We start from the raw sequence: 115,343 nt of genomic DNA on the forward strand, positions 1-115,343 counted from the left end.
ATGAAGGTCAGGTGGTCGTCGTCGATCCCCTTGCGCATCTTGATGGTCAACGGCACGTTGCCCTTGCCGGCTTCGCGCGTCGCCGCCTGGACGATCGCGGTGAACAGCTCGGTCTTCCACGGGAGCGCGGAACCGCCGCCGCGGCGGGTGACCTTCGGGACCGGGCAGCCGAAGTTCAGGTCGATATGGTCGGCGCGGTCTTCCTGCACCAGCAGCCGGACGGCAGCACCCACCGTTTTCGGATCCACGCCGTAAAGCTGGACGGAGCGCACGTCCTCGTCGTCGTCGTGGGAGATGATCCGCATCGACTCCCGGTTGCGTTCGACGAGCGCCCGGGAGGTCACCATTTCGGCCACGTAGAGACCGCCACCGTACTCGCGGCAGAGCCGGCGGAACGCCTTGTTGGTAATGCCTGCCATCGGGGCCAGGATCACGGGGGTGTCGACGGTGATCGGGCCGAGTTTGAGCGGCGGAAGCTCCAGCTTGGCGGCCGATTCGGATGCAGCGGTAAGTGTCACCCGTCTATTCTCTCAAAACCGGGCAAATCCGTGCGCCCTCCAGCTCGCCTGTGGATCGTCCCGCCGCTATTGGGCCTCGCCCGGCCGCCACCAGGGTCCGGGGCGCTTTCACCGTTTAAACGCGCAGGAGGCCGCCGAGGGCACTTTCGGAAAAATGCTCCAGCAAGTCCTGCGGGTTCCGGTACACCTCAAGCGCGCCTGCTTGGGTAAGGATCTGCGCCATCGTTCCGCCGGTCTCAAGGCCGATGCAGGGAATCCCCAGCTCACCTGCCGCTTGGATATCCCAGACGGCATCGCCCACAAAAACAGTGTCCGCGGCCCGCAATCCAGCCGCGTCAAGGGCGGCTTGCAGGATGTCCGGCGCCGGCTTGCTGTTGTTAGCGTCCGCCGAGCTGGTGGCGGCGGTGATCGACCCGTCGGCGTCGATCACCCGGCGCAGCACGGACAGTTCGGCTTCTTCGGCGGAGGAGGCCAGCACGACGGCGAGTCCCTCCGCGGCCGCGCGCTCCAGCAATTCCTTGGCTCCGTCAAACCGGCGCAGCGACGGCCAGTAGGTGGAGAACACGGCGCCGTGTGCGGCCTTGATCTGTTCGTCTCCGGACCGGTCGCGGCCGTCGTCAAGCAACTCCTCGACCAGTCGGCCACCGCCCATCCCGACGCACCGGTGGATGGCGGCCATCGGAACGTCTACGTCCGCCTGCCGGAAGGCCTGCCACCAAGCCAGCACGTGGAGGTAGTTCGAGTCCACCAGGGTCCCGTCGACGTCGAACAGCACGCCCTTCATGTCCGCTCCTTGCCTCGCGGGTCAGTCGCTGACGATGGAGGTTGCCGGGCCCAACTGCCGGGCGACGCCGGAGTCCAGCAGCGGCTGCAGCACGGCCAGCACGGCGGTCATCGAATCGTCCACCTCCAGCTGCACCGGATATTGGGCCACCAGCATGGCCAGCAAGGCACGCACCGCTGCCTCGGCTTCTTCGGCCGGCAGGGCGGTGTCGTAGCCCAGCAGCACGTCCGCCGGTGCGTCGGTGCGCTCGTGCGTGTAGCTGATGGCGAAGGCCTGGATGGTGCCGCCTTCAGCTTTCCGGGCGCTGCGCAGCACAACCGCCCCACCGGCTCCCGCGGACTCGCTGAGCAGCATCTGCTGTGCCCGGCCCACCGTCATGTCCGCGCGGTCCCACACGTGGACGGAATTGTAGAAGTCCGCCACCGCCCGGGTCAGCTCCACCGATCCGGTAGCCGCCTCCTCCAGTTGCGGGCCGGTGTCGCCGAGGGCCGGCAGCGGCAGCGCCCCCGGCGACACCTGCACCACGCGCGAGCTCTGGATCTGGGTCAGGCCGGCTGCCCGGGCAAACGCGGCACCGGAGGTGTCCGGCTCCACCTTGGCCCGGAGCTTCCGCACGCCCGACGGCGCCTGCTCGGCTTCGGCGCGGAGGCGCGCCAGCAGGTCGCTGGCCACTCCGGCGCCGCGGTGATCGCGGGCCACTTCTACATAGACCCACAACCGGTCCGGGTGCAGGCTGGTCTCATAGACCGCGCCGGCAGCTACCGCTATCCCCTGGTCCTCCGCCACGATGCACCGCGACCAGGGCTGGTCGGCGGAGGGCCGGAGCATGGCACGGAAATGGCCGGCCTGGCCGGTTTCGGGATCGCCCCAGATTTCCAGCAGGGCCAAGTCATCGTCTTCGCGCCAGTCGCGGTAGGTCAGCTGGGCCATGATTCTCCTTCAGCGGGTGCGTTCAGCGGGTGCGAGGCCCTGGAACGGGCGGTTCCTGTGACGGTAGCGGATGCTCGAGGCTCCCGTCAGGCGCCGATCAGACGGGCCGCCAAGTAGCTTTCGACCTTGTCCAGCGAGACGCGTTCCTGGGCCATCGAATCGCGTTCCCGGATGGTCACTGCCTGATCCTCAAGGGTGTCGAAGTCCACCGTGATGCAGAACGGCGTGCCGATCTCGTCCTGGCGGCGGTAACGGCGGCCGATGGCGCCGGCGTCGTCAAAGTCGATGTTCCAGTTCTTGCGCAGCGCCGCTCCAAGTTCCTTGGCCTTGGGCGAGAGATCCTCGTTACGGGACAGCGGCAGCACCGCGGCCTTGACCGGGGCCAGCCGCGGATCCAGCCGCAGCACGGTGCGCTTGTCCACCCCGCCCTTGGCGTTCGGTGCCTCGTCCTCGGTGTAGGCGTCCACCAGGAACGCCATGAAGGACCGGGTCAGGCCTGCGGCCGGCTCGATCACATACGGGGTGTAGCGCTCGTTGGTGGCCTGGTTGAAGTAGCTCAGGTCGGTGCCGGAGTGCTTGGTATGGGTGGACAGGTCGAAGTCCGTCCGGTTGGCGATGCCTTCCAGTTCGCCCCATTCCGAGCCCTGGAAACCGAAGCGGTATTCGACGTCGGTGGTGCCCTTGGAGTAGTGGCTCAGCTTTTCCAGCGGGTGCTCGAAGAGGCGCAGGTTGTCCCGGTTGATGCCCAGGTCCACGTACCACTGCAGCCGGGCGTCGATCCAGTACTGGTGCCATTCTTCGTCCGTGCCCGGCTCCACGAAGAACTCCATCTCCATCTGCTCGAATTCGCGGGTGCGGAAGATGAAGTTGCCCGGGGTGATTTCGTTGCGGAAGCTCTTGCCGATCTGGCCGATGCCGAACGGCGGCTTCTTCCGCGACGTGGTCAGCACGTTATTGAAGTTCACGAAGATGCCCTGCGCGGTCTCCGGGCGAAGGTAGTGCATGCCCTCCTCGTGCGCCACCGGGCCCAGGAAGGTCTTCAGCAGGCCGGAGAATTCCTGCGGTTCGGTCCACTCGCCCTTGGTGCCGCAGTTGGCGCAGGCGATGTCCTTGAGGCCGTTCTCGGGCGCCCGGCCCTTCTTCTCCTCGTATTCTTCCTCGAGGTGGTCGGCGCGGTAGCGCTTGTGGCAGTTGAGGCATTCCACCAGCGGGTCGGAAAAGACGTCCACGTGGCCCGAGGCTTCCCAGACCTGGCGCGGCAGGATCACCGAGGAGTCCAGCCCCACCACGTCGTCGCGGCCGCGCACCATGGTCTGCCACCACTGGCGCTTGATGTTTTCCTTCAGCTCGACGCCGAGCGGCCCGTAGTCCCATGCGGAGCGCGATCCACCGTAAATCTCACCAGCCTGGAAAACGAAGCCGCGGCGCTTGGCCAGCGAGATGATCGAATCGAGGACTGATTTGGCTGCTGCCATGAGGTGGTTCTCCGTATCTCTCCAGGGCCGCTGGGTGCGGTCCGAGGGTTGTTATGGCACAGACCGGCCCGGCGGTTCCGGATGCGGATCGGCGCATAGCGAAGCTACAACGTTAGCCTACCGAAAACGCTCCCCCGAACCCGAATAAGGCGGCGGCGGCAACCGCGGCTGCGTCAGCCGAAGTCACGGCGCCGCCACGGCAGTGTGCCGAGCACGGCCGCCAGGAGGGTCAGCAGCGTTCCCAGCACCGTCGCCGTCGTAATGATGGTGCCTGGAGCCGGAACGGTGAGATCCAGCAGGAGCGAGCCCAGGATCTGCCCGGAAATCATGCCCAGGCCGGTTTGCAGGACCCCCAGCGAACGGACCAGCACCGCCGCGAGCGCGATGAAAACGCAACCGATCGGTCCGCCCAGGTAGTACCACCACTCGGACGGCAGCGGATTGCCGGTGCCGGCGATCGCCACTTTGATGCCCCAGGCCGCCCAGAGCAGCGCGCCGCCCACCACGAAATTGATCAACGTGGCGGGCCACGGCGACTTGTAGTGCATGGTCTGCACGCCGTTCAGGGCCTGCTGGAAGCTTTGCAGGAAGCCCGCGGCCAGCGGCAGCATCACCGGCAGCAGCCAGGCGCCGGCCGGGCCGCCGAGCGAGAGCTTGGGCGACACCGCCCAGGCCACGGCCACCACGGTCAGCACCGCGCTGATCAGTCGGATCCCCGTTACCGGGCTCCGACCGCCCGGCCCCCAGCCCAGCCGGTCCACCAGCAAACCCGAGACGGTCTGCCCGGTGACGGCCGCGACCGTGAACAGCGCGATGCCGATCAGCGCCACGGTTTCAGCTTGGCTCAGGACCAGGAATGCACCGCTGCAGCCTGCCAGCAAGTACCAGCGCGGGAACTTCCGCTCCCGCAGCACCGGAACCACCCGGCGCAGTCCGCGGCGGGCCGTCGGCAGCAGCAGGCACAGCGCTGCCAGCAGGACCAGGCCAATGCTGAAGCTGACGACGGCGGCTGCCAGCCCGTCGTCGAGCCGGGCGCCGAGGGCACCGTTGATCCTGCCTTGGATCGGCATGCAGACACCAGCAAAAACGGCCAGGGGCAGGCCAACGGCGAGCGGAAGACGATGGTGGACAGACACACCAACTACCTTATGGCCGTGTCGCTCTCAGGGCCGCGGCATCGCCTCGGTGCCGGACTGCTCCGCCGCCCCGGCGCCGGGCTGTCCCGCCGTCCCGGTCTCGGACTGCCGTGCCGCCCCAGCGCCGGGCTGTCCCGCCGTCCCGGTGCCGGACTGTCCCGCCGTCCCGGTGCCGGGCTGCTCCACCGTCCCGGTGCCGGACTGCTCCACCGTCCCGGTGCCGAACTGCTCCGCCGCGCGGTTCCGCAGTCCCGCTGTCCAGCGCGGCGCCGGCACCGTGGCCAGCAGCAGCGCGGCCATGGCCAGCAGCGTGCCCAGCACGGTGGCGGGAGCCAGCAGGCTTCCGGGCACGGGGAACCAGGCGTCCAGGGCAAGCGACCCGAGCAGTTGACCCGCGATCATCCCGATTCCGGCCAAGAGGACGCCGAGCGAACGCACCAGGATGTTGGCAAAGACCACGAACACGCAGCCCATGGGGCCGGCCAGGTAGTACCACCATTCCAAGGGCAGCGGATTGCCCGTGCCCGCCACCGCCACCTTCACCAGCCAGGCCATCCACAGCGCAGCGCTGCCGGCGGCGAAATTGATCAGCGTAGCCGTCAGCGGTGTGCCGTAATGCACGGTGGCGGTTCCGTTCATCGCCTGTTGGAAGCTGCGCAGGAAGCCGGCCGCCAACGGCAGCAGCACCAGGAACAGCCAGAGGCCGCCTGCCTCAATGGAGAACTTCGGCGATGCCGCCCAGGCGACTGCCACCAGGGTCAGCGCCGCGCTGGCGATGCGCCGTGCGGTGATCGCCTTCCGTCCCGCCGGCCCCAGCCCCAGCCGGTCCACCAGCAGGCCGCTGACCGAGGTGCCGGCTACGGTGGCCACGATGAACAGCGCGATGCCGATCTGCGAGACAGTAAGGCCTTGGGACAACACCATGAAGGCGCCGAGGCACCCGGCCAGCAGGTACCAGCGCGGGAAACGCCGTTCGCGCAGAGCAGGGGCAACCCGGCGGATTCCGGCCCGACCGGCGGGCAGCACCAGCGACACCACCACCATCACCGCCAGCCCCACACTGAAACTGACGACGGCGGCGGCCAGTCCGTCGTCGAGCTCCGCGCCGAGTGCACCGGTGATCCGACCCTGCACAGGGATGGCCAGCCCGGTGCCGACCGCCAGCGGCAGGCTCAGGATAAGCGGCAAAGGCGAGTTACTGGACACACTGGACACCCTATGCCGGGCGCGGTCAGGCATGATGGAAGCATGGCTTCCGACGAAATGTATGACGTGCCGATCCGTGACGAAATGATCCGGCTGGGCCAGCTGCTCAAGCTGGCCAACTTGGCCGAAGACGGGATCCAGGCCAAGGAATTCGTCGAGAATGGCCTGGTGAAGGTCAACGGCGAGATCGAGACCCGCCGCGGGCGCCAGCTGCACGAAGGGGACACGGTCAGCTGCAACGGCGAAACGGTGCGCGTCAGCCGCGCCTGACCGACTTCCGCGGCCACGACGGCGGTGGGGCCCCCGGTGGTCGACAGGTCTCTACTCGGCGCTGGCGCGCCTCCGTCGACCACCGAACCGACTTCCCGGCGGTCGACCAAGAGAGCGCTAGCGAACGCGTGGAGACCCCGGTGGCCGGCAGGACCCCACTTGGCTCCAGCAAAGATCGGGAGCTGGACGCCAGTCACCATCCGTTCGCTCCCACGTATTAGCGGCCGCTCGTGACGTTTCCGCTAGTCAGCGGGATTTAAACGTTCTGAAACACGGGAAGTTAGCCCTATACGTGGGAGCGAATTCGCGGGCCCATCAGTCTGACCTCAGTGCGGCCCTGACGCCTCCATGGACTCCGGTGGTCGGCCGGTCTCTACTCGGCGCTGACGCGCCTCCATCGACCACCGAACGACTCCCCGTTGGTCGACCAAGAGAGCGCCAGCGAACGCGCGGAGACCCCGGTGGCCGACCCGGTCTCTACTCGGCGCTGGCGCCTCCAACGACCACCGGGATCAGCCACCGGGTGAGTGTTACTGGGCGTTCAGCACCTTGTAGGTCAGGAATTCCTTCACGTGCGAGAGTTCCTGGGCATTGATGCCATGGCCGATCCCGGCGTAAAGCACCTTGGTCAGCTCCACGTGCTCGTTCGCCCACTCATGCGTGAACTCGATCTTGTCAGCGGTGATGACCGGGTCCTCTTGGTCACGGCCCCAGAAGACCGGCGGCTTGATGGCCTTCACGGCATCATCGCGGAAGAACTCGTTGCCGTCGGCGGGAACGGCGAACCCGGAGAGCCCGACGACGGCGGCGATTTCCTCCGGCCGGTGTCGCAGCACCGACGTGGCCACGGCCATGCCCATCGAGAAGCCCAGCACCGAAACGCTGCTGTGCTGGCCCTTGACGCTGTCCAGCCAGGCCACCACGTCACCGACGGCCTTCGTCACCTTGTCCACCGAGAACTCCGGTTCGTGCATCAGCGGGAACCAGGTGAAGCCCGGACCCATCGCCACCGGCGCGCGGACGGCCGCCACGGTGAATTCCTCCGGCAGTCCGGGCACCAAGCCCATCAGGTCCTGCTCGTGGGATCCGTAGCCGTGGAAGAGCACCAGCAGCGGCGTGCCCGCCCGTTCCTGCTCGGGCTTGGACCAGGCAACCACGGGCTGATAAGTAGTTTCAGTCATGCCGTCCATGATCGCACAGAAACGGCTTTACTTGAAAGTTTGAGTTTCGGTTGGCCACCTGTTGACGGACCGCCGTCGTCCACCGAACCTGCCGCCACCAAGCGAGCCGGCCGTCGGCCAGGGACTGGCCGTCGCCCCCGCGGAAGCCCGGAGCCTAAGCCCTGGCGCTGCTCCGCCCGATATGTGCCGTCAGTTCGTCGATGAACCGCTCGGGGTACTCCAGATGCGGCGAATGCCCACAGTTTTCCAGCAGCACCTCGGTAAAGCGTCCGCCGTTGGCCGCATACTTCTCCAGCACGGCCCGGGTCTGCGAGACCATCGGCTGCAGCGGTGCCGTCTCCTCCCCCGGCCAGCCGGGCAGCACACCGGCCTTGCCCAGGCAGTTCAGGTCAAAGAACGAGGCATCGGAGACGATCGCATCGCTGTCGCCGTGGATCCACAGAATGTCCGGCTTGTCCGTCAGGTCCACGATGGCGCTGGTGTTGAAGACTCCCGGCGCCATCGTGTTGAGTACGCCGCGGCGCCCTGGCGCAAAGCCCGGCCAGTTCTGCGACGGGACAGAATCACCGGGATAGTTATCGGGGCCGGTCTTGGTGCTGAGCATCGATTCAACCCAGATGTGCTCGTGCGGGGATTCGAAGCCGGCATGCACGTAGGTGGAGCGGTAGACCGACAGCGGCGCCGCCGGCGCGTCGTCGCTCGTGTCGCCCGCCTCCAACCGAGCGACAAAGTCCGGGTTGGCACCTCCGCCGCCGGTCCCGGCGTCGTCCTCGGTTAGCCTGCGCCCCTCTGGACCTGCAGTCCCGCCGAAACCGTAGGGCGAGACCGGTGCCTGCAGCGCAAGACTGAGAACTGGGTGCTCCAGCGCGTACTGCATCGCCACACCCCCGCCCATGCTCCAGCCGACTACGTGTGCGGGGGTCAAGTGCAGGGCCTCGAGCAGTCCATGGAGGTCGTCGGCGAAGTCACGCAACCCGCGGCTTGCGTCCACCGGAACGGTGTCGGTTTGGCCAAATCCGCGCAGGTCCGGCGCCAGCACCCGGTACTCCGGCGGCAGCGCCTGCATGGTCTCCTGCCAGAACAGCGAGGAGGAGACGTTCCCGTGCACCAGGACCACCGGGATGCCGTCGGGCCGGTCGCCCGCACGCTCCAGGACATTCATCGTCAGCCGCTCGGTCGGCACCCGCCGCGCAGTGATTCCCGTCAGCAATTCCATCTGGACTCCTCGCTGTCTGGTCGGCCGAGATGGCCGGCTCCAGCTCACAGACTAGCCAAGGATTTTCCCGCAGGCCATGCTTTTCTGAAAGATGATTCAGGTTTTACCTGGGGGTATCTTCGTGCATCCGTGCCGGCTTGTTGGCAGGATGTACCTGTGAGTAACTTGTCCCGTCCTGAAGCTCCATCTTCCGCCGGTGCCGCCGGCCACCCTTGGAGCCGCTATGTGGCCATCGGTGATTCGTTCACAGAAGGAATCGGCGACCCCGATCCGGGCAGCCCGGGCGGCTACCGTGGCTGGGCCGATCGCGTGGCCGAGGAACTGGCCCGCGGCCATGAGGACTTCGCGTACGCCAATCTCGCCATCCGCGGCCGCCTGCTGCAGCAGATCGTCGACGAACAGATCGAACCCGCTCTGGCACTGAAGCCCGACCTCATTTCGGTCTGTGCCGGCGGCAACGACGTGATCCGCCCTCGGGCCGATCCGGACGCGCTGGCTGAGAAGATCGACCGGGCCGTCTTCCGGCTGGCGGCCTCGGGGGCCACCATTGTGCTGTTCACCGCGCCCGACGTCGGGGACACGCCGCTGATCGGCAGTGTCCGCGGCAAGGCCGCCATCTACAACGAGAACCTGCGGACGGTGGCCGCCCGCCACGACGCCATCATTGCCGACATGTGGGCGCTGCGGCAGTTGAAGGCGCCGCAGATGTGGGCACCGGACCGGTTGCATTTCTCGCCGCTCGGCCACCACACCATTGCCGCCATGGTCTTGGACGCCCTCAACGTGGAGCACACGCTGCAGCCGGAAGCGCCCAAGCCGCTGCCGCCCAAGCGCTGGCGGACGGCCCGCACGGAGGACCTGGTCTGGGCCCGCCAGCACCTGGTCCCATGGGTGCTGCGGCGGCTCCGGCACCAGTCCTCCGGTGACGGGATCCTGCCCAAGCGTCCGGCGGCGGACCCGTACTTCGGCCCGGGCATGCCTCCCGGCACCGCCGGATAACGGAACCTGGCATGCAGCAGCCGGATGCCCAGGACGTCCGCCGCCATCGGTTGCGGGCACAGCGGCTTTGGGGCCGTCCCGCGGACGACGCCGAGGCCGCCTTGCGCTGGCTCCTCGCCTTCCAGTCGCAGGAGTATGCCTATGCCCGCTGGTCGTTGGCGCAACGGACCGGCGGATCGGCCCGGGACAGCGCAGCGCCCATTGACGCCGCGATCGTCAGCGGAACGATCCTGCGCACGCACGTTCTGCGGCCCACCTGGCACTTCGTGCACCGCAGCGATCTGCGCTGGCTGATGCTGCTCTCCGCACCGCGGCTCAAGGCAGGCAATACGGGTCGGGACCGGCAGCTGGGACTGGACGAGACGACGGTCGCGCGCAGCAACGAGCTGCTGGCCGAGGCGGTTGCCGATGGCCGGCACCGTACGCGGGACGAACTGGCTGCCCGGCTCACCGAAGCGGGGCTGCTTGAGGACGATGGGGTGAAGCTTAACGGCGCGCCGCTGCGCGGCCAGCGGTTGGGGCATCTGGTGTTCCACGCCGAGATGGACCGGATCCTGGTCAGTGGAACGCCGCGGTCCGCGGACTCCGGCACGGTGCAGCAAACGTATGCATCCTTCGACGAACGTGTCCCGCCGCTGGGCACGGACTTGGACCGCGACGCAGCACTGGCGCAGCTCACCGCGCGGTACTTCACCAGCCGGGGACCGGCCTCGGTGAAGGACTGCTCGGACTGGTCCAAGCTGCCGCAGGCCGACATCAGGCGCGGCCTGGCGGCCGGCGGCCACGACGGACTGCAGCGGGCCGACGCCGACGGGATGGAACTGTGGTTCTCCCCGGCGGCCGGGAGCGGACCCAGTGCCCGCGCGGCGGCGAATGCCGGGCCCCGCGCCGACTTGATCCAGTGCTACGACGAGTACGTCATGGGCTACACGAAAACGCGCGGTTACTTGGGCGGGTCGGCCCCCGCCGCGCTGAGCAGCGCGGTGCCGCAGCATGTGCTGCTGCTGGACGGCAGGATGGCCGGGAACTGGAAACACGTCCTCAAGCCGGGACTCGCCGAGCTGCGGCTCAGGCCGCTGCGCGCGTTCAGCCCTGCGGAGCACGAAGCCGTAGACCATGCCGTGGCACGGTACGCGGCGTTCCTGCGCCGGCCGCTCACGCTGGAACAGGCCTGAAAGGAGATCCTCAGCCGACGGCCGCGCGGTGGAAGCGGAGCGTCAACAGCTGGAACGGCCGCAGCTCGAACCTCACCGTGCGCTCCGCCGGTTGCTCCAGTCGGAGACCGTCCACGTCCCGCTCCAATAAATCCGTAGCCGAAACCCGAACCCAGCCGAAACCGGTGCCGATCGTGGCCTTCGCGCGGCTGCCGAAAGCCTCATAGCAGCGCAGGATCACATCGCCGCTTCGATCCTCCGCCAGTTTGACGGCCTCGATGACCACCGCCGGATTGTCCACAGTGAACAGCGGTTCCACCGGGCCAGCCCCCACTCCGTGCACGCGACGCGGAGGCAGATTAAGCCGGTACCCGGCCCGGACCGCCTCCGGAATCCCGGCACCGATCACCAGCGACGTCCGGAACGTGTGCTCGCCTTGGTCGGCCTGGGGGTCCGGGTACAGCGGCGCCCGCAGCAGCGACTGACGCACCACGGTGGCCGGAGCAGCAGCCGAGTCAGTCCGCCGGATGTCGTGCCCGTAGCTGCAGTCATTAGCGACGGCGACACCGAAGCCGGGCTCGCCCACCTGCACCCAGCGGTGCGCGCAGGTTTCGAATCGTGCCGCATCCCATGATGTGTTGCTGTGCGTGGACCGGAAGACGTGGCCGAACTGGATCTCCGATGCCGCCCGGTCGGCCTGGAGGTCCAGTGGGAAGGCCAGCTTCAGGAATTTCTGGCGCTCGTGCCAGTCGACCGTCGTCTCGATTTCCAGCGATCGGGAACCGGCACCCAGCCAGACCGTCTGCGTGACCTGCGAACTGCCGAACCGGCGGCTGACCCGGAGTCCGGCGCAGACCCCCCGGGCCGGCACCGTACCGATGGGTGCCTCGCCAGGGTGGGATGCTTCCGGCCGGGCGTCGTCGCTGTCCGCGGTGCTGGAAAACACCTCGACGGCATGCACCTGGCGCAGTTCCTGGCAGACGGACTTGTAGTGCTCCTCCAGGTCCCAGGCGTCCCATCTGGTCGGCGTGTCGCGGAAGAGCTGCAGCAGGTTCGCCGACATGCCGCCTGGGATCACTTCCCGGCCGGTGTCCAGGTCCACGAGCGAGGAAATCAGGCCTTCGGAATCGATGACCACCCGCAGCAGGCCGTTGGCCAGCAACCAGCCGTCGCCGCTCGGTTCAATGACCACACTTGGCGCGGCGGCCGGCTCGGCCGGTCCGGAGACACTGATGGCACCCAGCGCGGCCACGCCGTCCATCGGATACGGCCCGGCATTAGCCACCGCGCTGCTGGCACCCCGGCCCAGCAGCGCACGCAGCGAGCCATCGATCAGGGCCGCCAGTTCCGCCGCCAGACTGGTGTAGTTGGCCTCGGCCTCGCGGTGCACCCAGGCGATCGAGGATCCGGGCAGGATGTCGTGGAACTGCTGCAGCAGCACGGTCTGCCACGCCCGCTCCAGCGCATCGTAAGGGTAGGCTGCGGCGCCGCGCACCGCCGCCGTCGCTGCCCAGAGCTCGGCCTCGCGCAGCAGGTGCTCGCTGCGGCGGTTGCCCCGCTTGGTGCGCGCCTGCGAAGTGTACGTGCCGCGGTGGTATTCCAGGTACAGCTCCCCCGACCAGGCCGGCGGCCGGTCGTACTCTTCCTCGGCGGCGCGGAAAAACCGCTCCGGGCTGGAGAGCTGCACCCGCGGCGAGCCTTCCAGGTCGGCGGTGCGGTGCGCGGCGGCGAGCATCTCGCGCGTTGGCCCGCCGCCGCCGTCGCCGTAGCCGAAAGGCAGCAGCGAGGTGTTGGCGGCCCCTTTCTCCGCGAAGCGCCGTTCGGCCCGGGCCAGCTCGGGCGCGGTCAGCTCGGCGTTGTAGGTATCTGCCGGAGGAAAGTGGGTGAAAATACGGCTGCCGTCGATTCCTTCCCACCAAAAGGTGTGGTGCGGAAAGGTGTTGGTCTCGTTCCAGGACAGTTTCTGGGTCAGGAACCAGCGGCATCCGGCGGCGCGGGCAACCTGCGGCATGGCCGCGGAGTAGCCGAAGGAGTCCGGGAGCCAGACCTCCCGCGGATCGACACCGAACTCGGCCAGGAAGAATTTCTTCCCGGCGATGAACTGGCGGGCCAGTGCCTCTCCGCCGGGCATGTTCGTGTCCGCTTCGACCCACATCCCGCCGACCGGGACAAAGCGGCCGGTCCGGATCTGGTCCGCCACCCGTGCGAACAGCTCCGGGTACGACTCTTTCAGCCAGGCATACTGCTGCGCGGAGGAGGCCGCGAAGACGAACTCCGGGTCTGACTCCTGCAGCGCGATGACGTTCGCAAAGGTCCGGGCAATCTTGCGCTTGGTCTCGCGGACCGGCCAGAGCCAGGCGCTGTCAATGTGCGCGTGGCCGACTGCATGGATCCGGTGCGCGCTGCGGGCTGCGGGTGCGGAGAGCACGGGCTCCAGCACGGCCCGGCCGGCTGCCGCGGTGCCAGCGATGTCTGCGGGGTCCAGCACGTTGAGGGCGTGTTCCAGCGCGCGGAGGATCTGCGCGCGGCGCGGCTGGCCCGGATCTAGCTGGAGGATGAGCTGCTCCAGGACCGTGAAGTCCTGCAGCAGTTCCCATGCCACGACGTCGCGCAGTGCAATGTCGGCCTGGCGGAACGTGTAGCACGGGGTCCGCCCAGAGGTGGCCGGGTCTCCGAACAGCGTGGGCTGGAAGGTGAAGTTCTCGATCAGGTCCGGGTTGGCCGCGGCCTCCAGATAAAGCTCGACGGCGGCGCCGGGCTGGGCGTCCAGCGGAACGTAGGGGTTGCGCGGCTCGATGGCCTTAATGATGCTGCCCTGCGGGGTGTAGACCAGCCCTTCTGCTTGGAAACCCGGGATACCGGGAGTAAAACCAGGATCCAGCAGCAGCTCCGGCCGGTGTCCGGCGTCCACTGTCCATGCCGCCGGGATCTGTCCCGTGAGCCGGAACCAGCTGGTGGACCAGGGCGGCCCCCAGGCGCTGCCCATGGCGAAATCGGTGAAGCCGGCCGCTACCGCCTCCGCGAACGGGACCGGTTCGCCCGGAACATGCCAGGCCTCGAGCCGGGCCGGAACCGCTGCCGGATAGACGGCAGGTTGCAGTCGCTCGAGAATAAACCGGCTGATTCGCGCCAGGACCTGGGCCCCGTCGTCGTGCATGGCACCGTCCTCTCCGTCAGATCTGCTGCATCAGCCCTTGACCGCACCAGCCATCGCGAAGGAACCGCCGATCCCGCGCGACACCAGGATGTAGAGCAGCACCACCGGCACCGAATACAGGACCGAGTACGCCGCCAACTGTCCGTAGGCTATGGCACCATGCTGGCCGAAGAAGCTGAAGATGCTCACCGCCGCCGGCTGCTTGGCTGACGAGAGCAGCAAGATGAAGGGCACAAAGAAGTTCCCCCACGCCTGGATAAAGACAAAGATGAACACCACTGCAAGTCCCGGACGCATCAGCGGCACCACGATCCTGGCGAGGGCGTTCATCGCCGAGGCGCCGTCTACCCAGGCCGCCTCTTCCAGGCTGACCGGGACTAAATCCATGAAATTCTTCGTCATCCAGATGGCCATCGGCAGGGAAGATGCCGCCATGAACAGCGTGGTGGCCGCCAACGAGTCGAGGAAGTTCAGCTGCACAAACAGGCTGTAGACCGGGACCATGATCGCCGTTATCGGCAGGCACGTCCCGAACAATACGACGTACAGGAACGGCTTATTGAATCGCATCTGGTACCGCGAGAGCGGATAAGCCGCCAGCACCGCCGCCAGCACGGTGGCCACCGCGGTCCCTCCGGACAGCAGGAAGCTATTGAGAAGTGGCACGAACGTCAGTTCCGGGGTGAGCACCGCCGCGTAGTTGGCCGCGGACACCTCAGCGGGGATCTGTGTCTGATAGCTGGCCTCCGCATCCAGCGATGCCAGGACCAGCCAGCTCAACGGCAGCAAGAAACATGCCGCAATCACCAGCAAGGAGACGTTCGCCAGCGCCGCAACGGTACTGCGCCGGCCGGAAGCCACTGACAGCGTACTGGGACGGCCCATCGGCTCAGCCCTTCCTTTCGCGCAGCGCCCGGATGTAAATGATGGAGAAGACCGCCCCGATCAACAGCATGACGACGGCGATGGCGGTGCCGTAGCCAACGTCGCTGTAGCGGAAGGCTTCCTCGTAGGCCATGAGCGGCAGCGTGGTGCTTGCCCCTGCCGGGCCGCCGGCCGTCATCACGTAGATCAGGGTGAAGACCGAAAGCGTCTGCAAGGTGATGAGCATCAAGTTGGTGGCAATGCTGTGCCGGATCATCGGCAGGGTGATGTACCACAACCGCTTTGACCCGCCGGCGCCGTCGATCATCGCCGCTTCGGTAATCTCCTCCGGCACATGGTTCAGCGCCGCCTGGTACACCATCATGGAGAAAGCGGTTCCCCGCCAGATGTTGGCCAGGATCACCGCCAGCATCGGGACGGTAAACAGCCAATCGGTCCCGTCGACCCCGAAGAGCGCGGTGAGCTGGTTCAGGGTTCCGTCCCGGTTGAAGAAGGCATAGGCCACGAAGCCGGCCACGATTTCCGGCAACACCCAGGCCGCCACGACGCAGACCCCCACCACCGCGGATACCGCTTTGCTGGCCTTCGTCATCAGCAGCGCGATCGCCAGGCCCAGCAGGTTCTGGCCGAGCACGGCGGAGACAAGGACGAAGATGACTGTCAGCCAGAGCGATTGCAGGAAGTCCGGGTCGCTGAGCAGCTCGGTGTAGTTTTCCAGCCCGACCCACTGCGGGTCCTTGGCCGCGATGCCGGTCAGGGCGGCATCGGTCAGGGACCCGTAGAAAGCCCACAGGATCGGGCCGGCCAGGAACACGCCAAGCAGCAGCACGGCAGGGCCGAGCGGCAGGAGCCGCAGGACGCCCCTCTGCCGTTGGCGGCCCCCGCCGCGCTGCTCAGTGCCGCGACGCGTTTCGGCGTCGCGGGCCACCACCTCGGCGGCTGTCACTGCCGGCTACTTCTGTACTGTGTTTTCTGCGCCGACAAGGTCAGTGACGGCGGCGTCATACTCGGCCGCGGCCTCCGCGGGCGTCTTCTTCCCCATCATCACCGCTTCGGTGGCTTCCTGGACGGCGGTGGATATCTGCGGGTAGTCGGCTGTGGCGGGCCGGTAATTCGTCACCGAGACCAGTTCGGAAACATCGCCCACAAAAGGATTGGCGTCCAGGTAGGCGGGGTCCTTGGCCACATCGGTACGGACTGCGATCTGCGAATTAGCCACGGTGTACTGCAGCGAGTTCTCCTGGTTCATGACCTCTGTGAGGAACTCGAACGCGAGATCGGGGTTCGCTGTATTGGCTCCCACCGCCAGGGTCCAACCGCCGGACATGCTGACCGCACCCGGCTCCTGTCCGTTCTGCGTGGGGAACGGGGCCACGCCCATCACGTCACCATATTCGGGCCAGTCCACCAACCCTCCCTCTTGCCAGAACGACGGCGAGTAAGAGCCTTCCACGGTTCCGCCCAGTTTGTCCTCGGGAAACAGTTGGCCGAAGACCATCTGCCACACGTTCGGGTCCAGGGCCTCGGCCGGAGTGACGGCCAACTCCTCCTGATAGAGCGTCTGCAGGAAGGCCAGCGAATCGATGAAGCCCTGCGAACCGACCACCCACTTGCCTTCAGCGTCGTCATAGAGCGTGTCGCCGGTACCGTAGAGCAACTGGTAGAAACTCTGCATGACGGTTCCTTCGCCGGTACCCGTGCCCGCGTAGAGGTTAAACGGGACCACGTCCGGCTGCGAGGACTTGATGGCGCGGGCCGCCTCCAGGATGGCGTTCCAATCCTTCGGAGCCCAGGGGACGTCCACCCCGGCCTTTTGCAGGACGTTCTTGTTGTACCAAATGGCCCGTGTATCGGTGCCCAGAGGGACAGCATAGATGCTGCCGTCGTCCGCCCGGCCGGCTTCTTTGGCCCCCTCATTAAAATTCGCCCAGTCGTCCCACCCGGCCAAGTACTGATCCAGATTCAGGAGGTAGCCGGCATCAACGTCCGAACGGATCTTGAAGGTGTCCTCGTAAAACACGTCCGGGGCGGTGTCCGGCGATCGCTGGGATAAGGCGAGTTTGGTCGCATAGTCCTCGTCGCTGCCGGTGATGGGTTCCAAGTTGACCGTCACGCCGTCGTGCGCAGCCTCAAAGTCGGCCTTCGCCTTCTTCATCACCTCATCCATCGTGGCGTTGGCCTCGGTGGTCTGGTACACAATCCGCAGTGCGGAGCTTTGGGAGGTTCCCTCCTCTCCGCCTCCGCCGCCACCGGCGCAGCCGGCCAGCGCCAGCACTCCGACGGCCATCAGGGACACTTTGAATCGGTAGTCACGCAGCATGGTTCCCCCTCGTAGTGGAGGCTTCCGGGCCAGACGCCGTTGGCGTGGTCGCGAGCCTACGGGCATGCTACCGACGGGCTCCATCAAATGGATTTATTCTTTTCAACCGTGATCAAACTGCAATATTAGGCCCGGACATCATCGCCCATGTCCGGGTCCGGGCGGGCGCACTGGCAGCAGCAGCGGTCAGGACTGCGGGAAAAACGCCTGGCTGAGCTCGTCATGCAGCTGCTGGACATCGGTCAGGAAACCGTCGTGGCCCAGCGGCGTTTCGATGGTGTGCACCTTGACCGATCCCGGCAGCGCCTCGGCCAACTGCCGCGACTGTTCCGGGAAGTAGAGGCGGTCGGAATCCACCGCCGCGATGAAGAACTCCGTCTCCTCAAGGCCGCCCAGGAATTGCTCCAGCGAGCCGCGGCCGCGGGATACGTCGTGGCTGACCAGGGCCTCGGTGAGGAGGATGTAGCTGTTCGCGTCGAAGCGGGACACCAGTTTTTCCGCCTGGTAGTCCAGGTAGCTTTCGACCGCATAGCGGCCGCGGGCCGCAGGTGTGATGCCGCCGAACGGCTGTTCCTCCGCCTGCGCCGAGCGGCCGAACCGGTACTCCAGTTCCGGCTCCGAACGGTAGTTGATGTGGGCGATCCGCCGGGCGATGCCCAGCCCGGCGTCCGGGGCGGGACCGCCGTAGTAGTCGCCGCCGGCAAAGTGCGGGTCCAGCCGGATGGCTGCGACCTGGGCCTGGGCAAAAGCAATCTGCTCGGCAGTGCTGGCCGCCCCGCAGGCCATGACTGCGCAGCGGGCCGTCCGGTCCGGGAACGTTGCAGCCCACTCAAGCGCACGCGCCCCGCCCATCGAGCCGCCGAGCACGGCATGCCAGCGGCGGATGCCCAGCGCATCGGCCAGCCGCGCTTCGGCCCGGACCGAGTCCCGGATAGTGACGAACGGGAACCGCGAACCCCACGGCGAGCCGTCCGGTGCCGGCGACGCCGGACCGGTGGAGCCGTAGCAACCGCCAACCATGTTGGCGGCCACCACGAAATAGCGCTCCGTGTCGATCGTGGCACCGGGACCAACCAGGTCGTCCCACCAGCCGTCCTCGTCCGAGACGCCCCGGGCCACATGCGTGCTGCCGGTCAGGGCGTGCTCGATCAGGACCGCATTCGACGCATCCGCATTCAGCGTGCCCCAGGTTTCAAAGCCCAGGACCACCTCGGGCAGGTAGCCGCCGGCTTCCAGTTCCAGCGCACCAACAGGCATCCTGCGCAGGATGCCATCCGTCGCCTGGTCCACCAGTTCCTGCGGTTGCACGATCGTCACGCTGCGTTCTACCTGCTTGCCTAGTCGTCCGAGCCCTTGGCGGCGCGGAACCCGGCCTCCAAATCGGCGATGATGTCATTGACGTTCTCGATGCCCACCGAGAGCCGGACCAGTCCGTCGGTCACGCCGGCGGAGACCCGCTCCTCGACCGAAAGCTGGGCATGGGTGGTCGACGCCGGGTGGATCACCAGCGAGCGCACATCACCGAGATTGGCCACGTGAGAATGCAATTCAAGGCCATCCACAAAACGCTTGCCCGCCTCGATGCCGCCCTTGATCTCGAACGCCACGATGGCGCCGGTCCCCTTGGGTCCGTACTTGCGGCCCCGGTCGTACCACGGGCTCGACGGCAGGCCGAGGTACGCAACGGAAGCAACGTCGTCGTGCGCTTCGAGGAACTCCGCCACCTTTTGCGCGTTGGCCACATGGCGCTCCACGCGCAGGCTCAGCGTTTCCAAACCTTGGGCGATCAGGAAGGCATTGAACGGAGAGATGGCCGAGCCCAGGTCGCGCAGCAGCTGCACGCGGGCCTTGAGGATGTAGGCGAGGTTGGCGCCGAGCGCACTTCCTACCCCCAGGTCGCGGGCGAAGACCAGCCCGTTGTAGGTCTCGTCCGGGATGTTGAAGCCCGGGAACTTCTCCGGATCGGCCCCGAAATCGAAGGTTCCAGCGTCCACGATCACGCCGCCGATCGCCGTCCCGTGTCCGCCGAGGTACTTGGTGGCCGAGTGGAGCACGATGTCCGCGCCCCATTCGATCGGGCGGATCAGGTAGGGGGTGGCCAGCGTGTTGTCCACGATCAGCGGCACACCGTTCTCATGCGCGATACTGCTGACGGCCTCCAGGTCCAGCACATCCTGGCGCGGATTGGAGACCACTTCGCCGAAGAACGCCTTGGTGTTCGGCTGCACCGCGTCGCGCCATTGCTGCAGGTTGTCCGGGTCCTCGACGAAGGTCACTTCGATGCCGAACTTGGGCAGCGTGGTACGCAGCAAGTTGTAGGTTCCGCCGTACAGGCTGGGGCTGGCCACAATGTGGTCGCCGGCCTCGGCCAGGTTCAGGATGGAGAACGTGGATGCGGCCTGGCCGGAGCCCAGCAGCAGCGCGCCGACGCCGCCTTCCAAGCTTGCGATCCGGGCTTCGACGGCCTCGCTGGTCGGGTTGCCGATCCGGGTGTAAATGGGTGCCAGTTCGGAGAGGGCGAAGCGGTCCGCGGCGCTCTGGGCGCTGGGGAACACGAACGACGTGGTCTGGTAGATCGGCAGGGCGCGGGCACCGGTGGCGGCATCCGGCTCCTGGCCGACGTGGATCTGACGGGTTTCAAAGGACCAGTCTGCATTGGACATGGTGCAACTCCTTCAATGGAAGGGGTCATCCGGGATCCGGCCGTGCCGGCATGTCTATCCCGGGTGTGACCCGCGCTTGCGCACCGCCTTGTGGCGGCTGCCTGGTCTTCACCCGGGGCACCCCACCGCGGTTGGAGGGTTGCCGGCCAGCAAACCGGGGTTTCACGCTGGCACTCATGACCTGCGTACAGTCTCTGCGGAGAGCCCGGCCGGCCGCAACAATATGACACCTTATGACCGCCGCATCGGGCCGCTCTGGCCTGCTTTGCCGGCCTGTCGGGTCATCCTCGGTGTCAAGGCTTGACATGGAGAAGCACGCCGAAAACTGAGTGACTTAGGTCACCCTAAGTCGAGAGAGGGTTCACAAAGTGCCAAGATATGTCCATGCGCTTCGACCACGTTTCTTATGCTGTTGAGCCCGACGGTTTGGCTGCCACCTCAGAGCGGATTTCCAAGGCCCTGGGTATCGACGCAGTCAAGGGCGGGGTGCACCCCCGCTTCGGCACCCGGAATATGATCTTCCCCCTGACTGACCACCACTACCTGGAAGTGGTGGAGGTCCTGGACCACCCCGCGTCCGACAAGGCACCCTTCGGCCAGGCTGTGCGTGCCCGGTCTGAAGCCGGCGGCGGCTGGATGGGCTGGTGTGTGGAAGTGGACGACCTGACCCCGTTCGAAGAACGGCTGGGCCGTCACGCGGTTCCCGGAAACCGCAAATTCCCGGATGGACAGGAACTGAGCTGGCAGCAGATCGGCATCAAGGGCCTGATCGCCGACCCGCAGGTTCCCTACATGCTGCGCTGGGATGAAGGGACCGAGGCGCTCCATCCTTCCAACGCCCGTCCGGCCACCGTCAAGCTGATCGGTCTGACCATTGCCGGTTCGTCGGACCGCGTGGCTGACTGGCTGGGCACCCCGGTGGACGACCTGCTCGACGACGTCAAGGTTGCCTGGACCGCCCCGAACGGTACCCCGGGCATCATGTCGGTTCGTTTCGAAACGGCACACGGCATCGTCGAACTCTAAGGTTCCGATGCTTCTGCCGCGGTAGCAAGGCTCGCAGTGGGCTCCCGTTCGGTCTTTTGCTCCACCCCCATTGGGCGGTGCCAGAGACGGAACGGGGGCCTTCTGCATGTTCCTTCCCCATGCGTATCCCGGTTGGCCGCTCGAAGTGCGGGCTTAGTTCCCGATGCCGATGGCGGGCCCCACCAGCGAATAGCCGACGAAGCCCGCAATATCCAGCAGTGCGTGCGCAATCACCAGCGGCATCACCCGCTTGACCTTCGAATAGACGTAGCCGAACACCAGGCCCATCAGGAAGTTCCCGATACCCGGGCCGATCCCCTGGTACAGGTGGTAGGTCCCGCGCAGGGCGGCGCTGACGAAGATCGTGGTCCAGATCCCCCAGCCGAACTTAGCGAACCGGTCGAAAAGGTAGCCCACCATGACCACTTCTTCGAGGATGGCGTGGCGCAGGGCTGACAGCACCAGTACCGGCACGGTCCACCAATATTCATCCAGGGCCGCGGGGACAATAGCGGTAGTGATCCCCAGCGCCCGGCCGGCGGCGTAGACCGCCAACGTGCCGGCACCAATCACCAGGGCCAGCAGGAAGCCCAGGCCAAAGTCCACCCGGGGCCGGGAGAAGGTGAAGCCGATCGACCGGAAGGCCGACTGGCCTGCCGAGGTCATCAGGAACAGCACCAGGGCCACCGGCACCAGCGCAAAGATAATGCCGAGCATCTGGTAGACAAAATCGAACACTTCCCGCTGGTTCAGCACCGGGTTCAGCGTGGTTGTTTGCGAGGCCAGGGGCGCACGGGTCATCTTTTCCAGCAGGTTCACCACAGCGTAGACCGCGGATTGCCCCAGCGAGAGCCCGAGCACGATGAGCACCTCGGCCCGGTAGTACCTCAGCGTGTGCGGTGCGCTCGCAGTGACGACCTTCTGCTTGTCCATAGCCACTATCTTGCCGTGTGTCGACGGCGGGCAGTCGCTCACCGAACCGGATTCCTCTGTCCTGTCAGAATGGAGTGAGACGGCGATTCACGAGTTCCGCCACACGCATTCGGCTCCGACCCACGTGGAGCGGATCCCGGCTGTACCGATTTCGGACGGTTCCATCGCGATCAGATCCTGGTCCAGCACGACGAAGTCCGCCAGTCGCCCGACGGTAAGTCGGCCCTTGATGTGGCCCTCCCCGGTCGCATGCGCTGAGCCGACCGTATAGACCCCCAGTGCCTCCGACACACTCAACTGCTGCTCCGGACCGAGCAAAAGACCCTCGGAACTTCGCCGGGTGACCATGCTTTGCACGGCCATGAGCGGGTCGGCAGGCACTAACGGGTAGTCGGACGAGCCGGCAACCTCCACGCCGGCAGTCAGCAGGGACTTGTGGGCACAGATCATTCGCGACCAGTCCGGCCCATAGAAGGAGGAGATTTCTTGCCCGTGAAAGTGGATGAAGGCGCCGAAGAGAACGGGCGTGACGCCGATGGACTTCATCCGGGCAATGAGCGAGTCATCGACCATGCTGCAGTGCTCGATGCGGTGATTCATCCGGTGACCCGCCGGGGGCGGCAGGGATTCATAGACTTGCAATACTTTGTCGACGGCGGCGTCGCCGTTGGCGTGGACGGCCACTCGCTGCCCGGCGCCATGGACTCGGCGGACGGTGGCGGCGAACTCTTCGTCTCCGAGAATCTGCAGCCCGTTGTCCGACCCCGTCGCGCTTTGGTAGGGACGCTGGCATAGGCAGGTGCCGCCGGACAGCGCCCCGTCCAGCATCATCTTTACACCAGCCAGCCGCAAGCGATCCGGTGTGCCGAAGGAGGGCGGTTCGGCCGTCTCATCAAAACAGCTGTACCACTGCAGCATGTTCACGCGGGGTGTCAGGACGTTGTCAGCCAGCGCCGCGGCATACATGTCCTGCTCCACCGCGGTAACGATCGCATCGCAATAGGAAGTGATGCCGACTGCATGCATCTCGTCGTTGACGGCACGCAGGGCGGCGACCTGCGCACCCATCTCGCCGGGTGAAGCGACGGATGTTCCCTGAAGCCCGGGCAGCCAGGGATCGAGCCAGGCCCGTTCGTACATCCACCCATCCAACCGACCGTCGGCATCGGTCATCAGCTCTCCACCGGCCGGTGCGTCTTGCGCGCTGCGGTATCCCATCATTTCAAGGGCCCGGCTGTTGCCCACCGCTTTGTGGAAACTGTAATGAATCAGCACCAGCGGCCGGGTCGCTGATACTCCGTCCAAAAAACGACGGTCAATCCCTCCCAGGCCGGGATTCCGTTCGTCGAACGCGTGTCCGAGCACCCAATCGTCCTCGCCTACCAGTGCAGCACGTTCACTCATCATCCGTCGAAGCTCTTCTGCATCGGTGACGCCGGCAAGGTCGACCCGGACGCGGGCCAACGCCGCTTGGGAGACGTGGCTATGAGCGTCATTAAAGCCCGGGACCACCAAGGCGCCGTCGAGGTCGATCCGCTCCGCCGACCGAAACCGCGCGTACAATCCACGACGGGATCCAACCGCAATGATCCTGCCGTCCTGTGCAGCAAAGGCCTCCGGTTCCGTTCCGTCCATGGCCATGATTCGTTTCGCGGCAAATATCCGTACCGGTTGCTCACTTTCCACCGTCAGAATCTCCTTTCTGGAAACCCAGACGCTTCTAAAGGTCCAGCAGCAGTCGTTTGCCCTTGCACCGTGAAACGCAGATCATCATGGTGTCACCGGCTTCGCGTTCGTCGTCGGACAACAACGAGTCACGATGATCGATCTCGCCGCCCAGCACCGCCGTCTCGCAGGTGCCGCAGATTCCTTCACGGCAGGAGTTCAGGGGGTTGATCCCGACCGCTTCGAGGGCCTGCAAGATGGTTTCATCGGATCCAACCGGGACTTCTGTCCCGTCCGCGAGTTCTACCGTGAAGGCCGTGTCCCCGCCCTCCGACGGCGCTTTGGCCTCGCCCGTGGCTGTAAAGCGCTCACAGTGGAAGCGTCCGGGCTCCTCCCAGCCGTCGGCAAGCGACTGAATGACATTGAGCAGCGGTCCGGGGCCGCAGGCATAGACGTGCAGGTCCGGCTGCTGGTCCGCCAACAGTTCGGCAAGCGGGTAGAGTCCGCTCTCGTCGTCGGCGTGGATGTGAACATCTCCACCGAGCGCTTGGATCTCCTCAAGGAAAGCCATCGAAGAGCGGCTGCGGCCCAGGTAAACCAAGCGCCAGGGCACTCCAAGCGCTGCGGCCTCGCGGATCATCGGCAGAATCGGGGTGATACCGATGCCGCCGGCGATGAAGACATAGCTGCTGGCGGGGGCCAAGACGAAGTTGTTGCGCGGTCCCCGGACCTGGATTTTGGTCCCAGGTCTCAGCAAGTCGTGCACATAGGCCGAACCGCCGCGCCCCTCGGGTTCGCGCAGAATGCCTAGACGCCAAGCGGAGCGGCAGGTCGGCTCCGAGCAGAGCGAGTACTGGCGCAAAAGGCCGTTAGGCAGCAGGACGTCCACGTGAGCGCCGGCTTCCCATTCGGGCAGGTCCTCCCCCAGCGGGTGCTCCAGCTCCAACGAGACCACGCTGCTGGATTCACGCCGGATCGAGCGGACCTCGACGTCGAAAAATTCTTCGGTCATGATTCACCTCCGCCGTGTCAGGCCGCGGCCGGTTCGGAGAGCACCGAGGCAAGGAAGGCCTTGGTGCGTTCGTTTTGCGGGTTCGTGATGACCTCGCGGGCAGGTCCCTGCTCCACCACATAGCCGTCCGCCATAAAGACCACCCGGTCGGCGACGTCGCGGGCAAAATGCATCTCGTGCGTCACCACCACCATGGTCATGCCGGAGTTGGCCAGGTCCTTCATGACCTTCAGGACCTCGCCAACCAGCTCGGGGTCCAGGGCCGAGGTCGGCTCGTCGAAGAGCATCAACTGCGGCTCCATGCACAGCGCGCGGGCGATCGCGACACGCTGTTGCTGGCCGCCGGAGAGCTGGCGTGGATATGCGTCGGCTTTTTCCGCCAGTCCGACTTTCTCCAGCAGGGACATGGCCCGGGCCATGGCAGTGGCCTTTTTCTCTTTGCGGACAAGCCGCGGTGCTTCGATCAGGTTTTCCATCACGGTCATGTGCGGGAATAAGTTGAACTGCTGGAAGACCATGCCGACTTCGGTGCGGCTGCGGCAGATGTCGTTGTGGCTCTGTTCATACAGCTTGCTGCCCTTGAGGTCGTAGCCCACGATCTTGCCGTTGACCCACATGCGGCCGCCGTCGACCGTTTCCAGGTGGTTGATGCAGCGCAGGAACGTGCTCTTGCCGGATCCTGAAGGACCGATCAGGCAGACCACCTCCCCTGGTTGGACGTGCAGGTCAATGCCCTTCAGCACCTGGTTGGAGCCGAAATTCTTACAGATGGCGTCGGCTTTCACCATCGGCTCAACGCCGTGCGTAACCGTCATTTCTTGGTGCCTTTCAGGGAGAGCGCGTCATGCGTGGCGAAAAACCGCTTCAGCTGTTGCAGTGGCGTGGGCGGCAGGTTCCGCTGATTGCCGCGGGCGAAGCGCCGCTCCAGGTAGTACTGGCCGATGGTCAGGATCGAAGTGATCAGCAGGTACCAGAGACTGGCGACGATCAGCAGCGGCACGGTCTCGAACGTTCGTGCGTAGATGATCTGCGCCGAGTAGAGCAGCTCCGGCACCGAGATCACGCTGACCAAAGCGGTGGTCTTGAGCATGCCGATGGTTTCGTTGCCGGTGGGCGGGATAATCACGCGCATCGCCTGCGGCAGCACCACCCGGCGCATGGTCTGCATCCGGGTAATGCCCAGGGCCTCCGCTGCCTCGGTTTGTCCGTGGTCCACGGACAGGATCCCGGCCCGGACGATCTCGGACATGTAGGCGCCTTGGTTGAGGCCAAGGCCGAGGATTGCTGCCGTCATCGGGGTGATCAACTGGTTGGCGTCCAGTTCGACGCCGGGAATACCGAGCGTGATGACCGGATACAGTGCAGCCAGGTTGAACCAGAACAGCAACTGCACCAACACCGGCGTGCCGCGGAAGAAGTTCACGTAGGCGAAGGCGGCACTGCGTACTACTGGATTGACGGAGAGCCGCATGACTGCGAACACGACTCCGAGCACGATGCCGATGGCCATGCTGATCGCGGTCAGGCCAAGCGTGACCAGGATGCCCCGGCCAATGGACACATCGCGCAGGTAGAGTCCGACGACGTCCCAGCCGAAGTTGGGGTTGGTCATCACGGACCGCGCCAGCAGTCCGGCGATCACAACGATCACCGCTGCGGCCAGCCACCGGCCGGGATGCTTGGCCTTGACGACGGTGTAGCCATCGGCGGTAGGGGCTGTTTGCTCGCTTCGGGTAGTCACGGCAGTCATGCGGCTGCTTCCTCTCCGTTACTTCTGGTCGAGGGCTTCAGAGGTGATCAGCACCGACTCCGGGAGCCCCCATTTGGCGCGCATTTCCTCGTAGTAATCGCTGTCCAGAATGCCTCGGGTGGCCTCGGTCACTGCTTCCTGCAGGCCGCTGTCTTTGGCTAGGGCGATGCCTGTGGGGGTTGGCTCGTAGTCCTCTCCAGCGGCCAGTTCGAATTCGCCTCCGGCTTCATTTGCCTGGTAGGCCAAGGAGACGCTGTCGGCCACGACGGCGTCTACGCGACCGGATGCCAAGGCGAGGTTTGCATCGGTCTGCCCGGGAAAGTTCTGAATATTAATCGCTTCCTTGCCCGCTGCCGTGCATTCCTTGGAGAATTCAGGCAGGTACTCCATGGACTGGATCGAGCCCTTCTGCCCGGCGATCTTGAAGCCGCACATGCTCATCGGGTCCATGGAAATCTTCTTCGGGTTCCCGGGCAGAACGGCGACGCCGGAGCCGCCGTCGAGGTACTCCACGAAGTCGACGATCTTCTCGCGTTCCGGGGTGATCGAGAAGGTCGACATGGCCATGTCGTACTTCCCGGAGGCCAGACCCGGCAGGATGGTGTCGAACGTCGCGGGAACGTGTTCAATCTTCAGGCCCAGGGCGGCGCCGATGGCGTCTGAGAAGTCGACGTCGTAACCGATCATGGTCTTGTTGTCGGTGTCGTAGTACTCGAACGGCGCGTAAGTGGGGTCCGAGGCCACGCGCAGGGTTCCGGCGGTCCGAATCTTCTCGGGCAGCAGGTCGCGGGCCGCTTCGTTGAGGGCAACGGCTTCCGCGGAGGCATCGGAGCCGGCCGGCGCGGCAGATCCTGCGGATTCCGGTACGGCTTGGGAAGCGTTGGTGCAGGCGCTCAGGGACAGAGCCAGCAGGACCGATCCGACCAGGACGGTGGAACGGGCGACACGGTAACGAGAATGACGCATGACTTTCCTTTCATAGTCCGGACAGCGTTGTCCGGTTATGGATGTGCGCACTGGTCAGGAGACGATCAGTGCCTCGGTGCTTCGATTTCAGGCGCAATGTGCACTAGGTAGTTGCCGTGTGCCACCATCGCCGGTCGGCGCAGAATGGCGACCATGCCATCCACACGTGCTGTGTATTCCTCCTGCGCACGCGTCAAATCGTCGATGGCATGAACCCGGGCGACGGGATCGCCCGCCCGGACCCGCTGACCGAGTTCCACCAGCGGTTCGAAAATCCCTGGGGTGGTGGTCATGACCGGGGAATCCGCTACCAGCTCCAGCCAGACCGGTTCGGCGGCCTGCCCAGGAGACGGTGGTGGTTCGGTGCCGGGCTGCGTCGGCAGGATTCCGGCATGGGCTAACAGGGAGAGCACGCCGCGCCGCGCGTCTGCCAGAATTCCGGGATGCACGGTGCCTCCCCCGCCCAGCTCGGTGGAAAGCGTCAGCACACCGGCGTCGTCTCCCGCAGTACTGAGCGAACCAGGCTCCAGCCGGGGCGCCACTGCCATCACGTACGGCAATCCCATGGCACGCGCCGCCGAAACCTTCCGCGCCCAGGCCTGCTCGTCCGGGCCCCGGTAGATGAACAGGCTGGGCAGGTAGGTGGAATTGGAGCCGCCCGAATGCAGGTCGATAACAACGTCAGCCAGTGGAAGCAGCGCTCCGGAGATGAGGTCGGCAACCTGGTCCGTGGGCCCGCCGCGCTCCCCGCCTGGGTAACTGCGGTTGAGATTGCCGCCGTCGATCGGCGACACCCTGGTGCCGGCCCGCACCGCCGGTGCGTTCGCCGCAGGGACGATGATCACCGTCCCGTTCACTTCCTCGGGTTCCAACGACCGGATCAATTCGTGCAACACGACCTGGCCTTCGTATTCATCGCCATGCGTGCCGGCGACCAGTAAGGCAGTCGGTCCTGTCCCGGAGGAAATGACCGCAACAGGCACCGGGATCAGTCCGTTGTCGTGGACGTTGTCCGAATGCGACAGCCCGGCGAATCCCAACTGCTTGCCGGGCCGGCCCAGTTCGATCCCGTGCAGGACGTGGCCCCTCGCACGCTGCTGCGCCTCGACGCTGCCGGCGATCAAGGGACCCACCTCAGCACCTTGGCCTTCCGCGGCGCGAGGGTGATGACCTGGACGGCTGATTCTCCGGCGGCGAGCGAGAGCCGGATGGTCTCGGCGTCCTCGCCTTCGACGATAAAGACGTCGCCGGGCCGCAACCAACGCTCCCAAGGCCCGTCCACTGCCGCGACCAGCGCTTCGCCGCCGAGCCCGGTCACAATCAGCTGCTCGCCGGGTCCGCGCTGCAGCGTGCCGGTGTAGCCGCCGATATAGCGGTGGCTTTCGGAGGCGATGTAGCTGGCATCGGCCTCCAGTTCTACTGTGGGTTCGGGGCCGGTTTCATTCAGCTGAACCGTCCACCGCCACGGATCGCCGCGCTCGGCAGAGTCCGGACACGCGGCCAGGATCTTGGCTCCCGTTTCGGCGGCGGTTTCGCCGCCGAGCGGGTTGGCTCTGATCAGCATCCACATGGCGGAACCTATGCCGTCCTGGGAGCAACCGGCTCCCGGCGGGCGGCCGGACGGGCCGCATCCTTCGCCTGCTGTTCCTGCTTCAGCAGCGCAGCCAGGATGCGCCGGGCGCGGGCCACGCCGCCGTCCTGGGCGATCAGCACGTCGAACTCGCCCTCGGGGCGGGTCTGCATGCCAATCTCCTGTGCCTCCAGCGCGGAAGCGTCCTCGTCCAGCACCGTGGCCAGGCCCACGCGCAGGTCCTCGGTAGCCTGCTCATTGTCGACGGCGAAGTTGCGGCTGAAAGCGTAGTAGTACCAGGAGTTGTGCGCGTCGATCGGCGTGATGCCGTTCAACACCTTGATCAGGAAGCCCTCTTCGCGCGGCTTGCCCTCGCCGGTAATGCCCGAGTGCAGCACATGCAGGTTCGGGACGAAGAACTCGGTGCAGTGGAAGCGGTCGAACAGTCCGCGGGCGTCCATGGTTTCGGCGTACAGCGGCGGCGCTTCGACCGAGGGCATCAGGCGGTCCACGCTGACCACGTTGCCGTCGACCTCGACGGTGATCCCGTGTTCGTAGATGTAGTCGTCACCCACCGTGGTCTGGTGCAGGAAGGACTCATGGGTCAGGTCCAATAGGTTGTCGTGGATCAGGTCGGCCCGGCACTTGAAGTGGTACGAGTGGGTGACAGTGGCCCACTCCGGGTCCACCATCCAGTGGGTGTCGGGGACGTCGGCCGGATTGGCCAGCTCCGGATCGCCGGTCCAGACCCAGATCCAGCCGTCCTGCTCCACCACCGGGTACTTGCGCACCTTGGCGCGTTCCGGGATCGACGTCTGCGCCGGCACCTTGGTGCACATGCCGTCCGGGCCGTAAGTGAAACCGTGGTAGCCGCACTCCACCGAGTCACCGACGGTCCGGCCCTCGGAGAGCGGGAAGGCGCGGTGCGCACAACGGTCCGCCAAGGCAATGGCCTCGTTGTCCTGGGTCCGGAACAGCACGATCGGTTGCTCGCAGATGACCCGGCGCACCGGCTTGCGCGTGACCTCCGTTGACCACGCAGCAACATACCAAGTGTTCAGCACATACATTTTTGGGTTCTCCTCCATCACGTGTGTATACACTGTATTCAGAGCGCGGATGTGACGTCAAGCACTTTCCGTAAAAGCATCAGCACGTTACCGTTTCACCCGATTTACCGGCTCGCTGCGAGTCCTGCTGCCCCCAGAACGCTAGAGTGCACAAAGAACAACAGAAGGAGGCCATCGTGGCTGCGATACCGAATGACGTGAGGCCGCTGGCGGTCCGCGTCCATGAGCAGCTGAGCGCCGACATCATCAGCGGGACCATCAAGCCGGGCTCCGCTTTGGCCCAGGAGGGGGTGGCTGCGCAATACGGCGTGTCCCGCACACCTGTCCGCGATGCGCTCACCCAACTGACGCTGGAGGGACTGACCACTCTGGTCCCCGGCAAGGGCTATATCGTCAACCAGCTCGACGAGCGCGAGATCGAGAACGTCTTCGAGGTCCGCTACGCCTTGGAATCCCTCGCGGTACGGAACGCCATCGGCTCCTACACACCCCAGCAGCTGGTGCGGCTGGGAGGCCTCATCGATGAGACGGAGATCGTTGACCCGCAGGACAGCGGCGAACTGTTCCGGCTAGGCCGCGCGTTCCATCTGGCCCTGGTGGAGCCCGCTGACAACGACTACCTGCGCGGTGTCATTTCCTCCATCTGGAACCACCCCATCCAGCACAGGATTACCTTGACCTACCGGCAGGGGCCGGACCACCAGGCCAAGGTCATCCACGATCACCGCAGCATTCTGCAGGCCCTGAAGGACCAGGATCCGGACCGCGCCGTCGAGGTGCTGGCGCATTGCCACGACGTCAAAGACCCCAACCGCTACGAACACATCGGCTGAATACCCGCGCCCCGTCCCGCCCTGGGTTGAAGCCTGGCTCAGCCCTTCCCGGCCGAGCGCACGCCGGCCCGCCACACCGTCGCCGTCAGTGGCATGCCGGGGCGGTAGGCAAGATGCGTGGCCGAGGGGGCGTTCAGCAAGTGCAGATCGGCGCGGTGCCCGACGGCGATGGAGCCCACCGCCCGCTGTCCGTCCTCGTCCCGGCCTACGTGGCGGCCCAATGCCAGGGCGCCTCCGTAGGTCGCCGCGCGGACTGCTTCCTGGACGCTCAATCCCATCTGCAGCACCGCCGTCGTCACGCAGAAGTTCATCGAACTGGTGAAGGAGGTGCCGGGGTTGCAGTTGGAGGCGAGGGCAATTTCCGCGCCGGCGTCCAGCAGTTGCCGGCCCGGTGCCAGCGGCTGCCGGGTGGACAGATCGCAGGCCGGCAGGCAGGTGGCCACGGTGCCGCGCTCCCCCGTGCCGCTGGCGCGGTCCCAGCCCGCCCAGGTTCCGGCGAGCGCCGCGACGTCGTCGTCGGAAAGGTAGTTCACGTGGTCCACGCTGGCGGCTCCGAACTCCACCGCCAGCCGCACGCCGGGCCCCTCGCCCAGCTGGTTGCCGTGCACGCGCAGCCCCAAGCCGGCATCGCGGCAGGCAGCGAGCACCCGGCGCGACTGCTCCTCGGTGAAGGCGCCGCGTTCGCAAAACACGTCCGCCCATTGCACGTAGGGCCGGACCGCAGCCAGCATGTCGCCGCAGACCAGGTCGGTGTACTCGTCGGCGTCGATGCCGTTCGGGACCAGGTGCGCGCCGAGGTAGGTCACCTCGTCGACCACGGTGGAGGCGATCCGGGCGCTCCGGGCCTCCTGCTCCACGTCCAGCCCGTAGCCGGTCTTCGTCTCCAGGTAGGTAGTGCCGCCGGCCGATGCCTCCGCGACGCGGGCCAGCAGCAGCCGGGTCAGATCGTAGTCGCTGGCTTCGCGGGTAGCGCCGGTGGTGACGGCGATCCCGCCGGCCTGATAGGACTGTCCGGCCATCCGGGCTTCGAATTCGGCGGTGCGGTCGCCGGCAAAGACCAAATGGGTGTGCGAGTCCACCCAGCCCGGCAACACGGCCCGTCCGCCGGCATCGAACTGTTCGTCGGCATCCGGTGCCTGCGCCGAGGGGCCGAGCCAGGCAATCCGCTCCCCCTCGATGACCACGGCGGCATCGTGCAGCACTGCCTCGGCGCCGCGAGCCGGGTCCTGCGTGTGCAGTTCGCCGATGTTGGTGATGACGGTGCTCATGCGATCTCCTTCAGTGCCGCGGCCAGCAGGTCGGCCGGCTGGCCCAGCCGCGAGTGGATGCCGTTGGCCGCCAGCAGTTCCCCGCCGACGACGACGGCCGTAACATCGGCTGACGTTGCGGTCAGCGGCAGTTGGCCGGGGCCCGAGCCCACGGTGCGCATCGAGTCCGGTTTGACCGCAACCAGATCGCAAGCCATTCCGAGGGCGATGCCCGCTGTCGGGGTGGCCATGGCAGCTCTGGCGCCGGCCGATGCGGCCTGCAGGAGTTCGTCCGGGGTGAACCGGCCGCGTTGCCCGCTGGCCAGGCGTTCGCCGTGCTCCAGTGCCCGCATTTCCAGCCACGGGTCCACCACGGCGTGCTGGTCCGTGCCGAGGGCGATCATGGCGCCGGCGTCCGCCAGAGCGCGGGCCGGGCCGATACCGTCGGCCAGGTCGGCTTCAGTCGTCGGGCACATCACCACGGTGGCGCCCGCACCACCCAGCAGCACAATATCCTCATCGGTCAGGTGGGTGGCATGGACGGCGCTCAGCCGTGGCGACAGCAGGCCGTGCCGCGCCAGCAGTCCGGCGGGCGTGACGCCGTACTCGGCCTGGCAGGCCTCGTTCTCGGCCGGCTGCTCGGACAAATGGATGTGCAGCGGCAGCTTCGGCGACAGCCGCTCGGCAATGACCGGCAGCGCGGACTCGGGCACGCCGCGCACTGAGTGCAACGCTGCGCCCACGGTGATCTGGGCCGGGTCGAACCGCGCTGCAACCGCCTTCCGGAGCGAATCCAACCGGTCCAGCCAGGCGTGTACGTCGCCGTCGCCGAACCGCTGCTGCTCCGGGGCCAGCGGCTTGCCGATCCCGCCGGCCAGGTAACAGGTGTCCAGCAGGGTCAGGCGGATTCCGGCGGCTGCCGCGGCCCGGCAGAGCGCCAGTTCCATCGCATGCTCGGCGGCTTCGTCATCGCCGTCGTCCTGATTGCCGCTTCCGGCCCCGTCGGGACCGGCTCCGGCAGCGGCACTGCCGTACGCCGCGCCGTCCGGGCGGTGGTGGACGTAATGGAATTCGGCCACGCTGCTGAAACCGGCGGTCACCATCTCGGCAAACACGGCGGTGGCCAGCCGCTCGTACTTCGCGGGGGTCAATGCGCCGGCCGCCCGGTACATCTGCTCACGCCAGGTCCAGAAGTCGCCCCTCCCGGTATGCGTGCGGCCGCGCAGCGCACGGTGGAAGGCATGCGAATGTGCGTTGGCGGCGGCGGGAAAGACCACACCGTCCAGCGTGAGGACGCCGGCGGCAGGATCCGGCCTCGGTGCCGTGCCCACGTGGGTGATGGCACCGCCGTCGTCGGTGTCCAGCAGGATGTTGTCCGCCACGCCCTCCGGCCCCAGCCAGGCGCGCTCGCACCAAATACGGCTCACAGCAGCGCCTCCAGGACATCGGCGAGCGCGGCGGCGCCGGCGTCGGCGTCCCAAGGCTCCACATATTCCTCCGGTGAGTGCGAGATGCCGGAGGGGTTCTTCACGAAGATCATGCCCGAAGGCACCCGGGCGGCCAGCACGCCGGCGTCGTGGCCGGCACCGGTGGCCAGCACCGGAGCACCGGGCAGGGCATTTTCCAGCTGGCGCTGCAGGGCGGAATCGAAGTGCACGGTGCCGCTGTAGGACTCCTCGGTGAGGGACACCGAACAGCCCTCGAAGGCGGCAATCTTCTGGGCCTTGCCGTGGATGGTCTCGACCAGCTCCGCGGTGACCGCGTCGTCAGGGTGCCGGGCATCCAGCCACAAATCCACCCGCGAGGCGATCACATTCGTGCCGCCGGGAACGGGCTGGATCCGCCCGACGGTCGCCCGTGCGCCAGACTGCTTGGCAGCCGTCTGCTGCACGGCCAGAATGATCTGCGCGGCGGCCACCATCGGGTCCGCGCGGTCGGCCATCAGCGTGGTGCCGGCGTGGTTGCCCTGCCCGGCGACGCTGATCCGCCACCGCCCGTGGCCCAGGATGGAACTGCCGACGGCGATGGCCGGGCCGTCCTCGCCCAGGCCGCGCCCCTGTTCCACGTGCAGCTCGATGAAGTCGCCGATTCGTGCCAGCGCCTCGTCATCGCGCCCGAGGTGCGCCGGATCCAGACCATTGGCCCGGGCGGCATCGGCAAAGGTGGTGCCGTGCTCATCGCGCAGGTTGCGGGCCTTGTCTGGATCGATGGCCCCGGCCAGCAGCCGCGACCCCAGGCATGCCACGCCGAACCGCGAACCTTCCTCTTCCGGAAAGACCGTGACGGCCAGCGACCTGTTCGGCTGCACGCCGCGCTCCTTGAGCACGTCGACGGCGGCGAGCGCGGAGGCTACGCCCAGCGGACCGTCGAAGGCACCGCCGCCGGGCACCGAATCCAGGTGGCTTCCGGTGACCAGTGCGCCGCGCTGCGGCTCGCCCCACCACGCCCAGATGATGCCGTTGCGGTCCGTCTCCACCTCCAGCCCGCGGCGCCCGGCCTGCTCGATGAACCAGCCGCGCAAATCCAGCTCCGCGGTCGAAAACACCGGCCGCGAATACCCCCCGCGCTGCCCATCCCGCCCAACATCAGCAATGGACTCCAAGAGTGACGTGACGGTCTGCATAAACCAACTTCCTTCTTAGCTACTGGGAGGGCCGGAGGCCAGGGTTTCGTGAACGCATGCAGGCATGCCGCGGCAGTCACAGGGACGGCCGGAGGCCGGAACCGCTAAGCCGCGCATCGCCGAGCGAGGAACGAGCGAGGTGTCTAAGCGGCGTGCGGTTCCGGCGGAGGCCGCTTAGTCGTTCATCGGGATCCGGACACCGCGCTCGGCCGCCACCTCAACCGCCCGATCGTAGCCCGCATCCACATGCCGGATCACACCCATGCCCGGGTCGTTGGTCAGCAACCGCTCCAGCTTCTGCGCCGCCAGTTCGGTGCCGTCGGCCACCGAGACCTGGCCGGCGTGGATGGAACGACCGATGCCAACACCGCCGCCGTGGTGGATGGAGACCCAGGTGGCTCCGGAGCTCGCGGCGGTCAGCGCGTTGAGCAGCGGCCAGTCGGCGATGGCGTCGGAGCCGTCGGCCATGGCCTCGGTTTCGCGGTAGGGCGAGGCGACGGAGCCGGAGTCGAGGTGGTCGCGGCCGATCACGATCGGTGCCGAGACCTTGCCTTCTGCCACCAGGCGGTTGAACAGCAGGCCGGCCTGGTGCCGCTCGCCGTAGCCCAACCAGCAGATGCGGGCCGGCAGCCCTTCGAACTCCACCCGTTCGGCGGCGGCGTCGAGCCAGCGGTGCAGGTGTTCGTTCTCCGGGAAGAGTTCCTTCAGCGCAGCGTCCGTGACCTCGATGTCCTTCGGATCGCCCGACAGCGCCACCCAGCGGAACGGTCCGAGCCCCTCGCAGAACAGCGGACGGATGTAGGCCGGAACGAAGCCGGGGAACTCGAAGGCCCGGTCGTAGCCGCCCTTGCGTGCCTCGTCGCGGATCGAGTTTCCGTAGTCGAAGACCTCGGCGCCGGCATCCTGGAACTCCACCATCGCCTGCACGTGCCGGGCCATCGAGGCCTGCGCCTTCTTGGTGAACCCCTCCGGATCGGCCTCCGCCTCGCTCTGCCAGTCCGCCACCGAGATTCCTTCGGGCAGGTAGGACAGCGGATCGTGGGCCGAGGTCTGGTCGGTGACCACGTCCACGGTGAGCTCGCCGGCCCGGTGCCTGCGCAGGATCTCCGGGAACACTTCGGCGGCATTGCCCACATAGCCCACGGACCAGCCGCGGCCTTCTTCCTTCGCCTTGAGGACCTTGGCGATGGCGGTGTCCAGATCCGTCTCCACCTCGTCCAGGTAGCGCTTGCCCACGCGGCGGCGCAGCCTGGCCTCGTCCACGTCGACGATCAGGCAGGCACCGTCGTTGAGCGTGACCGCCAGCGGCTGAGCCCCGCCCATGCCGCCGCAGCCGCCGGTCAGCGTCAGGGTCCCGGCCAGCGTGGGTGATCCGGTCTTGCCCGCCTCGTGCAGCTTGGCCCCGACGGCAGCGAACGTCTCGAAGGTGCCCTGCAGGATGCCTTGGGTGCCAATGTAGATCCAGGAACCGGCGGTCATCTGGCCGTACATCATCAGGCCCTCGGCTTCCAGCCGACGGAACTCCGGCCAGTTGGCCCAGTCCCCCACCAGGTTCGAGTTGGCCAGCAGCACGCGCGGTGCCCACGGGTTGGTCCGGAGCACGCCGACCGGCTTGCCCGACTGCACCAGCAGCGTCTCATCCTCTTCCAGGTCCTCGAGCGTCTTGACGATCGCGTCGTAGGCTTCCCAGGACCGGGCGGCGCGGCCGGTGCCGCCGTAGACCACCAGGTCTTCGGGCCGCTCGGCCACTTCGGGGTCCAGGTTGTTCATCAGCATCCGAAGCGGCGCCTCAGTCTGCCAGCTCTTGGCGGTCAGCGTGGTGCCGCGGGAAGCCCGGATGCTCCGGGAGGGATCATGCTGGGTGAACGTCATTGTTGTGCCCTTTCTGGCTGGGACGAATTTGGCTGGGAAGAATTTGGTCTGGATGGATCTGGGGGGGGGGTAACTGGCTAGGACGTAGTTTCCGGCTCGGTGAAGAGTGCGCCGGCTTGTTCGGCCAACAGCAGTCCGAATTTTTCTGCTGCCTCCGGTGTGGTGCGGTAACTCGGGGCGACGATGCTCAGGGCAGCGACGACTTTGTCTCCCGCGAAGACAGGAGCCGCGACGGCGGTCACGTCGGCCTCCACGCTGTCCGCCATGACGGTGAACGTGCCGCGGTCCACCTGGCCGCTCAGCGCAGCTCCGGCCGCGCTGCCCGCGATCGGGAAGGTCCGCCCCACCCAGTTCACGTGCCGCACGGTGTGGGTGCCTTCTTCAATGGCCACGTACAGTCCGTGCTCGCTCCCGGCGGTCACGCTCAGGTAGGCGGATTCGCCGGTCCGGTCCACCAGCGCGCGCAAGACATCGCGGCTGGCGTCGACCAGCGACTCGTGGCTCAGCGCCTGCACGCCCAGCTGCACCATCCGGAAGCCCGGCCGATACAAGGCGTTCCCACGCTTGGCCGCGAATCCGTTGGCTTCGAGGGTGCGGAGCAGGCGCAACGCCGTTGAGGCGGACAAGTCGACTGCCTTCGCCGCGTCGGCGAGCTTGACGCCGTCGTTCTCGCAGACGATGCGGAGCAGCGCCAGCGCGCGATCGGCCGCCCTGGTGGTGGGATCCGCGCCCGCTTTTGGCACCATGCTGCTCCTCCGCTGTGATGGATTTGTTGCAGCCAGTAAAACACCAATTTCATTCAGCGGCAAGAATTATCGCCAAAAGTATTGACCCCCCACACTTCCGCTGGGTAGTTTCAGGTAACAGCCCGCTTGTTTTACTGATCGAAACGGGCATGCCATGCATCGGCAGAAAAAGGAGACCTTGATGCCCCACCTGTTGTCCGCGGCCCCCAGCGCCCGCCGCCCCCTTCTGGCCACCGCTTCGGCTGCCGTGCTGGCCGGCGCGCTCCTGCTGACCGGCTGCGGCTCCGGCAGCCCCTCCTCGCCCGGCGGCGGGTCGCAACCCGCGGACCAGTCGGCGGACGCCGCCCTGGACCAGGTGAACCTGGGACTGATCCCGATCACGGACGTGGCGCCGGTGTATCTGGGCATCCAGGAGGGCTACTTCGAGGACGAAGGCATCCAGCTCTCCGTCCAGCTGGCCCAGGGCGGCGCCGCGATTGTGCCGGCGGTCATGACCGGCGAATACCAGTTCGGCTACTCGAACGTCGTCTCGCTGCTGATCGCCCGGGACAAGGGGCTGCCGATCACCGTCGTCTCCAACGGCTCCAGCTCCACCAACGTCCCCGGCAAGGACGTGACCGAGGTCGCCGCGCTGCCGGACGCTGGAATCGAGAACGCAGCCGACCTGGTGGGCAAGACGGTCGCCGTCAACGCACTGAACAACTTTGCCGATGTCACCATCCGGAACGCCGTTGAGAAAGCCGGCGGGAACCCGGACGACGTCGACTTCGTGGAAATGCCCTACCCGAACATGCCGGCCGCGCTGGAGCGCGGCGACGTCGACGCGGCCTGGACCACCGAACCGTTCCGCACCCAGATCCTCGAAGCCGGCGGCGAAATCGTGTCCAGCCCAATGACCGACCTCACCCAGGACTTCGATTCGGCCTTCTACTTCACGTCCGAGCAGACCATGCAGGAAAACCCCGAACTCGTCGAGCGGTTCCAAAGGGCGCTGGAGAAGTCCTTCCAGTTCGCTGCGGAGAATGACGACGAGGTGCGCACCGTCATCCAGGACTACGCGAAGATCACGCCCGAGCTCGCCGAGACCGTGGTGATGTCCCGCTGGTACCCGGAGATCAACCGGGAGGGCCTGGAGAAGCTCGGGTCGGCAGCGGTCAAGTACGGCGTGCTGAAGAACAACCCCGACTACGAAGCGCTGATCGCCGACTAACCCCCGGCACCCCGGCCATCCCGTTACTGCTTGAAAGGCACCATGTCCCAGTCCCAGCTCCAGACCGTTTCAGTCTCCGTCTCCGTCGGACCGCTCTCCCCGGCCGACGTCGTCGCCGTCGCCCGCCACGGGGCCACCGTGGAACTCAGCGAGGAGTCGCTCGCGGCGATGGCCACCTCGCGAAAGGTGATCGAGGCGTTGGTGGACGACGACGTGCCGCACTACGGGGTGAGCACGGGCTTCGGCGCCCTGGCCACCAAACAGATTCCGGTGGACCTGCGCACTCAACTGCAGCGCAGCCTGATCCGCAGCCATGCGGCATCCTCGGGCGCCGAAGTCGACCGGGAGGTGATCCGCGGGCTGATGCTCAACCGGCTGTCCACCATGGCCACCGGCCGCACCGGCGTCCGGCCCCTGGTGGCCCAGGCCTACGCCGGGATCCTCAATGCCGGCATCACCCCCATCGTCGGTGAATACGGGTCGCTGGGCTGCTCCGGCGACCTGGCGCCGCTGGCCCATTGCGCGCTCGCCCTGATGGGCGAAGGCCAGGTCCGCGACAAGCACGGCGAACTGGTCGCTGCGGCCGACGCGCTGGCTGCCGCCGGGCTGGAACCGGTGGAACTGCGCGAGAAGGAAGGGCTGGCCCTGATCAACGGCACCGACGGCATGTTGGGCATGCTGATCATGGCCTCGGCGGACCTGCACCGGCTGCTGAAGACCGCCGACCTCGCCGCCGCCATGAGCATTGAAGGCCTGCTGGGAACGGATGCGGTGCTGGCCGAGGACCTGCACGCGCTCCGGCCACACCCCGGCCAGATTGCCGCCGCCGCCAACATGCGCACCATCTTGGCCGGGTCCACCCTGATCGAGGAGCAAAAGCACGGCCAGCACCGGTTCACCAGGGTCCAGGACGCGTACTCGCTGCGCTGCGCCCCGCAGGTGCACGGCGCAGCGCGCGCCACCTTGGCCCACGTGGAGTCGGTGGCCGGGTACGAGCTGTCCTCCGCCGTGGATAATCCAGTGGTCACCGTCGACGGCCGGGTGGAGTCCAACGGCAACTTCCATGGCGCCCCGGTGGGCTACGCACTGGATTTCCTGGCCATTGCCGTGGCCGACCTGGCCTCGATGAGCGAACGCCGCACCGACCGGTTCCTTGACACTGCCCGCAGCCACGGGCTGAATGCCTTCCTGGCCGACGACCCTGGTGTGGACTCCGGACACATGATCGCCCAGTACACCCAGGCCGGGATTGTCAGCGAGCTCAAGCGGCTGGCCAATCCGGCGTCGGTGGATTCGATCCCGTCATCGGCCATGCAGGAAGACCACGTCTCGATGGGCTGGTCTGCCGGGCTGAAGCTGCGCCGCGCCCTGGACGGACTGACCCGGGTGCTGGCCGTCGAACTGCTCACCAGCGCCCGGGCCCTGGACATGCGCGACGGCGGTGTGGAGTCGTCCAAGTCCGCACCGGCGGTCACCGCCGTGCGCCGTGAAATCCGCACGGTGGTGGCCGGGCCGGGCACCGACCGCTATCTCTCCCCGGAGATCGAGGCTGTCCGCATGCTGGTGGACAGCGGCGTGCTGCTGGACGCCGCCGAGCAGGCCGCCGGGAGCGCGCTGATCTGACCCGAACGGCACTACACTGGTGCCGGGAAACACCGTTGGTTCCGGATCGCCGGGCCGGAACCAACGTCGGGATCATTGGGGGCCGGCGCCGGAGAAGGACCTGCCGCATGGGCGCCGACACACCCGACGCCCGGCCCAGCCGCCGCAAGCTGCTGCAGCGAACCGTGCCTGTGCTCGCGGCCGGAATCGGTGCCGGGGTGCTCGGCACGGCCGGGGCCGCAGCTTCGGTGCGGCCTGATGCCATCCCCGGCGACGAGCAGCTGGCGCGGCTGGTCGCCGATCCGACGTCGGCCACCCACCGCGCGCTGGTCCAGCTCCTGGCACCGACGGCGACGACGGCGGTGAGAACCGCCCCGAACGGGCGGGTGGACCCTCGGCAGGCCGGCTACGACGTGGTCCTGCTGCTGGGCCAGTCCAACATGCAGGGCTGCGGGCTGCCGTTTGACCCCGCCATCGATGTGGAGCTGGACGGCATCGACCAGCTGGCAGCTTCCGGTCCCCGCACCGGCCAGGTGATTACCGCCAGCGAACCGCTCTGCCACGTCGCCAGCGTCCGGGTGGAGGGCCGGCCCGCCGTCGGTCCCGGGTTTGAATTCGCCCGGCAGCTGTGGCTTGCCCAGCCGGCCGGCCGCAAGGTACTGCTGGTGCCCGCGGCCCTGGGCGGCACGTCGATTACCGGCAACGCCGACTACTCCTGGGACCCGGACAACACCGCTGCCCGGACCAATTTGTTCCATCGCGCGGTGGATGCCGGCCGCCGCGCCCTGGCCTTGAATCCGCACAATCGCCTGGCCGCGGTCCTCTGGCACCAGGGCGAGGCGGATGCCGTGTTGGGCTCCAGCCAGGAGTGGTACCAGGCCAAGCTGCTGCAGATCATCGATCTGGTCCGCGAGGCTCTGGGCCCGGCGCCGTTCCTGATCGGCGGCATGGTGCCGGAGTGGCTCCCTGGCGATCCGGGGCGCCGCGGCATCGATGCCGCGCACCGCGCCATCCCCTCGCTCCGGCCGCGGACTGCGTTCGTCGAAGGACCCGCCGGCGCCGGCCAGGACGAAGGCCACATCCACTACAACGCGGCCGGCGCCCGGGAACTGGGACTGCGCTTCTACGGCGCCTACGAAGCCGTGGCCGCCGGACAGCCCGCGTAACAGCTCCCCCTGTTGGGGCCTTTAGCGCGTGAAGCTACGCCGGTGGGGGCTGAGGGCGGCGGGAACGTCGCCGGCGCCGTCGTGCTCGCCGAGGATCAGTCCCGCGGCGAGCTCGGCGATTCCGGCCGACGTCTGGAATCCGTAACCGCCCTGCCCGGCCAGCCAGAAGAAGCCTGCGACCTCGGGATCGAAGCCCACCACCGGGTGCCCGTCGGCAGGCTCCGTCCGCAGCCCGGTCCAGGCCTGGGCCACACCGGTGATGGTCAGGGTGGTGCTCCTGCTGATGTGGGCGATGGCCCGCCGTACGTCGGTGTCCCGCGGACGGGCGTCCTCGGGCTCGCTCGGCTCGGTTTCCGACGGCGAGACCAGCACCTGGCCGTTCTCCGGCCGATAGTAGAAGCTGTCATCCGCCGCAGCGACCATGGGCTGCCGCGGCGACAGCGGCCGCGCCACGTCCACCACCGCCGCGGTCCGCCGATACGGCACCAGCCCCTGGGGCCGCGCTCCGAACAAGGCAGCAACCTGCTCTGCCCACGCGCCGGCTGCGTTCACCACTGTTCCGGCTTCGATCGTCTCCCCTCCCGCGACCACCCGCCAGCTGCTGCCGTGCCGGCGTGCCGATTCGACACGCGATCCGGTCAGGAACCGTGCCCCCGCGGCGCGCGCGGTGTCCTGGTGGTGTTCCAGCAGCACATCGGTGCGGCAGCCGAACGATGTTCGGTCCAGTCCGGCTGCTTCGAACGCACCGGGCCGCAGTTCCGGGCTTAGCTCCAGCGCATCGTCCGGGCCGATGAACTCCATCTGGCCGCTGGCATGCTCCTTCACGGCCGCTTTCGATCCGATCAGCAGGAACGACCGGTGGCTGAGGATCTGCAGCCCGGCCTCGCTTTGCCGGCGGTGCAGCAGATCCAGCGTGCGGACGGTCAGCTGCTGGACGGCCGGCGGGCCGTAGCTGGGAACCAGCTGCCGTGCGGACCGGCCGGACGTGTGGTAGCCCAGGGTGGGTTCGGCCTCCGCCAGCACCACGCGCACCCGGCCGGCCAGTTCGGCCGCCAGTGACAGCCCGGCGATGCCGCCGCCGATGATCAGGACGTCGCAGCTGATCGTGGTCATACGGGCTGGACCGCCTGCCGGGCGGCGACGAACGCGGCGACGCAGGCTTCAATGTCCTCCGCCGTGTGGGCGGCCGAGAGCTGCACGCGGATCCGCGCGGCATCTTTGGGGACCACCGGGTAGCTGAAGGCGGTGACGTACACGCCGTGGTCCAGCATCGCCTCGGCGGTCCTGCCGGCGAGCACGGCATCGTGGAACATCACCGGCACAATCGGATGAACGCCTTCCAGCAGGTCGAAGCCCTCCTCCGCCATCCGCCGCCTGAACAGCGCGGTGTTGTCCTGCAGCCGGGACCGTAGTTCGGCCGAACCGCCCACCAGCTCCAGCGCCTTCAGCGTGGCGGCGACGATGGCGGGGGCCACCGAGTTGGAGAACAGGTAGGGCCGGGCCTTTTGCCGGAGCATCGCCACGATTTCGCGGCGTCCGGACACATAGCCGCCGGAGGCGCCGCCCAGGGCTTTGCCGAACGTGCCGGTGTAGATGTCCACCTTGTCCGCTACGCCGGCATGTTCCGGCGTCCCGGCGCCGCTGGCGCCCATGAAGCCGACGGCGTGCGAGTCGTCCACCATCACCAGCGCTCCGTAGGTCCCGGCCAGTTCGCAGATCTGCTCCAGCGGGGCCAGGTAGCCGTCCATGGAGAAGACCCCGTCGGTGACGACGACCGTCCGTCGGGCGCCCGCGCCGTCGTTCAATTCAGCAGCTTCCCGCAGCCTGGCTTCAAGTTCGGACATGTCCCGGTTCGCGTAGCGGAAGCGCGCCGCCTTGGACAGCCGGATGCCGTCGATGATCGAGGCGTGGTTCAGGGCGTCGGAGATGATGGCGTCTTCGGGGCCAAAGAGGGATTCGAAGACTCCGCCGTTGGCGTCGAAGCAGGACGAGAACAGGATGGTGTCCTCGGTTCCCAGAAAGCGGGACACCTCCTGTTCCAGCTGCAGGTGCAGATCCTGCGTGCCGCAGATGAACCGGACGCTGGCCATGCCGAACCCGCGCTCGTCCATGGCCGCTTTCGCGGCGGCGATGATCTCCGGATGGTCCGCCAACCCCAGATAGTTGTTGGCACAAAAGTTCAGCACTTCGCGGGCGGCGCCGTCCAGCGGGCCGGCGCTAATGTGGCTGGACTGCGGTGTGGTGATGCGGCGCTCTGCCTTGAACAGTCCGGCGTCGCGGATCTCCTCCAGCTCGGCTGCCAGTTGCTCCTTCAACGTTCCGTACATGCTTCCCCCTAGATCCGGGTCCAGTCGAGGACCACTTTGCCGCCTTCGCCGTGCCGGGCGATGTCGAACCCGCGCTGCCACTCGGCGGCCGGGAGCACGTCCGTGATCACCGAGGATATCGCCTGGTGCAGTGCGGGGCTGGATGAGAGCATGGCGCTCATCGCGTACCAGGTTTCGAACATCTCGCGGCCGTAGATGCCCTTCAGCGTGAGCATGTGCGTGACCACCTTGGCCCAGTCGATGCTGATGTCTTCGGCCGGCAGCCCCAGCAGCGCGATTCGTCCGCCGTGGGTCATGTTGTCGATCATCGCCTGCAGCGCCGAGCCGCGGCCGGACATCTCCAGTCCAATGTCGAAGCCTTCGGCCAGATCCAGCTGCCGCTGTGCTTCCGCCACCCTGGTCTGGCTCACATCGACCACCATGTCGGCGCCCATCTTTTTGGCCAGTTCCAGTCTCGAGGCTGACACATCCGTGACAGCGACCTTGCGCGCGCCGGCGTGCCGGACCACCGCAATCGCCATCAGTCCGATGGGCCCGGCACCGGTGATCAGGACGTCTTCGCCGACCAGCGGGAAGCTCAGGGCAGTGTGGACGGCGTTGCCGAACGGATCGAAGATGGCGCCCAGTTCCGGCGTGACCTTTGGATCAGTGTGCACCCAGACGTTGGTTTCCGGTATCACCACATATTCGGCGAAGGCGCCGTCCCGCTGCACTCCCACGCTGATCGTGCGAATGCACATCTGCCGACGGCCGGCCCGGCAGTTGCGGCAGGTGCCGCAGACGATGTGCCCTTCGCCCGAGACCCGGTTCCCGATCTGGACGTCCCGCACGCCGGGGCCCGCGGCCACCACTTCGCCGTAGAACTCGTGGCCGGGGATCAGCGGACTGGTGACCGAGCCCTCCGCCCAGTCGTCCCACGCCTGGATGTGCAGGTCAGTGCCGCAGATGCCGGTGGTCAGTACCTTGATCTTGACCTCGCCGAAGCCGGGTTCTGGCTCCGGTCGGTCCACCAGCTCAAAGCCGGCCTGTGGGCCGGGCTTGAAGAGCGCCTTCATGCGTTGTCCTTATCTCTTGGTCCGGCCGGGATCACGCGGCCGCCCGGACGGTGGTCCGGGTCACTAGGCCAACTCTACGTAAGTGCCCCGACGAAGTGGAGCGCGTCACACTGCGCGTTCGGCGTGCGGCGCGGTAGCTTTGCTGGCAAGTACTTCCTCTATCCCTTTCGACGTGAGCGAGAGCTGCCCATGGCAACCAGGACCCATCAGATCCTTCCGGCGATCGCCGACGATCCATACTCCGACGATGTGCTGGCCGACCCGTACACCTTGTTCGGCCGGATGCGGGCAGCCGGCCCGGCGGTCTGGCTGGAGAAGTACCAGGTGCCGGCCTTCGCGCGCTACGCGGAGTGCCGCGACATCCTCGCCGACCATGGGACCTTCATCTCCGGCGCCGGTGTGGGTCCCAAGGACCTGTTGAAGGAACCAAACTGGCGGCCGCAGGGCATCCTTGAGTCCGACCCGCCGCGGCACACCGTGATGCGGGACGCCATGGCCGGGGTGATCTCGCCCAAGGGGACGCGGGCGCTGCGGGCCGGATTCGAAGCCTTCGCGGCACAACTGCTCCCGGAGCTGCTGGAGCGTGGTTCGATCGACGGCGTCAAGGACCTGGCCGAGGTGTTCCCGCTCCGGGCGTTTGGCGACGCCGTCGGCATTCCGCAGGAGGGCCGTGAGGAGAACCTGCTGACCCATGGGGCGATGAACTTCAGCCACTTCGGCCCGGAAAACGAACGCCACCGCTACTACTTCGAACAAGGTGCCGGAACACCGGAATGGGTGATGGACCGGACGCGGCGGGAAAACCTCAGCCCCGGAGGCATGGGCGAACAACTGTGGCAGTACGTGGACAGCGGCGACCTGCCGGCGGAGATGGCCCCGCTGGTGGTCAGGGCCCTGCTGTCCGCGGGCCTGGATACCACCGTGATCGGCATCGGCAACGCCCTCAAGCTGTTTGCCGAACATCCGGAACAATGGAGCATCCTGCGGGACAACCCGCGGATGGTATCGCTGGCCATCAATGAGGTGCTGCGCTTCGAGTCCCCGTTCCAGTCGTTCTACCGGACCACGTCCGCCGACACACAGATCGCCGGCGTCAGCCTGCCGGCCGGCAGCAAGCTGGCCTTGTTCCTGGGCTCGGCCAACCGGGACGAGGCCCAGTTCGGTCCGGATGCGGACGTCTTTCGGATTGAACGCGATGCCGCCAGCATGATCGCGTTCGGCAACGGCATCCACCGCTGCGTCGGCCAGCCCATCACCCGGCTGGAGATGCATGTTGTCCTGACCTGGCTGGCCCACAACGTGGAGCGGATCGAGCCTGCCGGCGAACCGGCGCCGTACCTGCACAACACGCTGAAGGGCTACAGTTCGCTGCCCTTGCGGCTGCTGCCGGCCTGAGCCCGGCCCGGTGGAACCTCCCGACTACCGCAGGCTAGACTGTGACTCCTGCCACAGATCCGTGGCAGTGATCCGGTACAAGGGGGATCTCCAGTGCCGCACTCTGCCCAGCCAACGTCCCGGCCCGTGCAGGACCGAGCCTACAAGGCCCACGAAGGGCTTGATCCGGACGGGCTGACCGGCCGTTCCGGAAGCTTGCGCCTCGGTGCCCTGCGCCCGGTGGTCCGCGACTCGTGGCAGCGGTCGTTGCGGCACGCTGGCGATCCGGACCGTGCGCTGGCGCGGCTGGTGCTGGCCGACGACGAACTGGACGCCTTCCGCCGGGACCATCCGCTGGCCGCCATCATGCCGGTCTTCAGCCGGCTGCTGGTGGAACCCAGCCACGAGGCGGGAATGCTGGTGGCTGTTGGGGACCAACACGGCCGGCTGCTCTGGGTGGACGGCGACACCCGGCTCAGGGAACGCGCGGAGGGCATGATGTTCATGCCGGGCACCGACTGGTCCGAGGCGGCGGTGGGCACCAGCGCCCCCGGCACTGCCCTCGCCCTGGGCCAAGGGGTGCAGATCGCCGGCGCCGAACACTTCAGCCGGGCGGTCCATTCGTGGAGCTGCACCGCCGTCCCCATCCACGATCCTGATTCCGGCGCTGTCCTCGGCGTGGTGGATCTGACCGGCCGGGAGGAAGCCGCCGCCCCACACACGCTCTCGTTGGTCCGGGCGGCGGTGGCTGCGGCCGAAGCCGAGCTGCGGATCATCCGCCTGCAGGCCGGGACCAGCAGCCGCGCGGCCACTCAAAAGCCAGCCAGCCTCACCATCACGGGCCGCGACCATGGCCTGCTGGAGCTGGCCGGTCGGCGGATCGAACTGTCCCAGCGGCACACCGAGATCCTCACCCTGTTGGCCCTGCACCCCGCCGGTCTGACGGCCGAGCAACTGGCCGACCAGCTCAACCCGCACGCCCGCGGCGCCACCCTGCGGGCCGAGATGGTCCGGCTGCGCAAACTGCTGGCCGGCATCAGCGCGGCCGCAGTGCCCGAATCGCGGCCGTACCGCCTGCCCCAGCCGCTGGCCGTCGACGCGCAGCGGGTCCTGCAGTGCCTGGCCCGCGGCTCCTACCGCCAGGCCCTCGATCTGTACCAAGGCCAGCTCGTTCCGGGGTCGGAGGCGCCGGGCGTTGTCGATTTCCGCCACCGTGTCAGCGCCACGCTGCGCGAGTCGGTGCTCAGCAATGCCTCCACGGAGACGGTGATGCGCTACCTGCAACTGCCTGAGGCCAAGAACGACGGCGATGCCTGGCTGGCGGCGCTCCGCCTCCTGCCGCCGCGCTCACCCAAGCGGGCCGGCGTCGTCGCCCGCTTGGAGCAGTTGGAGGCCGGAGGCGGCTGACCACGCCCGACGCCCCTGCCGGCCCGTCCCTCCGGGGAACGGTTAGCGAACCACGCGGAACCGTAGGTGGGTCTCGCTGGCGTAGGCGGCCGTCTCCATCCGCTCTAAGGCGATGCGTTCACCCAGCCCGCCGAAGAGCGGGATCCCGTCACCGAGCAGCAGGGGCAGCATGTGCAGCTGGATTTCATCCACCAGCCCCAGGGCGAGGCACTGCCGCGAGATGCTGCCGCCCAACAGGCTGACGGTTTTATCGCCGGCAGCCTGCTTGGCGGCGGCAACCGCCTCTCTGATGTCGTCGACCACAAAGGTATACGTCGTGCCGTCTTTTTCAACCGGTTCGTGGGCGCTGTGCGTCATCAGGTAGACCGGCACCTTCAGCAGACCGCCGTAGGGCATCTCCCCTTCTTCGATGGTCTGCGTCTTGTTCGCGCCGCCCACCACGGCGCCTATCTCCTCCCAGATGTTGTTCACCACCGCCCGGTCCTCGTCCGCAGCCTCAACATCGAACATCCAGTCGACGCCGCCTGCGGTGTCCGCCATAAAGCCGTCGAGCGTTACCGTCGCATGAACCATGACATTCCCCATGACCTTCTCCATTCGTTGACCGGTGTCCGTGGCGACGCGCCCATCCGGAAGGGCTCGAGGTGGCCCCACGCTACCGTCGCGGCCCCGATGAATCCACGTTCTGCCGTCCTGTCCGGCCCGGCCATAGCGCCGGCGGTGCAGGATGCCGGGGTGCAACCTCGATGCAACCTTCACTTCCCTAGGCTCGTCAGCACAGACAGTGCAGTCTGCCGGACCGGCGTGGTCCGGAACCGAAGCCGAAGGAGTCGACATGACTGTTTACGCCCAGCCCGGAACCGAGGGATCACCGGTCAGCTTCAAGCAGCGCTACGAGAACTGGATCGGCGGAGAATGGGTCGCCCCGGTGAAGAACCAGTACTTCGAGAACATCTCCCCCGTGACCGGCAAGCCGTTCTGCGAGGTGGCACGCGGCACCGCCGAGGACATTGATCTGGCCCTCGACGCCGCACACAAGGCGGCACCGTCCTGGGGCAAGACGTCGGTAGCGGACCGGGCGGCGGTGTTGAACCGGATCGCCGACCGGATCGAGGAGAACCTCGAACTGCTGGCCGTGGCGGAAACCTGGGATAACGGCAAGGCCGTGCGAGAGACGCTGGCGGCGGACATCCCGCTGGCCGCCGACCACTTCCGCTACTTCGCCTCCGCCATCCGTGCGCAGGAGGGCCGGCTCTCCCAGCTCGACGACGACACCACCGCCTATCACTACCACGAGCCGCTGGGTGTGGTCGGCCAGATCATTCCGTGGAACTTCCCCATCCTGATGGCCACCTGGAAGCTGGCGCCCGCACTCGCGGCGGGCAACGCCGTCGTGCTTAAGCCTGCGGAGCAGACCCCGGCATCCATTCTGGTGCTGATGGAACTGATCGCGGACATCCTGCCGGCCGGCGTGGTCAACGTGGTCAACGGCTTCGGCGTGGAGGCGGGCAAGCCGCTGGCCTCCAGCCCGCGGATCCGCAAGATCGCCTTCACCGGCGAGACCACCACCGGCCGGCTGATCAGCCAGTACGCCTCACAGAACCTGATCCCGGTCACGCTGGAACTGGGCGGCAAGAGCCCGAACATCTTCTTCTCCGACGTGGCGTCGGAGAACGACGCGTTCTACGACAAGGCGCTGGAGGGCTTCACCCTGTTCGCGTTCAACCAGGGCGAGGTCTGCACCTGCCCGTCCAGGGCGCTGGTGCAGGATTCCATCTACGACTCATTCATGGCCGATGCGCTGGCGCGGACCGAGGCGATCATCCAGGGCAATCCGCTGGACACGGACACCCAGATCGGCGCGCAGGCCTCCAACGACCAATTGGAGAAGATCCTGTCATACATGGACATCGGCAAGCAGGAGGGGGCAAAGGTCCTGACCGGCGGCGGGCGCAACATCCTGGACGGGGACCTGGCCGAGGGCTACTACGTGAAGCCGACCATCTTCGAGGGCAACAACAGCATGCGCATCTTCCAGGAGGAGATCTTCGGGCCGGTCGTCTCGGTGACCCGGTTCGGCGGCTACGAGGAGGCCCTGGAGATCGCGAACGACACCCTCTACGGGCTGGGCGCCGGCGTCTGGAGCCGCAACGGAAACGTGGCCTACCGCGCCGGCCGCGAAATCCAGGCCGGCCGGGTGTGGGTGAACAACTACCACGCCTACCCGGCAGGAGCGGCGTTCGGTGGCTATAAGTCCTCCGGCATCGGCCGCGAAAACCACGCGATGATGCTCGACCACTACCAGCAGACCAAGAACCTACTGGTCAGCTACAACGAGAACAAGCTCGGCTTCTTCTAGAGACAGGTCCGCTCATGGCGTCGGCTTCACCGCAGCGGCAGGATGCATCCAGCCCTCCCGCTGCACAACACGAGGCGGCGCTCGAGGCCACGGCAGCGCTGCCCGGGGAAGACTTTTCCCGGGTGGCGCTGACCGGTCCGGCCGTCGGGTTGCTGCAAAAACTTTGGGATACCCACGGGCAACTGATGTTCCACCAATCCGGGGGCTGCTGCGACGGATCGTCGCCGATGTGCTATCCGGCCGGCGAATTTCTCACGGCAGATGCGGATGTGCTGCTGGGAACGTTCGACCTTCCGGACCGCGGAAGCCTTGACTTCTGGATGTCTCGGGAGCAGTTCGCGTACTGGAAGCACACGCATCTGACGGTGGACGTGGTGGACGGGCGCGGCAGCGGGTTCTCCGTGGAGGCCCCCGAGGGCAAGCGTTTCCTGATCCGCTCCCGGCTCTTCGACAGCTGATCCGGGCGCCGTCGCTCGGCCGCCTGCCAGCAGCGCGGGCGGCCGCCTGCCAGCAGCGCGGGCGGCCGCCTGCCACCGGCGTGGGCGGCCGCGCGATTCTAGTGCTCGAAAAGACAGAAGGGGTGGCCGGCCGGGTCGAAGTACACGCGGACGTCGTCCTGAGGTTGGAATGCCGCCAGTTCGGCGCCGACGGCTTCCGCATGGGCGCAGGCCGCGGCCAGGTCATCGACCAGAAGGTCCAGGTGCACCAGCATCTGTTGCTCACCGGGCCGCTCCGGCCAGACCGGCCTGCGGTAGCCATCTTCCAGTTGGAAGGACAACCCGGGACCGCCGGTTGGATTGGCCAGCGTGACCCAATCCGGCTCCTTGGTCCGTATCTCCCAGCCCAGAAGCCGGCCGTAGAAGTCGGCCAGTGCCAACGGATCGGGTGCGCCCAAAACGGTGGCGTGCAGCCGCAATCCTTCGCCTCCGGGCATCGCTACTCCTCCAACCCAGCAACCTGTTCCGCAGTCCCGTCATGCTACTGCGGGTTCGGTTTGACCGCCTAGCTGTCGGACAGGACCTCGGCCAGCGCGCGCTCCCCGACGCCGCGCAACAGCCGGTTGTCGTCGGAGGTGGCCAGCAGCGCCGTCGCCATTGCCAGCGCCCAGCCGCGTCCGCGCTGCCAGGTCTCCGGTGCCACGTCGGTGCGCGATTCGACCGCGGCGATGAAGTCCCGGCGTCCCACGCCGTCGAACACCAGCCAGGCGGCGGCCAGATCAGTGGCCGGATCGCCCGCGGTGATGTCGCCGAAGTCGATCACCGCGGCCAGCCGGGTGCCGTCCACGATCAGGTTGCCCGGGTGGAGGTCGCCATGCAGCCACAGCGCGGGTCCGTCCCAGGCCGGCAACCCCGCCAGCTGCCGCCATAGCGCCGCGACGCGCTCTGGCTGCGGGACCAGGCCCGAATCCAGGCGCTGCAGGATGGCGGCATTGCGCGAGGTCAGCGGGACCCCGCGGACCGGGTTCATCGGCGCGCCAGACGGCGCGGGAACGTGCAGCGCAGCCACGAACGCAGCCAGCCCGGGGGCCAGCGAGCGCCGCTCCTCCGCGCGCAGGCGCAAGGCCGGCCTGCCTTCGAGCCACGGCACCACCGACCAGGACCAGGGATAGTACGACGACGGCCTGCCGCAGCGCACCGGGGCAGGCACGGCCACCGGCAGGTCCGGGGCCAGCGACGGCAGCCACTGCTGTTCGTTCACCACCAGTTCCGCGGCCGCCTCGCGACGCGGCAGCCTGATGGCCAACTCGGCGCCGAGTTTGAACGTGACGTTGTCCCAGCCGTTGGCCACTCGCACCAAGGGCAGCCGGGCCAGGTCCGGAAACTGGTCGGATAGCAACCGCTGCACCAAGTCATTGGTGACGTCGATTTCCGCAGCGGGCATCAAGGCCATCTGTTTCAGTACTTCCTTCAATCGATAGGCAAAACCCGCCAGCGGCCCGGGCGATTACCGGCCGAAAGTTCTGAAGCGGGACTTCCATCAGATCATCCGCGGGCGCCCGGGGCCAGCCGGACACGCTGCTGCACACCACACTCGACGGCGCCGTCAACACCGACAACGCCCCCGCCGGTGACGGCAGGGGCGTTGTCAACAACAGGCCGTGGCCTGAGGAACCGCTAGGTCAGCGGCGTCGGTCCGATGTCGCTGCCGGTGGACGTGCCCCGACCGGTGCGGACGACGCGCTGAGGAACCGGGCCGATATCGGTGCGAGCCGATCCCAGAGCAATCCTGTGCATGAGTTCTCCCCTAACTAGGCCTGAACGCCGAGGCGTTCGAAAATGAGTTCACGGACGCGGCCGGCGTCGGCCTGTCCGCGGGTGGCCTTCATGACCCCGCCCACAATGGCTCCGGCGGCCTGGACCTTGCCGCCGCGGATCTTCTCCGCCACGTCCGGCTGTGCGGCCAGCGCGGCGTCGATCGCATCCAGCAGCGCCGAATCGTCGGACACCACGGCCAGTCCGCGCTTGTCCACGACCTCTTCCGGGCTGCCTTCACCGGCGAGCACGCCGTCGAGCACCTGGCGGGCCAGTTTGTCGTTGATCTTGCCGGCCTGCACCAGGCGGTCCAGCTCGACCACGGTCTGCGGGCTCACGCCCAGCTCCGACGGTTCGACCTCGGCTTCCTTGGCCCGGCGGGAAATCTCGCCCATCCACCACTTCCGGGCCACTGCCGCAGAGGCACCGGCTGCGATGGTCTCCTCGATCGATTCCATCACGCCGGCGTTGACCACGTCGCGGAATTCGGCATCCGAGTAGCCCCAGTCGGCCTTCAGCCGCTTGCGCCGTTCGGCCGGCGGCTCCGGCAACCGGGACCGCAGTTCCTCGATCCACGCTTCGGTGGTGACGACGGGCACCAGGTCCGGTTCCGGGAAATAGCGGTAGTCGTCGGCGTCCGACTTCGGCCGGCCGGAGGTCGTGGACCGGGTGTCCTCGTGCCAGTGGCGGGTTTCCTGGACAACCTTCTGGCCGGATTCCAGCACCGCCGCGTGACGCTCGATCTCGAAGCGGACCGCGCGCTCGACCGCCCGCAGCGAGTTCACGTTCTTGGTCTCCGAGCGGATGCCAAACTGCGTGGCGCCCTTCGGCATCAGGGACACGTTGGCGTCGCAGCGGACGTTGCCGCGTTCCATCCGGGCATCCGAGACGCCCAGGTTTTTGACAATCTCGCGGATGGCTGCCACGTAGGCACGGGCCAGCCCGGGGGCACGGGAGCCGGCTCCGACGATCGGCTTGGTGACGATCTCCACCAGCGGCACGCCGGCGCGGTTGTAGTCCACCAGCGAGTACTCGGCACCTTGGATGCGCCCGGTGGCGCCGCCCAGGTGGGTGAGCTTGCCGGCGTCCTCTTCCATATGTGCGCGTTCGATCTCCACGCGGAACACTTCGCCGTCTTCCAGCTCGATGTCCAAGTAGCCGTCGTAGCAGATCGGATCCTCGTACTGGGAAGTCTGGAAGTTCTTCGGGGTATCCGGATAGAAGTAGTTCTTCCGGGCGAAGAAGCAGGATTCGGCGATCTTGCAGTTCAGCGCCAGACCGATCATGATCGAGTACTCCACCGCCGACTTGTTGACCACCGGCAGCGTACCGGGCAGGCCAAGGTCCACCGGCGACACGTTCGTGTTCGGCACATCGCCGAACGCGTTCGGCGCCGCCGAGAACATCTTCGTCTTGGTGTTCAGCTCAACATGAACCTCGAAGCCGAGGACCGGATCGTACTTGGCCATCGCTTCGTCGAAGGCGACCAGTTCTTGAGTTTCAGCCATTTACTTCACACCTCCGAGAGCGGGAGCCTGGGCCAGCAGCGGGCCGCCCCACGTGGCTTCCAACAGGTTTTCGAGGCCGGCGCCTGCGCGGTACAGGCGGGCATCTTCACGGGCCGGAGCCAGGAACTGGATGCCCACCGGCAGTCCGTCGGCCAGACCGCCCGGCACCGAAATGCCCGGGACACCGGCCAGGTTCGCAGGAATGGTGGCCACGTCGTTGAGGTACATGGCCATCGGATCGTCCAGCTTTTCGCCCAGCTTGAAGGCCGTGGTCGGCGCGGTCGGAGAGATCAGCACGTCGGCGGTTTCAAAAGCCGCGGCGAAATCGCGCTGCACGAGGGTGCGGACCTTCTGCGCCGAGCCGTAGTAGGCGTCGTAGTAGCCCGCGGACAGGGCGTAGGTGCCCAGGATAATGCGGCGTTTGACCTCGTCGCCGAAGCCGGCCGCCCGGGTGGCCCCCATGACGCGTTCGATGGTCATCGCGCCGTCCTCGGGCAGCACCCGGTGCCCATAGCGGACGCCGTCATACTTGGCCAGGTTGGAGGAGGCCTCCGAAGGCATGACCAGATAGTAGGCGCCCAGCGCGTACTTGAAGTTCGGGCAGGACACCTCCACCACGTTGGCGCCGGCGCCGCGCAGCAACTCGAGTGCCTCGTCGAAGCGTGCCTGTACGCCGGCGGAGTAGCCTTCGCCCTGCAGTTCCTTGATCACGCCGATGCGCATGCCGCGCACATCGCCGCTCCGGGCGGCCTCAACCAGCGCACCGACCGGATCGGTCAGCGAGGTGGAGTCGGCCGGGTCGTGCCCGCCGATGACCTCGTGCAGCAGCGCGGCATCCAGCACGGTCCGGGTGACCGGCCCGATCTGGTCCAGTGACGACGCCATCGCGATGGCGCCGTAGCGGGAGACTCCGCCGTAGGTCGGCTTCACGCCCACCGAACCGGTCACCGCGGCCGGCTGCCGGATCGATCCGCCGGTGTCCGTGCCCAGCGCCAGCGGTGCCTCGAAGGCCGAGACCGCCGCCGCTGAACCGCCGCCGGAACCGCCGGGGATCCGCTCCAGGTCCCACGGGTTGCGGGTGGGGCCAAAGGCCGAGTGCTCGGTGGAGGAACCCATGGCGAATTCGTCCAAGTTGGTCTTACCCAGCATCGGCATCTGCGCCGCACGGATCTTCTTGATCACGGTGGCGTCGTAGGGGCTCATCCAGCCCTCGAGCATCTTCGAGCCGGCGGTGGTGGGCTGGCCGACGGTGACAATCAGGTCCTTGATCGCAATCGGGACGCCGGCCAGCGCAGGCAGCTCTTCGCCGGCGGCGCGGGCCTTGTCCACGTCCGCCGCGACGGCGAGCGCCTCATCGGTGTTCACGTGCAGGAAGGCGTTGACGTCGCCGTCGACCGCGGCAATTCGGTCCAGGTGCGCCTGGGTAACCTCGGTCGACGAGACCTCGGAGGCGGCCAGCAGTTCCGCCAGTTTCGCGGCGCTGTGCGTAATCAGTTCAGTCATGGGTGCGTCCTACTCCTCGTCCAGGATCGCCGGAACCTTGAACCGGCCATCGGCCGCGTCCGGTGCGTTCGCCAGTGCCAGTTCCTGGCTCAAGGTCTCCCCCACCAAGTCCTCGCGGAACACGTTGGTCAGCGGGATCGGGTGTGACGTCGCCGGCACGTCGGGCCGGGCAACTTCCTGGACGGACTTGATCGAATCGACAATAACGTCGAGTTCCCCGGCCATTTTGTCCAGTTCTTCGGCGGTCATCTCAATGTGGGCCAGGCGCGCCAGATGCGCCACCGCCGCACGATTGATCTCAGACATGAGTCTCCTACGCGGATGGATTGCTTTTCCAGTTCAGTCTACCGGCGCGGAAAGGTCCGGAGTCGCCAAGCGGGCAGGGCATCCGACGGCGGCTGCCTCCCCGGCCGCAAGGCGGCGGCGTGATCACGTTGACTGCCATCTGCCCAGTGCCTAGACTGGCGCCCCGTCCGCGGCGAGGAGGCCTGAATGCGTGCGGCTCGATTGGCAGCAGCAGCCCTCGGCGCCCTGCTGCTCTCATGCTGCGGCACGCTTCCGCCCAGTTCCCCCGCTCCGGCACCGCAGACCAGCGTTCCGGGCACGGCAAGCCAGCCGCCGCCCGCCTCGAATCCGGCCGGCAACGCCGCCCCACCCGCCGGGACAGACGGCACCAGGTCGGTGGACTTCGCGGCAGCCGGAGATTTCGGCGACGGCCAGGCCGCCGCGAAAGTCCTGGACGCGATGGCCGGCAGCACATCACAGTTCGGCCTTGCGCTCGGAGACCTGTCCTATGGAAGCCGAGGCACGGAATCGGCGTGGTGCAGTTTCGTCACGGACCACTTGGGGCCGGACCTTCCGTTGCAGTTGCTCTCCGGCAACCACGAAAGCGACGGCCGGAACGGTTCCATCGATGCATTCGCGGACTGCCTGCCTCCGCGTTTGCCCGGCGTCCACGGCGATTACGGGCGCCAATGGTTCGTGGACATCCCGCAGCAGCATCCGGTGCTGCGGTTGATCATGATTTCGCCGGGCTTGCGGTTCGCGGATTCCGGCCGGTGGGACTACCGGCCCGGAAACGAGCACTACAACTGGACGGCGTCGGCCATCGACTCCGCCCGTGATGCGGACATCCCGTGGGTCGTGGTGGCCTCGCACCTGCCGTGCCTGACGATGGGCCGCTACGAGTGCGATCCGGGTTCCGCCGTGACGAATCTGCTGCTGGACAAAAAGGTGGACCTGGTCCTTAACGGGCACGAGCACCTCTACCAGCGCACCCATCAACTGGCGCTGGGCCCCGGCTGTCCCTCGCTGGTGCCGGCGAAGAGCAGCAGCGCTTGCATCGCGGACACCGACGGCGACTTCGAGTCCGCGGCCGGCACGGTCTTTGCGACCGTCGGCACCGGCGGGCGGCCGCTGCGCGACGTCAACACCAAGGATGCCGAAGTGCCGTACTTTGCCGCCTATTCGGGAAGGAATGCGGACCCGACGCATGGGTTTCTGCAGATCCGGGCAACCGACGACTTACTCCTCGCCCAGTTCGTCCGTGCCGACGGCGGCGATTTCGCCGACTCCTTCACGATGCGCAGGCCCTGAGCCCGCTCCGTCCCACCGACGCGACTGCGGGGCGGCAGGTCGGCAGTACGGCGGGGCGGCGGTACCGCGGGGGCGGCGGGCTAGAGCCGCTTGACGAAGACCAGCAGCCGGATCTCGGTGCCGGGCACCGGCCAGTCCCGCTCCGGTACGCGGTCAAACCCGAGTGACTCATACAGCCGGTGCGCTGCGGTCCAGTCGCTGCCGGTGGTCAGGCTCACCGCGTCAATTCCGTCCAGCGTGCGGGCATGGGCCACGATCGCTTCCACCAGCGCCCGCCCGACACCGGACCGCTGCAGCCCCGGGTCGACCGCCAGCATCCGGAACTCCAGCTCACCCTCCCGGGCGATGTCCGCATACTCCCCGCCCGCTTGCGCCAGCGTCACCGCGCCGGCCACGTGCCCGCCGCGCTCGGCCACCCAGATTTCCGCGCGTGCGGCCCGGTGCGCCACGTCGGAGACATGCACCAGGTAGGGGTGGTCTGCGGCCGGGAAATGACCGGCGGCGAGGTACGCCTCGCGCGTCAGGCGCTCCACGTCGTCGTAATCGGCAGCGGTGGCGGGGCGGATGGTGATGTGCATGTGCTGGGGCGGGTCCTCGCGGGAAAAGGGGAAAGCACGACGGCGGTGCGTGCCCTACCAGTTTCGCGCACCCCGCGTGGTGCGCGCCAATGCGGTGCCCAGTCCGGTGATCGACCAAAGGCGCTTGCTCCTGGAGATCCGTGGTCTCCACGCGGTCGCTGGCGCTCCCTTGGTCGACCACCGAGGTGCGGTCGCTGGCGCTCCCTTGGTCGACCACCGAGGTACGGTCGCTGGCGCTCCCTTGGTCGACCACCGAGGTGCGGGCATTGGTATGGCGGCCCGGGCGGCTGCTCCGGTTCCGGTTCAGCCGGGCTGAGGGTCGGAGAGAGGCCCGGGACGCTGCTCGGGCCGGCCGCGCCGCGGCGCAGCCGGCGGGTCAGGCAGCGGCAGCAGCTCGGGATTGACCTGCCGTTGCAGGGCGGCAAGCGCCTCGGCAGGCAGGGCCAACAGGCCGTCCAGCTCTTTGCGCGCCCGGCTGTAGGCCAGTTGCCGCTCGGCCGGAGTGGCAGCCCGGTCCACGGCGATGGTGAGCAGCCGGCGGGCGGTATTCAGCCGCAACCGTTCCGGGCCGCTGAAGTGCTGGTCGCGGATCCGGCGGGCTTCGCGTTCGGCTATGTCGAAGGCGACCTCATAGGCGCGCACCGCCTCTCGATATTCGCGCAGCCGCTCGTCGGTGGCGATCTCCCGCGCGGTGACCGGAAGCAGCCCGTCCGCGGTCCGTTTGGCGCGCAGGAAGGCCACGGTGAGCGGTTCACGAACGTCGGACATCATCGGGTAGTCGATCAGTTTCGCCACATCCAGCTCATAGTCCAGCCAGCGCACGTTGACCGCGTGATGGTCCGCCATCAGTTTCTCGGTATCGCGCAGCCGCTGCTGCTGGGCGGCCGCGGCGGCTTGCCGGCGGTCCGCCTCCCGCCGGGCGGCCTCCGACCACGCGGATTCGCGGCGCTGGCCGCCCGCCCGGTTCCGGGCCTGCTGGCGCCTGGCGCGTTTGGCGCGCTGCCCCATGCCGGAGACCACGGCGAAGCCAACCCAGATGAACCACCAGGGAAAACCATCGGCGAAAAACTCGTTCATGGCCGCTCCACACGTCCATGCTCCCATGGCACGTGATGCGAGTCACGCCTGCGTTTCCGGTTCGGACCTGCGGCAGGCCGCTGGACTATTGCCCCGGCGCCCGGCGGTACGCGCTTCCGTCCGGCTCGCGGACCAGGAAGCCGTAGTCCACCATGGCGCGCCGGAGCATCGGCACGTCCTCCGTGAAGGCGGCCAGCCTGGCATTGAGTTCCTTCTCGGCCAGCGTTTCTCCGGCGGCGCTGACGCGGTCGCGGAGATAACCCAGGAGTTCCAGCCGGTCGGCCGCGCGGTGCGGCAGCACCACCAGCCCGCCGGCAAGGAAGCGCTCCGGGCCGGTGGGTTCCGGCGTCCGTGCCGACGCCAGTGCTTCCTTGAAAATGTCCGGCGCAATGGTGAGGGCACCGCCGTCGTCCATCACCAAGCCGGCGTCGAGCAGCTTCTGCCGTTCCTTGGCGGTCATCTCGGGCTGCTGGCCCAGCACCAGGACAGCGTAGAGTCCGCGCAGCCGATGACTGGCCAGCGTGGAGAGGATCCGCTGCCAGCTGACGTCGGCGGCCGGCCGCTCCGCCGTCATACTGTGCCGGTTTCCAGCAGTCGGCGGAACCCGTCCTCGTCCAGGACCGGCAGGCCGAGGGCTTCGGCCTTGTCCAGTTTGGTCCCGGCGTTCTCGCCGGCCACCACGTAGCTGGTGTTTTTCGAGACGGATCCGGAGGCCTTGCCGCCGCGGATAATGATCGCTTCCTTGGCCTCGTCGCGGCTGAAGTTCGGCAACGTGCCGGTCACCACCACGGTCAGTCCCTCCAGCGTGCGCGGCGTGCTCTCGTCCACCTCGTCGGCCATCCGCACGCCGGCTTCCGCCCAGGCGTCCACGATCCCGGCGTGCCAGTCCACGGCGAACCACTCCTTCAGAGCGGCAGCGATGGTCGGGCCTACGCCGTCCACATGCGCCAACTGTTCCTCGCTGGCTGCCCGGATGGCGTCCATCGACCCGAAGGCGGTGGCCAGTGCACGCGAAGCCGTGGGTCCGACATGGCGGATGGACAGGGCGACCAGCACTCGCCACAGCGGCTGCGTCTTGGCCTTCTGGAGTTCCTCGAACAGCTTCTTGGTGTTGGCGGTGGGGACCGACGGTTTCTTGGCTGTGCCCTTGGTGTAGAAGTAGGGCACCAATTCCATCTCGCCGGTCGGCACGCCCTTGGTCTTCTTTTCGCGGCGGATCCGCACATCCGCCAGGTCCTCGGGCTTGAGGCTGAAGATCCCGGCCTCGTTGGTCAGCGGCGCCTGCTCGGGTTCGGCCGGGCGGGTCAGCGCCAGCGCGGCCTCGTAGCCCAGGGCTTCAATGTCGAACGCGCCGCGGCCGGCGAGGTGGGCCACCCGTTCCGTCAGCTGGGCGGGGCAGGACTTGGCGTTCGGGCAGCGTAAATCGACGTCGCCCTCCTTGCCGGGGGCCAGCGGCGTGCCGCAGGAGGGGCAGTCGGTGGGCATGACGAAGTCGCGGACCGGCGGATCCTGCGCCTCGCGCAGCGCCATGACCGGGCCGACGATCTCCGGGATCACGTCGCCGGCCTTGCGCAGCACCACGATGTCGCCGATCTTCACGCCTTTGGCCTTGACCACGTCCTGGTTGTGCAGCGTGGCCATCTCCACGGTGGAGCCGGCCACCTTCACCGGTTCCATCACGCCGTAGGGCGTGACCCGGCCGGTGCGGCCCACGTTCACGCGGATGTCCAGCAGTTTGGTGTGGACTTCCTCCGGCGGGTACTTGTAGGCCACGGACCAGCGCGGCACGCGGGAGGTGTGGCCGAGCGCGCGCTGCAGGCCGAAATCGTCCACCTTGACCACGATGCCGTCGATTTCGTGCAGCAGGTCGTGCCGGTGCTCGCCGTAGTGCTCGATGAAGGCGAGCACGTCCTCGTAGCTGTCCACCACTTTGAAGTAGGGGCTGGTGGGCAGGCCCCAGCCGCTGAGCAGGGCGTAGGTGTCCGATTGGCTTTCCGCGTCGAGTCCTTCGCGGGCGCCGATTCCGTGCACGAACATGTGCAGCGGCCGTTCCGCCGTGACCTTCGGGTCTTTCTGGCGGAGCGATCCGGCCGCGGAGTTGCGCGGGTTGGCGAAGGGCGCCTTGCCGGCTTCCACCATCCGTTCGTTCAGGGCCAGGAAGTCTTTGGTGGGGATGAAGATTTCGCCGCGGATCTCCACCTCGGCCGGAAAGTTGCTGCCGGTGAGCTTGCGCGGAATGTCCCCAATGGTCAGCACATTGTGGGTAATGTCTTCGCCGGTGGTCCCATCGCCGCGGGTCGCCGCCCGGACCAGTTCGCCGTCGCGGTAGAGCAGGTTGACGGCCAGTCCGTCGATCTTCACCTCGCTGAGCCAGCGCAGTTTCCTCCCGTTGCCCAGGTTCGCCACGGAGGCGCTGGCGCGGTCCACCCAGGCCTTCAGTTCCTCCAGCGAGAAGACGTCCTCCAGCGAGTACATCCGCTGCAGGTGCTCCACCGGGGCGAACGCGGCCGAGACCTCGCCGCCGACTTCCTGGGTGGGCGAGTCGTTGGCCACCAGTTCCGGGTGCAGCGCCTCGATTTCTTCCAGCCGCCGGTACAGCGCGTCGAATTCGGCATCCGAGACCAGCGGGGCGTCCTCGTTGTAGTACGCGTAGCGGTACTTGCGGACGTTCTCGGTCAGCTGCTCGTATTCGTCCCGGATCTCATCGCTCGGAATCTCGTTGGCAGATGTTTCGACTGTGCTCACCTGACTATCTTGCCCCAGGAGCCCGGTTCAGGCGACGACGGCGGTGCCGCGGCCCGCCGGCGACGTCACGTTGCGCTCAGTCTTCGGCATCCAACTGTTGGTCGAGCAGCGCCAGGTCCGCCGCGGTGACCAGATGGGACGTCACTGCGTGTTCCACCAGCCGCGCGCGCCGGTTGGTGGCGAGCTTGCCGCCGCCACCGCGCAGCCCGGCGACGCCCACGCGGTCCAATTTGTCGCAGACGTTGTCCAGCTTGCGGTTGAACTTGGTCAACGGCCAGCCCAGCCGGGCGGCCGCCTGCGAGGACGACGGAATCGAGCTCAGCCCGGTGCCATCCCGCTTGAGCATGGGTTCGGCCAGGGCCAGGATCAGCGCCTTCTGCGAGTCGGTGAAGATCACCGGCCCGATGGTGGTCTCCCCCACCGCGTCCGTGTCCCGGTGTTCCTGGCGGAAGGAGGGCGTTTTGACGTGGACGGACAACTCGTACGTGGTCGGGCCGGCAGTGAACACGATATTCGTCAGGCTGAAGACCAGCGGGATCCGTGCGCCCGGCGCCAGCCAGGCCTGCATGCCGCCGGTGGAATCGGCGACGGTGGCCGAGATCAGGGACCCTACGTTGGCCAACCACCAGATGTCGTCGTAACGGGCGACCTGCAGGAACTTGCGGTGCAAGTACGGATTGTCGTCGATCTCCAGATCGCCTTCGCGACCAATGGTGAACACGTCGTCGTCCTTGGGTTCATACCATTCCCCGCAGAACTCAATGCTCACATCCGCCACCGGAAGCCCCCTTGATGTTGTGTTGACCGAACGGGTCGACGCGAGTTGATCGTTTCATGGACCCGCCTTCTAACTCTATTCCAGCGGGCATCCGGCTATTCGTCGGCGCAGCCGCGGACCGGGTCGGAGGCCCGGCCGTTGGCCCGCACCACCACCACCTCGATGCAGGTCCGGTCGTTTTCCGCCAACGGCAGCACCGCTTTTGGCTCACCGGTGCGTTCGGGCTCGCCCTGCCCCAGTGCGGTGACGGGCGTCCAGATGAACAGATCGTCGTCGCGCGGGTCAGGATTGGTCCAGCTGAAAACCGCTTCGCTTCCTTCCACCCGGCCGTCCAACTCCTCTGGGGGCACCACGTTGCCGGACAGGCCTTCCAGTGCGTTGGCCGGCGCCCGGCTGACCGGCGCATCGGGCACGGCTGCCTCGGGCGCCGGCCGGTTGAGCACGAAGATCGCGCCGGCAGCCACCGCCACCGCGGCGACAGCGCCGGCCACCCACGTCCAGGGACGGCGACGCGCTCCGCTGCCGGATTCCGTCCATTGGTCTGCTGCGGAGTCCCTCAACACAGTGGAGGCTTCCGGCTCCAGCTCCAGGCGGCGTCCGTCCTGCCGTGCTGGGAACCGTTCGGTGCGTTCCGGGAAAACGGATCCTGCCGACGGCGCTGCCGCGGCAGGATCGATCGAGACGATCCCGCGGACCCGGGTCGCCTCGCCGTCGTCGGCTTCCCCCGCGCCGGCAGACGGCGCCTCCTCCAGTACCTCGAACGGGGTGACCGACAGGTTCAGTTCGGCTTGCACCCGCTGCAGGGACAGCGCGAAGGCGTGCGCGGATTTGAACCGCGAGCCGGGCGACTTGGCCATCGCGGTGGCCAGGGCCAGCTCCAGCGAGGCCGGCACATCGGCGCGGCCCAGCGGCGGCAGCGGCGCATGCGCAATCCGGTCCATGAGTTCGCGCTGCGAGTTGTTCCCGCCCGGCTGCAGGAACGGCGAACGGCCGGCCAGCAGCGTGTACACGGTGGCGCCCAGCGCCCAGATATCGCCGCGGGTGCCGTTTCCGGCGTCGCCCTTGAAGGACTCCGGTGGCGACCACGGAATGGACATCCCCACGTCGCTGTCCGCGGCGTCGTTGCCGGAGGAGGAGATGCCGAAGTCGGTCAGCGCCGGCCGGTTGTAATCGGTGACCAGGATGTTCGCCGGTTTGATGTCACGGTGCGCGATTCCCGCCCGATGTGCGGTCTCCACGGCGGACGCCACCTGGATGCCGAGGGTCAGCACCTCGTCCACGCCCAACGGTCCCTTGCGGTAGCGCGCATCCAGGCTTGGCCGCGAGCAGTACTCCATGGCCAGGTAGGAATGCCCGTCGGCTGTGAGGTTGGCCTCGTAGATGGTGACAATGAACGGGTGCGTGGACAGCTGCGCCATCAGGTTCGCCTCGGACTCGAAGCGGCGGCGAGCGTCCTCGGTCCTGAGTCCGGACAGCAGCACCTTGACGGCCACCCGGCGCCTGGGCCGGTCCTGCTCGTAAAGGTACACGTCGGAGAAACCGCCCGAGCCCAGCAGCCGGACATAGCGGTAACCGTCAATGTTCGGCGGCGGTGCGGGCGGACGCTTTACGCTCACGGAAGATCCTCGAAGCGCAGCGAGATGCCGTCGCCCAGGTCCGCGATGTCGCCGTCCAGCAGCATGACCGCTTCCCCGTGGCCCAGCCGCCGTGGGGCTTGCCGGCCGCGCAGCAGCACCGTGCCGTTGGTGGACTTCAGGTCGGACAGGATCACGTGCCAGCCTTCCAGCCTGACTTCCACATGCGAGCGCGAAATATCCCCGCTGGCACTGTGGACCGGGACCAGCCGCGGCATCACGCTGCCCTGCACCCGGCTGGCCGAAGGCTGCCGTCCGACGATCACCGGCCGGTCCAGTTCCACCACGTCGCCGGTGGAAACCCGCATCCGGCCAAGTGCCGGCCGCTGCACCTCCTGGGCGTCCTGCTCCAGCGCAGCTCCGCAGAGGGCGCAGGCGGAACTGGTCGGCGGGTTGGCATGGCCGTGCCGACACATCCGGGCCAGCACCATCGGTGCCGTGCTCGGCGCGGTGCTCGCCGCCGAAGCCGGCGTCGGGGCAGCGGGCGCGGACGCGGCGGGAAGATCGGGCAGGTCGCTGCGCATCAGCGTCTGCCCGTCGTGGTCGCCGTCGTCGCTCCCGTCGTCGTTCCCGGCGGGCTGCACGGTCGGCTGCGCGGTCTGCTGCCCGGCCGACGGGACCTCGGCGCGCGCGGAAGCGGAGCGGGTCAGCCAGGGTACGGCGTCGATCAGGTCTGTCGGTCGGGCTGAATGCCCGTTTGTCCGGCCGCCCGGGGTGCGCGCGACCGCGCTCCTCCCCTGCACGTTCGACTGCTGCGGCGGTGCCGGTGGCAAGTTGGCGCGTTGCGCGGCGGCGTGGATGACCGTCTGGTCCAGATCGTCAACGGCTGCCTCGATGTCCGTTTCCGCCCGGCTGCCGGCCGGCTGTTCGACGGCGGCGGCTCGGTCGGCCGCGGCCGCAGCGTCGTCTGGCGAGTCGTCGGGGGCGTCGGGCTCGTCGTCGAGCTCGTCATCCGGCACGTAGATGCCGGTCATGTCCAGGTTCGATTCGGCTCCTGCGGAGGCGGGCACCGGCGCGGCGGCTTCGGGGTGCCGTAGCGGCACGGCGGCTTCGGGCTGCCGCGGCGTGGCGGCTTCGGGCTGCCGCCGGGGTTCGGCGGTGTCGGAGCTGGCGCCGGGCCTCGGGGCGTCATCGGACGCCTCGGCGGCGCGGCCCAGCCGGAGGATCCCCAACTGGACGGCTCCGGCGCGCAGCGGCAGCCACGGTCCCGGCTGGGCTGCCGTTCCGCCCGCACCAAATCCGGCCGCAATAGTCACCTTGTCGGACGCCAGCCGTCCCTCGGTCCAGCTGGAGACTCCCCGCCCGCTGAGTTCCTGGCTGTCCGAATCGGCAGAAACCACCACGTCTCCGCGGAGCACTGCGTGGATGCCTCCGGTTGAGCAGATGATGCCAAACTGCGGCATTGCGGACAGGTTGGCACCGCAGCAGGACACGATGGTACCCAGCAGGGACTCCAGCGTGGCGTCGGACTCCAACTCCCGCCAGAGCCGCTGCACCAGGTCATCGGCGGCGCCGGGTTCGAGGAGTACCGCGGTACCGCCACTGACCAGACCGATCCACGCTCCCGGGGAGTAGGTCAGGCCGGTCACCGGTCATCCTCCTCCGGGGCCGGCTCTCCGGGAGCCGGCAGCCGGGGCAGGGTCGTCGTGTCCTCCTGCCGAGGCGCGGTCGAGGCGTCTTCGGGCTCGCCGTCGAGGCCGTCGGCGTCAATCACCACCACGGTGATGTTGTCCCGGCCGCCGGAGCGCAGCGCCGCCTGGATCAGCGAATCGACCGCTTCCTGCGGGCGGGACACGGAGGTGAGGATCGTGTAGATGTGGTCGTTGCTGACCTCCGAGGTCAGTCCGTCGGAACAGATCATGATCCTGTCCCCGGGTTCCACCGGAACCATCCAGAAGTCCGGCTGGTTGTCTTCGCCGGTTCCCAGCGCCCGGGTGACGACGTGCCGGCGCGGGTGGACCAGGGCCTCCTGTGCCGTGATCCGTCCGGCCTCCAGCAGTTCCTGCACCTCGGAGTGGTCCACGCTGATCTGTTCTAGCCTGCCCTGGTGCAGCCGGTAGGTGCGGGAATCGCCCACGTTGAACACCAGCCAGTAGGGCACACCGCGTTCGGAAACCAGCGCCGCGCCGGACACGGTGGTGCCCGCCCGGGAGGCGGCTGCGTCCCTGATCCGCGCGTCGGCGCGGGCAATCAGCTGTTCGAGCTCGTGCGCGCCCAGCTCGTGGCTCGCCACATAATCGCGCATTGTTTCCACACAGATGCGGCTGGCCACTTCCCCGGCCTCATGTCCGCCCATCCCATCGGCCACGACGAACATGGTGCCGTCGGCCAGATAGGCGTCCTCGTTCAGCATCCGCCGTAGTCCGCGATCGGAGCCCGCGCCGACGTTGAGCCGGATGTCGCCGGCGCCCGAAGCCGCGTTCATGCCGCTCCGACGGTGAAGCTGCGGTCGCCGAATTCCACGGTGGCACCGAGTGCCGCTGCCACCGGTATCCCCGGAACCAGGGGCCGGCGGATGCCGTCTGCACCGGTCACGGCACTCCCATTCGTCGAGTTGCGGTCGGTGACCCACACCGTAGCGCCGTCGACCCGCAGCAGCACGTGGGTCTTGGATACCGAGCGTCCCATGTCCGCAAAGTCGATCAGTTGGTCGATGTCCTCGCCGGCGGCTGCCGCAGGGTTGCGCCCGATCAGGGCCGTCGTTTCAAGCACCACGTCGCGCCCGTCGTCGAAGGTAATAGTGAGCGGGCCTGTCGGCGTGTTGGAGGCGCGGACCATGGTGGCCGCGAATTCATCGTCGGGATGACCGCCCGCGCTGGCACCTCCCGTAACCGGTCCTCCCGCAGCCGGTCCCGCCGCGGCCTGTCCCGATGCCGGTCCTGCCGCGGCCAAGGCGTACGACGGCTCGGCATCGCGGCTGGCGCGGTCTTCAGCCAGCGGAGAGCTCGGCGGCACCTGGGCGATGGCCGGCGCAGCGGCCGGGACGGGCGCAGCCACCGGGGCCGCTGCCGCGTCCGAGCCGAATCCCGGGATGGCGGAGATAACGCCGGAAGGCTGCCGGGCTGCCTCGTTCGGGGAGGCCTCGTGAAGGTGCTGTGCCTGCGCTGCCGCCCCGGCAAAACCGGCGTGCACGTCGGTTCCCTCCGGCGCAAAGGCCGCGGGCCCGTACAGTCCACCGGTGGTCAGCGGGTCGCGGCCCTGCGCGACATCCAGCACCAGGGTCTTGGCTACCTTGTCATGCCAGCCCTGCCGCTTGTGGTTCCGGTCCCAGACATTGGAGACCACCACCACGACGGCGCCGACGGCCAGCGCCAGCCCGCCCACGGCGATGATCAGGCCGCGCAGGAAGATGGCGCCCCAGCCTGCCGCAAGGCCGTCCTCGTTGGCGGTGCGCAGGCCCAGCACCAAATTGCCGGGAGTCTTGCCGGTGGTGGCTTCCCAGCCCCACAGCCACACGGTATAGGTCAGCGACAGCAGCGAAGCCAGTCCGATCCAGAGGAACATTCCGCCCACCGCCGAGGCGGCCGCGGAGGCACTGCCGGAGGCTGCCGCCTGCATCAGCGCTGGAACGGTAGCGGCGTAGGCAGCCAGCATCAGGACGGCCGGCGGAATCTTGTCGATCAGCCACGCCCCGAGCCGTTTTCCGGCCGAGGCGCTGACCAGATTCAGTCCTGCTGCCACGTGCTGCTCCCGCCTTTTTCCGACCGTCCGGCCTGTGAGTCTACTGTACGGATTCTAGCGGCGGCCGGACCGCTCCGGCGCTGCGCGAGCCGCCGCCTGGCGTCGGCCACCAGCGACCGCGGGGTGTACTTGGCCCGCTGCCGCTGCCAGAAGCCCAGCGAGCCCTTCATCTCCGCCAGCGACTGGTCCACATGGTCCCAATACTGCTGCACCTGGACCTCGGTCGGCTCGGCGGCTCCGAAGATCGCTGCGTCGGCCCGGTGCGCCAGCAGCGTGGTGCCCGCCGCCGTCGTCGGGAATTGCTCCGCCAAGGCGGCCGCGTGCTCGCGCCGGGTCGCGTTGCTGGCCGCCCGTGCTCCCATGTCCGTGGCCAGCGAGACCACCTCGCGCCAGCCTCCGCCCACCCGCTGGCTGGGCAGGCCTTCGCTGGCCCGCCGCTTGCGCCGGCGCAGCTTCAGCCAGGCGATCAGCAACAGCGGCGCCAGCAGCACCGCCAGCGGAATGGCACCCATCCCGATGGCCACAAACAGCCAGCCCCACTGGTCCCAGAAGGACCTGTCCTGCTGCTCGGCGTCCTGTGGCTCCGGTGCGGTGTCCGGCGGCAACTCAGCCGGTTCCTGTGGCGGAGGCGGCGGCTGCAGGACCTGCGGCTTCGGCGTGGATTTGGGCTCCTGCTGCGGCGGCGTCGGTTCGTTGTCTTCGTCCGGGGTGGGATCGAACGCGACCCAGCCGGCGTGTTCGAACGCCACCTCCACCCAGGCGTGCACGTCCTCGCCCTTGATTTCCACCGGTGCCGAGCCGGAGCGGTCCTCCTGCGGATCCGGGTAGAAACCCATCACCACCCGCGCCGGGATGCCCAGATGCCGGGCCATCAGCGCCATGGCGACGGCGTACTGCTCGTCGTCGCCAATCATCTGGTCGGCATCCAGCAGTTGGATCATCCGCCCGGCATGATGGCCGGACAGGCTGCGGGCCTCGTCTTCCTTGCCGTTGCTGAAGAAACCGTTCTCGTGCAGGTTCCGCTCCAGCTGGCGGACCTGTTCGATCGGCACCGTCGCTTCGCCGACGAACTCGTTGGCCTTCGCCGCAATGATGTCCGGCACCCGGGCCGGTTCCGGCAAACGGACGGACGCGAAGTCGTACTGGGCCAGCTGGGCGTCTTCCCACCGGCTCGGGAACGTGGTCTCCACCGAGTAGCCGTCGCCGGCCTGCAGGTAGCGCGTGGTCAGCGCGGTTTTCGCGTCGTCGTTGTAGAACAACGAACCGCCCAGCTCCCCGAACCGTTGGCCTTGGAACGCCACGCCGTTAATCCGCCCGCCGACCGGCAGCCAGACACCGCTGTAGTCCGCAATCTGGATGTCCAACCGCGTCCCGTCCCCGGACATCTGGCCCAGCGACGCGGCGTCGCCCACCGGTGTGAAGTTGCCGCCGCTTTCCGGATTGACGTTGTACACCGTGCCATCGAAGGTATCCAGGGCCGCCAATCGCACCCGCTGGCCCTTCGGCAGCCCCGCCACGGTGAACAGCGTCTCGTCAGGCCGGTCCTTCACGTAGCCGCGGAAATCCATCAGCGGGCTCGGGTAGTCATACAGATTGACCGGCGGAACGACGACGTCGCGCAGCACCTCGCGGTCGCCCCGCGCCGTGAGTGCCGGGCCGGCCAGCGCCGTCAACACCACCGCGCCCGCCAGCATGCCGGCGCCCATGCCCAGCCTGCGCCGCAGCCCCGCCCGGTGCGCGGCCGGGTCGGCCAGCGCCGGGCTGGCCGCCACGCCCGCGGACGCATCGCCGCGAGCCAGGTGCCGGTGCCACGCCAGCCAGGCCGCCGATACAGCCACCAGCAGCACGCCGCGCAGCACCGGCAGGGCCGGCACGTCGGTGCCGAAGGCGATGCCAAGCAGGAAGAATGCCAGCACCGGCAGCAGCGGCCAATACGGTCCGCGGACGCGCCAGGCCAGAGTGCCGGCCAGCAGGGCCGAGGCCAAGGCCCCGAGGAACGGCACCACGAGCATGCCGTTGGAGACTCCCACCGGCGGGGCAACCGTGAGGATGTCCTTCCACGCGAAGACGAAACCGGTCAGCACGGTGCGCAGGGATTCCAGCGACGGCAGCGCTCCGCCGATGGCTTCGGTGGGAGCGGCGAAGGCGCTGCCCAGCAGCAGGTAGGCGCCGAGCCCGGCGGTGGCCGTGGACAACAGCCCCAACCGGTACCGGGCACAGGCCAGCGACAGCAGCAGACCGACGACGATGCCGCCGAACCCTGCGGTCAGATAACGGCCATTGCCGCCGAAAACATGGTGGAAGCCAGCCAGCCCGAGTCCGAGCAGCAGCACCAGGACTGCAGCGTCGATGGCTAGCTGGCGTCCGGGCCGCGGCAGCCACGCCCCCAGTCCCCGTCCGGCGTCGTTTTTGATGTCCGCGGCGCGACGGCGGGCCCGGTCAGGCCGCCGACCCGGCGACGGAGCGTTTCCACCGCCGTTCACGCGGCCGCCTTCCGGAGCACGATGGCCAGGTCGTCCAAGCTGGGCAGCGACAACACGGACAGGTCGCCGATGGTCGCCCGCGCGGCCTCGAGTCCCCCGCCGCAGCGTATGGCGAAGGCACGGATGCCGGCCGGCACCGCGGACGACGCCTGGCGCAGCTGGGTGGCGGACACCCGGTCGCCGACGACCAAAAACATGACCGACGCGTTCGGCACGGCCTCGGCGGTATTTCGGGCCAGCTCCACCGCGGTGGACCGCTGCGGCTTGCCTTCGATCCGGGTCATTTCATCCAGCAGGATGCGTCCGGTCTCGCTGCGCAGCGGGCCCCGCTGGGTCAGCACGCTCAGGTTGCGCTGCTCGCGGATGGCCTGCAGCCCGATCGACGCGCCCACGGAGACCGCCAGCTCGAAGTCCTCCTCCAAGCTGTATTCCTCGGTGTTGGTGGAGACCGCCACGGCCAGGTGCGCGCGGCGGGTTTCCTCGAACTGGCGGACCATCAGCGAGTTGGTGCGTGCCGTTGTCTTCCAGTGGATGTAGCGCCGGTCGTCGCCGGGGACATAATCGCGCAGCGCGTGGAAGGAGACGTCGGCGCTGGCCAGTTCCTTAGTGGGCAGTCCCTCGAGGTCGCGGATGAAGCCGGACGCGGAGCTGCCCAGTGCCGTGGTGCGCGGATGAACAAACAGGTCGGTAGCTTCGGTCCACATCATTTGGCGGCGCAGCAGGCCCAGCGGATCCTGGCGCACGGAGCGGACCGGACCCACCACAATGACGGCGCGGCGCTGCGTCGGGATGGTGAACAGGTCCTCATGCACCTGCCCGGCCTTCATCCGCGGCAGCTGGAAGACGGCAGTGGCTGCTCCCACCGGCAGCTCCAGCGCAGCCGGCAGCAACGGCTTGTCCGCGGTATTCGTTACGGCCACGCTGCCCACGGCCCGGTCACCCACCGCGACCCTGGTGCGCGCCAAATCCAATTCCACGCCGTAGGACGAACGGCCGATGACAAAACCGATGGCCAGCAGCAGCAGGAACAGTCCCATCAGCGCAGCGATCTTGGCTTCCTGCCAGCCGAAGGCCGTTCCAAGCACCACCAGCAGCAGGGCGCTGCCGGCCACCACCCAGCCCAGCGGACTGACTGTCTCCAGTACCGGCCTCAGGTAACGCTCGGTGGCCCGCCGGATCCATCGCCAGCCCGGCAGCAGGTATTGGTCGGCGAGTGACGCAGCTTCGGCCGCCAACGACGCCGGATGCAGCACGCTGGACTTGTCCGGGGCTATCTGGCGAATCGTTTCGCCGAGCCCGCCGAGCCTGCGGGTCTGGTCAGGCTCCCGCTTCGTCGTCGTCTCCGTCATGCAGCCGCTTCCGGCTGCCAAAGTAGCTCGGGCACGGCCTTAGACCGTCACCCGCTGCTGCGGGGCCGGCACGTCTGCCAGCACGCGGGACATCACGGCCTCCGGCGTCGCGCCGGCAAATTCCGCCTCGGGGTCCATCACAAACCGGTGGTTCCAGACCACCGGAGCCAGTTCCTTGATGTCGTCCGGCAACACGAAGTTCCGGCCCTGGCTCGCGGCCCAGACCTTGGCCGCACGGACCATGGCCAAGGCGCCGCGGACGCTCACACCCAAACGGGACTCCGCCGCATTACGGGTTTCCTCGCACAAATGCGAGACGTATTCCAGCACCGAGGTGTCCACGTGGTTAGTGGCGGCCAGCTCCGCCATGTCCCGCACCGCGTCGGTGGTGATGATCGGAGTCAGCGCAGCGGACCGGTCCCGGGTGCTGGCTCCGCCCAGCAGTTCCACCGTCGACGCCCGGTCGGGATAACCGATTGACGTCTTGATCAAGAAGCGGTCCAGCTGGGCTTCCGGCAGCCGGTAGGTACCGGCCTGCTCGATCGGGTTCTGCGTGGCGATCACCATGAAGGGCCGTCCGGCGTCGTAGGTTACGCCGTCCACCGTCACCCGGCCTTCCTCCATCACTTCCAGCAGCGCCGACTGGGTCTTCGGCGAGGCACGGTTGATCTCGTCCGCCAGCACTACCGTGGCGAAGATCGGGCCCTTGTGGAACTCGAACTTCTGCGTCTTCTGGTCGTAAATCGTGATGCCCGTGACGTCCGACGGCAGCAGGTCCGGCGTGAATTGAATGCGGGAGTTCGAACCCTGCACCGTGGCGGACAGCGACCGGGCCAGCATCGTTTTGCCCGTTCCCGGTGCATCCTCCAGCAGCACATGCCCCTCGGCCAGCATGGCGGTAAGCACCAGCCGCACCACCTGGTTCTTACCCAGCACCGCTTGGCCCACATTGGCGGCCAGCTTCTCGAACGTCTCGGCGAACCACTCGGCCTGCTCGGAAGTCATCGTCATGCTGTTCTCGGTCTCTCTTCGTCGTGCATCGGTGTCAAAAACCTCTAGTTACTTTACGGAGCGCTGGTTGAGCCGGACCAACCGGTCCGCATTCGTTGGCTGCTACGAGCACTTACCCATCCCTGCGGGTGGGTTTCCGCCCAAGTGTGATCCCCCGCTGGCAAGAGTCACGTGTTCACCCTTGATGTAGAGCCCGTTGTTCATGGATTTGCCGCCCGATTCCTGCTTGTACCAATAGGTACCGGCTCGGACGAGCCAGCAATTGGTCACCAAGGTGGGGTATTCGTTTCTCTCGTTCGCCCAGTGTCCGCCCGAGCACGAGGCGGGAGGTCCGGGGCTGTAGTTCGTGCCGTTTCTAGGGTCCATACATGTGCGGTACCCAGCGTCGAGTGTTCCACCCACCTGGATCGTCCATGATGTCGGCGGCTTCGGCTTGGGCTTGCTGCCGCTCGTTCCGGAGGCAGATGCGACTGCACCGATATCGCCCTTGGAGTTGACGGCCCGGACCTTGATGTCCACCGTGGTGCTATGGCCGACGTTGACCGTGCGGCTGCCAGAAGCAACGGAGACGTTCTCCCACCCCTTGCCCTCGACGTTGATTTGCAGCTTCGCAACGTCGTGGCTGGTGGTATTGGGCGGGCCCCAGCGCACTGTCACCTGCGGGCTGTTGGTCTCGCCGCTCTGGCCCGTGGCTGAAGCGGTAGCGTTGCCGGGAGCACCGTACGGCGTCGCATTCGCGGAGGCAGCGCTCGGCGCACTGGAGTAGCTCGCGCCGTCGCTGTTGGCCACGGCGGTGATGCGGACGTTGACGGCCTTGCCGTTGGTGAAGCCGCCCACCTGCTGGCCGTTCGAAATGGCCATGGTCCGGCTGTCGCTGAAAGTCGCCCGGTAGCTGATCTCGCCGGCCTGGGCGCCGTTGCGCTGCGCGGCGGTGAGCTCGTTGAAGGACACCGTCACCGATCGCCCTGCGCCTCCGGTCTGTGCTTCCTTCAGCGCGACACCCGTCGGTGCGTCCGGCGCCCCGACCGCCCGCCGGGCGTTGGACTGCGGGCTGGCCTCGCCAGAGCCGGCCTTGTTCCGCGCCGTGACGGAATAGGTGTAGGCGGTCTCCGAGTTAGGCGCCGTCACCGTCTGCGAGGTCGCGTTCACCGCGGGGAAGGTCCGGGTCAGCTTGCCGCCCTGGTATTCGCGCACGGTGTAGTCGAGGATCTCGCCGCCGTTGTTGGACGGCGCAGCCCAGCTGACCTTGAGCTGGCTTTGGTCGCCCACGGACTTGACCCGCTCGGTAGCCGGCGCGGTGGGTGCAGCCGGCGGACCGGCGGGCACCTCCGCAGCCGAGTAGGCGCTGAACTCGCTGGGCTCCGGAGCCCGGTTATGCGCCTGCACCCGGACTTCGTAGGCCTGCCCGTTCTCCAGCCCCTCCCACTGATAGCTGGTCCCGGTCAGCCCGTTCTTCTGCAGTTGGCCGTTCGGCGGTGCCGGCGAGATCTCCAGCGTGTAGCTCTCAATCGCCGAGCCCTCATTTTCCGGAGCGGTCCAGGAGACGCTGAGGGATTTGTCGCCGAACTTCAGCTGCGGCGCCGCCGGCGTAGCGGGCCGCACATCCGGCCGCGCCACCGCAGACTCCGCAGACGGGTCGGACGTGCCCACGCTGTTCTCCGCCGTCACGGTGAAGGTGTATTCCACGTCGTTCGTCAGGCCGGTCAGTGTGCAGGTGGTGGTTGCGCACTGCTGGCTGAATCCGCCGCCGGCGGCATTCACGGTGTAACCGGTGATCGGGTCGCCGTTGTCGCTCGGGGCCGTCCAGGACAGCACCACGCTTTGGTTGCGGACAGAATCCACCAGCGGCGTGCTCGGCGCCTCCGGCCGGCCCTTGACCACCAGCGAGACGTTCGCCGTCGCTTGCCGGCTGCCTTCGCGGGTCTTGTCCTCCACCGTGTATTCCACATTCATGGTGCCGGAGAAGTCGGCGCCGGGCGTCACGATGATTCGCTCGCCGTCGATTTCCGCGGTGCCGCCATTGCCCGCCGTCGCGCTCACGATCGTCAGCGGCGTTTCCGGGAACGGGTTCACGTCGTTCGCCAGCACGTCCACCGGCAGCGCTTCGCCCTGCACCGCGTCCGGCACCTCGTCGTCGTTGGCCACGGGCAGCGGACGGGTGGAAGCGGTCGCTGCCACCGTCACCCGGCTGGTCACCTTATCCGAGCGGCCGTCAGTCACGGAGAAATTGACGACGCCGGTGGCTCCCGTGTCGATCTCGGCATCCGCCGACACCCGCAGCACGCTGCCCTCCAGGCGGACGTCGAAGCCTTCCGGAGTCCCGCCTTCCACGGCGAATTCCAGCTTTTCCAGGTCCTCCGGGTTCGGGTCGCTGGCCAGCGGGCGCAGGTCGTAGCTCACGGCGTCTTCGCCCTTGGCGACGTCCAGCGTGCCGGTGGTCAGCTCCGGCGGGAAATTCCGGTCCGCGTTCGGGATCACCTCGGTCATGATGGTCAGCGTGGATTTGAGCCCCTCGGGGTCATCGGGGCCGGAGCCGTCGGTCACCTCGAAGGTGATCGAGCCGCGGCCCGCATAGTCGATGTCCGCCTTGTAACTGAGCGTGCTCTCATCCGCCATCCACTCGTCGTCGCTGGTGCCGATCGCCCGGATGCTCGCCGCCTCGGTGATCCGCGGCGTGCGCCCCGGCCGGACCTCCACCAGTTCGGTCAGGTCCAGACGCAGCTCGTCCCCGGCGGTCACGTCGCGCGGTGTGTTGTCGCGCAGCACCGGATACTGCTCGCCCAGCGGCGGCACCCAGATGACCGCGGTGGCCTGCAGTCCGTCCACGTCCCGCACGGTGTAAGGGATCAGCTGCACGTCCTCGGTCAGTTCCACGTTGACCTGGCCGTCGGCAACCGTCCGCGCCGTCGGGTAGTCGCCGTCGACGATGACTTCCAGCTCCTTGGCTACGCCGTCGGGATCCTCGTCGTTTTCCAAGACAGGGACGTCGACGGCGGTGCGGCCCTTGATGTCGGCCGATTCCACCCGGTCGTCGCGTGCCAGCGGCGCCGCCAGCGGCGCGTCCGGGTCCACTTGGACCGTCACTGTGCCCACGGCCGAGCCGTTGCGGCCGTCGTCCACGGTGTACCGCGCGTTGACCGTGCCGGCTTCGGCAGGGGTGGTCAGGTAGACGCGGCCGTCTTCAGCCTTGGCGCCAATCGACTCCGGCTCGCCGACAACCTTGTTGGCGATCAGACGGAGCGGGTCACCGTCCGGGTCTGAGTCGTTCTTCAGCACGTCCACGGCCACGGTTTTGCCCGGCCGGATCGTGATGGCGTCGTCGATCGCCACCGGGTTCTGGTTGCCATCCGGTGCCGAGGCAATGCCCACCAGGACGGTGGCGGTATTTACGGCGCCCAGCCGGTCCTTGACCTGGTAGGTGAAGTCGTCGGTCCCGGCGCCCTGTGCGGACGCGGTGTAATCAATGTAGTTGGGTCCGGCCACCGCTGCGCCCTTGTCGGGTGCGGTGGCGATACCCGTCAGGTACACGGAGTCGCCGTCGGGATCAATGCCGTTGAGCGGGATGGGGATCCTGACGGTGGAACCCGCAATGACCCGCGCTTCCTGGTTCTTGGGCGCGGGCTGGGAATTCGATTCGTCGTCGCGCGGGATGATGTTGATCCGCAGCTGGGCGGAGTCCTTCTGGCCGGCAGGATCGGTCACCTCGTACACCGCGTACACGGTTTTCGCCTGCTGCCCGGCGATGAAGCGCACGGTGTTCTCAGCGGTAAAGATCCGGCCGTCGGCAGAGTCCGGGGTCTCCGGAAGATCGTCCGCCAGCGTCAAGGTCTCGCCGTTGGGATGGGTGTCGTTCGCCAGCACGTCCACGGTCACCACATCACCGACGCGCACGGTGGCAGTATCGGCTTCGGCCTGCGGTGGCAGCAGCTTCTTTGAGTCGTCCACGGAGATCACGCTGACCTCGCCCGTGGCCGAGGCGGTGCCGTTGGAGACGGTGTAGCCGATGGTGGTCTGCTGATGCAGCCCCTTATCGGAGATGCGCAGAATGTTGTGGTCCAGCACCTCGACGGCGACCGGAGCGCCGTTCGCTTCCACCGAGGTGACCACCAGGACGCCGCCGGCCGGGTCGGAGTCGTTGGCCAGCACATCCACCAGCACCTGCCCGTTCTGCGGCAGCAGTGCCACATCCCGCACAGCCACCGGAGCGCCGTCGCCGTCGTCCTCGGTCGCATCGATCCGGATCAGGCCGGTGGTGCTGGACGGCCCGTTGGTGACCAGATAGGTGAAGTAGTAGGTGCCGGCCTCGTCCGCGGTGAACTTGACCGTCCCGGCGTCGTAATCCGGGACGATCGTGGCGTTGGCTGCGGAGCCGGTCTTGGCCAGCCGCAGCTCGCCGCCGTTCGGGTCCTGATCGTTCTTCAGCGGCGCGATCTGGATTTCCTCGCCCACGGTCGCGGAAAAATGGTCCGCGTTGGCCAGCGGCGGCAGCGCGCCGGGTGGCCGGACGTCGAAAACCACCACCTCTTCGGTGGTTTCGGAACCATCCGAGACCCTGACGGTGACGTCCTTCTTGCCGAAGGTCTTGCCAACGTCCTGAAAGGTCAGCAGCCCGTCGGGCCGCGTGCGGACCAGGTCGCCGTCGGCGGTGTTGTCCGCTTCCACTAGGAACAGGTCGTCGCCGTCCGGGTCGATCCAGTCGCTGAGGATGTTCTGGCTGATTTCCCGACCCTGTTCCACCAAGATGGTGGTCTTCCGCTTCGGTTCCGGCGGCAGATTGCTGCCCTCCGCGCGGACGTCGACGGATACCCGGGCAGTATCCGTGCCGCCGCGCCCGTCGTTCACTTCATAACCGAAGGTGTACCGGCCCGGAGACGCATCCCCGTTGACCAAGATCTGCAGGCCGGTGCTGTCGTAGATTCCCTGGACCTCGCCGATGCTCGGACCGTCGCCGCGCAGCCGAGCGGTGAGGACATCGCCGTCGGGATCCGAATCATTGTCCAAGATGGTCAACGTGGTGGTGCGGCCGGCCCGGACACCGAACGTGTCATCCTGCGCCACCGGCGGCTGGTTTTCTTCGGTGCGGTCGGGCAGCGTGTTGACCGGGTTTTCGTCCGCCGAGTCCTCTTCGTCCTCTTCGTTCTCCTGCTCCGGTGGGATCAGATCGCTCCAGTTGTCCACCAATTGCATGTTTTCGAGCACCAGCCAGACGTTGCCGGCGTTCACGTCGTTGAGCACCACTACATCCCGGTTAACCCGGAACACGAGCGACGCGTTCGCCCCGATCCCTTGGATTGGCTGGGCGAGATCGTCGGCGTCGTTGCCGCAGTCGCGCAGGTAATGGTTGATGCCGGCCCACGCAGCGTGCAGGCAGCCCGCCAATTGAACCGGGGCCGCCGGCGTTCCGGTGCCTTCCATCGGCAAGATGTCAGCGTCCGACCCGTTCAACGGCTGCTTGATCAACGCGGATTCGGTGGCCACGGCCACATAAGAGCTGTCGTCGCCGCTTTGCTGCAACACGCCGCCACGGGTGTCCGGCAACGTGACCTCGCGGCCACCGGGCAGCACCAGCAGGCCGGCCTCGGCGTCGAACACCACGGATTTTTCGCCCACCGCCGCTATCTGCAGATCCCCGGCCTCGGCCAGAGAGTCCACCCGGTCGGCGCCCGTGCGTTCGGCTACGCCCTCTTCATTGAGCTTGTAGCGGGCTACTTCGCCGGCCTCCGGGTCGGCAATAAACACCGTGTCTTGCTTCGATACCGTTGCCACGCTGCCCTTGGCGTCGGTCAACAGCGGCTCTGCCGTCTCCTCATTGAACGAGCCCAGCTCCTTGGCCGGACTGACCCAGATCTGGCCTTTGACGGTATCCGTGATGGACAGCAACTGATCGCCGAAAGCCACGTCCGCGGTTCCAGGCAGTTGCTGCTCCGACCCGCGTTCCATCTGCGCCACGTCCACCGGGCTGAGCATGGCCTGGTCCTGGTTCTCCATGAACACCGTGCCCGCGCTCTGCATGACATCGAAGCCGTCGCTGTTGGCACGGAAGCCGCCGTCGAGCACCTGGGACTGGTAGTTAAGGTGGCCCACCATGCCTTGGCTGTTGTTGGTGACCCACACGCCGCCGTCGTTCAGGTCGACATCAGCGGTGGGGAAACCCTGGTAGTAGATGGCGCCGCCCACCACCAGGGCCGTCGCCACGGAGAATGTTGTCGTTGATGCCAGCGTCTTGCGCCGCCGCGTCCGCCCCAACATCTTCCCCCGCAATGTCATTCTTCCCTTGTCAGCACACGGTTCCGTTGTGCCCGCAGCAGGCAACGACCCTGCCCGAAAGGCACCGAAAGACGGCCCTTGGCGCGCCAAGGGCCCTTACCGACTATTGCACGTATAACCAACGGGCGTAAACCCGACAGATGGGGAGAACTCCCCTGTCTGGGCACGACGGCGATGCGTTCCTCTTGAGCGCTGCCTGACCTTCCCCTGTGGTTCCCTTGATATTTTCCTGCTCATTTGCAGCAGCTTCTGGCGGTATTCAGGACTTCCCCGCCGTATCTCCACTCGTGCATTCTTGCGCGCACCCTGCTCACCGGCCTCCCGTCCTATACAACCTCTCCAGAGCGATAGTTGGCCACAACCATAAAAAGACTCCCGACACTGTCAGAAGCAGCCCATAGGCTGATTCCAGTAGCAGTTCAGTACTTATCGTTGGTCATTGGGGTGGGGGTTTCCTGATGGCGTCTGCGGGCATTGCTCCGCGACCGTTCGTAGTCGAAGCCGTGCCCGAGTGGGCGCGCTGAAGATTGAGACGCTGAAAATGTTTGATCCGCCAGCACCTGAACCGCCTGTCGCGGCGCCAGCCTCCGTCCAGCTCGACCGGGTATGGGCTGTTGGCTGCGGTGTTCCGGCGGTTGGGTTGCCCGCGGGCAACGGGTCCGAGGTGTGGTTGCCGCCGGTGGATCTGGAGGCATCTGCGGCGGAGTTGGTGGACCAGATCACCGCGCGGGAGAACGCGAAGGACGCGATCGCGGCAGAGCAGGCCCGGCTCATCGTCGCCCTGGAACAGCAGATGCTGGCCGAGCGGGCCGCCAAGGGCGTGCCCGCCGCCCGGCGGGGAGAAGGGATCGCCAAGCAGGTCGGTTTGGCGCGCCGGGAGTCCCCGAACTGCGGCGCTCTGCTGCTGGGCCGGGCCAGGGTCCTGGTCACCGAGATGCCGCACACGCTCAAAGCGCTCGAGGCCGGGGTCCTGAACGAGCGGCGCGCCGCGATCCTGGTCACTGAAACCGACTGCCTCACCCCGGAACACCGTGCGCTGGTGGATGCGGAACTGGCCGGGAACCCCGAACGCCTGCACGGGCTCGGGAACCGGCAGCTCGAGGCCGAAGCCAAACGCGCCGCATACCGGCTGGACCCGCACGCGGTGGTGAAACGGGCCGCGAAGGCCGAAGCGGACCGGCACGTCTCCTCCCGGCCCGAACCCGATGTGATGGTCTCGGTCCGCACCCTGCTGCCGGTGGCGCAGGGTGTTGCGGTGATGGCCGCGCTGAAACAGGAGGCCGACCGGTTGGCGAACGCCGGGGACCGGCGGTCGCGGGGGCAGGTGATGGCCGATACCGTGTTTGAACGCGTCACCGGCCGCAGCACCGCGGACCCGGCCCGGCTGGAAGTGCAGCTGGTGATGACCGACCGGGCGCTGCTGCAGGGCGAGCGCGAACCGGCCTGGCTGACCGGCTACGGCATCGTCCCGGCCCAGTACGCCCGCGACCTGATCCGCCTGCCCCAGAACCCGCCCGACAAAGCCAATGCCGACCCAAGAGGCGGCCAGGCAGGCCAAGGCCCGCCCGGCGAACGTTTAGCCGGCCCGCCGGGAAGCCGCCTCGGGCAGCCGGACCCGCCGGGAAGCGAATTCGGGCAGCCGGAGCCGCCGGGCAGCGGCATCGGGCAGCGCGACCCGTCCGGCGAACGCTCGGCCGGCCCGCCGGGTGACCGTTTGGGGCTGAAAGCTCCGCCGGCCGGGACCGAGCCGGGCTGGCAGACCGCCCGCGAGACGGCCCGGCGGGAGCGGCTGCGGAATCTGAAGGTCGGCGGGGTGGAGGACGTGTGGATCCGGCGGCTCTATACCGCGCCGGAAACCGGGCAGTTGCTGGGCATGGACTCGAAGGCCCGGAAGTTCCCGGACGGGATCCGGCGGATGGTGCTGGCCCGGGACGCAGTCTGCGGCAGTCCCTGGTGCGACGCGCCGATCCGGCACATCGACCACATCGTCGCCTGGGCCGAGGGCGGGCCCACCACCCTCGCCAACGGGCACGGACTGTGTGAACGCTGCAACCAGGCCAAAGAAGCCGACGGCTGGTCCGCCACACCCATCGACGGGCCACGGCAGAGCGTGATGACGACCGCCCCGACCGGCCACACCTACACCTCTACCGCACCACCCCTGCCCGGCACGCCGCCGGGACGGCCCACCGCAGAGGCAGCCGGAGTGCAAGAGGCAACTGCTGTGCAGCGGGGCCAGCAGACCGCACAGCCACTGCCCGGCACGCCGCCGGGACGGCCCACCGCAGAAGCACCGCCTCTGCCCGGCACGCCTACAAGCCGGCCGTCCCCAGAGACAGCACCCCGGGCCGAGCTAGCACCCAGAAAGGCGAAGAAGGTTCTGGTCCGCCGGCGCAGGGCACGGCTGGACCGCGAGCGCATCAGGCGGCGCGAGCGGTCGGCGAGCCGAAGCTAGTCGACGACTAGGCCCTTGCCGGTGCCGTGGGCAAGGGTGACCGGGTTGACCTCGCCGAAGCCGCGGACGGTGCGGACTTTCTGCGGGATCAGCACAAACCGCTCGTCGCCGGCGAGCGTCGACGCGGTGGTGGCGTCGACCAGCACGGTTCCGGGTTCGGCGAGTGTGGTCAACCGTGCGGCCAGATTGACCGTGGGACCGTAAATATCGCCGAGGCGGGACAAGACCCTGCCCCACACCATGGCCACCCGCGCGGACGGCAGCAGGTCATCGTCGCCGATCGCCTTAGCCAGTGCCAGCGAGATTTCAGCACCGGCCTGCGGTGACGATGCAATGTAGAGGACTTCATCGCCGATCGTCTTCACCAACCGGCCGCCGCCCACCGAAATGATCTCGGCGCACCGGTTTTCAAAGCGCTGGACCAGTTGCGCCAGCGTCTTCTCGTTCATCTGACGGGACAGACTGGTGTAGGAGACCAGGTCTGCGAACCCCACGGCCCGCAACAAGGGCAGCGAGTCGTCCTCGTCCGCACCGGTCCCGGCTCCCAGACCGGCTTCGGCCCGCACGGTCAGGCGGGCCACCCCGGCATTGAGCTGCCGGCGGTAGGAGTAGACCAGGACCTTCTCCAAGGAGTCGATCAGGTTCGGCAGCTCATGCACCAGCCGCTGGCGGGCCTGCGCATCCGTGAGGCCCCGCTGGTGCACCATCTCTTCGACCAGAGCCTCGACCTGCCAGACCACCATGCGGTCAGTCATCTGGCCGACGGATCGGGTGATTGAAATGGCCGCTTCCTCGGTCAGGCGCTCCTCGCGCACCAGGTCAATGATGGTGGTCAGCGCGTCCAGGTCTGCCTGGGTGAACGCCAGGTCCTCATCGCCAAGGTTGGCGAAGCCGAGGGCGCGCCAGATCTTCCGGGCCGACAGCAGAGACACGCCGGCGCCAGCAGCCACTTCGCGGCGCTTCATCGTCCGTTCCGAGCCGAGCAGGCGGACTTCAAGGTCCTTGATCGCTTGCCGGTCTACCTTCCCGTTGGAGTCGCCGGCGGGAGCGGTCTGGGCGGGCAACGGCACCCGGGGCATGGACAGCGTCAGCGGCTCAGGCTCGCCAGCCGGGTGCCCGCCGGTGGCCCGCACATCTTCCGGTACCGGCTCTGCTTCCAGGATGGGTTCCGGGTCCTCGGGCCGGGTCTCTTCCAGCTCTTCGTCCGGCTCGTCCGCGGCCGGCGGCGGTACTTCGCGGCGCAGCAGTTGGGGCAGCTCGGGATCACGCGGCACCGGTGGCCGGCGCGGTTCATCCTGCGCGCTGCTCGTGTCCATACTGTGCATCCTCCTCTGTCAGCTGTCCCAGCTGTTCCACTCGGTTTCTGTTTCCATGTCTACACCATCAAACATGGCAGTCCGCGGCAGCTGCTCAATGGCCTCCACCACCAAGGCTCTGAACCGGAAGACCTCGGGAACGTCAACGATTCGGCTGGTCCGCCCGTGCCCGAGGTCGATCGTGAGGTTGCCGCTGCGCAACGTCCGCTGGATGATCGACTGCTCACTGTGCAGCTCGGCGATGGTCACCAGCAGCAGCTGGCGCTCATGCCGCCGACCCATGCCTCGGCGGACGATCAGCCGCTTGCTGGTCAGCACGTACCGGGTGCTCATCCAGCGCAGCAGCGGCAAGAGGAACAGGCGTGAGAGCAGCGCCGCCACCACCACGGCCAGTCCGGCGAGCAGCAGTGGGCGCCACTCGGCAATCCAGTCCGGCGGGTTGGAGCTGCTCAGGTTCGCCAAGAGGTAGGAGCCGCCGCCAAGCACCAGCAGGGCTGCCACCACCGGCCATGTCAGTTTCCGGGCCTGTGGCCGCGTCATGACGATCACGCGTTCCCCCGGATCCAGTTTCAACCGCAACGCGGCTCCCGGATCCGGCAGGGGGTCCGGGTCAACCTAGGAGCCTTCGTGCGGCCGGATGTGAACGACGTCGCCGGCCGCCACGACGTGTTCGGTGCCTTCAGCATCCCGAATCTTGACGGCGCCGTAGGCATCCAGGCCGAAAGCCTCGCCGATGATCTGTTTTCCGTCCGGCAGCTCGGCGCGCACCTGCTGCCCCAACGTGACCATCACATCGCGCATCCGCGAGAGCAGACTCGAGCCGTCGTTCCATTCAGCCGCCGGGTCGCCGTTGACATCGCAGAATTGACGGTACCGCTTCGCGAAGACGCGCACATAGGACATCAGCAGAATGTTCCGGTCCGTAGTCCGCCCTTTTTCAATCGCCACGCTGGTGGCGGTGGGAACGGGAAGCTCATCCCGGGAGAGCGTCACGTTCAGGCCCGTGCCGAGAACGACGGCGGGCGGCGACCCGTCCGGGTAGTTGACGACTTGGGCCAAGATTCCGGCGATCTTTCGCCCGGAGACCAGCACGTCGTTGGGCCATTTGACCTCTGCCTTGAGCTGCGCGTACTCGCCCAGCGCCTCTGCCAGGGCCGCAGCCGCCAGCAGCGAGAACCAGGCGTAGCTCTGCGTAGGCACCGGGTTACCGGCGCGGTTGAACGGTCGCAGCAGGATGCTCACGATCACGGATGAGCGCGCCGGCGCGGTCCATTGGCGTTCCAGCCGGCCGCGGCCCGCCGTCTGCTCCTCGGCCGCCAGGATGCTGAGGTCCGACCAGCCCACCTTGTCCGCTACTGCCCAAGCAGCCAGATCGGTATTGGTGGAGCCGGTGGATTCCACCAGTTCAAGCTTCCGGTACGGGCCCAAGGGTGCACAGAGAGCATCGCTGAGGCCGTCGAAGTCCAGGGCCGGGCGGTCGACGTCGGGGAAACTCTGGCTCATGTGTTCCATCCTACTGACCGCAGGCTGCTGAGGAGCCGCGTGGCGGCCGCGATCCCTCCGGTCTTCCGCCGGCCACGGCTGGTGACGAGTGGTGGCCAAAAGCAGGAGCGGCGAAATTGTAGGGTTCCTACAGCAGGCGTCCCGCTACTGCTCACTAGACTTGGTTCAGCGACGCGCCTGTGCTCCGCTGTTTTGTACGAAACCTACTTAACAGCCAGCAGGCCGCCAGCGTCCGACACCCTCGGCAGAATCCGGAGATTTCATGAGCCTCGATCAAGACCTTGACTTGCAGACCACTGCAGGCAAGATTGCGGACTTCCGCCGCCGCCAGGCAGAGTCCCTGCAGCCCTCCGGCGCCGAGGCGATCGAGAAGCAACATGCTCGTGGCAAGAACACCGCCCGGGAACGTATCGAGATGCTGGTGGACGAGGGTTCCTTCGTCGAGTTCGATGCCTTGGCAACGCACCGGTCTACTGCCTTCGGGATGGAGAAGAAGAAGCCGCTCGGCGACGGCGTCGTCTCCGGTTACGGCACCGTGGATGGGCGCCTGGTGGGACTGTACAGCCAGGACTTCTCCGTCTACGGCGGTTCGCTCTCCCAAGTCAACGGCGAGAAAATCGTCAAGGTGCAGGAATTCGCCCTGCGCAACGGCTGCCCCGTGATCGGCATCAACGACGGCGGCGGCGCCCGCATCCAGGAGGGCGTGGCCTCGCTGGCGATGTTCGCGGACATCTTCCGCAACAACGTTGCCGCCTCCGGCGTCGTGCCGCAGATTTCGCTGATCATGGGTCCGTGCGCCGGCGGCGCCGCCTACTCCCCCGCCCTGACCGATTTTGTGGTGATGGTGGACAAGACCAGCCACATGTTCATCACCGGACCCGACGTGATCAAGACCGTCACCGGCGAAGAGGTGGACATGGAGACGCTGGGCGGAGCGCGGCAGCACAATGCCACCACCGGCACCGCCACGTATCTGGCCGCCGATGAATCGGACGCCATCGAATTCGTCCGCGAACTGCTGGAGTTCCTGCCCTCGAACAACCTGGCCGAGGCCCCGCCGCTCGACTTCGACGAAGAACTCGAGATCACCGATGACGACCTGACCCTGGATGAACTGATTCCGGACTCGGCCAACCAGCCGTACGACATGCGGACCGTGATCGAGCATGTTGTCGACGACGGCAACTTCCTGGAGATGCAGTCCCTGTATGCGCCGAACGTCATCATTGGCTACGGCCGCGTCGAAGGACACACGGTCGGCATCGTGGCCAACCAGCCCATGCAGTTCGCCGGCACGCTGGACATCAATGCCTCGGAAAAGGCTGCCCGGTTCGTCCGGCACTGCGACGCGTTCAACGTCCCGATCCTCACCCTGGTGGATGTGCCCGGCTTCCTGCCCGGCAAGGACCAGGAGTTCAACGGCATCATCCGGCGTGGAGCCAAGCTGCTCTACGCCTACGCCGAGGCCACCGTGCCGAAGCTGACCGTCATCACCCGCAAGGCCTACGGCGGGGCCTACATCGTGATGGGTTCCAAGAAGCTCGGTGCCGACCTCAACCTGGCCTGGCCCACGGCGCAAATCGGAGTCATGGGCGCCCAGGGCGCCGTCAACATCCTTTACCGCCGTGACCTCGCCGCCGTGGCCGCGGATGGCGGCGACGTCGAGGCCCGCCGGCAGGAGATCATAGCGCAGTACGAGGAAGAGTTGCTCAACCCCTACCAGGCTGCCGAACTCGGCTACGTCGACGCCGTGATCGCGCCCTCGGAGACGCGCCTTCAGGTGGTCCGCGGCCTGCGCGCGCTGCGCGACAAACGGGCCACCATGCCGCACAAGAAGCACGGGAACATTCCACTATGAGCAACCAGCCAGAAACCTCAGGCGCAGCTCCTTCAACCGAGGCCGCCGGATTTCAGTCCGGCGACGATGCCGTGGGGCTGGCTCCGCTGCTGACGGTGGCCAAGGGCAACCCGACTCCCGAGGAACTCGCGGCCCTGACCGCCGTCGTTGCCGCCCTCCAGTCGTCGGGACAGCCCGGTACGCCGTCGCGCCGGGCCCGGCGTCCGCGGCGGCCGCTGCTGAGGCCTTTCGTCTCGCACGGTCCGGGAGCCTGGCGGCACACCTTCCGCTAGATCATTCCGACGGCGGTGTGGCCTCGCCCTGCCAGAAGTTCCAGGAGTAGCCCCAAGGATCCGTGACCGTGAAGGTCCGCGGTCCGTAGGGCTGGTCTGCCGGCGGTTCAACGTCCACGTCCACCGCGGCTTTCACCCGCTGGTACTGGGCTTCGACATCGTCCACGTGCACGATGAGCAACAGCCCGCCGCCGTTGCCCGGATCGGGGGCACGTCCGCAGACTGCGATCCGGCTGCCGCCAGCCACAATCTCGGCCTCTTCGGTGACCCCGTCGGCGGTGCGCCAGCGCGCGGCCGGACCGAAACCGAGCACCTGCTCCATCCAGTCCAAGGCAGCATCGGCGCCCTCGTAATACAGATACGGGATTACTTCAGTCACGGTCATGGTCCCCCCTGCGTCTGGCTGTTCGTGTGCCGCTTGGTCGGTTGCTCAGCGCGGATCCATCACCGTGCCGAGGAAGAGCGGGAAACCCGTGGGCAGGTGGATGATCTGGTAGAGGAAGGGCCGGTCGAACGAAAGCTCGATATCAGGCTGCGGCGGCAACGATCCCGACATCACATCCAACTGGGTCACTGCCGCGGCGATGGTTCCCTTTTCCCCGACCGTGATGTTGGCCTGCTGGGCGGCGCCGGTCACCGAGGCATCCTGCTGGATCGCCTCCAGATCCGGATCCGGCCCAAAGGTCTCGTCAAGCCCCAGGCCGCGCAGGATTGGCAGCAGATCCTGCCGGTGCGTGTGGTTCCAGCGGGGCAACTCCAGAACGACCAAGGCCTCCGCCGCGTCATCCATCACTGTCGCCACCTCCGCCAGCCCGGCCTGATCCAGCACAGGGCTTCCGCCGTCGGGCAGGACGAGCCGCATGACGAAGCCGTCGCCGTAGGGCAGGTCCAGGCCCTGCCAGCCCGTCCCGCGCGCGTACCAGGCCTGTACCAGGTTCCCCATCATGGGCACGGAGACCTTCTCCCCGGAGGCAGTGGTGAAATCTGCGTCCTCCGTGGCCGACGGGTCAAAAGGCTGTTCCCAGGCGGCCGCGAAATACACCGCGTTGAGCAGGGTCAGCGTGTTGCCGGGGTCGTAGCTGCCCGGCGCCTCGGTGATCCGGCCGCCGGTGTGCCGGTCCACCCACGCGTCCATCGCAGCCTTGGTGGAGGGAGCGGAATAGTCCACCGGGTAAACGCCGGAACCGTAATGCTCCGCCAGCAGGCGCAGGTAATTGTCACCGGTCGGCGTCTGCGCATCCACGAAGACCCCGTTGGCCAGATGCATCAGCGGCTTTCCGGGCGGCTCTTCCTCATCGACCGAGCCGGGGTCGCCGTCGAATTCTTCCCACTGGGCCAGCAGGGAGTTCAAGGCGGCGTCCAGGTTCTGCTCCGGCAGGCCCAGGGCCTTGTCCATCTCCTCCGCAGTGGTGCCGCCCGCGCCGGCGCGGAGCATCGCCACGGCGTAGAGCAAACTCACCGGCCCGGTGACCTGGTTCTGCTCCGGCGCGGCCGCGAGCATGGCCGCCCCCAGTGTGAAGGCCGAATGCCGGAGCGCATCGATCTCGGCCGGAAACTCTGCGACCGCCGCGTCGGCCCTGGCCACGCCTTCGGCCCTCAGCAACTCGGGAGGCGCCGCACAGCCGCCGAGCATGACCGCCGGCGCCACTCCCAAGGCGGCAAGCGCCGCCGTCGTCCTTCGTCGCACTCTGTTCTCCTGACTGTTGACCCCAACCTAGGCGCTGGCGGGGTCCGGGGCCAGAGGCCGCTGGATACGATCCGGTGACAACTGCCGGCAGACCCCGATTCCGGGCCCGGATAGCCGCCGCGGCGGCGTTACGTGGCCCAAGGCAACTGGTTGCCGGTAGGCTCTCGGTGTGACTGAGCAGACATCTGAACTGACCAAGACCCCGGAAACCGGGCGCATTCCGTCCGCCATCGACGCCGTAGCAGACGCCTACACGGCAACCCTGCTGGAACTGGACCCGTCGCTGGCGACCTCCCTCGGCATCCCCGGACACGAGACCGAATACCCGGACTTCTCCCCGGCCGGGGCGGAGGCCTACGCCGAAGCCACCCGGGAAGCCCTGCGGCGGCTGGAGGATCTGGAACCCACCGACGACGTGGACCGGGTCACGCTGGACGCGATGCAGGAGCGGCTGGGTCTCGAATTGGAGATCCACGAAACCGGCTGGAACTTGGCGGACCTGAACAACATCGCCTCGCCATCCCAGGACATCCGCGCCATTTTCGACCTGATGCCCACCCGGACCGTCGAGGACTGGAACAACATTGCCGGCCGGATGGCCAACGTCCCCGATGCGATCGCCGGCTATGTGTCCTCCCTCCGCGAGGCCAGGGACCGCGGACTGGTCGCTGCCAAGCGGCAGGTGCACATTGTCATGGAGCAGACCAAAGCCTATGCGGCCGAGGACGGTTTCTTCCGGGCGCTGGCCGGGCAGGCTGCGGTCGAAGAGGGTGAGCTGTCCGAGGACCTGCGCGAGAGGCTGGCTGCGGCCGCCGAATCCGCGGCCACTGCCTACAGCCAGCTGGCTGACGTGCTGGAGACCGAGGTGTTGCCGGCTGCCCCGGAGAAGGACGCCGTCGGCCGCGAACGCTACGCGCTCATGTCGCGCCGGTTCCTGGGGTCCGCGGTGGACCTGGAAGAGACGTATGCCTGGGGCGTGGCGGAGCTGGCCAGGATCATCGCGGAGCAGGAAGCAGTCGCCGAGCAGATCAAGCCCGGCGCCAGCATCGAGGAAGCGATGGAACTGCTGGATGCCGACCCTGCGCGGCAGCTCCACGGCACCGATGAACTGCAGGCGTGGATGCAGGACCTGTCCGACAAGGCCGTGGACGAGCTGTCCGGACACTTTGAGATCTACGAGCCGATGCGCCGACTGGAGTGCATGATCGCCCCGACCCATGAAGGTGGCATCTACTACACCGGCCCCAGCGACGACTTCGCCCGGCCGGGCCGCATGTGGTGGTCAGTGCCGGAAGGCGAGGACAGCTTCACCACCTGGAAAGAAACCACCACGGTCTACCATGAGGGCGTTCCCGGCCACCACCTTCAGATTGCGACGGCGACCTACCGCCGCGAGCTATTGAACAACTGGCGGCGGAACATCTGCTGGGTCTCCGGCCACGGCGAGGGCTGGGCGCTGTACGCCGAGCGCCTGATGGACGAGCTGGGCTACCTGGCCGACCCGGGCGATCGGATGGGAATGCTCGACGCGCAACGGATGCGGGCGGCCCGCGTGGTGTTCGACATCGGCGTCCATCTGGAGCTGGAAGTCCCCGAACGCTGGGGTTCCGGAACCTGGACTCCGGAGAAGGGCTACGAGTTCCTGCGCCGGAACATCGCGATCAGCAAGGGCCAGCTGGACTTCGAGTTCACCCGCTACCTGGGCTGGCCGGGCCAGGCTCCGTCCTACAAGCTGGGTCAGAAGCTCTGGGAGGAAATCCGCGAGGAGCGGCGGCGCCGTGAAGGCGCCGCATTCGACATCAAGGCCTTCCACAGTCAGGCGCTGAACATCGGCTCCGTCGGCCTGGACACCCTACGGCGCGCGCTGCTGGGCGACGAGCCGGTTCCGTCCGACAGCTGACTCATCTGCCAGCCCGTGCGGGCAAACAGGAGGGCCGATGCATCCCCCAACGGTGCACCGGCCCTTTCCTGTGCCGGGTCCCTTCGGCCCCGGGCGGGGCGTACTCTCCGGCGGGAGCAGCAGCTCCCGCGAAAGATCGTACGGTCAGGCAACCGGGCCAGCGGGTAACCGCGGCGAATCTTTACGCTCAGGTCACAGCGCGGAAACACGCTAAGCAAGGTTGGTTTTTCCGGCAGCGGCTAGGCTAGATCGGGTGACCGACCTCCACCTGATTCTCGCCTCCGCGTCCCCCGCCCGCACCAAGCTCCTGTCCGAAGCCGGCATAGCACACCAGGTCCTGGTCTCGGAGGTGGACGAGGACGCCGTCACGGCCAGCTATGGGATCACGGACCCGCACGACACCGCGCTGCTACTGGCCCGGGCCAAGGCCGAAGCGGTGGCCGCCCTGCCCGAATCCGAGGGCACCCTGGTGCTCGGCTGCGACTCGGTCTTTGAACTCGACGGCGAGCCGTACGGCAAACCCCATGAGCCGGAGGTCGCCCGCGAACGCCTACGCAAGATGAGCGGCCGGCACGGCGTGCTGCACACCGGCCACTGGCTGGTGGACTGCCGTCCCACTGCCTTTGATACCGAAGACCCGGAAAACCACGACGCCGGATCGGGCGCCACCGTGGGCGCGGTCGCCTCCGCCGCGGTGCATTTCGCCCAGCTCTCCGACGCCGAGGTCGACGCCTACGTGGCCACCGGTGAACCCCTCCACGTTGCCGGCTCTTTCACCATCGACTCGCTCGGCGGAGCCTTCATCGAACGCGTCGACGGCGACCCGCATGCCGTGGTCGGGCTGTCTGTCTCCACCTTGCGCCGGCTGCTGGCCAATGCCAACGTCCAGATCACCGACCTCTGGAAATGACCCTCCCAACGATTTTGTAGGACTCCTACAAAGAACAGCCGTTGCACACGCACAAACGGCATGATTCGTGAGCGATTCCCGCAAAAGCAAGCTAGGCTCCTCAAGGATAGAAGGAGCATCGAATGACCCAGCGCATCACCAAGGTACTGATCGCCAACCGTGGTGAAATTGCCGTCCGCATTGTCCGTGCAGCACGCGACGAGGGCATTGCCTCGGTCGCTGTCTATGCCGACCCGGACCGGGATGCCCTGCATGTCCGGCTGGCGGACGAGGCCTTCGCACTCGGCGGGAACACCGCCGCCGAATCCTATCTGGTGATGGACAAGCTGCTGCAGGTGGCCCAGGCTGCCGGTGCCGACGCAGTCCACCCCGGCTACGGTTTCCTCTCCGAAAACGCCGAATTCGCCCAGCGGGTCATCGACGCCGGCCTGACCTGGATCGGCCCCTCCCCCGAAGCGATCGCCCAACTGGGCGACAAGGTCCAGGCACGGCACATCGCCGAACGGGTCGGCGCTCCCCTGGTGCCCGGCACGCCCGACCCGGTGGCGAGCGTGCAGGAAGTGCTTGACTTCGCCGACGCCCACGGCCTGCCGCTGGCCATTAAGGCCGCTTACGGCGGCGGCGGCCGCGGCATCAAGGTGGTCCGCGACCGGCAGGACATCGCCGAGTCCTACGAATCAGCCGTCCGCGAAGCCACGGCGGCGTTTGGCCGCGGAGAATGCTTCGTGGAGCGCTTCCTGGATGCTCCGCGGCACGTGGAAACCCAGTGCCTTGCCGATGCGCACGGCAACGTGGTGGTGGTGTCCACCCGCGACTGCTCGCTCCAGCGGCGCAACCAGAAACTCGTGGAGGAAGCTCCGGCACCCTTCCTGTCCGCTGAGCAAAACGAACGCCTGTACGCCGCCTCCAAAGCGATCTTGCGCGAAGCGAAGTACCAGGGCGCCGGCACGTGCGAATTCCTGGTCGGCCAGGACGGCACCATCTCCTTCCTGGAGGTCAACACCCGCCTGCAGGTTGAGCACCCGGTCTCGGAGGAAGTCACCGGCATTGACTTGGTCCGCGAGCAGTTCCGCCTTGCCCGCGGCGAGGAGCTCGGCTACGAGGACCCGGAAGTGCGCGGCCATTCCTTCGAATTCCGCATCAACGGCGAAGATGCCGGCCGGAACTTCATGCCCGCCCCGGGCGTGGTCGAGACCCTGCGCCTTCCCACCGGCCCCGGCGTCCGCGTGGACTCGGGCATCGAAGCAGGCGAAGTTGTCGGCGGAAACTTCGACTCCATGCTGGCCAAGCTGATCATCACCGGCAGCACCCGCAGCCAGGCCCTCGAACGGGCGCGGCGGGCCCTGGACGAGATGGAAATCGGCGGCATGCCGACCGTGCTGCCGTTCCACCGCGCCGTAGTGGCCGACCCGGCGTTCGCCCCCGAGCATGGAGCGTTCAGCGTCCACACCCGTTGGATCGAAACCGAGTTCCGCAACGACATTCCTGCCTTCCAGCCCGCCCAGGCCGCCTCGGCCGACGAAGACGGTGAGCGCCAGCGTGTGACCGTCGAGGTCGGGGGCAAGCGGCTGGAAGTCGTGCTTCCGGCCGGCCTCGGCTCGGGTATGGGTGCCGCCGCCAAGTCCAACGGCAAGCCCAAGCGCGCCCGCGGGCGGTCCGGTGCGGCCGCCGGGGCCGCCGCCAGTGGCGACGGCCTGGCCTCGCCCATGCAGGGCACGATTGTGAAAGTCGCCGTCGCCGAAGGCGACGCGGTCGCGGAAGGCGATCTCGTCGTCGTACTCGAGGCGATGAAGATGGAACAGCCGCTCACGGCCCACAAGGCCGGGACGATTTCGGGCCTTTCCGCCAAGGCCGGGGACACTGTCTCCGCCGGCGCGGTGCTGGCCACGATCGTGGACTAGCAGCGCTTTTCCCGGCCCGACTGTATCAGCCGTTGTAGTTCCGTCACGTTTTAGCGCCAAGTGGGCGCGGGAACTTATAAGCAGGCTTCCTATGCTGTACCGTGATGCTTACAAGGAGCAGGACCCGGCCGCCCGGCCGGGAGACAAATGAAGTATCACCTACATAAAGGAGATGCACGTCATGGGTTTTCTAGCATTCCTCTTGCTTGGACTGATTGCCGGCGCCATCGCCAAACTGATCCTTCCGGGACGGCAGGGCGGCGGCTGGATCGCCACCCTGATCGTGGGCGTCATCGGCGCCCTGCTGGGCGGATGGATCGGCGGCATGGTAGCGAGTGTCGATATGAATGATTTCTTCAGCCTCGCATCATGGATCTGGGCGATTATTGGAGCCCTGATCGTGCTGGTGATCTGGGGCTTCATCACGAACAGGAGGAGCAGCACCGTCTGACTGTGACCGCTTGAGCTGCTCCTTAGCGGTATCTGGCCCGCCGTCCCGTCCGGGGCGGCGGGCCTTTGTTGTGCCCCGCTCGTGCCAGCGTTGCTGCCTTGCCCTGACGCCGCGTGCACGCCCGCAGGTTTTCCCAAGGGTGCCCGTGACAACCTCCACACCAGTGGCCCTGCCGGTCTGCGCACCATTCCGGCAGCAACGGCCATTGCTTTGCGGGTTCGGCGCCCAAGAGCCGGACCCCCTGAGATGGGGAGAAAAAATGGGCAACTCACCGCGGCACCGGTCACCGGGCCGCCGAACAAGTCTCAGTCTGGCAGCGCTGGCCACTGGCAGCGCCGTCATTCTGTCCGGGGTGATGCTACCCGGCGGAGTAGCGGCGGCGGCACCGCCGCCGGGCCAGGACTTCAATGTTTCGCAGGGCGATCTGGAATTCATCATCAAGCAGATCGACATTTCCGAGGCGCATGCCGAGGACACGCTGACCAACCCGGACTCGTCACCGCTGTGTAAGTCGACATCGACCTTCGATGTCTCCGAGCAGACGCATTACGACCTCGACGGCGACCCCTGCGTGGGATCCCCGTTGCTGCCGTTTGGCCTGCGCACGGTCGACGGACGGTGGAACAACCTGATGCCCGGCCAGGACGGCTACGGCACGGCGGGCACCACCTTCCCCCGGTTGTTGGAGGCTGACTACAAGCAGGCAGAAGCCACTCCGCCTTTTGCCCCGGGCAACAATTCGCCCACCCCCGGCCCAATGACCAGCTACGAGCAGACCGACGGCTTTGTCTACGACTCGCAACCGCGCACCATCAGCAACCTCATCGTCGACCAAACGACATCCAACCCGGCGGCCGTCAGTGCCGCTGAGCGGATCGAGGGCGCTTCCGTCGAAGGTACCGGCGAAGCACGCCGGACCGCCGGCCTGGACCGTTACGACACGGCCGCCCAGATCAGCAAGGCGAACTTCGCGCCGAATGTGCCCGTGGTCTACCTTGCCACCGGGGAAAACTTCCCCGACGCGCTGGCGGCCGGACCGGCTGCGAGCGCCGGCAACGGGCCACTTCTGCTGGTGACTGGAGGTGGAATTCCGCAGGCCACGGCAGATGAGCTGGCTCGTCTACAGCCCGAACGCATCGTTGTGGTGGGTGGCGACGGGATTGTCAGCAATGGCGTCCTCGACCAACTGACGTCTTCGCATCCGGAGGCAACCGTTGAGCGGATTTCCGGAGCCACGCGCTTTGAGACTGCGGCACAGCTCAGCGCGGACGCTTTCCCGGACGGAGCTAACAAGGTCTACATCGCTTTCGGCCACAACTTCCCGGATGCGCTCGCCGCCGCGGCTCCGGCCGCTCGTGACGGGCACCCGATCCTGTTGGTCAATACGGAAGACATCCCGGCCCCGACCGCTGCAGAACTGACCCGGCTGTCACCAAGCGAGATTGTGGTGCTGGGCGGCGCGGCGACCATCAGCAGCCAGGTCGAGACCGACTTGGCCGCCTACGCCAATGGCGGGACAGTTACCCGTTTGGGCGGTGAGACCCGATACGAGACCGCGGCAATGATTTCCGCCGCTAACTACGACGAGTCAACCTCTGAGGTCTGGCTGGCGACCGGCGAGAACTTCCCGGACGCGCTGGCTGCCATCCCGGCTGCCGCGCTGAAGAAGGCTCCCATCCTGTTGGTCCCCTCCGGGGGTGCCATTCCTGCCAGCGTTGCCGCCGAGATCGCTCGGCTGAGCCCGCAGCGCATCAACGTCCTGGGCGGAACCGCAACGGTCAGCGACGCCATCCAGCAGGAGGCTCAGGCGTTGACCACCGGAACGAACGTGTTCATCCCGGACATCGCCACCGACGAAGGCCTGTCCGCCTCCGCGACGTCGCTGTTCGTGATCTTCGGCCAGTTCTTCGACCACGGCCTGGACCTGGTGGAAAAGGGCGGCAACGGCACGATCGTCGTCCCGCTGAAGGAAGATGATCCGCTGTATGTTGAGGGATCGCGCACCAACTTCCTCACGCTGAGCCGGGCCACCATCGCCGACGGCGAAGGCCGCGAGCACACCAACCGCACCACCCCGTTCGTGGACCAGAACCAGACCTACGGCTCGCATGCCGCGCACAACGCGTTCATGCGGCAGTACGAGGTCGGCCCCGACGGAAGTCCGCAGCCCACCGGCCGCATCCTCAACGGTGTGAACGGCGGACTGCCGACGTGGAACGACGTCAAGAATCAGGCGCGGGACGTCCTCGGCTTCGAGATGGACGACTTTGACGCCCTGGACGTGCCACTGCTGGCAACCGACCCGTACGGGCACCTGATCCTGGGCGCCAACGGCCAGGCCCAGATCGCCGACGAGGGCGGCTTCATCGAAGGCAACCGCGACAACCCGGTAGCCACCGACGGGGAGACGGCGAACGTGTCCTTCCTAGACGACATCGCCCATGGTGCGACACCCGCACCGGATAAGCCAAACCCGGATGGCGGTCCCAACATCCCGGGCTACGACAATGTGGCCCTCGGCGAGCACTTCATCACCGGCGACGGCCGCGGCAACGAGAACATCGGTCTGACGTCGGTCCACCATGTGTTCCACGCCGAGCACAACCGGATGATGGAACAGATCCATGATGAGCTGCAGACCATGCCTGAGGAGTTGCAGGCCCGCTACGAGGCCGACGGCTTCTGGGACTACGGCGAGCGGCTCTTCCAGGCGGCCCGGTTCATGACCGAAATGCAGTACCAGCACTTGGTGTTCGAAGAGTTCGCGCGGCGGATCGCCCCGTCGATTGACGCGGTAGTCCTGAATGAGAACTCCTATCAGCCGCAGGTTAACTCGGCCATCAACGCCGAGTTCGCGCATGTGGTCTACCGGTTCGGGCACTCGATGCTGCGCGAGACGCTGCCGCGCGAGGTCAACGGAGAGATGGTCGACATTCCGCTGTTCGACGCGTTCCTGAATCCGAAGGCCTACGGGACTGCGCCGGACGGCTCGGCGCTCAGCGGAGAAGAAGCGGCAGGATCCGTCTTGAAGGGCCTGGCCAACCAGACCGCCAACGGCATCGATGAGTTCGTCACCGATACGCTGCGGAACCAGTTGCTGGGCTTGCCGCTGGATCTGCCGGCCATCAACATGATGCGCGCCCGTGACACCGGCACTCCCGGGTTGCAGGCAGCCCGGGCGACGTTCTTCGAGCAGTCCGGCGATCCCACCCTGCAGCCGTACGAAAGCTGGGAGGACTTCCGGCTCTCGATGAAGAACCCGGAGTCCATCTCCAACTTCATCGCGGCTTACGGCATCCACCCGTCGGTGCAGGAGGCAACCACGCTGAAAACCAAGCGCGCCGCCGGCGAGGCTCTGGCAGCGGATGCGGACTTCATGAACGCCCCCGCTGCAGAGACCGGTCTCGACGACGTCGATTTCTGGATGGGTGGCCTGGCGGAGAAGCCCTACATCTTCGGCGGCATGCTCGGGGCCACGTTCAACTACGTGTTCGAGAAGCAGCTCGAAGATTTGCAGAACGGCGACCGGTTCTACTACCTGACCCGCAACCTGGGCAACACGCTGTTCCACTCGTTGGAGGCCAACTCGCTCAGCCAGCTCGTCATCCGCAACACCACCGCGGACCGTGTGCCGCACGACGTGTTCGCGGCACCGCAGCTGACCTTCGACCTGGACAGCCCGCAGGCGGACCTGAATGCTGCCGGGTTGACCGGCAGCCAGGCCAACGGCTGGCGCTTCACCGGAGCGGAGCACGTAACCATCCAGGACAACGACCAGCCCTCCACCATCCGCGGAGGCTTGGGCGATGATTCCATCTGGGGCAAGGGCGGCAACGACCGGCTGGAAGGCGACGATGGCATCGACGCGCTCATGGGCGGCGATGGCAACGACATCGTCACCGACTTGTTCGGCGACGGCGACCGGCTCCAGGGTGAAGCGGGCAACGACGCGCTCAATCCCGGACCTGGCATTGCCGACCTGACCTTCGGTGGCTCGGGTAAGGACTTCATGCTGGGTGGCCATGACGGGGTGACCGCCCACGGCGGCCTCGGCGACGACTTCATGTTGGGCTCGACCGGGCGGGACACGATGTACGGCGACGAGGGCAACGACTGGCTGGAAGGCGGTGGAAACGCGGACCTTCTCCAGGGCGATATGGGCAACACGTTGTTCAATGACCCCAACCTGTACCACGGCGGTCACGACGTGATCATCAGCAACGGCGGAAACACCGATTTCGATGCCGAAGGCGGCGACGACGTCATGATCGCCGGTCCGGGCACCGAACGGTTCTCCGGTGTCCTCGGGTTCGACTGGGTGAGCTACAAGAACCAGCCGAACATGGTCAACGCCGACATGGGCTTCATCGTCGGCATGCCGCAGGACCTCACGGGTATCCGTGACCGGTACCTGCAAACCGAGGCACTGTCCGGCGGCAACGGCAACGATATCCTGCGCGGCTCCCAAGGCGGCATCGACCTGACCTTCGGTGACGAGCAAATCGGCTACGGCCACGATCTGACCCAGGAGCACCTGGACCGGATTGCCGGCCTGCGCGACCTGCTCGGCGGCGGGACCGTTCCGGAGTATGCCCGCCCGTTCCTGAAGGATGATCCGGTCAGCTACGACGGCGATGTGAACAACAACATCATCATCGGTGGTTTGGGCAGCGACCTGATCGAACCGCGGCAAGGGCGCAACTTCGTCGACGGCGATGCCTGGCTGAACGTCCGGGTGGAGCACCGCCCGGCAGGCGGCCCGGTGGAATCCGCCAACTCGATGAGCGCCTTCACCACCAGGGTGTTCCGGGGCCAGATCAACCCGGGCGACCTGCACATCGTCCGCGAGATCAAGCAACTGGAGAACCAGTCGGGCGTCATTGACACCGCGGTGTTCGAGGGCATCCGTGAGGACTACACCATCACGGAACTCGAGCCCGGCGTCTTCGAGGTTTCCAACACCTTGGAAGCTCCGGAGATGGCCAACGTGGTCCGGAACATCGAGCGGCTGAAGTTCAACGACTCAGTTGTCTGCCTGCCGCTGGGTACCACCGGAAACTGCGGTCAAGCCGAGGGCGAAGTTGTCCTCAACTACACGGATCCGATCACCGAGGACGGCACGCTCACCACCGACGCCTCCGGAGTCACCGACTCTGACGGCATCGATTCGAAGCTGACCTACTCGCTGCAGATCCTGACCGAGGCCGGCACGGATCCCTTCACCAACATGTGGGTCACCACCCAGGCGAACGAAACGGGCAAATTCACCCTTGGCGATGCCGAGGTCGGTTTCCCGGTCCGTGTCCTGGTGACCTACGTGGACGGCGCTGGAATCCACGAGCAGATTGCCTCCGACGCAACGGCGGAGGTGGCGAACGTCAATGATGCACCCACGGGGCTGACGATCGCACCGGCCAATCCGAGTGTCGGCGACATTCTGCGGATCAGCCAGCAACTGGAGGACGCCGACGGCGCCGAAAGCGTTCTGGAAGAGCCGGGTGGCGTTTACACCTGGCAGCAGAGCGCCGACGGCACCACCTGGGCCGACATCCCCGGTGCAACCGGAAACGGTGCTACCGCCACCACGTTCATCGTGACCACGGCGCAGCAGGACCACCAGATCCGGCTCACCATCAGCTACACCGATGACCGCGGACAGGCCGAGACGGCCCGCTCCAACGCCACCGGTATAGTGCCCAGCCCGGCAAACCCGCCGGCTGCTGAATAGGGGGACTTGAGCCAGTAAACACAAAGGAGGACCCGCGGCCACCGGCCGCGGGTCCTCCCGTGTGTCCAACGGACCAATCAGCTTGACTGGTTCTCGTAGTCCATGTCCTTGGTTTCCTTGCTGAGCAGCAGCGCGATCAAGGTCAGCACGGCGGCTGCGCTGAGGTAGAGGCCAACCAGCAAGGTACTTCCGTCTGCGGCCTGCCACAGCGCCACCGCGATGAACGGAGCCACCGAGGCGCCGAGGATCGACGAGAAGTTGTAGGCCACGGCGGAGCCGGTGTAGCGCACGTTGGTCGGGAACAGCTCCGGCAGAATCGCTCCCATCGGTCCGAAGGTCAGGCCCATCAGGGTGAACCCGATGATCAGGTGAGCCATGGTGCCGGCGAAGCCGCCGCCGAACAGCGGCACCCAGAGGAAACCAAAGGCCACAATGCCCAGTGACACCCAGATCAAGGTCTTCCTCCGGCCGAACTTCTCGGCGAGCGGACCAGCCACCAGCGTGAAGATTCCGAAGAACACGACGCCGATGATCAGCATCAGCAGGAAGTCGTTGCGGGCATAGCCCAGGCCGGCGGCGAAGGTGTCCGGGTCGAAGGGCTTTCCAGCCGCTTCGGCCGCCGCGGCAGCGTCCGCCGCGTTGGTGGCGGCGGTGCCGTAGGAGAGCGTGAAGGTGGTCATCAGGTAGAACAGCACATAGGTCGCCAGCATGATGAACGTACCCAGGATCAGCTGGCGCCAGCTGGTCTTGAACACGCGGCCCAGCGGCAGCTTGGTCACTTCGCCCTTGTCCACTACCTTCTGGAAGGCCGGGGTTTCCACCAGTTTCAGCCGGACCCACAGACCGATGATCACCATCACGGCGCTGGCCAGGAACGGAATGCGCCAACCCCAGGCCATGAACTGGTCATTGCTCAGGTTGATGCTCAGCAGCAGGAACAGCGAGTTGGCGATGATGAACCCGATCGGTGCTCCCAGCTGCGGGAACGTGCCGTAGATGGCCCGCTTGTTGGCCGGCGCGTTCTCGGTCGCCAGCAGTGCGGCACCGCTCCATTCGCCGCCGAGGGCCAGGCCCTGGGCAAAGCGCATCACGACCAGCAGGGCCGGCGCCCAGAAGGACCAGCCGTCCACCTGGGCGGTGGGCAGGCAGCCGATCAGGAACGTGGCGATGCCCATGGTGAGCAGGGATGCCACCAGGGTGCCCTTGCGGCCGTACTTGTCGCCGAAGTGCCCGAAAACAATCGACCCCAGCGGGCGCGCGATGAACGCCACGCCAAAGACCGCGAACGAGCTCAGCAGTGCGACGGCGCCGCTGGCATTCGGGAAGAACAGCGCCGGGAAAACGAGCACGGCTGCGGTGGCATAGACGTAGAAGTCGTAGAACTCGATGGACGTGCCGACGAGGCTGGCGACGATGACGCGGCCACGGGAGTTCACCGGCGCGGCCGGCGCCCCTTGGGTGACTGGTGCTGGTGTGGACATTGAATAACGGCTTTCGCTCGGATGAATATCGGACAGATTCTATGCTGAACAGTCCGCACTTCGGACATCCATTTCATTATGTGGACGGTCGTGGTATGGAGGCGTAGATCACATCCGGACGGCTGTGCCGCGCCGACTGCACCACTGGAGCAGGTAAGCGGCACTCGCTGTTATCCAGACCACAGCACAGGTGGCACAAAGGTAGTGAACGGCCCGACTTGCAGATGCCCCGAGGTCCGCGTCCTGCGGCAAAAATGTCCGGACCGGCTGACAGCCTGCCACGATGAACAAAGTCGATGTGATGACTGCCAGCAGCTACGCCAGGACGGACGGCGGACGTGTCCCCGGCGCCATGGCGCGCCGTTCACGGACCGTGCGCGCACCTTACTGCCGTGAGCCGTACGTGCAGGTGGAGCTGGACGGCACCACGCTTCACGCCAAGGCAGTCTCCTGGGACCGGACCAGCGTGCAGCTGAAGTGGATTGACGTGCAGGGGTCGGCCCGGACTGCGTGGGTTCCGGCTGGCAAGGTCCGGCGCATCCACCGGGACGAATCCAGTTGGCGCGATCCCTACGATGACTACGCCTTCTACTATCCCGGCAGGTAAAGCAGCCAGCCCATGCGGCACAATGGATCGGTGACCGAAACATCAGCACTTGCACAGCCTGCCCTCCCCTCGACTCTGCCAGCTCTTGATCCGGCCGCCCTCAATGCGCGGATCTATGCTCAGCTCGCCCAGGAGCTGGGGGTCAATGTCTGGCAGGTCAAGGCAGCGGTGGAAATGCTCGACGGCGGTGCCACGGTCCCGTTCATCGCTCGCTACCGTAAGGAAGCCACCGGGACGCTGGACGACGCCCAACTGCGCGATCTCGAAGAACGGCTCCGCTATCTGCGCGAGCTGGAAGACCGCCGTCGCGCTGTGCTGGAGGCCATTGCCGGCCAGGGCAAACTGACTGCAGAGCTGGAAGCCGCCGTCAACGCAGCGGATACCAAGGCCCGGCTCGAGGATATTTACCTGCCCTACAAATCCAAGCGGCGCACCAAGGCCCAGATCGCCCGCGAGGCCGGGCTGGAGCCGCTGGCCGTGGGCCTGCTGGCCGACCCCTCGCAGGATCCGCTGGCCGCCGCGGCTGAGTTCCTCAATCCCGAGCACGCCATCAACGAGCCGGCGGATGCCCTGGCCGGCGCGCGGGCCATTCTGGTGGAGCAGATCAGCCAGGATCCCGATCTCGTCTCCGAATTGCGGGAACGGCTGTGGAAGCAGGGCCTGGTCCGGGCCGAGGTCCGCGAAGGCCAGGCGGAAGCCGGACAAAAATTTGCCGACTACTTCGACTTCGCCCAGGACCCCTCCGGCCTTCCATCGCACCGCGTGCTGGCCCTGCTTCGGGGCGAGAAAGAGGGGGTGCTGAACCTGGACATCAGCGAGGGCAACCCCGCCGATTCCGAGGACTACGCACAGGCGCGCGGCCGGTTTGAGAACGCGGTGGCATCGCGGCTGGGCGTGGCGGATCGGGGTCGGCCGGCAGACCGCTGGCTGATGCAGACGGCGCAGCTGGGGTGGCGCCGGATCCTGGTCAAGCTGGCCATTGACCTCCGCGTGCGGCTGTTTACCGCAGCCGAAGACGAGGCTGTCCGGGTCTTCGCTGCCAATCTCCGCGACGTTTTGCTGGCGGCGCCGGCCGGAAACCGGGCCACGTTGGGGCTGGATCCCGGGCTGCGCACCGGCGTGAAGGTCGCCGTGGTCGACGGGACCGGCAAGGTGGTGGCCACCGATACCATCTACCCGCATGCTCCCGCCAAGAAGTGGGACGAGTCCCTGGCCGCGCTGGCACGGCTGGCGGACAAGCATGCAGTCGAGCTCGTCGCCATTGGCAACGGCACCGCCTCACGAGAGACGGACAAGCTGGCCACCGAGCTGATCAAGCTGATGGGTTCCACCCGCAAGCTCCAGAAGCTTGTGGTCTCGGAGGCCGGAGCGTCGGTGTATTCCGCCTCGGCCTTGGCCTCGGCGGAACTGCCCGAACTGGATGTCTCGCTGCGCGGGGCCGTCTCGATCGCGCGCCGCCTGCAGGATCCGCTGGCGGAACTGGTCAAGATTGACCCCAAGTCCATCGGCGTCGGGCAGTACCAGCACGATGTCACCGCCACCAAGCTGGAGCGGTCGCTCAACGCCGTGGTCGAAGACTGTGTCAACGCCGTCGGCGTGGACCTGAACACAGCCTCGCCGTCCCTCTTGTCCCGGGTGGCCGGCCTCGGCTCGCAGTTGAGCGAAAACATCGTCGCCTACCGCAATGCCAATGGTCCGTTCGCCAAGCGCGCCGAACTCAAGAAGGTGCCGCGGCTGGGCGAGAAGGCCTTCGAGCAGTGCGCCGGCTTCCTGCGGATTACCGGCGGGGCCGAGCCGTTGGACGCTTCCAGCGTGCACCCGGAAGCCTACGGTGTGGCCCGGAAGATCCTTGCCGCGGCCGGCACCACCGCCACGGCGGCGGCGCGAGGTGGCCAGTCGCTGGCCGTGCTGGACCCCCAGCAGTTCGTCGACGAAAACTTCGGCCTGCCCACGGTGCTGGACATTATTTCCGAACTGGAAAAGCCGGGGCGCGATCCGCGCCCGCATTTCACCGCCGCGACCTTCACCGAGGGCGTGGAGAAAATTTCAGACCTTAAACCGGACATGGTGCTGGAAGGCACCGTGACCAACGTGGCCGCTTTCGGCGCCTTCGTGGATGTCGGTGTGCATCAGGACGGCCTGGTGCATATTTCCGCGATGTCGGACAAGTTCGTCTCGGATCCGCACGAGGTGGTCAAGTCCGGCCAAGTGGTGAAGGTCAAGGTCATGGAGGCCGACCCGGAACGGAAACGCATCTCGCTGACGCTTCGGCTCGACGACGAAGCGCCCGCCGGGGAGCAGCGCCGGGGTGCTGGCCAGGCCGGCCGCCCCGGGGAGGCACGCGACACAAGGGACGGCTCACGTTCGGGCTCGGGTGGAGGCCGGTCCGGACGCCGGGACGGCAAGAAGCCCGGCGGACATGATCAGCGGGGGTCCGGTAGCGGAGCGTCCGCCAACACCGCCATGGCCGAGGCTTTGCGGCGGGCCGGGCTCGGAAGATAGAGAACCAGCAGCCCGGCACCGTGACCCGCCCGGAGCACTCCCTCCGGACCATGCACAAGGTGCTGGGCTGCTGTTCCCCACGGATGGTGGACTTGCGGAGACGAGGTCCAGGCCTGATGCGACCTGTGACCTCTGACAAAACTCTGACCGACGCTCCTTAAGCTGGGCATCATGTTTCCGAAAGACTCCATCAGTTTTCGCTGAGCACCTCGAGGCGGCGACGGATGGCTCAGGGGGCGACGCCGGCCACATCCGGCAGCATCCGGCAGCACAGGCGCCGCTCGCTGCGCCGCCCACGGACACGCTGACGGCGCCGCCATAGCCCCGCCACCGGACAGCAGCCAAAATTGGTGCTCAAGAGTTACCCAAGGTTTGGCACGCCCGCCCCGGTTGGACACGGAAGTCCCCTACGATTAGAGGTAGTTCGAAAACGCAACCAGTTGGAAGGAGTGCCGTCCCATGCGCGATTCCGGGCGCCCTTCCGCTTCCGACTCCGAGGGGGCGGCATGACCGCCGTGGCAGCAGAGGTTCCGCTGGTGGTGGACTCGGTGCTGGAGAAACTCTCGACGGATCTCGGCGACCATGACGGCAGCATGCGCCGGCGCTTCATCACCAACTACGTGGAACTGTGGGAGCACCGTTACGGCAGGGTGTCGGGCGCAGTGCTGGCACGGGATGCCGAAGATGCCATGGATGCCATCCTCAGCTTGAAGATCTCCAGCAGCATGGTGGGGGCCGGCCGACTTGGCCGGATGGCTGAGCACTTTGAGGGACTGGTCCAGGGAGAACTGTTCGATGCCGCCGCCACCCTGCTCGACGAACTGCGCGCGTGCGGGATGTCGACCACGGCGCAGCTGCGCAACTACCACCTGGCGCAGTAACGGGCCGGGCACTCTCCAGGACCAACCCCGCCGCTGAAGCGGGCGACCAAAGCCGCGGCCGCTCGGTGACGGAAGCGCCTACCTCTTGGGCGCCAGGCTGTAGCCCACACCGCGGACGGTCTTGATCCAGCGCGGGGCCTTGGTGTCGTCGCCGAGCTTGCGGCGCAGGTTGGCCATATGCACTTCAATGGTGCGCTCGTCGGAATCCGAAATGTAGCCGCCCGTGTTGTACGGCTCGTTGCGCAACCGGCGAACCAAATCGGCCTTCGTCCGCACCACCCGTCCGCTCTCCATCAACGCGTAGAGCAGGTCGAATTCGCTGCGGGTCAGGTCCAGTTCGCGTCCGGAGCGGATGACCGTCCGGGAACGGTTGTCCACGACAATCCCGTTGTGCTCCAGCACTCCGTCGGCGGTCGGAACTGCCAGCGCAGGGGTGGACTCGACGCCGGCCTCGGCCGCGACCGCAAGGGCCATGCCGGTTCCGGCGGCGGCCGGTGCCACGCCGGACGGTGACAGCTGCAGGCCGGGTTGTCCGCCGCCTCCCACCCCGGCAGCCTGCAGGACAGGTTCCGGCATCGGAGCGGCGCTGGTTGCGGCCAGGTCGGCCAAGGGGGTCTCCCCGCCCGCCGTGACACCGCCGTCGTTGTCCTTGGTGGCGCGAGGGCGCCGCAGCATGGCGGTGATCCGGGCACGCAGTTCCCGGGGGCGGAACGGCTTGGTCAGGTAGTCATCGGCACCGGTCTCCAGGCCCAACAACGTGTCCAGCTCTTCGGCCCGCGCCGTCAGCATGATGATGTAGGTGTCGCTGAAGCGCCGCACCTGGCGGGCGACTTCGAAGCCGTCGATGTCCGGCAGGCCGAGATCAAGCGTGACCACATCCGGATTGTGGCGTTTGATCGCGGCCACGCCCTCCATGCCGGACGATGCCGTGTGAACCGTGAATCCGGAGCTGGACAGCACCGTGGAGATCAGCTCCCTGATGTCCAGGTCGTCCTCCACAATGACGGCAGTTCGCTGCTCGCTCATTCCTTGTCCCCCAACCGATCTACGATGGTTCATCGTTTCAACCACTACTTAATGGTGATTGTAGTCGCATAGTCGGACAATGTGGCGCACTTTATGCAGGAATGACGGCGAAGCCCCCCGCCTACAGGTGGACGTGCAGGCGCCGCGCGGCCTCGGAAATCGAGCCCGTCAGCGACGGGTAGACCGTGAAGGTGTTGGCGACATCGTCCACATGCAGCTTCTGCGTGACGGCCAAGGCGATCGGGAAGATCAGTTCGGAGGCCCGCGGGGCCACCACCACTCCCCCGATCACCGTGCCGGAGCCTCGGCGGGCGATGATTTTGACGAAGCCGTCGGAGACGTTCATCATCTTGGCCCGTGCGTTGGTGTTCAGCGAGAGCTTGATGATGTCGCCCTGGTACCGGCCGGAGGCGACATCTTCTTCGGTCACGCCGACGGTGGCGATTTCGGGGCTGGTGAAAATGTTGGATGCCACCTGGGTGAGCTTCAGCGGCTTGACGTAGTCGCCGAGCAGGTGGGCCACGGCGATCCGGCCCTGCATCGCGGCCACCGATGCCAAGGCCAGGACGCCGGTGCAGTCGCCCGCGGCGTAAATGTTCGGCGCCGTGGTCCGGGAAACGCCATCTACCTTGATGTGGCCGCTCTCGCTCAGCGCAATCCCGGCCTCTTCCAGCCCGATCCCGGCGGTGTTCGGCACACCGCCGACGGCCAGCAGGCAGTGCGAGCCCTCGACCACACGCCCATCGGCCAGCGTGACCAGCACGCCGTCCTCCGTGCGCTCCACCCCTGCAGCCCGCGACTTGGAGAGCACCGTCATGCCGCTGCGGGCGAAGACGTCCTCGAGCACCGCGGCGGCGTCCGCGTCCTCGCCGGGCAGCACGCGGTCGCGCGAGGAGACCAGCGTGACCCTGGTCCCCAGCATCCGGTAGGCGGAGGCGAACTCCGCGCCGGTCACGCCCGATCCGACCACAATCAGGTGTTCGGGAATCTCGGTCAGGTTATAAACCTGGGCCCAGTTGAAAATCCGTTCGCCGTCGGGCTTGGCAGTGGGAAGTTCCCGCGGCGTTGCGCCGGTGGCCAGCAGGATGGCATCCGCTTCCACGGTCTGGGTCCCCGAATCGGTGGTGACAACGATCATGTTCGGCCCGGCCAGTTTGCCGTCGCCCAGAATAACCCGCACGCCGGCACGTTCCAGGCCGTGGTGGATGTCCGCCGACTGGCTCTCGGCCAGCTTGAGCAACCGGTCGTTCACGGTGCGCAGATCGGCGTAGGCAGCCTTCGAATGCTCATCGAACCGCACACCCAGGTCATGGGCACTGGCCACCCGGCGCATGGCATCCGCGGTGGCGATCAGGGTCTTGGACGGCACCACGTCGGTTAACACGGCCGAGCCGCCGAGTCCTTGACGCTCGATGATGGTCACCTTGGCGCCGAGCGAATTGGCCACCATGGCCGCCTCATACCCGCCGGGGCCCCCGCCCAGGATCGCCAGACGCGGGGCACTGAAATCTATTTGGCTAGTCACGGACTTCATTCTGTCGCATGCCCCTCACGGCCTCAACCTGCACCGCCTGCGCAGCAGGGCTGACTGCCTTGAAGCCGAGCGCGGGCTCCCGGAAGGTCCGTTCGACGACGGCGGAGCCGCGCCCGCTGCTTTCAGCAGCAGTTGGGCACCGGGTAGGTTAGGTGCTGTGACTACAGATCCCTTTGAACTGGCCGCCGCGGCAGCCGCTTTCCTGGCCCAGCAGACCGGCGTTGATACCCATGATGTGGCGCTGGTGCTCGGCTCCGGCTGGGGCGAGGCCGCCGACCTCATCGGCGAGACTACGCATACGATTCCGGCCGCAGACATCCCCGGATTCTCCGCCCCCGCCGTGGAAGGCCACGTGGGCACTATCCGGTCCGTCCTGACCCCGGACGGCAAACGTGTCCTGGTGCTCGGAGCCCGCACCCACTACTACGAGGGCAAGGGTGTGCGCGCCGTCGTCCACGGCGTCCGCACCGCCGCAGCGACCGGTTGCAAGACGCTGGTCGTGACCAACGGCTGCGGCGGACTCAACCCGGCATGGGCACCGGGAACGCCGGTGCTGATCAGCGACCACATCAACCTCACGGCCGCTTCACCGCTGGAAGGGGCTACGTTCGTGGACCTGACCGACCTCTACTCGCAGCGGCTCCGCGCTGTGGCCCGGGAAGTCGACCCCAGCCTGGACGAAGGCGTATACGCACAGTTCACCGGCCCGCACTACGAAACCCCGGCGGAAGTCCAGTACGCCAAGCGGATCGGCGCCGATCTGGTGGGCATGTCGACGGCATTGGAGTCCATTGCCGCCCGCCATGCCGGCATGGAAGTCTTCGGCATTTCGCTGGTGACCAACCTGGCCGCCGGCATCAGCGACACTCCGCTCAGCCACGCCGAGGTCATCGAAGCCGGACAGGCCGCAGGACCGCGCATCTCCCGCCTGCTGGCCGGCATCGTCGCCAAGCTGTGAGCGGAAGCGACATGACCGCAACAACCGACGAGCTCATGGCAGCTGCCCTCGCCTGGCTGGAGGCGGACCCGGATCCGCAGACCCGGCAGGAACTGCAGGACTTGGTGGCCGCTGCTGGCGGCGATGGGCAGGATGCCGCCGATGCCCGGGCCGAATTGGCTGACAGGTTTTCCGGTCCCCTCGCCTTCGGTACCGCCGGACTCCGGGCGGCCTTGGGCGCGGGCCCGTTCCGGATGAACCGGGTCGTCGTGCGCCGGACCGCGGCCGGGCTGGCCCGGTTCCTGCTGGACACCGCCGACGGCGCCTACACCCCGCGCGCCGTGGTCGGCTTCGACGCGCGCCGGAACTCTGATGTTTTTGCCGCCGAATCCGCTGCCATCTTCACTGCCGCCGGGATCGAAACCTTCCTCATGCCCTCGGCCTTGCCGACTCCGGTGCTGGCGTACGCGGTCCGGGCGCTGGGCTGCGAAGCGGGCGTGATGGTCACCGCCAGCCACAACCCGGCCAACGACAACGGCTACAAGGTCTACCTGGGCGGACGCGCCGTGGACGAAGGCGGGCGCGGGGCTCAGATTGTGGCACCCTATGACGCCGAGATTGCCGCCCGGATCGACTACGGCCCGGCATTGGAATCGGTCCGGCTGGCGGAAGACGGCTGGACCGTCCTGCCTGCCGCGATCGCCGATGACTACACCGCGGCCGTTACCGCCCTGGCCGATGCTCGGCTGTTCCCGCAGCGGGGACTGAAGATCGTGCTCACCCCCATGCACGGGGTGGGCGGGGCCACCATGCGGGCGGTCTTTGAGCAGGCTGGATTCACCGAGGTCACCATGGTTGCCGCGCAGGCGGACCCGGATCCGGCTTTCCCCACCGTGGCCTTCCCCAACCCGGAGGAAGCCGGAGCCATCGACCTGGCCTTGGAAACCGCGGCGGACGTCGATGCCGATCTGGTCATCGCCAACGACCCCGATGCCGACCGCGCGGCCCTGGCGGCCAAAGATCCCGAGACCGGGGCATGGCGGATGCTGCGCGGCGACGAGGTCGGTGCCCTGCTCGGCGCCCACATGGCGGCACGCTCCGCCGGTCAGGACCAGCTGCCCCCTGACAACGGCGCGTCCGGCCAAAGCCGCGTCTTCGCCAATTCCATCGTCTCGTCCCGCCTGCTGGGCAAGATCGCGGCGGATGCGGGCGTGGAACATGTGGAGACCCTCACCGGTTTCAAGTGGATCTCCCGCGTCCCGGGGCTGGTCTATGGCTATGAGGAAGCCCTGGGCTACTGCGTGGCACCGCATCTGGTCCGTGACAAGGACGGCATGTCCGCGGCCCTGCTGCTCGCGGAGCTGGCCGCCGATGTGCATGCCTCCGGCCGCACGGTCTTCGACATGCTCGACGAGTTGGCCCTGCGCTACGGACTGCACGCCACCGACCAGCTCAGCGTCCGGGTGGAGGACCTGGCCCTGATTCCGGCCATGATGGACCGGCTCCGCGAGCAGCCGCCGTCGTCATTCGCCGGGTCCCCGGTGACGGCCAGCACGGACTTGTCCCTGGGCAGCGAAGCGCTGCCGCCCACCGACGGGATGCTGTTCCTCAGCCGGGACCAGACCCGGGTGATCATCCGCCCCAGCGGCACCGAGCCCAAGCTCAAGTGCTATCTGGAGGTCATCCGGCCGGTCGGATCGGCGGCGCAACTGCCGGCCGTGCGCGCCGAGGCGGCAGACGCTCTGCAGGCGATCAAGGCGGAGATCCGGGCAGCCCTCGGACTGGCGGAATAGCACCTTTTGCGCTAGGCACGACTGTGGGACGATGCTGCAATGGCCATTGATGAGGACTATTCGCCAGCCTCGGGGGGCAGGCACCCGAGTCCCGACGACAAGCCGGAACACAGGGCGTCGGAAGAACACGGCCCGGCCGACGACGAGCGTGCCATTGCCCGCCGGCGGAAGGACGCCGAGGACAAGCTCGAGGAACACCGGCGCGACGCCGAACAGCACGGCCATCCGACCGGCGGCAGGCACTGACAGGTAGGCCCTGCGCCGCCTGCCCGGGCGGAGCTGTGCGCTGGGCTCCCCCAGCAGGTGTCTTCGATATGCAAGGATGGATGTTCCTGGACCCAGCAGATGAAAGGGATGGCCATGTCTGAAGGCAGCACACCCGGATCCGCGCCGAGCGAGACCTATCACGACCCGACGTCGATCGCTGCGGTCATTGACCACACCCTGCTGAAGCCTGAAGCTTCCCGCGAGGACATCATCACCGTCTGCGAGGAGGCGGTGAAATACCGCTTCGCCGCAGTCTGCGTGAACCCCCTGTGGACTGCTTTGGTGCACAGCACGCTCAAGGGGTCTGGCGTCAAGACCTGCTCGGTGATCGGCTTCCCGTTCGGTGCCACGCCTACCGACGTGAAGGTTTACGAGGCCCGCGGCGCCAACCTCGACGGCGCCGACGAGATCGACATGGTGATCGACATTGCCGCCGCCCGCGCGAATGACCGTGACGCGGTCTTGGCGGACATAGCAGCGGTGGCCGATGCCGTCCACGCCGGCGGCGCCATCCTCAAGGTGATTCTGGAAACCCATCTGCTCTCCGACGAGCAAAAGCGGATGGTGTGCGAAGCAGCGGCCGAGGCCGGCGCGGACTTCGTCAAGACTTCCACCGGTTTCAGCGGCGGCGGCGCGACCGCTGAGGATATTGCGCTGATGCGTGATGTCGTGGGTCCGCACCTGGGTGTCAAGGCTTCCGGCGGCGTGCGGTCCATCGATGACGCGCGCGCCATGCTCCGGGCCGGCGCAACACGAATTGGTGCCAGCTCATCAGTGGCTATTGTTAAGGGTGAGCAAGCCGCCGGCGGCTACTGATGCCGCATCGCACTATTGAGGAGAAACACCCCATGGCCCATCCCAAGCAGCGCACCCATTCGGGCGAGGGACATTTGGTCAGCAACATCATCACGTTCGTGGTCATCATGCTGATTTTCTTCGGTTCCCTGTACGCCTTCAGTCTGGAATCGGTCATCGGCCCCATCCCGGCGTTCGCCATCGGACTGGGCCTGTTCACGCTGGCGTTCTTCATCCCCAAGCAAATCATCGGGCGCTCCGACACATACCACGACGCCTGAGGCAACACTCAAGGCTTTCCCGGGCGCGCAGCCAAGGGCACGGCAGGATCTGCCCCCTTGGCTGCGCGCCCGGCGCTTTTAAGCACGACGGCGCCAGCCGGTGCCGGACGTGTAAACTGGCAAACGGTGTGACGGGAAGTCTGGTCGTCGGGTAATCGACCGAGCCCTCAGGGCGACCAACCGTCAGGAGCCATGCATGGCAACTCCCCCACCTTCCGGCCAGAAGACCATCCTCGGCCGCGGCAGCTATCCCGAGTTCCTCCGGATCAGCGAACTGTTGCGCAAGGAAACGGTGGGCGGGATCCTGCTGCTGATCGCAACCGTCGCGGCACTCATCTGGGCCAACTCTCCCGCAGCCGACAGCTATTTCGCCATCCGCGACTTCCAGATCGGCATCGAAGCCCTTCACCTGAACCTCAGCATCGGCCACTGGGCCTCGGACGGCTTGCTGGCGATCTTCTTCTTCCTGACCGGCCTGGAACTCAAGCGTGAGTTCGTGGCGGGCGACCTCCGTTCCCCGGCCCGCGCCATCGTCCCCATTGCGGCGGCCTTCGGCGGAGTCGCGGTGCCTGCCCTGATCTTCGTGATCGTGAACCTGAGCGCCGGTCCTGAAGCCCTGCGCGGCTGGGCCATCCCGACGGCGACGGACATTGCCTTCGCCGTCGCGGTCCTTGCCGTGATCAGCTCGCATCTGCCCAGTGCGCTGCGGATCTTCATCCTGACCCTGGCCGTGATGGACGACCTGATCGCGATCGCCATCATCGCGTTCTTCTACTCCTCCGACGTCCAGGTGCCGTACCTGCTGTGGATGTTGCTGCCGCTGGGCGCCTTCGCGTTCCTGACCCACAGATTCCCCAAGTTCTTTGCCCAACGCCATCTGGCGGCGTGGCTGATCCTGCTTCCGCTCGGCATCGTCACCTGGGCGCTGATGCACTCCTCCGGCGTGCACGCAACTGTTGCAGGTGTACTGCTCGGCTTCATGGTCCCGGTGCTGCGCAGCAAGAAACACGGCGGCCCGGACGCCGGCCCCGGGCTGGCTGAACAACTGGAACACCGCTTCCGGCCGCTCTCCACCGGGTTCGCGGTGCCGGTTTTCGCATTCTTCGCCGCCGGTGTGGCCCTCGGAGGCTGGGAAGGCATCAGCCGCACTTTCACCGATTCGGTGGCTATCGGCATTGCCGCAGCACTGGTGATCGGCAAGCCGCTGGGCATCATGTTCACCACCTGGGTGCTGACAAAGTCCACCAAGGCCAGCCTGGATCCGTCATTGAAGTGGATCGACGTGCTCGGTGTGGCGGTGCTGGCCGGGGTGGGCTTCACCGTTTCGCTGCTGGTCAATGACCTGAGCTTCACCCTCGGCAGCGAACACCACGACCACGCGAAGGTGGCCGTGTTGGCCGGTTCGCTGGCCTCGGCCGTGCTGGCTGCGATCCTGCTGCGTGCCCGCAACCGGCATTACCGCCAGGTCGAGGAGTTGGAGACCGCCGATGCCGACCAGGACGGCGTGCCGGACGTCTATCAGCAGGGCCGGGGCGCAACCAGCTGACTCCGGGTCGCCTCCGGCTCGCTGCGGCACTGCCGTTGCGACCCGCGTCACACAGCGTACGGTTCCGCTATCTGCAGCCAGGCCCGTGCCATACTGAACCAGTTATGGCCAGCCCGTGCCCCGCAGAGTAGCCGGCAGGTGGGCTGCCCGGAGGAGGGGGATCTTCGAGCGTGTCTGCCGCACCAAGCCCACTGGTGTCATTGCTGATCGGCCGCCAGCAGTTCCATGAGCTATCCCTCCGTGCACGGGTCGTCCTGAGCCATCTGCCGCTGTGCGTGTCTGTGGCGCTCACGGCTGTGCTCACTGCGGTGTTCTTCCCGGAACTGTTGTCCAACCCGCACTTCATCGCCGGTTTGGCCGGCGTCAGCGCTTTGTGGATCCTCAGCGCTGTCGTGCCGTGGGATCGGCTGCCCTACCCCTCCTACTGGGTGATCCCGCTGCTGGATTTCGTGGCCATCGGATTCCTCCGCCAGGGCAGCGGGTCGGCGCTTTCCGGGATCAGCCTGCTGGCCGTCTTTCCGGTTTTCTGGATGGCATGGTCGGAAATCGCGCCCACCGCTGCGCGCCTCATCAGTTTTGCTGCCCCGCTACTGATCATCTGGATCCCGGTGTTCACCGGACCGGAGCCGGTGACAGCTGAAGCTCTGGCCGGCCCGGCCCTGATCCCGATTGTGACCTTGACGGTGTCCGTCACCGCCTCCGTTTTCGCCTTGAGCTCGACGGCGCAGCAACAGACCTTGGCTCGCAAAGACCGCGAACTGCGCGCCTTGCTGGAAGAGAGCAAAGTCCACGTGCGCCGGCTGGATACCGTCTTGAACGCCGTTGCCGTGGGCGTCCTTGTCACCGACGCCAACGGGCGCGACATTCTGAGCAACGTGCAGCAGCAGCGGGACCGCTCGGTGGCCATGCCGCAGGGGATCGAGAACCCGGACGAGGCCGATCTGCTGGTCTTCGAAGCCGACCGAAAGACGCCGTTCGCGCTTGAGGACCGGCCCATCCGCCGGGCCGTGCGCGGGGAGACCTTTTCGGACGTTTTGGTGTGGATCGGCGCCGGCGAAAACCAACGGGCCATGTTGTGCACAGCCCGCCCCATGCAGGACGATGCCGGCCGGTTCGACGGAACCGTCATGGCCTTCAGCGACGTCACCGACCTGGTCAACGCGCTCACGGTCAAGGAAGAGTTCGTCTCCAGCGTCACCCACGAGCTTCGCACACCGCTGACCTCCATCATGGGCTATCTGGATCTCGCCCTCGAGGACGCCGACCAACTGCCGGACGACGTCAACCATTCCCTCACCATCGCGATGCGCAATTCCGAGCGCCTGCTCCAACTTGTGGAAGATCTGCTCTTCACCGCGGCGGGCACTCTGAGCATTGAACCGCGCAGCACCGCACTGGCAGAGATCGTGGCGGGCAGCGTCGCCTCGGCGCTTCCCAGGGCAGAACATGCCGGCGTGGAATTGGTGATCGATGCCGCCGGGCCGGTGGTAGCCGACGTCGATCCCACCAGGATCGGACAAGTTCTGGACAACTTGCTCTCCAACGCCATCAAGTACTCGCCTGGTGGCGGCCGGGTCACCGTGCGGACGCTGGAATCCGACGGCGCAGCCGTGCTGGAGGTCAGCGACACGGGAATGGGCATGTCGGAAGCCGACCAGGCTGAAGTCTTCACCAAGTTCTTCCGGACCAGTTCTGTCCGGCAAGCTGCGATCCCCGGCCTGGGGCTGGGGTTGGCCATCAGCAAGTCGATTGCCGAGGCACACGGCGGCACGCTGACCTTTAGCAGCGTGCTCGGATCCGGCACCACGTTCCGGGTCTCCATCCCGTTGCGCGACGAAAAGGGAGGCCACCCGAAGGCGGCCTCCCTGAGCCAGCTGCCGGCGTAAACCGCTGATGCCGGCAGCTGGCCGGATGATGCCTGGCTCTTAACGAATGGCCTGGTGGCCCTTGAACAGCATCTTGCTGGTATCGGTTCCCTTGCCCTTGCCCTTGGCGGTGCCGTTCACCGCCGAGGTGGTCTCCGCGAAGGTCAGCGTGCTGTGCGCAATCGCGTCGGCCATTTGTTCGAGAACTACGGGGTCGACGTTGTCGATGGTGTCGCAGGCCTGGTGGTAACAGGGATCATACGGCTCACCCGCTGTACCTCCGTAGATGGCTGCTTGCTCCTCGGTCTTGATCTCCTCGGCACCGGTGAACAAGCCGCCGGCGGGGATACCGTTGTTGATGAACGCGAAGTAGTCCGAGCGGCCATCGAACGCCGTCGGCTCCGTGGCCAGTCCCTGCGAGGCGAAATAGTCTTCGAAGATGTGCTCGACGTTCGCCGACCCATTCGGTCCGGTCAGCCCGAACGCATCGCCGTCGCCGTCGTAGACAAAGCGGACGGCGTTCGGCGAACCGACCATGTCGAAGTTCAGGTTCAGCGCATGGTTTTTGATGTCCTTCTGCGTCAGCTGGGAGACGTAGTACTCGGATCCAAGCAAGCCGTCTTCTTCACCGCCCCAGAAGGCGAACCGCACCCGGTTGCGCGGCTCGTCTCCGCTGGCTGCAATCTGCAGCGCAGTTTCCAGAATCGCCGCGCTGCCCGAACCATTGTCGTTGATGCCCGGGCCCTCCGAGACCGAATCCAGGTGGGCGCCGACCACCACTGTGCGGTCCGCACGTCCAGCCGTGTCGGCCAGAATGTTGAACGTCTCGGTCTGGACGATTTCAGCGTCCACGGCGACGCGCACTTCGAGGCCGACCGTACCGGCCAGTTCAGCACCCAGATCGAAGCTGGTGGTCACCGCGGGGATGGCCTGCGGCGTGCCCAGCGTACCGCCGAACAGTTCAAGCCGGTCCGGGGTACCGCCGTTACCTTGGTTGAAGATCACCACCGCCACGGCTCCTGCCGCCGCGGCATTGGCCACCTTTACCGCGAAGTCGCAGCTACCCCGCTGGATCAACGCGATGTTTCCTGCCGGGAAGCCGGCAAAGTCGGTGGCCTCGCAGCCGCTGGTGGACGCCCTGTCCCCTGCCAGATTAATGTCCACCGCTGTAACCGGTGCGGTCACGTCGCCGGAGCCGGAGTAATCCATCGCCAGGAAGTCCTCTGACATCGTGTAGACGGTCGGCGTCGGCGCCACCTGCTCGAAGTCCGCACTGTTGAGCACGAAGCGTTCGTAGGAGAACGTCTGCCGAACCGGGGTGTAGCCGGCGGCCGTCAACTGCGCCTCGATGTACTGGGCCGATGCCTCGTAGCCGGGGGTGCCCGCGGCGCGGTTGCCGCCATTGGCATCGGCCACGTCCTGCAGAGCCTGTAGATGGCTAAAGATGTTCTCGGCGGTGACAGCGTCCCGCAGGGCGCTGGTATCCGTTCCGTTGTCGGCCTGGGCCGGCAGCCCGATCCCGAGGGCCAAAGCGGTAGCGGCGGTGATGGCCGCTCCGCGCCTGAAACGGTGAGTTTTCATGCTGGTTCCTCCATAGGGTGCGATGATGGACCCCGCTATCCCCGTAGCAAGATCCTGCCCGGAAGCTACCCGATCTGAAGCAATTGCAAAAGAGTTG

General features: G+C 67.0%; 89 protein-coding genes, 1 pseudogene and 1 riboswitch. Of the genes and pseudogenes, 31 read left to right on the plus strand and 59 right to left on the minus strand.

What is annotated here, in order from left to right:
- The 6 genes and pseudogenes from ACMX2H_RS04250 to ACMX2H_RS04275 form a co-directional block, all read right to left on the minus strand.
- On the minus strand, positions 1-518 hold a 518-nt coding region (locus tag ACMX2H_RS04250), incomplete at its 3' end, for a tRNA dihydrouridine synthase (protein WP_414959115.1).
- A 115-nt stretch (positions 519-633) separates the two neighbouring features.
- Entirely contained in the window at positions 634-1,302 is a 669-nt protein-coding gene (locus tag ACMX2H_RS04255; protein ID WP_414959116.1) for an HAD family hydrolase, read from the minus strand.
- Between the two features lie 21 nt (positions 1,303-1,323).
- Positions 1,324-2,232, minus strand: a complete 909-nt coding sequence (locus ACMX2H_RS04260) for a GNAT family N-acetyltransferase (RefSeq protein WP_414959117.1) — start codon at positions 2,230-2,232, stop codon at positions 1,324-1,326.
- Positions 2,233-2,318: 86 nt separating this feature from the next.
- Positions 2,319-3,707 (minus strand): glycine--tRNA ligase, encoded by a 1,389-nt coding sequence (locus tag ACMX2H_RS04265; RefSeq protein WP_414959118.1) that lies wholly within the window; start codon positions 3,705-3,707, stop codon positions 2,319-2,321.
- A 173-nt stretch (positions 3,708-3,880) separates the two neighbouring features.
- Entirely contained in the window at positions 3,881-4,843 is a 963-nt protein-coding gene (locus ACMX2H_RS04270; protein ID WP_414959119.1) for a DMT family transporter, read from the minus strand.
- Between the two features lie 237 nt (positions 4,844-5,080).
- A pseudogene (locus tag ACMX2H_RS04275) lies at positions 5,081-6,082 on the minus strand (DMT family transporter); the annotation flags it as partial.
- Positions 6,083-6,091: 9 nt separating this feature from the next.
- On the opposite strand from ACMX2H_RS04275, the gene ACMX2H_RS04280 reads away from it, so the two are divergent.
- Positions 6,092-6,319 carry an RNA-binding S4 domain-containing protein gene (locus ACMX2H_RS04280; RefSeq protein ID WP_414959120.1) on the plus strand — a complete coding sequence of 76 codons (228 nt, stop codon included), beginning with the start codon at positions 6,092-6,094 and terminating at the stop codon, positions 6,317-6,319.
- A 530-nt stretch (positions 6,320-6,849) separates the two neighbouring features.
- On the opposite strand, the gene ACMX2H_RS04285 is transcribed toward ACMX2H_RS04280, so the two are convergent.
- Together ACMX2H_RS04285 and ACMX2H_RS04290 are read right to left on the minus strand one after the other, a co-directional pair.
- On the minus strand, positions 6,850-7,500 hold the full coding sequence (locus ACMX2H_RS04285; protein WP_414959121.1) for an alpha/beta hydrolase: 651 nt from the start codon (positions 7,498-7,500) through the stop codon (positions 6,850-6,852).
- A gap of 154 nt (positions 7,501-7,654) precedes the next feature.
- The gene (locus ACMX2H_RS04290) at positions 7,655-8,716 is read right to left on the minus strand and encodes an alpha/beta fold hydrolase (RefSeq protein WP_414959122.1); all 1,062 of its coding nucleotides are present in this window, start codon (positions 8,714-8,716) and stop codon (positions 7,655-7,657) included.
- A 156-nt stretch (positions 8,717-8,872) separates the two neighbouring features.
- On the opposite strand from ACMX2H_RS04290, the gene ACMX2H_RS04295 reads away from it, so the two are divergent.
- Both ACMX2H_RS04295 and ACMX2H_RS04300 read left to right on the plus strand, forming a co-directional pair.
- On the plus strand, positions 8,873-9,715 hold the full coding sequence (locus tag ACMX2H_RS04295) for an SGNH/GDSL hydrolase family protein (protein ID WP_414959123.1): 843 nt from the start codon (positions 8,873-8,875) through the stop codon (positions 9,713-9,715).
- Between the two features lie 11 nt (positions 9,716-9,726).
- Positions 9,727-10,890 carry a winged helix DNA-binding domain-containing protein gene (locus ACMX2H_RS04300; protein WP_414959124.1) on the plus strand — a complete coding sequence of 388 codons (1,164 nt, stop codon included), beginning with the start codon at positions 9,727-9,729 and terminating at the stop codon, positions 10,888-10,890.
- Between the two features lie 10 nt (positions 10,891-10,900).
- Here the strand turns inward: ACMX2H_RS04300 and ACMX2H_RS04305 are convergent, their stop codons facing one another.
- From ACMX2H_RS04305 to ACMX2H_RS04330, 6 genes are all read right to left on the minus strand, one after another.
- Positions 10,901-14,026: an alpha-mannosidase gene (locus ACMX2H_RS04305; RefSeq protein WP_414959125.1), complete on the minus strand. Its 3,126-nt coding sequence runs from the start codon at positions 14,024-14,026 to the stop codon at positions 10,901-10,903.
- 30 nt (positions 14,027-14,056) lie between these two features.
- Positions 14,057-14,911 (minus strand): carbohydrate ABC transporter permease, encoded by an 855-nt coding sequence (locus ACMX2H_RS04310; RefSeq protein ID WP_414959126.1) that lies wholly within the window; start codon positions 14,909-14,911, stop codon positions 14,057-14,059.
- 4 nt (positions 14,912-14,915) lie between these two features.
- Positions 14,916-15,767: a carbohydrate ABC transporter permease gene (locus tag ACMX2H_RS04315; RefSeq protein ID WP_414959233.1), complete on the minus strand. Its 852-nt coding sequence runs from the start codon at positions 15,765-15,767 to the stop codon at positions 14,916-14,918.
- 96 nt (positions 15,768-15,863) lie between these two features.
- Positions 15,864-17,231 carry an extracellular solute-binding protein gene (locus ACMX2H_RS04320; protein ID WP_414959127.1) on the minus strand — a complete coding sequence of 456 codons (1,368 nt, stop codon included), beginning with the start codon at positions 17,229-17,231 and terminating at the stop codon, positions 15,864-15,866.
- A 186-nt stretch (positions 17,232-17,417) separates the two neighbouring features.
- Positions 17,418-18,488, minus strand: coding sequence for a homoserine O-acetyltransferase MetX (metX, locus tag ACMX2H_RS04325; RefSeq protein ID WP_414959235.1), 1,071 nt, complete (start codon positions 18,486-18,488; stop codon positions 17,418-17,420).
- Positions 18,489-18,568: 80 nt separating this feature from the next.
- The gene (locus ACMX2H_RS04330) at positions 18,569-19,894 is read right to left on the minus strand and encodes a bifunctional o-acetylhomoserine/o-acetylserine sulfhydrylase (RefSeq protein WP_414959128.1); all 1,326 of its coding nucleotides are present in this window, start codon (positions 19,892-19,894) and stop codon (positions 18,569-18,571) included.
- A gap of 67 nt (positions 19,895-19,961) precedes the next feature.
- Positions 19,962-20,076, minus strand: a riboswitch (SAM riboswitch).
- Between the two features lie 202 nt (positions 20,077-20,278).
- Here ACMX2H_RS04330 and ACMX2H_RS04335 point away from each other — a divergent pair.
- Positions 20,279-20,920, plus strand: a complete 642-nt coding sequence (locus ACMX2H_RS04335; RefSeq protein ID WP_136784190.1) for a VOC family protein — start codon at positions 20,279-20,281, stop codon at positions 20,918-20,920.
- A gap of 153 nt (positions 20,921-21,073) precedes the next feature.
- Here the strand turns inward: ACMX2H_RS04335 and ACMX2H_RS04340 are convergent, their stop codons facing one another.
- From ACMX2H_RS04340 to ACMX2H_RS04380, 9 genes are all read right to left on the minus strand, one after another.
- A complete protein-coding gene (locus ACMX2H_RS04340; RefSeq protein WP_414959129.1) occupies positions 21,074-21,853 on the minus strand; it encodes a CPBP family intramembrane glutamic endopeptidase in 780 nt (259 codons plus the stop codon).
- Positions 21,854-21,940: 87 nt separating this feature from the next.
- Positions 21,941-23,488, minus strand: coding sequence for an amidohydrolase (locus ACMX2H_RS04345; protein WP_414959130.1), 1,548 nt, complete (start codon positions 23,486-23,488; stop codon positions 21,941-21,943).
- An 85-nt stretch (positions 23,489-23,573) separates the two neighbouring features.
- Complete coding sequence (locus ACMX2H_RS04350; protein WP_414959131.1) at positions 23,574-24,530, minus strand: PDR/VanB family oxidoreductase; 957 nt, start codon at positions 24,528-24,530, stop codon at positions 23,574-23,576.
- A gap of 17 nt (positions 24,531-24,547) precedes the next feature.
- Positions 24,548-25,345: an amino acid ABC transporter ATP-binding protein gene (locus ACMX2H_RS04355; RefSeq protein WP_276606323.1), complete on the minus strand. Its 798-nt coding sequence runs from the start codon at positions 25,343-25,345 to the stop codon at positions 24,548-24,550.
- On the minus strand, positions 25,342-26,280 hold the full coding sequence (locus ACMX2H_RS04360) for an amino acid ABC transporter permease (protein WP_414959132.1): 939 nt from the start codon (positions 26,278-26,280) through the stop codon (positions 25,342-25,344). The genes ACMX2H_RS04355 and ACMX2H_RS04360 overlap by 4 nt, the downstream gene beginning before the upstream one ends.
- An 18-nt stretch (positions 26,281-26,298) precedes the next feature.
- Complete coding sequence (locus tag ACMX2H_RS04365; protein WP_414959133.1) at positions 26,299-27,246, minus strand: ABC transporter substrate-binding protein; 948 nt, start codon at positions 27,244-27,246, stop codon at positions 26,299-26,301.
- Between the two features lie 65 nt (positions 27,247-27,311).
- Positions 27,312-28,379, minus strand: a complete 1,068-nt coding sequence (locus ACMX2H_RS04370; RefSeq protein WP_414959134.1) for a succinylglutamate desuccinylase/aspartoacylase family protein — start codon at positions 28,377-28,379, stop codon at positions 27,312-27,314.
- Complete coding sequence (locus ACMX2H_RS04375; RefSeq protein ID WP_414959135.1) at positions 28,367-28,816, minus strand: hypothetical protein; 450 nt, start codon at positions 28,814-28,816, stop codon at positions 28,367-28,369. Before ACMX2H_RS04375 ends, ACMX2H_RS04370 begins: the two co-directional genes overlap by 13 nt.
- 8 nt (positions 28,817-28,824) lie before the next feature.
- Positions 28,825-29,904, minus strand: a complete 1,080-nt coding sequence (locus ACMX2H_RS04380) for a Rieske 2Fe-2S domain-containing protein (RefSeq protein WP_414959136.1) — start codon at positions 29,902-29,904, stop codon at positions 28,825-28,827.
- 158 nt (positions 29,905-30,062) lie between these two features.
- On the opposite strand from ACMX2H_RS04380, the gene ACMX2H_RS04385 reads away from it, so the two are divergent.
- Positions 30,063-30,719: a GntR family transcriptional regulator gene (locus tag ACMX2H_RS04385; RefSeq protein ID WP_414959137.1), complete on the plus strand. Its 657-nt coding sequence runs from the start codon at positions 30,063-30,065 to the stop codon at positions 30,717-30,719.
- A 38-nt stretch (positions 30,720-30,757) separates the two neighbouring features.
- Here the strand turns inward: ACMX2H_RS04385 and hutI are convergent, their stop codons facing one another.
- The 5 genes from hutI to ACMX2H_RS04410 all read right to left on the minus strand — a co-directional run bounded on the left by hutI (position 30,758) and on the right by ACMX2H_RS04410 (position 37,207).
- Positions 30,758-31,987, minus strand: coding sequence for an imidazolonepropionase (gene hutI / locus ACMX2H_RS04390; protein WP_414959138.1), 1,230 nt, complete (start codon positions 31,985-31,987; stop codon positions 30,758-30,760).
- Positions 31,984-33,393, minus strand: coding sequence for a formimidoylglutamate deiminase (locus ACMX2H_RS04395; protein WP_414959139.1), 1,410 nt, complete (start codon positions 33,391-33,393; stop codon positions 31,984-31,986). Before ACMX2H_RS04395 ends, hutI begins: the two co-directional genes overlap by 4 nt.
- Entirely contained in the window at positions 33,390-34,589 is a 1,200-nt protein-coding gene (locus ACMX2H_RS04400) for an allantoate amidohydrolase (protein ID WP_414959140.1), read from the minus strand. The genes ACMX2H_RS04395 and ACMX2H_RS04400 overlap by 4 nt, the downstream gene beginning before the upstream one ends.
- A 174-nt stretch (positions 34,590-34,763) precedes the next feature.
- Positions 34,764-36,461, minus strand: coding sequence for a urocanate hydratase (gene hutU, locus ACMX2H_RS04405; protein WP_414959141.1), 1,698 nt, complete (start codon positions 36,459-36,461; stop codon positions 34,764-34,766).
- Between the two features lie 77 nt (positions 36,462-36,538).
- Positions 36,539-37,207, minus strand: a complete 669-nt coding sequence (locus tag ACMX2H_RS04410) for an IclR family transcriptional regulator (protein ID WP_414959142.1) — start codon at positions 37,205-37,207, stop codon at positions 36,539-36,541.
- A 181-nt stretch (positions 37,208-37,388) separates the two neighbouring features.
- Here ACMX2H_RS04410 and ACMX2H_RS04415 point away from each other — a divergent pair, with 181 nt between their 5' ends.
- The 3 genes from ACMX2H_RS04415 to ACMX2H_RS04425 all read left to right on the plus strand — a co-directional run bounded on the left by ACMX2H_RS04415 (position 37,389) and on the right by ACMX2H_RS04425 (position 41,185).
- Positions 37,389-38,417, plus strand: a complete 1,029-nt coding sequence (locus ACMX2H_RS04415; RefSeq protein ID WP_414959143.1) for an ABC transporter substrate-binding protein — start codon at positions 37,389-37,391, stop codon at positions 38,415-38,417.
- 42 nt (positions 38,418-38,459) lie between these two features.
- Positions 38,460-40,040 carry a histidine ammonia-lyase gene (hutH, locus tag ACMX2H_RS04420; protein WP_414959144.1) on the plus strand — a complete coding sequence of 527 codons (1,581 nt, stop codon included), beginning with the start codon at positions 38,460-38,462 and terminating at the stop codon, positions 40,038-40,040.
- A gap of 107 nt (positions 40,041-40,147) precedes the next feature.
- The gene (locus tag ACMX2H_RS04425) at positions 40,148-41,185 is read left to right on the plus strand and encodes a sialate O-acetylesterase (RefSeq protein ID WP_414959145.1); all 1,038 of its coding nucleotides are present in this window, start codon (positions 40,148-40,150) and stop codon (positions 41,183-41,185) included.
- A 21-nt stretch (positions 41,186-41,206) separates the two neighbouring features.
- Here the strand turns inward: ACMX2H_RS04425 and ACMX2H_RS04430 are convergent, their stop codons facing one another.
- From ACMX2H_RS04430 to tdh, 3 genes are read right to left on the minus strand one after another with little or no spacing between them, the layout of a single operon-like run.
- Positions 41,207-42,298 (minus strand): NAD(P)/FAD-dependent oxidoreductase, encoded by a 1,092-nt coding sequence (locus ACMX2H_RS04430; protein ID WP_414959146.1) that lies wholly within the window; start codon positions 42,296-42,298, stop codon positions 41,207-41,209.
- Complete coding sequence (locus tag ACMX2H_RS04435; protein WP_414959147.1) at positions 42,295-43,512, minus strand: glycine C-acetyltransferase; 1,218 nt, start codon at positions 43,510-43,512, stop codon at positions 42,295-42,297. The genes ACMX2H_RS04430 and ACMX2H_RS04435 overlap by 4 nt, the downstream gene beginning before the upstream one ends.
- 8 nt (positions 43,513-43,520) lie before the next feature.
- On the minus strand, positions 43,521-44,567 hold the full coding sequence (gene tdh, locus ACMX2H_RS04440; RefSeq protein WP_414959148.1) for an L-threonine 3-dehydrogenase: 1,047 nt from the start codon (positions 44,565-44,567) through the stop codon (positions 43,521-43,523).
- Between the two features lie 189 nt (positions 44,568-44,756).
- Between tdh and ACMX2H_RS04445 the strand changes: the two genes are divergently transcribed.
- Together ACMX2H_RS04445 and ACMX2H_RS04450 are read left to right on the plus strand one after the other, a co-directional pair.
- Complete coding sequence (locus tag ACMX2H_RS04445; RefSeq protein WP_414959149.1) at positions 44,757-45,962, plus strand: cytochrome P450; 1,206 nt, start codon at positions 44,757-44,759, stop codon at positions 45,960-45,962.
- A gap of 93 nt (positions 45,963-46,055) precedes the next feature.
- Positions 46,056-47,348, plus strand: coding sequence for a helix-turn-helix domain-containing protein (locus ACMX2H_RS04450; protein WP_414959150.1), 1,293 nt, complete (start codon positions 46,056-46,058; stop codon positions 47,346-47,348).
- 42 nt (positions 47,349-47,390) lie between these two features.
- Here the strand turns inward: ACMX2H_RS04450 and ACMX2H_RS04455 are convergent, their stop codons facing one another.
- A complete protein-coding gene (locus ACMX2H_RS04455; protein ID WP_414959151.1) occupies positions 47,391-47,945 on the minus strand; it encodes a dihydrofolate reductase family protein in 555 nt (184 codons plus the stop codon).
- A 238-nt stretch (positions 47,946-48,183) separates the two neighbouring features.
- Here ACMX2H_RS04455 and exaC point away from each other — a divergent pair, with 238 nt between their 5' ends.
- Positions 48,184-49,707, plus strand: coding sequence for an acetaldehyde dehydrogenase ExaC (gene exaC, locus ACMX2H_RS04460; RefSeq protein ID WP_414959152.1), 1,524 nt, complete (start codon positions 48,184-48,186; stop codon positions 49,705-49,707).
- A 14-nt stretch (positions 49,708-49,721) separates the two neighbouring features.
- Positions 49,722-50,165, plus strand: coding sequence for a DUF779 domain-containing protein (locus ACMX2H_RS04465; RefSeq protein ID WP_414959153.1), 444 nt, complete (start codon positions 49,722-49,724; stop codon positions 50,163-50,165).
- A gap of 98 nt (positions 50,166-50,263) precedes the next feature.
- Here the strand turns inward: ACMX2H_RS04465 and ACMX2H_RS04470 are convergent, their stop codons facing one another.
- From ACMX2H_RS04470 to gatC, 5 genes are all read right to left on the minus strand, one after another.
- Positions 50,264-50,641 carry a VOC family protein gene (locus ACMX2H_RS04470; protein ID WP_414959154.1) on the minus strand — a complete coding sequence of 126 codons (378 nt, stop codon included), beginning with the start codon at positions 50,639-50,641 and terminating at the stop codon, positions 50,264-50,266.
- A 68-nt stretch (positions 50,642-50,709) separates the two neighbouring features.
- The gene (locus tag ACMX2H_RS04475; protein ID WP_414959155.1) at positions 50,710-51,597 is read right to left on the minus strand and encodes an aminoglycoside phosphotransferase family protein; all 888 of its coding nucleotides are present in this window, start codon (positions 51,595-51,597) and stop codon (positions 50,710-50,712) included.
- Between the two features lie 358 nt (positions 51,598-51,955).
- Complete coding sequence (gatB, locus tag ACMX2H_RS04480) at positions 51,956-53,467, minus strand: Asp-tRNA(Asn)/Glu-tRNA(Gln) amidotransferase subunit GatB (RefSeq protein ID WP_414959156.1); 1,512 nt, start codon at positions 53,465-53,467, stop codon at positions 51,956-51,958.
- Entirely contained in the window at positions 53,468-54,970 is a 1,503-nt protein-coding gene (gene gatA, locus ACMX2H_RS04485; protein ID WP_414959157.1) for an Asp-tRNA(Asn)/Glu-tRNA(Gln) amidotransferase subunit GatA, read from the minus strand.
- A 9-nt stretch (positions 54,971-54,979) separates the two neighbouring features.
- The gene (gatC, locus tag ACMX2H_RS04490; protein WP_414959158.1) at positions 54,980-55,276 is read right to left on the minus strand and encodes an Asp-tRNA(Asn)/Glu-tRNA(Gln) amidotransferase subunit GatC; all 297 of its coding nucleotides are present in this window, start codon (positions 55,274-55,276) and stop codon (positions 54,980-54,982) included.
- 186 nt (positions 55,277-55,462) lie between these two features.
- On the opposite strand from gatC, the gene ACMX2H_RS04495 reads away from it, so the two are divergent.
- Positions 55,463-56,566: a metallophosphoesterase gene (locus ACMX2H_RS04495; protein WP_414959160.1), complete on the plus strand. Its 1,104-nt coding sequence runs from the start codon at positions 55,463-55,465 to the stop codon at positions 56,564-56,566.
- Positions 56,567-56,646: 80 nt separating this feature from the next.
- Here ACMX2H_RS04495 and ACMX2H_RS04500 read toward each other — a convergent pair whose 3' ends face one another.
- The 13 genes from ACMX2H_RS04500 to ACMX2H_RS04560 all read right to left on the minus strand — a co-directional run bounded on the left by ACMX2H_RS04500 (position 56,647) and on the right by ACMX2H_RS04560 (position 78,169).
- The gene (locus ACMX2H_RS04500) at positions 56,647-57,144 is read right to left on the minus strand and encodes a GNAT family N-acetyltransferase (protein WP_414959161.1); all 498 of its coding nucleotides are present in this window, start codon (positions 57,142-57,144) and stop codon (positions 56,647-56,649) included.
- 303 nt (positions 57,145-57,447) lie between these two features.
- A complete protein-coding gene (locus ACMX2H_RS04505) occupies positions 57,448-58,221 on the minus strand; it encodes a hypothetical protein (protein WP_414959163.1) in 774 nt (257 codons plus the stop codon).
- Between the two features lie 85 nt (positions 58,222-58,306).
- Positions 58,307-58,795: a DUF2087 domain-containing protein gene (locus tag ACMX2H_RS04510; protein ID WP_414959164.1), complete on the minus strand. Its 489-nt coding sequence runs from the start codon at positions 58,793-58,795 to the stop codon at positions 58,307-58,309.
- Entirely contained in the window at positions 58,792-60,966 is a 2,175-nt protein-coding gene (gene ligA, locus ACMX2H_RS04515; RefSeq protein WP_414959165.1) for an NAD-dependent DNA ligase LigA, read from the minus strand. The genes ACMX2H_RS04510 and ligA overlap by 4 nt, the downstream gene beginning before the upstream one ends.
- Positions 60,967-61,042: 76 nt before the next feature.
- A complete protein-coding gene (locus ACMX2H_RS04520; protein ID WP_136784224.1) occupies positions 61,043-61,744 on the minus strand; it encodes a hypothetical protein in 702 nt (233 codons plus the stop codon).
- Positions 61,745-61,839: 95 nt separating this feature from the next.
- The gene (locus ACMX2H_RS04525) at positions 61,840-63,360 is read right to left on the minus strand and encodes a serine/threonine-protein kinase (protein WP_414959166.1); all 1,521 of its coding nucleotides are present in this window, start codon (positions 63,358-63,360) and stop codon (positions 61,840-61,842) included.
- Positions 63,357-64,967: an FHA domain-containing protein gene (locus tag ACMX2H_RS04530; RefSeq protein ID WP_414959167.1), complete on the minus strand. Its 1,611-nt coding sequence runs from the start codon at positions 64,965-64,967 to the stop codon at positions 63,357-63,359. The genes ACMX2H_RS04525 and ACMX2H_RS04530 overlap by 4 nt, the downstream gene beginning before the upstream one ends.
- Positions 64,964-65,803 (minus strand): PP2C family protein-serine/threonine phosphatase, encoded by an 840-nt coding sequence (locus ACMX2H_RS04535; RefSeq protein ID WP_414959169.1) that lies wholly within the window; start codon positions 65,801-65,803, stop codon positions 64,964-64,966. The genes ACMX2H_RS04530 and ACMX2H_RS04535 overlap by 4 nt, the downstream gene beginning before the upstream one ends.
- A complete protein-coding gene (locus ACMX2H_RS04540) occupies positions 65,800-67,059 on the minus strand; it encodes an RDD family protein (protein ID WP_414959170.1) in 1,260 nt (419 codons plus the stop codon). The genes ACMX2H_RS04535 and ACMX2H_RS04540 overlap by 4 nt, the downstream gene beginning before the upstream one ends.
- The gene (locus ACMX2H_RS04545) at positions 67,044-69,542 is read right to left on the minus strand and encodes a transglutaminase TgpA family protein (RefSeq protein ID WP_414959172.1); all 2,499 of its coding nucleotides are present in this window, start codon (positions 69,540-69,542) and stop codon (positions 67,044-67,046) included. The genes ACMX2H_RS04540 and ACMX2H_RS04545 overlap by 16 nt, the downstream gene beginning before the upstream one ends.
- The gene (locus ACMX2H_RS04550) at positions 69,539-70,891 is read right to left on the minus strand and encodes a DUF58 domain-containing protein (RefSeq protein WP_414959174.1); all 1,353 of its coding nucleotides are present in this window, start codon (positions 70,889-70,891) and stop codon (positions 69,539-69,541) included. The genes ACMX2H_RS04545 and ACMX2H_RS04550 overlap by 4 nt, the downstream gene beginning before the upstream one ends.
- Positions 70,892-70,930: 39 nt before the next feature.
- Complete coding sequence (locus tag ACMX2H_RS04555) at positions 70,931-71,902, minus strand: AAA family ATPase (RefSeq protein WP_414959175.1); 972 nt, start codon at positions 71,900-71,902, stop codon at positions 70,931-70,933.
- Positions 71,903-72,004: 102 nt separating this feature from the next.
- Positions 72,005-78,169, minus strand: coding sequence for an Ig-like domain-containing protein (locus tag ACMX2H_RS04560; RefSeq protein WP_414959177.1), 6,165 nt, complete (start codon positions 78,167-78,169; stop codon positions 72,005-72,007).
- 541 nt (positions 78,170-78,710) lie between these two features.
- On the opposite strand from ACMX2H_RS04560, the gene ACMX2H_RS04565 reads away from it, so the two are divergent.
- Positions 78,711-80,624, plus strand: a complete 1,914-nt coding sequence (locus ACMX2H_RS04565; RefSeq protein ID WP_414959178.1) for an HNH endonuclease — start codon at positions 78,711-78,713, stop codon at positions 80,622-80,624.
- On the opposite strand, the gene ACMX2H_RS04570 is transcribed toward ACMX2H_RS04565, so the two are convergent.
- The 3 genes from ACMX2H_RS04570 to ACMX2H_RS04580 all read right to left on the minus strand — a co-directional run bounded on the left by ACMX2H_RS04570 (position 80,621) and on the right by ACMX2H_RS04580 (position 83,443).
- Positions 80,621-81,703, minus strand: coding sequence for an adenylate/guanylate cyclase domain-containing protein (locus tag ACMX2H_RS04570; protein WP_136784544.1), 1,083 nt, complete (start codon positions 81,701-81,703; stop codon positions 80,621-80,623). The two genes, ACMX2H_RS04565 and ACMX2H_RS04570, sit on opposite strands and share 4 nt — an antisense overlap.
- A 255-nt stretch (positions 81,704-81,958) precedes the next feature.
- On the minus strand, positions 81,959-82,519 hold the full coding sequence (locus ACMX2H_RS04575; RefSeq protein WP_414959179.1) for a PH domain-containing protein: 561 nt from the start codon (positions 82,517-82,519) through the stop codon (positions 81,959-81,961).
- 36 nt (positions 82,520-82,555) lie between these two features.
- Positions 82,556-83,443, minus strand: a complete 888-nt coding sequence (locus ACMX2H_RS04580; RefSeq protein ID WP_414959180.1) for a biotin--[acetyl-CoA-carboxylase] ligase — start codon at positions 83,441-83,443, stop codon at positions 82,556-82,558.
- Between the two features lie 262 nt (positions 83,444-83,705).
- On the opposite strand from ACMX2H_RS04580, the gene ACMX2H_RS04585 reads away from it, so the two are divergent.
- On the plus strand, positions 83,706-85,301 hold the full coding sequence (locus ACMX2H_RS04585; RefSeq protein WP_136784235.1) for an acyl-CoA carboxylase subunit beta: 1,596 nt from the start codon (positions 83,706-83,708) through the stop codon (positions 85,299-85,301).
- The gene (locus ACMX2H_RS04590) at positions 85,298-85,573 is read left to right on the plus strand and encodes an acyl-CoA carboxylase epsilon subunit (protein ID WP_414959181.1); all 276 of its coding nucleotides are present in this window, start codon (positions 85,298-85,300) and stop codon (positions 85,571-85,573) included. The genes ACMX2H_RS04585 and ACMX2H_RS04590 overlap by 4 nt, the downstream gene beginning before the upstream one ends.
- Position 85,574: 1 nt before the next feature.
- Here the strand turns inward: ACMX2H_RS04590 and ACMX2H_RS04595 are convergent, their stop codons facing one another.
- Together ACMX2H_RS04595 and ACMX2H_RS04600 are read right to left on the minus strand one after the other, a co-directional pair.
- Positions 85,575-85,958: a VOC family protein gene (locus tag ACMX2H_RS04595; RefSeq protein WP_414959182.1), complete on the minus strand. Its 384-nt coding sequence runs from the start codon at positions 85,956-85,958 to the stop codon at positions 85,575-85,577.
- Positions 85,959-86,003: 45 nt separating this feature from the next.
- Positions 86,004-87,260, minus strand: coding sequence for a serpin family protein (locus ACMX2H_RS04600; protein WP_414959183.1), 1,257 nt, complete (start codon positions 87,258-87,260; stop codon positions 86,004-86,006).
- A 169-nt stretch (positions 87,261-87,429) separates the two neighbouring features.
- On the opposite strand from ACMX2H_RS04600, the gene ACMX2H_RS04605 reads away from it, so the two are divergent.
- The 5 genes from ACMX2H_RS04605 to ACMX2H_RS04625 all read left to right on the plus strand — a co-directional run bounded on the left by ACMX2H_RS04605 (position 87,430) and on the right by ACMX2H_RS04625 (position 98,150).
- Entirely contained in the window at positions 87,430-89,160 is a 1,731-nt protein-coding gene (locus ACMX2H_RS04605; RefSeq protein WP_414959185.1) for a DUF885 domain-containing protein, read from the plus strand.
- Positions 89,161-89,413: 253 nt separating this feature from the next.
- A complete protein-coding gene (locus ACMX2H_RS04610; RefSeq protein WP_414959186.1) occupies positions 89,414-90,070 on the plus strand; it encodes a Maf family protein in 657 nt (218 codons plus the stop codon).
- Between the two features lie 122 nt (positions 90,071-90,192).
- Positions 90,193-91,971 carry an acetyl/propionyl/methylcrotonyl-CoA carboxylase subunit alpha gene (locus tag ACMX2H_RS04615; RefSeq protein WP_414959188.1) on the plus strand — a complete coding sequence of 593 codons (1,779 nt, stop codon included), beginning with the start codon at positions 90,193-90,195 and terminating at the stop codon, positions 91,969-91,971.
- Positions 91,972-92,152: 181 nt separating this feature from the next.
- Positions 92,153-92,422, plus strand: coding sequence for a GlsB/YeaQ/YmgE family stress response membrane protein (locus tag ACMX2H_RS04620; RefSeq protein ID WP_414959189.1), 270 nt, complete (start codon positions 92,153-92,155; stop codon positions 92,420-92,422).
- Positions 92,423-92,681: 259 nt separating this feature from the next.
- Complete coding sequence (locus ACMX2H_RS04625; protein ID WP_414959190.1) at positions 92,682-98,150, plus strand: peroxidase family protein; 5,469 nt, start codon at positions 92,682-92,684, stop codon at positions 98,148-98,150.
- A 77-nt stretch (positions 98,151-98,227) separates the two neighbouring features.
- Here the strand turns inward: ACMX2H_RS04625 and ACMX2H_RS04630 are convergent, their stop codons facing one another.
- Entirely contained in the window at positions 98,228-99,631 is a 1,404-nt protein-coding gene (locus tag ACMX2H_RS04630) for an MFS transporter (protein ID WP_414959192.1), read from the minus strand.
- Between the two features lie 283 nt (positions 99,632-99,914).
- Between ACMX2H_RS04630 and ACMX2H_RS04635 the strand changes: the two genes are divergently transcribed.
- The 3 genes from ACMX2H_RS04635 (at position 99,915) to ACMX2H_RS04645 (ending at position 103,621) form a co-directional block, all read left to right on the plus strand.
- On the plus strand, positions 99,915-100,238 hold the full coding sequence (locus ACMX2H_RS04635) for a hypothetical protein (RefSeq protein WP_414959193.1): 324 nt from the start codon (positions 99,915-99,917) through the stop codon (positions 100,236-100,238).
- 12 nt (positions 100,239-100,250) lie between these two features.
- Positions 100,251-102,740 (plus strand): Tex family protein, encoded by a 2,490-nt coding sequence (locus tag ACMX2H_RS04640; protein ID WP_414959195.1) that lies wholly within the window; start codon positions 100,251-100,253, stop codon positions 102,738-102,740.
- A 506-nt stretch (positions 102,741-103,246) separates the two neighbouring features.
- Positions 103,247-103,621: a hypothetical protein gene (locus ACMX2H_RS04645; protein ID WP_414959197.1), complete on the plus strand. Its 375-nt coding sequence runs from the start codon at positions 103,247-103,249 to the stop codon at positions 103,619-103,621.
- A 78-nt stretch (positions 103,622-103,699) separates the two neighbouring features.
- Here the strand turns inward: ACMX2H_RS04645 and ACMX2H_RS04650 are convergent, their stop codons facing one another.
- Together ACMX2H_RS04650 and ACMX2H_RS04655 are read right to left on the minus strand one after the other, a co-directional pair.
- Positions 103,700-104,647: a response regulator transcription factor gene (locus tag ACMX2H_RS04650; RefSeq protein ID WP_414959198.1), complete on the minus strand. Its 948-nt coding sequence runs from the start codon at positions 104,645-104,647 to the stop codon at positions 103,700-103,702.
- A gap of 121 nt (positions 104,648-104,768) precedes the next feature.
- Positions 104,769-106,172, minus strand: a complete 1,404-nt coding sequence (locus ACMX2H_RS04655; protein ID WP_414959200.1) for an NAD(P)H-quinone dehydrogenase — start codon at positions 106,170-106,172, stop codon at positions 104,769-104,771.
- 166 nt (positions 106,173-106,338) lie between these two features.
- Between ACMX2H_RS04655 and ACMX2H_RS04660 the strand changes: the two genes are divergently transcribed.
- The 7 genes from ACMX2H_RS04660 (at position 106,339) to ACMX2H_RS04690 (ending at position 113,686) form a co-directional block, all read left to right on the plus strand.
- Positions 106,339-107,139 carry a purine-nucleoside phosphorylase gene (locus ACMX2H_RS04660; RefSeq protein ID WP_414959201.1) on the plus strand — a complete coding sequence of 267 codons (801 nt, stop codon included), beginning with the start codon at positions 106,339-106,341 and terminating at the stop codon, positions 107,137-107,139.
- A gap of 11 nt (positions 107,140-107,150) precedes the next feature.
- Positions 107,151-108,911 (plus strand): phospho-sugar mutase, encoded by a 1,761-nt coding sequence (locus ACMX2H_RS04665; RefSeq protein ID WP_414959202.1) that lies wholly within the window; start codon positions 107,151-107,153, stop codon positions 108,909-108,911.
- A 39-nt stretch (positions 108,912-108,950) separates the two neighbouring features.
- Complete coding sequence (locus ACMX2H_RS04670) at positions 108,951-109,157, plus strand: hypothetical protein (protein WP_414959203.1); 207 nt, start codon at positions 108,951-108,953, stop codon at positions 109,155-109,157.
- A gap of 114 nt (positions 109,158-109,271) precedes the next feature.
- Entirely contained in the window at positions 109,272-109,994 is a 723-nt protein-coding gene (gene deoC / locus ACMX2H_RS04675; protein WP_414959204.1) for a deoxyribose-phosphate aldolase, read from the plus strand.
- A 32-nt stretch (positions 109,995-110,026) separates the two neighbouring features.
- Entirely contained in the window at positions 110,027-110,254 is a 228-nt protein-coding gene (locus ACMX2H_RS04680; RefSeq protein ID WP_414959205.1) for a hypothetical protein, read from the plus strand.
- A gap of 196 nt (positions 110,255-110,450) precedes the next feature.
- Positions 110,451-111,800, plus strand: coding sequence for a Na+/H+ antiporter NhaA (gene nhaA, locus ACMX2H_RS04685; protein ID WP_414959207.1), 1,350 nt, complete (start codon positions 110,451-110,453; stop codon positions 111,798-111,800).
- A gap of 170 nt (positions 111,801-111,970) precedes the next feature.
- Positions 111,971-113,686, plus strand: a complete 1,716-nt coding sequence (locus ACMX2H_RS04690; RefSeq protein ID WP_414959208.1) for a sensor histidine kinase — start codon at positions 111,971-111,973, stop codon at positions 113,684-113,686.
- A 39-nt stretch (positions 113,687-113,725) separates the two neighbouring features.
- Here ACMX2H_RS04690 and ACMX2H_RS04695 read toward each other — a convergent pair whose 3' ends face one another.
- Complete coding sequence (locus tag ACMX2H_RS04695) at positions 113,726-115,246, minus strand: M20/M25/M40 family metallo-hydrolase (RefSeq protein WP_414959210.1); 1,521 nt, start codon at positions 115,244-115,246, stop codon at positions 113,726-113,728.
- Between the last annotated feature and the right edge of the window lie 97 nt (positions 115,247-115,343).

It is taken from the genome of Arthrobacter sulfonylureivorans (assembly GCF_047607445.1).
GTDB classification, from domain to species: Bacteria; Actinomycetota; Actinomycetes; order Actinomycetales; family Micrococcaceae; genus Crystallibacter; species Crystallibacter sulfonylureivorans_A.

What these genes read in the sequence shown, in the direction of transcription:
- ACMX2H_RS04680 (WP_414959205.1), top strand. Translation starts at nt 110,027, where the DNA reads ATGGCCCATCCCAAGCAGCGCACCCATTCGGGCGAGGGACATTTGGTC.
- ACMX2H_RS04565 (WP_414959178.1), top strand. Translation starts at nt 78,711, where the DNA reads ATGTTTGATCCGCCAGCACCTGAACCGCCTGTCGCGGCGCCAGCCTCC.
- ACMX2H_RS04310 (WP_414959126.1), bottom strand. Translation starts at nt 14,911, where the DNA reads ATGGGCCGTCCCAGTACGCTGTCAGTGGCTTCCGGCCGGCGCAGTACC.
- ACMX2H_RS04355 (WP_276606323.1), bottom strand. Translation starts at nt 25,345, where the DNA reads ATGACGGTTACGCACGGCGTTGAGCCGATGGTGAAAGCCGACGCCATC.
- ACMX2H_RS04335 (WP_136784190.1), top strand. Translation starts at nt 20,279, where the DNA reads ATGCGCTTCGACCACGTTTCTTATGCTGTTGAGCCCGACGGTTTGGCT.
- ACMX2H_RS04345 (WP_414959130.1), bottom strand. Translation starts at nt 23,488, where the DNA reads ATGGACGGAACGGAACCGGAGGCCTTTGCTGCACAGGACGGCAGGATC.
- ACMX2H_RS04495 (WP_414959160.1), top strand. Translation starts at nt 55,463, where the DNA reads ATGCGTGCGGCTCGATTGGCAGCAGCAGCCCTCGGCGCCCTGCTGCTC.
- ACMX2H_RS04410 (WP_414959142.1), bottom strand. Translation starts at nt 37,207, where the DNA reads ATGGTGCCAAAAGCGGGCGCGGATCCCACCACCAGGGCGGCCGATCGC.
- exaC (WP_414959152.1), top strand. Translation starts at nt 48,184, where the DNA reads ATGACTGTTTACGCCCAGCCCGGAACCGAGGGATCACCGGTCAGCTTC.
- ACMX2H_RS04400 (WP_414959140.1), bottom strand. Translation starts at nt 34,589, where the DNA reads ATGCAGACCGTCACGTCACTCTTGGAGTCCATTGCTGATGTTGGGCGG.
- ACMX2H_RS04500 (WP_414959161.1), bottom strand. Translation starts at nt 57,144, where the DNA reads ATGCACATCACCATCCGCCCCGCCACCGCTGCCGATTACGACGACGTG.
- ACMX2H_RS04635 (WP_414959193.1), top strand. Translation starts at nt 99,915, where the DNA reads ATGAACAAAGTCGATGTGATGACTGCCAGCAGCTACGCCAGGACGGAC.
- gatC (WP_414959158.1), bottom strand. Translation starts at nt 55,276, where the DNA reads ATGTCTGAGATCAATCGTGCGGCGGTGGCGCATCTGGCGCGCCTGGCC.
- ACMX2H_RS04305 (WP_414959125.1), bottom strand. Translation starts at nt 14,026, where the DNA reads ATGCACGACGACGGGGCCCAGGTCCTGGCGCGAATCAGCCGGTTTATT.
- ACMX2H_RS04470 (WP_414959154.1), bottom strand. Translation starts at nt 50,641, where the DNA reads ATGCCCGGAGGCGAAGGATTGCGGCTGCACGCCACCGTTTTGGGCGCA.
- ACMX2H_RS04365 (WP_414959133.1), bottom strand. Translation starts at nt 27,246, where the DNA reads ATGCGTCATTCTCGTTACCGTGTCGCCCGTTCCACCGTCCTGGTCGGA.
- ACMX2H_RS04650 (WP_414959198.1), bottom strand. Translation starts at nt 104,647, where the DNA reads ATGAGCGAGCAGCGAACTGCCGTCATTGTGGAGGACGACCTGGACATC.
- tdh (WP_414959148.1), bottom strand. Translation starts at nt 44,567, where the DNA reads ATGAAGGCGCTCTTCAAGCCCGGCCCACAGGCCGGCTTTGAGCTGGTG.
- ACMX2H_RS04625 (WP_414959190.1), top strand. Translation starts at nt 92,682, where the DNA reads ATGGGCAACTCACCGCGGCACCGGTCACCGGGCCGCCGAACAAGTCTC.
- ACMX2H_RS04590 (WP_414959181.1), top strand. Translation starts at nt 85,298, where the DNA reads ATGAGCAACCAGCCAGAAACCTCAGGCGCAGCTCCTTCAACCGAGGCC.
- ACMX2H_RS04280 (WP_414959120.1), top strand. Translation starts at nt 6,092, where the DNA reads ATGGCTTCCGACGAAATGTATGACGTGCCGATCCGTGACGAAATGATC.
- ACMX2H_RS04320 (WP_414959127.1), bottom strand. Translation starts at nt 17,231, where the DNA reads ATGCTGCGTGACTACCGATTCAAAGTGTCCCTGATGGCCGTCGGAGTG.
- ACMX2H_RS04640 (WP_414959195.1), top strand. Translation starts at nt 100,251, where the DNA reads ATGCGGCACAATGGATCGGTGACCGAAACATCAGCACTTGCACAGCCT.
- ACMX2H_RS04510 (WP_414959164.1), bottom strand. Translation starts at nt 58,795, where the DNA reads ATGACGGCGGAGCGGCCGGCCGCCGACGTCAGCTGGCAGCGGATCCTC.
- nhaA (WP_414959207.1), top strand. Translation starts at nt 110,451, where the DNA reads ATGGCAACTCCCCCACCTTCCGGCCAGAAGACCATCCTCGGCCGCGGC.
- ACMX2H_RS04645 (WP_414959197.1), top strand. Translation starts at nt 103,247, where the DNA reads ATGACCGCCGTGGCAGCAGAGGTTCCGCTGGTGGTGGACTCGGTGCTG.
- ACMX2H_RS04425 (WP_414959145.1), top strand. Translation starts at nt 40,148, where the DNA reads ATGGGCGCCGACACACCCGACGCCCGGCCCAGCCGCCGCAAGCTGCTG.
- hutU (WP_414959141.1), bottom strand. Translation starts at nt 36,461, where the DNA reads ATGACGTTCACCCAGCATGATCCCTCCCGGAGCATCCGGGCTTCCCGC.
- ACMX2H_RS04285 (WP_414959121.1), bottom strand. Translation starts at nt 7,500, where the DNA reads ATGACTGAAACTACTTATCAGCCCGTGGTTGCCTGGTCCAAGCCCGAG.
- ACMX2H_RS04265 (WP_414959118.1), bottom strand. Translation starts at nt 3,707, where the DNA reads ATGGCAGCAGCCAAATCAGTCCTCGATTCGATCATCTCGCTGGCCAAG.
- ACMX2H_RS04615 (WP_414959188.1), top strand. Translation starts at nt 90,193, where the DNA reads ATGACCCAGCGCATCACCAAGGTACTGATCGCCAACCGTGGTGAAATT.
- ACMX2H_RS04435 (WP_414959147.1), bottom strand. Translation starts at nt 43,512, where the DNA reads ATGTACGGAACGTTGAAGGAGCAACTGGCAGCCGAGCTGGAGGAGATC.
- ACMX2H_RS04585 (WP_136784235.1), top strand. Translation starts at nt 83,706, where the DNA reads ATGAGCCTCGATCAAGACCTTGACTTGCAGACCACTGCAGGCAAGATT.
- ACMX2H_RS04340 (WP_414959129.1), bottom strand. Translation starts at nt 21,853, where the DNA reads ATGGACAAGCAGAAGGTCGTCACTGCGAGCGCACCGCACACGCTGAGG.
- ACMX2H_RS04475 (WP_414959155.1), bottom strand. Translation starts at nt 51,597, where the DNA reads ATGGCCTTGATGCCCGCTGCGGAAATCGACGTCACCAATGACTTGGTG.
- ACMX2H_RS04535 (WP_414959169.1), bottom strand. Translation starts at nt 65,803, where the DNA reads ATGAACGCGGCTTCGGGCGCCGGCGACATCCGGCTCAACGTCGGCGCG.
- ACMX2H_RS04290 (WP_414959122.1), bottom strand. Translation starts at nt 8,716, where the DNA reads ATGGAATTGCTGACGGGAATCACTGCGCGGCGGGTGCCGACCGAGCGG.
- ACMX2H_RS04360 (WP_414959132.1), bottom strand. Translation starts at nt 26,280, where the DNA reads ATGACTGCCGTGACTACCCGAAGCGAGCAAACAGCCCCTACCGCCGAT.
- ACMX2H_RS04300 (WP_414959124.1), top strand. Translation starts at nt 9,727, where the DNA reads ATGCAGCAGCCGGATGCCCAGGACGTCCGCCGCCATCGGTTGCGGGCA.
- ACMX2H_RS04380 (WP_414959136.1), bottom strand. Translation starts at nt 29,904, where the DNA reads ATGGAGGAGAACCCAAAAATGTATGTGCTGAACACTTGGTATGTTGCT.
- ACMX2H_RS04430 (WP_414959146.1), bottom strand. Translation starts at nt 42,298, where the DNA reads ATGACCACGATCAGCTGCGACGTCCTGATCATCGGCGGCGGCATCGCC.
- ACMX2H_RS04445 (WP_414959149.1), top strand. Translation starts at nt 44,757, where the DNA reads ATGGCAACCAGGACCCATCAGATCCTTCCGGCGATCGCCGACGATCCA.
- ACMX2H_RS04555 (WP_414959175.1), bottom strand. Translation starts at nt 71,902, where the DNA reads ATGACGATGACTTCCGAGCAGGCCGAGTGGTTCGCCGAGACGTTCGAG.
- ACMX2H_RS04415 (WP_414959143.1), top strand. Translation starts at nt 37,389, where the DNA reads ATGCCCCACCTGTTGTCCGCGGCCCCCAGCGCCCGCCGCCCCCTTCTG.
- ACMX2H_RS04455 (WP_414959151.1), bottom strand. Translation starts at nt 47,945, where the DNA reads ATGGAGAAGGTCATGGGGAATGTCATGGTTCATGCGACGGTAACGCTC.
- ACMX2H_RS04630 (WP_414959192.1), bottom strand. Translation starts at nt 99,631, where the DNA reads ATGTCCACACCAGCACCAGTCACCCAAGGGGCGCCGGCCGCGCCGGTG.
- ACMX2H_RS04375 (WP_414959135.1), bottom strand. Translation starts at nt 28,816, where the DNA reads ATGTGGATGCTGATCAGAGCCAACCCGCTCGGCGGCGAAACCGCCGCC.
- ACMX2H_RS04560 (WP_414959177.1), bottom strand. Translation starts at nt 78,169, where the DNA reads ATGACATTGCGGGGGAAGATGTTGGGGCGGACGCGGCGGCGCAAGACG.
- hutI (WP_414959138.1), bottom strand. Translation starts at nt 31,987, where the DNA reads ATGAGCACCGTCATCACCAACATCGGCGAACTGCACACGCAGGACCCG.
- ACMX2H_RS04505 (WP_414959163.1), bottom strand. Translation starts at nt 58,221, where the DNA reads ATGAACGAGTTTTTCGCCGATGGTTTTCCCTGGTGGTTCATCTGGGTT.
- ACMX2H_RS04260 (WP_414959117.1), bottom strand. Translation starts at nt 2,232, where the DNA reads ATGGCCCAGCTGACCTACCGCGACTGGCGCGAAGACGATGACTTGGCC.
- gatB (WP_414959156.1), bottom strand. Translation starts at nt 53,467, where the DNA reads ATGGCTGAAACTCAAGAACTGGTCGCCTTCGACGAAGCGATGGCCAAG.
- ACMX2H_RS04550 (WP_414959174.1), bottom strand. Translation starts at nt 70,891, where the DNA reads ATGACGGAGACGACGACGAAGCGGGAGCCTGACCAGACCCGCAGGCTC.
- ACMX2H_RS04595 (WP_414959182.1), bottom strand. Translation starts at nt 85,958, where the DNA reads ATGACCGTGACTGAAGTAATCCCGTATCTGTATTACGAGGGCGCCGAT.
- ACMX2H_RS04330 (WP_414959128.1), bottom strand. Translation starts at nt 19,894, where the DNA reads ATGTCCAATGCAGACTGGTCCTTTGAAACCCGTCAGATCCACGTCGGC.
- ACMX2H_RS04255 (WP_414959116.1), bottom strand. Translation starts at nt 1,302, where the DNA reads ATGAAGGGCGTGCTGTTCGACGTCGACGGGACCCTGGTGGACTCGAAC.
- ACMX2H_RS04670 (WP_414959203.1), top strand. Translation starts at nt 108,951, where the DNA reads ATGGCCATTGATGAGGACTATTCGCCAGCCTCGGGGGGCAGGCACCCG.
- gatA (WP_414959157.1), bottom strand. Translation starts at nt 54,970, where the DNA reads ATGACTGAACTGATTACGCACAGCGCCGCGAAACTGGCGGAACTGCTG.
- ACMX2H_RS04665 (WP_414959202.1), top strand. Translation starts at nt 107,151, where the DNA reads ATGACCGCAACAACCGACGAGCTCATGGCAGCTGCCCTCGCCTGGCTG.
- deoC (WP_414959204.1), top strand. Translation starts at nt 109,272, where the DNA reads ATGTCTGAAGGCAGCACACCCGGATCCGCGCCGAGCGAGACCTATCAC.
- hutH (WP_414959144.1), top strand. Translation starts at nt 38,460, where the DNA reads ATGTCCCAGTCCCAGCTCCAGACCGTTTCAGTCTCCGTCTCCGTCGGA.
- ACMX2H_RS04465 (WP_414959153.1), top strand. Translation starts at nt 49,722, where the DNA reads ATGGCGTCGGCTTCACCGCAGCGGCAGGATGCATCCAGCCCTCCCGCT.
- metX (WP_414959235.1), bottom strand. Translation starts at nt 18,488, where the DNA reads ATGCCTGTTGGTGCGCTGGAACTGGAAGCCGGCGGCTACCTGCCCGAG.
- ACMX2H_RS04580 (WP_414959180.1), bottom strand. Translation starts at nt 83,443, where the DNA reads ATGAGCCAGAGTTTCCCCGACGTCGACCGCCCGGCCCTGGACTTCGAC.
- ACMX2H_RS04695 (WP_414959210.1), bottom strand. Translation starts at nt 115,246, where the DNA reads ATGAAAACTCACCGTTTCAGGCGCGGAGCGGCCATCACCGCCGCTACC.
- ACMX2H_RS04570 (WP_136784544.1), bottom strand. Translation starts at nt 81,703, where the DNA reads ATGCCCCGGGTGCCGTTGCCCGCCCAGACCGCTCCCGCCGGCGACTCC.
- ACMX2H_RS04620 (WP_414959189.1), top strand. Translation starts at nt 92,153, where the DNA reads ATGGGTTTTCTAGCATTCCTCTTGCTTGGACTGATTGCCGGCGCCATC.
- ACMX2H_RS04350 (WP_414959131.1), bottom strand. Translation starts at nt 24,530, where the DNA reads ATGACCGAAGAATTTTTCGACGTCGAGGTCCGCTCGATCCGGCGTGAA.